112 protein-coding genes, 1 tRNA gene and 8 pseudogenes (2 of these 121 running past the window's edge) are annotated in these 113,202 nt (G+C 62.2%); 69 read left to right on the top strand and 52 right to left on the bottom strand.

What is annotated here, in order from left to right; translation table 11 throughout:
* Positions 1-733: the 3' portion of a TIGR03118 family protein gene (locus OKW28_RS07660; protein ID WP_429444489.1), read on the top strand. The gene continues 473 nt to the left of window position 1, outside the view; only the last 733 of its 1,206 coding nucleotides appear in the window; its start codon lies off the left edge, out of view; it ends in the stop codon at positions 731-733.
* Positions 734-857: 124 nt separating this feature from the next.
* On the opposite strand, the gene OKW28_RS07655 is transcribed toward OKW28_RS07660, so the two are convergent.
* Positions 858-1,595: a transporter substrate-binding domain-containing protein gene (locus OKW28_RS07655; RefSeq protein ID WP_429444487.1), complete on the bottom strand. Its 738-nt coding sequence runs from the start codon at positions 1,593-1,595 to the stop codon at positions 858-860.
* Positions 1,596-1,900: 305 nt separating this feature from the next.
* Between OKW28_RS07655 and OKW28_RS07650 the strand changes: the two genes are divergently transcribed.
* The 6 genes and pseudogenes from OKW28_RS07650 to OKW28_RS07625 all read left to right on the top strand — a co-directional run bounded on the left by OKW28_RS07650 (position 1,901) and on the right by OKW28_RS07625 (position 5,218).
* Positions 1,901-2,482, top strand: a complete 582-nt coding sequence (locus OKW28_RS07650; RefSeq protein WP_429444485.1) for an RNA polymerase sigma factor — start codon at positions 1,901-1,903, stop codon at positions 2,480-2,482.
* Between the two features lie 12 nt (positions 2,483-2,494).
* Complete coding sequence (locus tag OKW28_RS07645) at positions 2,495-2,803, top strand: hypothetical protein (RefSeq protein WP_429444483.1); 309 nt, start codon at positions 2,495-2,497, stop codon at positions 2,801-2,803.
* Between the two features lie 2 nt (positions 2,804-2,805).
* Complete coding sequence (locus tag OKW28_RS07640) at positions 2,806-3,102, top strand: 4Fe-4S dicluster domain-containing protein (RefSeq protein WP_429444481.1); 297 nt, start codon at positions 2,806-2,808, stop codon at positions 3,100-3,102.
* 74 nt (positions 3,103-3,176) lie between these two features.
* A complete protein-coding gene (locus OKW28_RS07635) occupies positions 3,177-3,893 on the top strand; it encodes an O-methyltransferase (protein WP_429444479.1) in 717 nt (238 codons plus the stop codon).
* Positions 3,894-4,074: 181 nt separating this feature from the next.
* Positions 4,075-4,629 (top strand): annotated as a pseudogene (locus OKW28_RS07630) (DinB family protein); the annotation flags it as partial.
* Positions 4,626-5,218: pseudogene (locus OKW28_RS07625) on the top strand (hypothetical protein). The pseudogenes OKW28_RS07630 and OKW28_RS07625, both read left to right, overlap by 4 nt.
* A 225-nt stretch (positions 5,219-5,443) precedes the next feature.
* Here the strand turns inward: OKW28_RS07625 and OKW28_RS07620 are convergent.
* Complete coding sequence (locus OKW28_RS07620; RefSeq protein WP_429446886.1) at positions 5,444-6,055, bottom strand: TetR/AcrR family transcriptional regulator; 612 nt, start codon at positions 6,053-6,055, stop codon at positions 5,444-5,446.
* A gap of 335 nt (positions 6,056-6,390) precedes the next feature.
* Here OKW28_RS07620 and OKW28_RS07615 point away from each other — a divergent pair, with 335 nt between their 5' ends.
* Both OKW28_RS07615 and OKW28_RS07610 read left to right on the top strand, forming a co-directional pair.
* The gene (locus OKW28_RS07615) at positions 6,391-7,095 is read left to right on the top strand and encodes an SDR family oxidoreductase (RefSeq protein WP_429444478.1); all 705 of its coding nucleotides are present in this window, start codon (positions 6,391-6,393) and stop codon (positions 7,093-7,095) included.
* Positions 7,096-7,125: 30 nt separating this feature from the next.
* Positions 7,126-7,398: pseudogene (locus tag OKW28_RS07610) on the top strand (alkene reductase); the annotation flags it as partial.
* Between the two features lie 365 nt (positions 7,399-7,763).
* On the opposite strand, the gene OKW28_RS07605 reads toward OKW28_RS07610, so the two are convergent.
* Both OKW28_RS07605 and OKW28_RS07600 read right to left on the bottom strand, forming a co-directional pair.
* Positions 7,764-8,108: a DoxX family protein gene (locus OKW28_RS07605; protein WP_429444476.1), complete on the bottom strand. Its 345-nt coding sequence runs from the start codon at positions 8,106-8,108 to the stop codon at positions 7,764-7,766.
* A gap of 2 nt (positions 8,109-8,110) precedes the next feature.
* Positions 8,111-9,034: an NAD-dependent epimerase/dehydratase family protein gene (locus OKW28_RS07600; RefSeq protein WP_429444474.1), complete on the bottom strand. Its 924-nt coding sequence runs from the start codon at positions 9,032-9,034 to the stop codon at positions 8,111-8,113.
* 130 nt (positions 9,035-9,164) lie between these two features.
* On the opposite strand from OKW28_RS07600, the gene OKW28_RS07595 reads away from it, so the two are divergent.
* The 11 genes from OKW28_RS07595 (at position 9,165) to tnpC (OKW28_RS07545) (ending at position 15,760) form a co-directional block, all read left to right on the top strand.
* Positions 9,165-9,770, top strand: coding sequence for a TetR/AcrR family transcriptional regulator (locus OKW28_RS07595; protein WP_429444472.1), 606 nt, complete (start codon positions 9,165-9,167; stop codon positions 9,768-9,770).
* A gap of 127 nt (positions 9,771-9,897) precedes the next feature.
* Positions 9,898-10,035 (top strand): hypothetical protein, encoded by a 138-nt coding sequence (locus tag OKW28_RS07590; RefSeq protein ID WP_429444470.1) that lies wholly within the window; start codon positions 9,898-9,900, stop codon positions 10,033-10,035.
* 110 nt (positions 10,036-10,145) lie between these two features.
* A complete protein-coding gene (locus tag OKW28_RS07585; RefSeq protein ID WP_429444468.1) occupies positions 10,146-10,463 on the top strand; it encodes a hypothetical protein in 318 nt (105 codons plus the stop codon).
* A 69-nt stretch (positions 10,464-10,532) separates the two neighbouring features.
* Positions 10,533-10,784, top strand: a complete 252-nt coding sequence (locus OKW28_RS07580; RefSeq protein WP_429444466.1) for a DUF1488 domain-containing protein — start codon at positions 10,533-10,535, stop codon at positions 10,782-10,784.
* A gap of 111 nt (positions 10,785-10,895) precedes the next feature.
* A complete protein-coding gene (locus tag OKW28_RS07575) occupies positions 10,896-11,150 on the top strand; it encodes a transposase (RefSeq protein WP_429444464.1) in 255 nt (84 codons plus the stop codon).
* Between the two features lie 80 nt (positions 11,151-11,230).
* Positions 11,231-11,638 (top strand): IS66-like element accessory protein TnpA, encoded by a 408-nt coding sequence (gene tnpA, locus OKW28_RS07570; protein WP_429444462.1) that lies wholly within the window; start codon positions 11,231-11,233, stop codon positions 11,636-11,638.
* Positions 11,635-11,979: an IS66 family insertion sequence element accessory protein TnpB gene (gene tnpB, locus OKW28_RS07565; RefSeq protein ID WP_429444458.1), complete on the top strand. Its 345-nt coding sequence runs from the start codon at positions 11,635-11,637 to the stop codon at positions 11,977-11,979. The genes tnpA and tnpB (OKW28_RS07565) overlap by 4 nt, the downstream gene beginning before the upstream one ends.
* A gap of 30 nt (positions 11,980-12,009) precedes the next feature.
* Entirely contained in the window at positions 12,010-13,563 is a 1,554-nt protein-coding gene (gene tnpC, locus OKW28_RS07560) for an IS66 family transposase (RefSeq protein WP_429444456.1), read from the top strand.
* Between the two features lie 146 nt (positions 13,564-13,709).
* On the top strand, positions 13,710-13,835 hold the full coding sequence (locus tag OKW28_RS07555; protein ID WP_429444460.1) for a hypothetical protein: 126 nt from the start codon (positions 13,710-13,712) through the stop codon (positions 13,833-13,835).
* Entirely contained in the window at positions 13,832-14,176 is a 345-nt protein-coding gene (gene tnpB / locus OKW28_RS07550) for an IS66 family insertion sequence element accessory protein TnpB (RefSeq protein WP_429444458.1), read from the top strand. Before OKW28_RS07555 ends, tnpB (OKW28_RS07550) begins: the two co-directional genes overlap by 4 nt.
* A gap of 30 nt (positions 14,177-14,206) precedes the next feature.
* Positions 14,207-15,760 carry an IS66 family transposase gene (gene tnpC, locus OKW28_RS07545; protein ID WP_429444456.1) on the top strand — a complete coding sequence of 518 codons (1,554 nt, stop codon included), beginning with the start codon at positions 14,207-14,209 and terminating at the stop codon, positions 15,758-15,760.
* A gap of 271 nt (positions 15,761-16,031) precedes the next feature.
* Here tnpC (OKW28_RS07545) and OKW28_RS07540 read toward each other — a convergent pair whose 3' ends face one another.
* Both OKW28_RS07540 and OKW28_RS07535 read right to left on the bottom strand, forming a co-directional pair.
* Complete coding sequence (locus OKW28_RS07540) at positions 16,032-16,796, bottom strand: autotransporter-associated beta strand repeat-containing protein (protein ID WP_429444454.1); 765 nt, start codon at positions 16,794-16,796, stop codon at positions 16,032-16,034.
* Positions 16,797-17,569: 773 nt separating this feature from the next.
* On the bottom strand, positions 17,570-18,481 hold the full coding sequence (locus OKW28_RS07535) for a CHAD domain-containing protein (RefSeq protein WP_429444452.1): 912 nt from the start codon (positions 18,479-18,481) through the stop codon (positions 17,570-17,572).
* A 242-nt stretch (positions 18,482-18,723) separates the two neighbouring features.
* On the opposite strand from OKW28_RS07535, the gene OKW28_RS07530 reads away from it, so the two are divergent.
* On the top strand, positions 18,724-19,092 hold the full coding sequence (locus OKW28_RS07530; RefSeq protein ID WP_429444450.1) for an NUDIX hydrolase: 369 nt from the start codon (positions 18,724-18,726) through the stop codon (positions 19,090-19,092).
* A gap of 103 nt (positions 19,093-19,195) precedes the next feature.
* On the opposite strand, the gene OKW28_RS07525 is transcribed toward OKW28_RS07530, so the two are convergent.
* Complete coding sequence (locus OKW28_RS07525) at positions 19,196-20,437, bottom strand: cystathionine gamma-synthase family protein (RefSeq protein WP_187614652.1); 1,242 nt, start codon at positions 20,435-20,437, stop codon at positions 19,196-19,198.
* Between the two features lie 202 nt (positions 20,438-20,639).
* Here OKW28_RS07525 and OKW28_RS07520 point away from each other — a divergent pair, with 202 nt between their 5' ends.
* Positions 20,640-22,280 carry an MFS transporter gene (locus OKW28_RS07520; RefSeq protein ID WP_429444448.1) on the top strand — a complete coding sequence of 547 codons (1,641 nt, stop codon included), beginning with the start codon at positions 20,640-20,642 and terminating at the stop codon, positions 22,278-22,280.
* A 10-nt stretch (positions 22,281-22,290) separates the two neighbouring features.
* On the opposite strand, the gene OKW28_RS07515 is transcribed toward OKW28_RS07520, so the two are convergent.
* The gene (locus tag OKW28_RS07515) at positions 22,291-22,689 is read right to left on the bottom strand and encodes a hypothetical protein (RefSeq protein WP_429444446.1); all 399 of its coding nucleotides are present in this window, start codon (positions 22,687-22,689) and stop codon (positions 22,291-22,293) included.
* Positions 22,690-22,782: 93 nt separating this feature from the next.
* The gene (locus OKW28_RS07510) at positions 22,783-23,778 is read right to left on the bottom strand and encodes an aldo/keto reductase (RefSeq protein WP_429444444.1); all 996 of its coding nucleotides are present in this window, start codon (positions 23,776-23,778) and stop codon (positions 22,783-22,785) included.
* A 235-nt stretch (positions 23,779-24,013) separates the two neighbouring features.
* On the opposite strand from OKW28_RS07510, the gene OKW28_RS07505 reads away from it, so the two are divergent.
* On the top strand, positions 24,014-24,646 hold the full coding sequence (locus OKW28_RS07505; protein WP_429444442.1) for an isochorismatase family cysteine hydrolase: 633 nt from the start codon (positions 24,014-24,016) through the stop codon (positions 24,644-24,646).
* Between the two features lie 67 nt (positions 24,647-24,713).
* On the opposite strand, the gene OKW28_RS07500 is transcribed toward OKW28_RS07505, so the two are convergent.
* Both OKW28_RS07500 and OKW28_RS07495 read right to left on the bottom strand, forming a co-directional pair.
* The gene (locus OKW28_RS07500) at positions 24,714-26,087 is read right to left on the bottom strand and encodes a cytochrome-c peroxidase (RefSeq protein ID WP_429444440.1); all 1,374 of its coding nucleotides are present in this window, start codon (positions 26,085-26,087) and stop codon (positions 24,714-24,716) included.
* A gap of 66 nt (positions 26,088-26,153) precedes the next feature.
* Complete coding sequence (locus tag OKW28_RS07495) at positions 26,154-28,661, bottom strand: alkaline phosphatase family protein (RefSeq protein WP_429444438.1); 2,508 nt, start codon at positions 28,659-28,661, stop codon at positions 26,154-26,156.
* Between the two features lie 349 nt (positions 28,662-29,010).
* Here OKW28_RS07495 and OKW28_RS07490 point away from each other — a divergent pair, with 349 nt between their 5' ends.
* The 3 genes from OKW28_RS07490 (at position 29,011) to OKW28_RS07480 (ending at position 31,002) form a co-directional block, all read left to right on the top strand.
* Positions 29,011-29,523, top strand: coding sequence for a hypothetical protein (locus OKW28_RS07490; RefSeq protein ID WP_429444436.1), 513 nt, complete (start codon positions 29,011-29,013; stop codon positions 29,521-29,523).
* 181 nt (positions 29,524-29,704) lie between these two features.
* On the top strand, positions 29,705-30,550 hold the full coding sequence (locus OKW28_RS07485; RefSeq protein WP_429444434.1) for a helix-turn-helix domain-containing protein: 846 nt from the start codon (positions 29,705-29,707) through the stop codon (positions 30,548-30,550).
* A gap of 44 nt (positions 30,551-30,594) precedes the next feature.
* Entirely contained in the window at positions 30,595-31,002 is a 408-nt protein-coding gene (locus tag OKW28_RS07480) for a DUF2000 family protein (RefSeq protein ID WP_429444432.1), read from the top strand.
* Positions 31,003-31,174: 172 nt separating this feature from the next.
* On the opposite strand, the gene OKW28_RS07475 is transcribed toward OKW28_RS07480, so the two are convergent.
* Positions 31,175-31,336 (bottom strand): hypothetical protein, encoded by a 162-nt coding sequence (locus OKW28_RS07475; protein ID WP_429444430.1) that lies wholly within the window; start codon positions 31,334-31,336, stop codon positions 31,175-31,177.
* Positions 31,337-31,554: 218 nt separating this feature from the next.
* Between OKW28_RS07475 and OKW28_RS07470 the strand changes: the two genes are divergently transcribed.
* Genes OKW28_RS07470 through OKW28_RS07455 form a run of 4 tightly spaced genes read left to right on the top strand, consistent with a single transcriptional unit; the run spans position 31,555 to position 36,464 of the window.
* A complete protein-coding gene (locus OKW28_RS07470) occupies positions 31,555-32,946 on the top strand; it encodes a class I SAM-dependent methyltransferase (RefSeq protein WP_429444428.1) in 1,392 nt (463 codons plus the stop codon).
* Positions 32,947-32,968: 22 nt separating this feature from the next.
* A complete protein-coding gene (locus OKW28_RS07465; RefSeq protein WP_429444426.1) occupies positions 32,969-34,324 on the top strand; it encodes a sensor histidine kinase in 1,356 nt (451 codons plus the stop codon).
* Positions 34,325-34,332: 8 nt separating this feature from the next.
* Positions 34,333-35,457, top strand: a complete 1,125-nt coding sequence (locus OKW28_RS07460) for an ATP-binding protein (RefSeq protein WP_429444424.1) — start codon at positions 34,333-34,335, stop codon at positions 35,455-35,457.
* Entirely contained in the window at positions 35,457-36,464 is a 1,008-nt protein-coding gene (locus OKW28_RS07455; protein WP_429444422.1) for a response regulator, read from the top strand. Before OKW28_RS07460 ends, OKW28_RS07455 begins: the two co-directional genes overlap by 1 nt.
* 188 nt (positions 36,465-36,652) lie before the next feature.
* Here OKW28_RS07455 and OKW28_RS07450 read toward each other — a convergent pair whose 3' ends face one another.
* Positions 36,653-37,543 (bottom strand): 2OG-Fe(II) oxygenase, encoded by an 891-nt coding sequence (locus OKW28_RS07450; RefSeq protein WP_429444420.1) that lies wholly within the window; start codon positions 37,541-37,543, stop codon positions 36,653-36,655.
* 441 nt (positions 37,544-37,984) lie between these two features.
* On the opposite strand from OKW28_RS07450, the gene OKW28_RS07445 reads away from it, so the two are divergent.
* Genes OKW28_RS07445 through OKW28_RS07420 form a run of 6 tightly spaced genes read left to right on the top strand, consistent with a single transcriptional unit; the run spans position 37,985 to position 48,568 of the window.
* Entirely contained in the window at positions 37,985-39,235 is a 1,251-nt protein-coding gene (locus OKW28_RS07445) for an efflux RND transporter periplasmic adaptor subunit (RefSeq protein WP_429444418.1), read from the top strand.
* 15 nt (positions 39,236-39,250) lie between these two features.
* Positions 39,251-42,406, top strand: a complete 3,156-nt coding sequence (locus OKW28_RS07440; RefSeq protein WP_429444416.1) for an efflux RND transporter permease subunit — start codon at positions 39,251-39,253, stop codon at positions 42,404-42,406.
* Entirely contained in the window at positions 42,403-45,720 is a 3,318-nt protein-coding gene (locus OKW28_RS07435) for an efflux RND transporter permease subunit (protein ID WP_429444414.1), read from the top strand. The genes OKW28_RS07440 and OKW28_RS07435 overlap by 4 nt, the downstream gene beginning before the upstream one ends.
* A complete protein-coding gene (locus tag OKW28_RS07430; RefSeq protein ID WP_429444412.1) occupies positions 45,717-47,351 on the top strand; it encodes an efflux transporter outer membrane subunit in 1,635 nt (544 codons plus the stop codon). Before OKW28_RS07435 ends, OKW28_RS07430 begins: the two co-directional genes overlap by 4 nt.
* Before the next feature lie 9 nt (positions 47,352-47,360).
* On the top strand, positions 47,361-47,987 hold the full coding sequence (locus OKW28_RS07425; protein WP_429444410.1) for a chromate transporter: 627 nt from the start codon (positions 47,361-47,363) through the stop codon (positions 47,985-47,987).
* A 44-nt stretch (positions 47,988-48,031) separates the two neighbouring features.
* The gene (locus tag OKW28_RS07420; RefSeq protein WP_429444408.1) at positions 48,032-48,568 is read left to right on the top strand and encodes a chromate transporter; all 537 of its coding nucleotides are present in this window, start codon (positions 48,032-48,034) and stop codon (positions 48,566-48,568) included.
* A gap of 219 nt (positions 48,569-48,787) precedes the next feature.
* On the opposite strand, the gene OKW28_RS07415 is transcribed toward OKW28_RS07420, so the two are convergent.
* From OKW28_RS07415 to OKW28_RS07370, 10 genes are all read right to left on the bottom strand, one after another.
* The gene (locus tag OKW28_RS07415) at positions 48,788-49,033 is read right to left on the bottom strand and encodes a hypothetical protein (RefSeq protein ID WP_429444406.1); all 246 of its coding nucleotides are present in this window, start codon (positions 49,031-49,033) and stop codon (positions 48,788-48,790) included.
* A 103-nt stretch (positions 49,034-49,136) separates the two neighbouring features.
* Complete coding sequence (locus OKW28_RS07410) at positions 49,137-50,033, bottom strand: DUF707 domain-containing protein (protein ID WP_429444404.1); 897 nt, start codon at positions 50,031-50,033, stop codon at positions 49,137-49,139.
* Between the two features lie 147 nt (positions 50,034-50,180).
* A complete protein-coding gene (glf, locus tag OKW28_RS07405; RefSeq protein ID WP_429444402.1) occupies positions 50,181-51,293 on the bottom strand; it encodes a UDP-galactopyranose mutase in 1,113 nt (370 codons plus the stop codon).
* Positions 51,294-51,335: 42 nt separating this feature from the next.
* Entirely contained in the window at positions 51,336-52,547 is a 1,212-nt protein-coding gene (locus OKW28_RS07400; RefSeq protein WP_429444400.1) for a flippase, read from the bottom strand.
* A gap of 279 nt (positions 52,548-52,826) precedes the next feature.
* On the bottom strand, positions 52,827-53,072 hold the full coding sequence (locus tag OKW28_RS07395) for a hypothetical protein (protein WP_429444398.1): 246 nt from the start codon (positions 53,070-53,072) through the stop codon (positions 52,827-52,829).
* A gap of 60 nt (positions 53,073-53,132) precedes the next feature.
* Positions 53,133-54,113: a glycosyltransferase family 2 protein gene (locus OKW28_RS07390; RefSeq protein WP_429446884.1), complete on the bottom strand. Its 981-nt coding sequence runs from the start codon at positions 54,111-54,113 to the stop codon at positions 53,133-53,135.
* A 733-nt stretch (positions 54,114-54,846) separates the two neighbouring features.
* Positions 54,847-55,290, bottom strand: a complete 444-nt coding sequence (locus OKW28_RS07385) for a hypothetical protein (RefSeq protein ID WP_429444396.1) — start codon at positions 55,288-55,290, stop codon at positions 54,847-54,849.
* A complete protein-coding gene (locus OKW28_RS07380; RefSeq protein WP_429444395.1) occupies positions 55,290-56,135 on the bottom strand; it encodes a galactose oxidase-like domain-containing protein in 846 nt (281 codons plus the stop codon). Before OKW28_RS07380 ends, OKW28_RS07385 begins: the two co-directional genes overlap by 1 nt.
* Before the next feature lie 179 nt (positions 56,136-56,314).
* Positions 56,315-56,875 carry a hypothetical protein gene (locus tag OKW28_RS07375; RefSeq protein ID WP_429444393.1) on the bottom strand — a complete coding sequence of 187 codons (561 nt, stop codon included), beginning with the start codon at positions 56,873-56,875 and terminating at the stop codon, positions 56,315-56,317.
* A gap of 79 nt (positions 56,876-56,954) precedes the next feature.
* Positions 56,955-57,545 carry an SCO family protein gene (locus OKW28_RS07370; RefSeq protein ID WP_429444391.1) on the bottom strand — a complete coding sequence of 197 codons (591 nt, stop codon included), beginning with the start codon at positions 57,543-57,545 and terminating at the stop codon, positions 56,955-56,957.
* Positions 57,546-58,043: 498 nt separating this feature from the next.
* Between OKW28_RS07370 and OKW28_RS07365 the strand changes: the two genes are divergently transcribed.
* The 7 genes and pseudogenes from OKW28_RS07365 (at position 58,044) to OKW28_RS07335 (ending at position 66,386) form a co-directional block, all read left to right on the top strand.
* Positions 58,044-59,441, top strand: a complete 1,398-nt coding sequence (locus OKW28_RS07365) for a PLP-dependent aminotransferase family protein (RefSeq protein WP_184070244.1) — start codon at positions 58,044-58,046, stop codon at positions 59,439-59,441.
* A 183-nt stretch (positions 59,442-59,624) separates the two neighbouring features.
* The gene (gene eutB / locus OKW28_RS07360; RefSeq protein WP_429444389.1) at positions 59,625-60,656 is read left to right on the top strand and encodes a hydroxyectoine utilization dehydratase EutB; all 1,032 of its coding nucleotides are present in this window, start codon (positions 59,625-59,627) and stop codon (positions 60,654-60,656) included.
* On the top strand, positions 60,653-61,657 hold the full coding sequence (locus OKW28_RS07355) for a cyclodeaminase (RefSeq protein WP_429444387.1): 1,005 nt from the start codon (positions 60,653-60,655) through the stop codon (positions 61,655-61,657). The genes eutB and OKW28_RS07355 overlap by 4 nt, the downstream gene beginning before the upstream one ends.
* Before the next feature lie 53 nt (positions 61,658-61,710).
* The gene (doeB, locus tag OKW28_RS07350; RefSeq protein WP_429444385.1) at positions 61,711-62,754 is read left to right on the top strand and encodes a N(2)-acetyl-L-2,4-diaminobutanoate deacetylase DoeB; all 1,044 of its coding nucleotides are present in this window, start codon (positions 61,711-61,713) and stop codon (positions 62,752-62,754) included.
* A gap of 7 nt (positions 62,755-62,761) precedes the next feature.
* Complete coding sequence (locus tag OKW28_RS07345; RefSeq protein ID WP_429444383.1) at positions 62,762-63,253, top strand: Lrp/AsnC family transcriptional regulator; 492 nt, start codon at positions 62,762-62,764, stop codon at positions 63,251-63,253.
* A 166-nt stretch (positions 63,254-63,419) separates the two neighbouring features.
* Complete coding sequence (locus OKW28_RS07340; protein WP_429444381.1) at positions 63,420-64,943, top strand: NAD-dependent succinate-semialdehyde dehydrogenase; 1,524 nt, start codon at positions 63,420-63,422, stop codon at positions 64,941-64,943.
* Positions 64,944-64,987: 44 nt separating this feature from the next.
* Positions 64,988-66,386 (top strand): annotated as a pseudogene (locus tag OKW28_RS07335) (aspartate aminotransferase family protein).
* Positions 66,387-66,423: 37 nt separating this feature from the next.
* Here OKW28_RS07335 and OKW28_RS07330 read toward each other — a convergent pair.
* The 5 genes and pseudogenes from OKW28_RS07330 to doeA form a co-directional block, all read right to left on the bottom strand.
* Positions 66,424-66,676 (bottom strand): annotated as a pseudogene (locus tag OKW28_RS07330) (hypothetical protein).
* Between the two features lie 207 nt (positions 66,677-66,883).
* On the bottom strand, positions 66,884-67,129 hold the full coding sequence (locus tag OKW28_RS07325; protein WP_184040027.1) for a hypothetical protein: 246 nt from the start codon (positions 67,127-67,129) through the stop codon (positions 66,884-66,886).
* Positions 67,129-67,617, bottom strand: coding sequence for a hypothetical protein (locus tag OKW28_RS07320; protein ID WP_429444379.1), 489 nt, complete (start codon positions 67,615-67,617; stop codon positions 67,129-67,131). Before OKW28_RS07320 ends, OKW28_RS07325 begins: the two co-directional genes overlap by 1 nt.
* 335 nt (positions 67,618-67,952) lie before the next feature.
* The gene (locus tag OKW28_RS07315; RefSeq protein ID WP_429444377.1) at positions 67,953-69,044 is read right to left on the bottom strand and encodes an alcohol dehydrogenase family protein; all 1,092 of its coding nucleotides are present in this window, start codon (positions 69,042-69,044) and stop codon (positions 67,953-67,955) included.
* Between the two features lie 65 nt (positions 69,045-69,109).
* Positions 69,110-70,330, bottom strand: a complete 1,221-nt coding sequence (gene doeA, locus OKW28_RS07310) for an ectoine hydrolase DoeA (RefSeq protein ID WP_429444375.1) — start codon at positions 70,328-70,330, stop codon at positions 69,110-69,112.
* A 288-nt stretch (positions 70,331-70,618) separates the two neighbouring features.
* Between doeA and ehuA the strand changes: the two genes are divergently transcribed.
* The 6 genes from ehuA to OKW28_RS07280 all read left to right on the top strand — a co-directional run bounded on the left by ehuA (position 70,619) and on the right by OKW28_RS07280 (position 76,184).
* A complete protein-coding gene (ehuA, locus tag OKW28_RS07305; RefSeq protein ID WP_429444374.1) occupies positions 70,619-71,524 on the top strand; it encodes an ectoine/hydroxyectoine ABC transporter ATP-binding protein EhuA in 906 nt (301 codons plus the stop codon).
* Between the two features lie 83 nt (positions 71,525-71,607).
* Positions 71,608-72,450 carry an ectoine/hydroxyectoine ABC transporter substrate-binding protein EhuB gene (gene ehuB, locus OKW28_RS07300; protein ID WP_429444373.1) on the top strand — a complete coding sequence of 281 codons (843 nt, stop codon included), beginning with the start codon at positions 71,608-71,610 and terminating at the stop codon, positions 72,448-72,450.
* A 74-nt stretch (positions 72,451-72,524) separates the two neighbouring features.
* Positions 72,525-73,184, top strand: a complete 660-nt coding sequence (ehuC, locus tag OKW28_RS07295; RefSeq protein WP_429444372.1) for an ectoine/hydroxyectoine ABC transporter permease subunit EhuC — start codon at positions 72,525-72,527, stop codon at positions 73,182-73,184.
* Between the two features lie 4 nt (positions 73,185-73,188).
* Complete coding sequence (gene ehuD, locus OKW28_RS07290) at positions 73,189-73,848, top strand: ectoine/hydroxyectoine ABC transporter permease subunit EhuD (protein WP_429444371.1); 660 nt, start codon at positions 73,189-73,191, stop codon at positions 73,846-73,848.
* A 9-nt stretch (positions 73,849-73,857) separates the two neighbouring features.
* Positions 73,858-74,625 carry an ectoine utilization protein EutA gene (gene eutA / locus OKW28_RS07285; RefSeq protein WP_429444370.1) on the top strand — a complete coding sequence of 256 codons (768 nt, stop codon included), beginning with the start codon at positions 73,858-73,860 and terminating at the stop codon, positions 74,623-74,625.
* A 209-nt stretch (positions 74,626-74,834) separates the two neighbouring features.
* On the top strand, positions 74,835-76,184 hold the full coding sequence (locus tag OKW28_RS07280; protein ID WP_184061532.1) for an MFS transporter: 1,350 nt from the start codon (positions 74,835-74,837) through the stop codon (positions 76,182-76,184).
* A gap of 62 nt (positions 76,185-76,246) precedes the next feature.
* Here the strand turns inward: OKW28_RS07280 and OKW28_RS07275 are convergent, their stop codons facing one another.
* From OKW28_RS07275 to coxB, 8 genes are all read right to left on the bottom strand, one after another.
* Positions 76,247-76,636 carry a YunG family protein gene (locus OKW28_RS07275; protein WP_429444369.1) on the bottom strand — a complete coding sequence of 130 codons (390 nt, stop codon included), beginning with the start codon at positions 76,634-76,636 and terminating at the stop codon, positions 76,247-76,249.
* Positions 76,637-76,859: 223 nt separating this feature from the next.
* Positions 76,860-77,300, bottom strand: coding sequence for a hypothetical protein (locus OKW28_RS07270; protein WP_429444368.1), 441 nt, complete (start codon positions 77,298-77,300; stop codon positions 76,860-76,862).
* A 333-nt stretch (positions 77,301-77,633) separates the two neighbouring features.
* Complete coding sequence (locus tag OKW28_RS07265) at positions 77,634-78,332, bottom strand: hypothetical protein (RefSeq protein WP_429444367.1); 699 nt, start codon at positions 78,330-78,332, stop codon at positions 77,634-77,636.
* A gap of 20 nt (positions 78,333-78,352) precedes the next feature.
* Entirely contained in the window at positions 78,353-79,123 is a 771-nt protein-coding gene (locus OKW28_RS07260; protein WP_429444366.1) for a hypothetical protein, read from the bottom strand.
* Positions 79,124-79,299: 176 nt separating this feature from the next.
* Positions 79,300-80,625 (bottom strand): ferredoxin reductase family protein, encoded by a 1,326-nt coding sequence (locus OKW28_RS07255; protein WP_429444365.1) that lies wholly within the window; start codon positions 80,623-80,625, stop codon positions 79,300-79,302.
* A gap of 51 nt (positions 80,626-80,676) precedes the next feature.
* Positions 80,677-81,012 carry a hypothetical protein gene (locus OKW28_RS07250; protein WP_018423781.1) on the bottom strand — a complete coding sequence of 112 codons (336 nt, stop codon included), beginning with the start codon at positions 81,010-81,012 and terminating at the stop codon, positions 80,677-80,679.
* Positions 81,009-83,546: a cytochrome c oxidase subunit I gene (gene ctaD, locus OKW28_RS07245; RefSeq protein WP_429444364.1), complete on the bottom strand. Its 2,538-nt coding sequence runs from the start codon at positions 83,544-83,546 to the stop codon at positions 81,009-81,011. Before ctaD ends, OKW28_RS07250 begins: the two co-directional genes overlap by 4 nt.
* Entirely contained in the window at positions 83,543-84,229 is a 687-nt protein-coding gene (gene coxB, locus OKW28_RS07240; RefSeq protein WP_429444363.1) for a cytochrome c oxidase subunit II, read from the bottom strand. The genes ctaD and coxB overlap by 4 nt, the downstream gene beginning before the upstream one ends.
* A gap of 51 nt (positions 84,230-84,280) precedes the next feature.
* On the opposite strand from coxB, the gene OKW28_RS07235 reads away from it, so the two are divergent.
* A complete protein-coding gene (locus tag OKW28_RS07235; protein WP_429444362.1) occupies positions 84,281-84,793 on the top strand; it encodes a DUF2231 domain-containing protein in 513 nt (170 codons plus the stop codon).
* Here the strand turns inward: OKW28_RS07235 and OKW28_RS07230 are convergent.
* Together OKW28_RS07230 and OKW28_RS07225 are read right to left on the bottom strand one after the other, a co-directional pair.
* Entirely contained in the window at positions 84,757-85,269 is a 513-nt protein-coding gene (locus tag OKW28_RS07230; RefSeq protein WP_429352914.1) for a CopD family protein, read from the bottom strand. The two genes, OKW28_RS07235 and OKW28_RS07230, sit on opposite strands and share 37 nt — an antisense overlap.
* On the bottom strand, positions 85,266-85,991 hold the full coding sequence (locus OKW28_RS07225) for a cytochrome c oxidase assembly protein (protein WP_429444361.1): 726 nt from the start codon (positions 85,989-85,991) through the stop codon (positions 85,266-85,268). The genes OKW28_RS07230 and OKW28_RS07225 overlap by 4 nt, the downstream gene beginning before the upstream one ends.
* A gap of 320 nt (positions 85,992-86,311) precedes the next feature.
* On the opposite strand from OKW28_RS07225, the gene OKW28_RS07220 reads away from it, so the two are divergent.
* Positions 86,312-86,470, top strand: coding sequence for a hypothetical protein (locus tag OKW28_RS07220; RefSeq protein ID WP_429444360.1), 159 nt, complete (start codon positions 86,312-86,314; stop codon positions 86,468-86,470).
* Positions 86,471-86,578: 108 nt separating this feature from the next.
* On the opposite strand, the gene yfcF is transcribed toward OKW28_RS07220, so the two are convergent.
* Both yfcF and OKW28_RS07210 read right to left on the bottom strand, forming a co-directional pair.
* Positions 86,579-87,235 (bottom strand): glutathione transferase, encoded by a 657-nt coding sequence (yfcF, locus tag OKW28_RS07215; RefSeq protein ID WP_429444359.1) that lies wholly within the window; start codon positions 87,233-87,235, stop codon positions 86,579-86,581.
* A gap of 49 nt (positions 87,236-87,284) precedes the next feature.
* On the bottom strand, positions 87,285-87,482 hold the full coding sequence (locus tag OKW28_RS07210) for a hypothetical protein (RefSeq protein ID WP_429444358.1): 198 nt from the start codon (positions 87,480-87,482) through the stop codon (positions 87,285-87,287).
* Positions 87,483-87,747: 265 nt separating this feature from the next.
* Between OKW28_RS07210 and OKW28_RS07205 the strand changes: the two genes are divergently transcribed.
* Positions 87,748-87,832: transfer RNA gene (locus OKW28_RS07205), tRNA-Leu, on the top strand.
* 93 nt (positions 87,833-87,925) lie between these two features.
* On the opposite strand, the pseudogene OKW28_RS07200 reads toward OKW28_RS07205, so the two are convergent.
* The 4 genes and pseudogenes from OKW28_RS07200 to OKW28_RS07185 all read right to left on the bottom strand — a co-directional run bounded on the left by OKW28_RS07200 (position 87,926) and on the right by OKW28_RS07185 (position 91,710).
* Positions 87,926-88,945: pseudogene (locus tag OKW28_RS07200) on the bottom strand (D-cysteine desulfhydrase family protein).
* Positions 88,946-89,023: 78 nt separating this feature from the next.
* Positions 89,024-90,220 (bottom strand): aminotransferase class V-fold PLP-dependent enzyme, encoded by a 1,197-nt coding sequence (locus OKW28_RS07195; protein WP_429444357.1) that lies wholly within the window; start codon positions 90,218-90,220, stop codon positions 89,024-89,026.
* Between the two features lie 27 nt (positions 90,221-90,247).
* Positions 90,248-90,355: pseudogene (locus OKW28_RS07190) on the bottom strand (RidA family protein); the annotation flags it as partial.
* Between the two features lie 59 nt (positions 90,356-90,414).
* Positions 90,415-91,710: an L-fuconate dehydratase gene (locus tag OKW28_RS07185; RefSeq protein WP_429444356.1), complete on the bottom strand. Its 1,296-nt coding sequence runs from the start codon at positions 91,708-91,710 to the stop codon at positions 90,415-90,417.
* 189 nt (positions 91,711-91,899) lie between these two features.
* On the opposite strand from OKW28_RS07185, the gene OKW28_RS07180 reads away from it, so the two are divergent.
* From OKW28_RS07180 to OKW28_RS07135, 10 genes are all read left to right on the top strand, one after another.
* On the top strand, positions 91,900-92,661 hold the full coding sequence (locus tag OKW28_RS07180) for a GntR family transcriptional regulator (RefSeq protein ID WP_429444355.1): 762 nt from the start codon (positions 91,900-91,902) through the stop codon (positions 92,659-92,661).
* Between the two features lie 91 nt (positions 92,662-92,752).
* The gene (locus OKW28_RS07175) at positions 92,753-94,270 is read left to right on the top strand and encodes a sugar ABC transporter ATP-binding protein (RefSeq protein WP_429444354.1); all 1,518 of its coding nucleotides are present in this window, start codon (positions 92,753-92,755) and stop codon (positions 94,268-94,270) included.
* A 13-nt stretch (positions 94,271-94,283) separates the two neighbouring features.
* Positions 94,284-95,312: an ABC transporter permease gene (locus OKW28_RS07170; RefSeq protein ID WP_429444353.1), complete on the top strand. Its 1,029-nt coding sequence runs from the start codon at positions 94,284-94,286 to the stop codon at positions 95,310-95,312.
* 119 nt (positions 95,313-95,431) lie between these two features.
* Complete coding sequence (locus OKW28_RS07165) at positions 95,432-96,373, top strand: ABC transporter substrate-binding protein (protein WP_187616048.1); 942 nt, start codon at positions 95,432-95,434, stop codon at positions 96,371-96,373.
* 331 nt (positions 96,374-96,704) lie between these two features.
* Positions 96,705-98,654, top strand: a complete 1,950-nt coding sequence (locus OKW28_RS07160; RefSeq protein ID WP_429444352.1) for a putative bifunctional diguanylate cyclase/phosphodiesterase — start codon at positions 96,705-96,707, stop codon at positions 98,652-98,654.
* Positions 98,655-98,683: 29 nt separating this feature from the next.
* The gene (locus OKW28_RS07155) at positions 98,684-99,106 is read left to right on the top strand and encodes a hypothetical protein (protein ID WP_429444351.1); all 423 of its coding nucleotides are present in this window, start codon (positions 98,684-98,686) and stop codon (positions 99,104-99,106) included.
* A gap of 115 nt (positions 99,107-99,221) precedes the next feature.
* Positions 99,222-99,446, top strand: a complete 225-nt coding sequence (locus OKW28_RS07150) for a hypothetical protein (RefSeq protein ID WP_429444350.1) — start codon at positions 99,222-99,224, stop codon at positions 99,444-99,446.
* A 27-nt stretch (positions 99,447-99,473) separates the two neighbouring features.
* Positions 99,474-99,647, top strand: coding sequence for a hypothetical protein (locus OKW28_RS07145; RefSeq protein ID WP_429444349.1), 174 nt, complete (start codon positions 99,474-99,476; stop codon positions 99,645-99,647).
* 30 nt (positions 99,648-99,677) lie between these two features.
* Positions 99,678-101,384 carry a fibronectin type III domain-containing protein gene (locus tag OKW28_RS07140; protein WP_429444348.1) on the top strand — a complete coding sequence of 569 codons (1,707 nt, stop codon included), beginning with the start codon at positions 99,678-99,680 and terminating at the stop codon, positions 101,382-101,384.
* A 203-nt stretch (positions 101,385-101,587) separates the two neighbouring features.
* Positions 101,588-102,028, top strand: coding sequence for a hypothetical protein (locus OKW28_RS07135; protein ID WP_184005106.1), 441 nt, complete (start codon positions 101,588-101,590; stop codon positions 102,026-102,028).
* A gap of 66 nt (positions 102,029-102,094) precedes the next feature.
* On the opposite strand, the gene OKW28_RS07130 is transcribed toward OKW28_RS07135, so the two are convergent.
* Positions 102,095-103,246: a peptidyl-alpha-hydroxyglycine alpha-amidating lyase family protein gene (locus OKW28_RS07130; RefSeq protein ID WP_429444347.1), complete on the bottom strand. Its 1,152-nt coding sequence runs from the start codon at positions 103,244-103,246 to the stop codon at positions 102,095-102,097.
* Positions 103,247-103,330: 84 nt separating this feature from the next.
* Here OKW28_RS07130 and OKW28_RS07125 point away from each other — a divergent pair, with 84 nt between their 5' ends.
* Both OKW28_RS07125 and OKW28_RS07120 read left to right on the top strand, forming a co-directional pair.
* A complete protein-coding gene (locus OKW28_RS07125) occupies positions 103,331-103,477 on the top strand; it encodes a hypothetical protein (protein WP_429444346.1) in 147 nt (48 codons plus the stop codon).
* Positions 103,478-103,578: 101 nt separating this feature from the next.
* The gene (locus OKW28_RS07120; RefSeq protein ID WP_429444345.1) at positions 103,579-103,872 is read left to right on the top strand and encodes a DUF1330 domain-containing protein; all 294 of its coding nucleotides are present in this window, start codon (positions 103,579-103,581) and stop codon (positions 103,870-103,872) included.
* A gap of 57 nt (positions 103,873-103,929) precedes the next feature.
* On the opposite strand, the gene OKW28_RS07115 is transcribed toward OKW28_RS07120, so the two are convergent.
* The 3 genes from OKW28_RS07115 to OKW28_RS07105 form a co-directional block, all read right to left on the bottom strand.
* Positions 103,930-104,781 carry a carbohydrate ABC transporter permease gene (locus OKW28_RS07115; RefSeq protein WP_429444344.1) on the bottom strand — a complete coding sequence of 284 codons (852 nt, stop codon included), beginning with the start codon at positions 104,779-104,781 and terminating at the stop codon, positions 103,930-103,932.
* The gene (locus tag OKW28_RS07110; RefSeq protein ID WP_018423757.1) at positions 104,778-105,668 is read right to left on the bottom strand and encodes a carbohydrate ABC transporter permease; all 891 of its coding nucleotides are present in this window, start codon (positions 105,666-105,668) and stop codon (positions 104,778-104,780) included. Before OKW28_RS07110 ends, OKW28_RS07115 begins: the two co-directional genes overlap by 4 nt.
* A 162-nt stretch (positions 105,669-105,830) precedes the next feature.
* The gene (locus OKW28_RS07105; protein ID WP_429444343.1) at positions 105,831-107,063 is read right to left on the bottom strand and encodes an ABC transporter substrate-binding protein; all 1,233 of its coding nucleotides are present in this window, start codon (positions 107,061-107,063) and stop codon (positions 105,831-105,833) included.
* 314 nt (positions 107,064-107,377) lie between these two features.
* Here OKW28_RS07105 and OKW28_RS07100 point away from each other — a divergent pair, with 314 nt between their 5' ends.
* The 4 genes from OKW28_RS07100 (at position 107,378) to OKW28_RS07085 (ending at position 111,582) form a co-directional block, all read left to right on the top strand.
* On the top strand, positions 107,378-108,163 hold the full coding sequence (locus OKW28_RS07100; protein ID WP_429444342.1) for an SDR family oxidoreductase: 786 nt from the start codon (positions 107,378-107,380) through the stop codon (positions 108,161-108,163).
* 64 nt (positions 108,164-108,227) lie between these two features.
* Positions 108,228-109,310: an ABC transporter ATP-binding protein gene (locus tag OKW28_RS07095; RefSeq protein WP_429444341.1), complete on the top strand. Its 1,083-nt coding sequence runs from the start codon at positions 108,228-108,230 to the stop codon at positions 109,308-109,310.
* 94 nt (positions 109,311-109,404) lie between these two features.
* Positions 109,405-110,268, top strand: coding sequence for a MurR/RpiR family transcriptional regulator (locus OKW28_RS07090; protein ID WP_429444340.1), 864 nt, complete (start codon positions 109,405-109,407; stop codon positions 110,266-110,268).
* Positions 110,269-110,346: 78 nt separating this feature from the next.
* Entirely contained in the window at positions 110,347-111,582 is a 1,236-nt protein-coding gene (locus OKW28_RS07085; protein WP_429444339.1) for a YbfB/YjiJ family MFS transporter, read from the top strand.
* A 23-nt stretch (positions 111,583-111,605) separates the two neighbouring features.
* Here OKW28_RS07085 and OKW28_RS07080 read toward each other — a convergent pair whose 3' ends face one another.
* Both OKW28_RS07080 and OKW28_RS07075 read right to left on the bottom strand, forming a co-directional pair.
* Entirely contained in the window at positions 111,606-111,980 is a 375-nt protein-coding gene (locus tag OKW28_RS07080) for a GtrA family protein (protein WP_429444338.1), read from the bottom strand.
* Positions 111,977-112,168, bottom strand: a complete 192-nt coding sequence (locus tag OKW28_RS07075) for a hypothetical protein (protein ID WP_429444337.1) — start codon at positions 112,166-112,168, stop codon at positions 111,977-111,979. Before OKW28_RS07075 ends, OKW28_RS07080 begins: the two co-directional genes overlap by 4 nt.
* Positions 112,169-112,215: 47 nt before the next feature.
* Here OKW28_RS07075 and OKW28_RS07070 point away from each other — a divergent pair.
* Positions 112,216-112,353: pseudogene (locus OKW28_RS07070) on the top strand (type II secretion system F family protein); the annotation flags it as partial.
* 127 nt (positions 112,354-112,480) lie between these two features.
* Here OKW28_RS07070 and OKW28_RS07065 read toward each other — a convergent pair.
* Entirely contained in the window at positions 112,481-113,125 is a 645-nt protein-coding gene (locus OKW28_RS07065; RefSeq protein WP_429444336.1) for a trimeric intracellular cation channel family protein, read from the bottom strand.
* Positions 113,122-113,202: the 3' portion of a M20 family metallopeptidase gene (locus tag OKW28_RS07060; RefSeq protein WP_429444335.1), read on the bottom strand. The gene runs 1,188 nt beyond the window's last position; the window shows 81 of its 1,269 coding nt (coding positions 1,189-1,269); its start codon lies beyond the right edge, outside the window — the gene reads right to left on this strand; its stop codon occupies positions 113,122-113,124. The genes OKW28_RS07065 and OKW28_RS07060 overlap by 4 nt, the downstream gene beginning before the upstream one ends.

Below are 113,202 nucleotides of genomic sequence, written 5' to 3'. Positions count from 1 at the left end.
GCCGACCAATGCGTTCGTCATGTACGACGACGGTACGGGCGGCGCCGTCTACAAGGGTCTCGCGCTTGCCGCGATGAACAACGGCAACTTCCTTTACGCGACGGACTTCCATAACAACAAGATCGACGTCTTCGATACCTCGTTCACGAAGGTCGCGATGCCCGGCGCCTTCACGGACCCGGCGATTCCAGCCGGCTTCGCGCCGTTCGGCATTCAGGCGATCGGCTCGAATCTGTTCGTCACCTACGCGATGCAAGACGCAGCCAAACACGACGATGTCCCGGGCGCGGGACTCGGCATGGTCGATGTGTACGACACCGCGGGCAACCTGAAGCAACGCTTCGCGACGGGCGGTCCGTTGAACGCGCCGTGGGGCATTGCGCAAGCGCCCGGTAACTTCGGCTCGATGAGCGGCGCAATTCTGATCGGCAATTTCGGCGATGGGATGATCAATGCGTTCAACGCGTCGAGCGGTCAGTCGATGGGACAGATCAGTGGACCGAACGGCAGTCCGATCGTCGAGCACGGCGTGTGGGGCATCGCGTTCGGCAACGATCTCAGCAATCAGCCTTCCAGCACGCTCTTCTTCGCGGCGGGGCCGAATGGCGAAGCCGATGGCGTCTACGGAAGAATCGATCTGAATACGACGTCGAACTCCGGTACGAACACGGGTACGAACACCGGTACGAACACCGGCACAAGCGCGGGCGGCGGGATGAGCATTGGAATGTAGCGCTAAGCGCGCAATTGAGAAGCGCCGCTCTCGATGCGAGAGCGGCGGTATTGCTCATGCGAGGCGATGTGCTGGGCAATCGTAGCATTTTGCGGTTCGGTGCAGCACTTGGCCGACGCCCGTCTTATACTCGACCCGCGAGAGCGGGATCGATCTCGTTGTTTGTCAGGCCGAATTCCGCCATGCGAGCACGATGATCTGGCGAGCCCAGATATGAACGAAGGGCTTTGTTTACCGCCTGGATCAGATCGCTGTTACTTCTATTGAACGAGAATGCCCCGAGCGGAGGCTTCTGCTGCTTGCCCTTCGTTCCCGGTTGGTGCTCGATAGCCTCGAGCATTGAGCCTCCGATCCGGTTCGCAATGATCCGATTCCCCAAGGCCGTGCTCGCATACGCATCGACGGCGCCAGAGAGAACCGCTTCGACAGCGTCGGCCTGATGCTCGAAGACGACTATTTGGTTCTCGCTTACGCCAGACGCTCTCGCTGAGTCGTGCTGCACCTGTCCGGCTATGATGCCAAGGCGCGCACCAGCGCGTTTGGCAAGCGACACGTAGCTGTCGAGCGTTTTCGGGTTTCCAGTCCGAACCAGAAAACCGTCTGCGATCCCCCATACCGGGACGCTGAACGCGACCATATTGGCGCGTTCGCGTGTGACGAACAGCGGAACGTTCATATCCCACCTGCCTGCTTCAACGCCGGGCAGGAGTTCACTAAACGACGTCAGATGATGCTCGATCCGGGTTACGCCGATCGCCCGAAGAACCGCGTCGGCCAGATCGATGTCAGCGCCCGTGGGGGTACCATCTGCTTCCGTCCAACCGAACGGGGGTTCTTCGATGTACGCAATCGTTACCTTCATCGCTGTGTCTCGCCAATTGGGAACGGCCATCAAATGCCGGGCCGAATGTTGACGATTCTACTTACATGCGCGGTTGTCGTTGCGGCGGCTCTCTCTGAAACGAACGCGGTTATGCCTGGATCGGGTGTCGGTCTTATGGACGTTGGTTGGATTGCGCGGCATCGCTACGGAAACGCACCCACGTCTTCCGGTCAATCAATGGTCACAACCCCGTCACGCACTGCCTCAAGCGAACCGGCAGTTGCTCAAGGAAAGATTTTTCGCGCTCACCACAATATTCGCGCTCCTGAAACGTCTTCAGGCGCATGGAACCGCCACCCACCTCGCACCCGATGACCGACCCAGACAGCGACATCACCGCGACCGTGGTGCGTGAGCGCACGAGGCTCGTCAATTTTATCCGGCGTCGAATACGCGACCCGGACGACGCCGAAGACATCCTGCAGGATGTGTTCCACGAATTCGTGCAGGCTTACCGGCTTCCCGCTCCGATCGAACAGGCGAGCGCGTGGCTATTTCGTGCCGCGCGCAATCGCATCATCGATCGTTTTCGCAAGAAGAAGGAGCAACCGCTGACCGATCTGTCTGAGGCCGAGGACGACGCCAGCGGTGAGTATCGCCTCGACCTCGCCCTGCCGGCGCACGATGCAGGCCCCGAAGCGCTCTACGCTCGCGCTGTATTGCTCAAGGCCTTGCAGGATGCGCTCGATGAGTTGCCGCCGAATCAACGTGAGGTATTTATCGCGCACGAACTGGAGGGGCGGCCCTTCAAAGACATGGCGGCGGAAAGCGGCGTCGCGCTCAATACGCTGCTTGCGCGCAAACGCTACGCGGTCTTGCATCTGCGCGCCCGACTGCAGGCCATTTATGACGAACTGGATATATAGAGGAGTCGAGGGATGAAGTTTCGAATCAGATGCGCCGGTAAAGCGCTGCTCGTGGTGGTTGCCATAGCCGTGCTCGGTTGGGTGGTCATGACGCTATGGAATTGGGTGATTCCGGCGCTATTCGTTGGCGCCCGTGCGATCGACTTCGCGCATGCGTTGGGCCTGCTGGTTTTGAGCCGCATCCTGTTTGGCGGATTCCGCGGACACGGCGGCTGGCGCGAACGGCGTCACTGGCGCAAATGGGAAGCGATGACGCCCGAAGAACGGGAGCATTTCCAGACGGCATGGCGATCGGGCCGCGACCGGCGCGGGGGAGATTGACCATGCGCGGGACATCAACGGGCGACTGCAAACAGAAGCCGGGCGTGATTGCGCCAGTCGTCGACCTGAAACGTTGCGAAGGCAAGGGCGATTGCCTGGAGGTCTGCCCTGAGAATGTGTTTGAGATCCGGCGCATCGATGAGGTCGATTATCTCAGCCTCGATTTGATGCACCGCCTCAAGCTACGCGTGCATGGAATGAAAGTCGCCTACACACCGAACGCGCACGCCTGCCGGTCGTGCGGTCTTTGTGTGACGGCGTGCCCTGAACGCGCGATCAAGCTCGCCAGAACGGCATAGCGTCACGCGTTTTAAGAAAAGCGCAGGCCGCCTGGCGCAGTGGTCAGTATTATCGATCTCCTCAAGGAGCGCACATGGCTTCATCAACCACGGATCTTCTGCGACAGCTTCACGAACAGAGCCAGACAGAAGTGATAGCCCGCGCACAGGCGCAATTTCAGGGATCGAGCGAGGAGTTTCTGACTCTCGCGGAGGAATACGAAACGCTCGTACCTCGACTCCGTGGACGGTTTCTCGAAACGCTCGGGCTATCGAGCGAAGATTTCGAATCCTCGCAAGGCACTCCTCTATCGTTAGCCGTGTCAGCGGAAACGGGACGGTTCTTACGCAACATGGTGCTTTCGCACAGACCAGCTCGAATCCTCGAACTCGGCAGTTCCTGCGGTGTGTCCACGCTGTATTTCGCCGAGGCCCTTCGCACGTTAGGCAGTGGGACAGTTGTCGCGACTGAACTCGATGCTGTTAAGTGCGCACAATTTCGGGCCCACGTCAGAACGGCGGGCGTAGACGCTTATGTTGACCTGCGGGAGGGCGATGTCTTCCAGACCGTTTCCGAACTGGACGGCACTTTCGACATGGTGTTTATCGACGTCTGGGCCAACACCTATCTGAATCTGTTCAAGCAGATTGAGCGCCTGCTACGCCCGGGATCTATCGTTCTCGCCGACAACATGTACACCGCCGAGGACGCCGTTCGGCCATACAAGCACTACCTCGACGGCGATCCGCGCTTTTCGACCACGACGCTGGACTTTGAATCAGGGGTCGAATTTACCGTCGTCGTGTCATAGGCCGACGAAGAGTGGACGCCGTCCAGAATCCGGTTCATGTGCCATTCAATCTGGAAGGTTCGGCGATGCGATTTCTTGTCGACCATCCGGGGCGGATGCGCTAAATGTCATAACAACTCCTCGTTAAGTCCGGACAGCACGATGGCGGAATAGCCTGCGCTGTGCCTGTGGACAGACAGGCGTTGGCGGGGTGTTGTTTAGTTACGGAACCGTATTCAGTCCATATCCCAACAGGTTGCCCTTTGGTGAGGTCATTGACGCACTTTTGCTAACGCCTGGCGAGCTATCCGAGGTCGTTTCCCGCATCCCCGTGGCGGCTTGGCGTCAACGGCCGGAGGGGACGGGCTTCGCGCTCGTGGAGCATGCGTGCCATCTGCGCGATCTTGACGTTGTTTTCGCAGAGAGAATCAGGGCGGTTCGAACGGAACATCTTCCAATAATCGGTTCGGTAGATGGCACGGCGCTTGCCGACGAACGGAACTATCTCGGTCAAGACCTGAAAGATGCCGTTGAAGCGTTCCGGCGTTCGAGGGGGCACTTTTGCAAGTCGCTAAGAAGGTTGCGAGCGGAGCAGCTTATGCGTTGCGGGCTCCGCGATGGTGTGCGGCGCATGACTCTCGAAGAACTCGTGCGTGAGTTACTTGACCACGATCGGACTCATTTGCTTGAACTCGAAGAACTTGATGACGAACTGAAGAAAACCGAAACACGTCCAAAGAGAGGACGACCGATATGAAGAACGACCCGCCCGTCATTTTCATTCACGGCCTCATCGGAACCTTGGACGTATGGCAATACGAACCCAAGCACGCCTCCCCCGATTTGCTCGGCTATGGAGAGCATCGGTCCGTCCCGTTCGAGCAGATTTCCTTACCCGCGCAGGTCGAGCATATCCGCGGGTTCGTTGACGCGCGCTTCGGAGCAAGACGTACTCGATAGGCGGATCGATCGCGATGCTGTTTGCACACGCATATCCAGGATACGTCCGCCGGATTGTCAATGTTGAAGGCAACTTCACGTTGGACGATGCGTTCTGGTCTGCTTCGGTGGGCCGTATGACGCCGGACGAAGCTGACGCCATGCTCGACGGCTTCCGCACAGAACCGCTGGCCTGGTTGAGCAGCGCGGTCGCCTTTCAGATATTGATGCTCGCGACCGTTCTGAACTTCATCGGTCTGATCGTGAACGGCGTCGTTATTCTTGCCGCAAGCCATTTTGGCGAGCGATGGACAGGTCGACGCCACCGATCGCGAATTCCTCGATACGTGCTTGGGTCAGTGTTCGCCGGATTGGCATTCCGGCTCGCCGTCGCGAGTCGGGACTGAACAACGGCACGAAGGGACGCGCTTCAAGGCGGGCCTGGCCTACGGCGTTCCAAGCGACTTCGAAATGAACTTCGGCAGGTACCTGCCTACGCCAGGACAGGCGGGCGACGACGGCACGGAGCCGCCGCTCAACGGCGCGCTAAAGCGCTGAGCCTCTGCGAGCAAGTCGTGCTGCCCGCCGACCTACGCATTCCCACGCAGGGCCCCGGGGCCGCAGGCGGCGTATCAGCCATCCGCCCTGCTGCGGCGCCCGCTGTCCGGCGTGACCGGGTCGTCGAGCGCGTCGACGAGCGTGCGCCGCCCCGCGTCGAGGATTTCGTCGGCGAAGGTCGGATCGGCGCCTGCGATCGCACGCGACAGCACGAGCGCCCCGACCATCTGACTGAACGCTGCAATCGCATCGCGACGGGTTTGTTCCGTCGTCGCGCCTTCCGTGGCGATCATGGCTGCAAGCCGGTCGACATACGCGGCGAGGCCGCGCGCGTAGGACGCACGCGCCGCGTCGGTCATCCGCGGAGCGTCGCCAGCGAAGCCGGACAGCGGGCACCCTGCTTCGACGTTGTCGCGGTGCGAGGCGGACAGGTAGCGTGCCGCCTGCTTCCCCAGGCTGCCGACGTTTGGCGAATCCGCGTAGTCTTGCATCGCCTTTTCCATGACCGCGGTGACCAGCGCATCCTTCGACTTGAAGTGGTTGTAGAAGCCGCCTTGGGTAAAACCGGCTTCCTTCATCAACTCCGTCAGCCCCACGGCATCAACTCCGCGTACCCGGAAAAGCCTCTCGGCGGCCGCGACGATCGCGCTGCGGTTCTCGGCGGCCTGCTGTCGTGACACCCCCATCGATCTCTCCCTTATACAAGCGATCGCGTCGATTGAAAAACACAATGTCGATCATCATTGACATACCCGAATTACTTCGACACTATTCGCCATAAGACGATGGTGATCGACATTGAGATGAGTGTAGCCGACTTTCGCGCACAACGCGAAGCAACGCCGGCGTGGTACGGATGGCAGTCCAGGTTCATCGCGGTTCTTTGATGCCCGCGGGCGGCGGACGTTGGCGCCGTTCGGCGGCGCAACGGTTCGGTACGCAAGGGCAGGTTTGTTTTCTCCGGATTTCACGCGCGCTGCGAACCGGCGCACATGCGATTCATCATGCGAAAGGATGAGATATGGAGATCGAAGGTGCTGTTGTTTTCGTGACGGGTGCGAACCGCGGGCTTGGCCTTGAGTTCGCGAAGCAGGCGCTCGAAAGAGGAGCGCGCAAGGTCTATGCGGGCGCGCGCGATCCGGCCAGCGTAACGCTGACGGGCGTCGTGCCCGTGAAGCTTGACGTGACCGATCCGGCGGCCGTGGCCGCTGCCGCCGACACGGCGGGCGACGTCACGCTTCTGATCAACAATGCGGGCATCGCGCGGCTCGGCAGTCTGACGGACGACGGCGCGCTCGACGCGTTACGCGATCACTTCGACACCAACGTGTTCGGGATGCTGTCGATGTCGCAGGCGTTCGCGGGCAACCTTGCCGGCAACGGCGGCGGCGCGATCCTGAACGTACTGTCTGTTGCGAGCTGGATAAACCGGCCGATCCTCGCGGCTTATGGCGTGTCGAAGTCGGCCGCGTGGGCGGTGACCAACGGCCTGCGTCACTCGCTGCGCGAGCAGCACACGCAGGTGGTCGGGCTGCATGCCGGTTTTATCGATACGGATCTGACGCGCGGGCTGGACGTGCCGAAGGCGACGCCGGCCGACGTCGTGCGTCAGGCATACGACGCGATCGAGGCAGGGGCGGAGGAAGTGTCCACCGACGAGTTCACGCGGCAGGTGAAGGCCGGGTTGTCGGCAGGCGTCTATCTCGAGGCTCCGGCGCCGCACTGAAGGCGCCGGAGCGCCCGCTCGTCGCGCGCGGGCATCTGGACGGAAAAGCAGGTCGCGGGCTGGAAGGAGGTGAGCTCTGCGGTTCACGCAGCCGGCGGTCTGATCGTCTCCCGGCTCTGGCACGTCGGGCGAGTCTCCGATCCCATCTTCCACGCCGGCGAGCCTCCCGTGGCGCCAAGCGCCGTGGCGGCGGAAGGATACATCTCTCGCCTGCGTCCGCAGCGGCCCTTTACGGTGCCACGCGCGCTGCAGACCGAAGAGATTCCCGGCATCGTCGAAGATTTGGACCACGCAGCCGCAAACGGTCCAGTTTGAGGATGCGTTTAAGGTGAGCGACGAGCATTTCCGCTTTCTTACGCTGCCGGCGAGACTGCTTGTATTGACGCGGTCATTCGAATGGCCGGGGATATGCGCCACGAATGGCCGGTAGTGGCCGCGCGCTGCCCCATGCATGAGGGACCGTTTCCCGTGGCACGTAAAGCGGCGATCTGCGGCAGGCGACCCGGAGCGCCCAGCCATCGCTACAAAAAGCGGACGCATGACGCACGTGATCAAACTGGAGTTGCTCCAATGCAGCTATCCGTGTGCGTATTTCAAGTACCTGCAGCACGGATTGCCCGCACGGCCTGTTAGCGTCCCCGGCTCACTCGCCTGATGGCAAGGAAGCCTCAAGCGCGGACCGCCACAGTAACCACAATGAGAGCCGAGAAGATCAGCGCCGGGGCGAGATGCCGGAACGGTTCCCGATTTCGTAGCAACGTGAAGAGCGCACCGATCATGATCGCACCGGCCAGCGTTAGGCCTAAGACTCTGGTTTGTTGTCCAGGAAGAAGTGCCGCACTCAACAACTCGAGAGCGCCACAGAGCCACTGAAACCATGCCGGATAACCCCAGCGTGCGAAGTCGCGCTTCACCGCGCCGGGTCTTGCGAGATTGACCACCCCAGCAACCGCGAACAGAACCGCTACGATCGTCGCGAGGATCGATTCTAAAGACGCACTGTTCCACACCATCGTCATGCTCCGTTGATTTGCTGAAAGTGTTTTTGTGCAGAGAGGTCCGCAATCAGGCCGGGGCCATGGGGCTCCCACGCAAGAACTCGCCGGGCATGCTGGCCGCTTACTGTCTGGTCGAGCGCCAGTGCGTCAGCGAACAGTCCAAGCGATTTGCGAGCATCGTCGAGCGACCAGAGTTCGACGCGATCGGCGCCGACCGAGGCCCGAATCGCTTCACCCATTTCGGCAACGGCAACAGCATCTTCCGCGACCACGTTGAAGATCTGTCCCGTGACTCGACCGTCCCCGCTTGCCGCCTGCTCCACCGCGCTCAGGTAAGCCGTGGCGAGATCGTCGACGTGAACGGCAGGCCAGTGATCGCGACCATCGCCGACGACCCTCACACTGCCGGTCTGACGGACCATCCCGGCAAGCATACCGAAGACGCCGCCGCCGTAGCCGTGCACCATCGCCGGCCTGAGAATCACTGCGGCAATCGAGCGACTCGCCGCTAGCGCCCGCACATGTTGCTCCACTGCGGGCCGCCAGGCGATGAGTGGTGTCGGGTTCAGCGCCGAAGCTTCAGTCGCGGGCTCCCCCTCCGTATTGCCGTAGACCCAGGTGCCCGACGTATAGACAAACGCCGCGCCCGGCTGCAAATGCGAAAGCACCGCTACAGCCGCAGCCTCATCAACGGCACCGGCGGAAGCATCATTGGTCGACGCCATGTGCACCACGCCCTCAGCGGCCCCGGCGGTCGCAGCGAAAGACTGTGGCTCACGCAGGTCGCCGGAATGCAGTTTCACGCCGAGATCTGCCAGCGCGCTGGCAGCAGCCGACCTGTCCTGGCGCACCAGCGCCGTCACCTGATGGCCGCGGCTGATTGCCTTGCGCGCGACCGCTTGCCCGATGTAGCCAGTACCACCTGTAATGAACAGTTCCATAGCGTTCTCCTCGATGATTGCCTGCGAAGTTGATGAGTCACACGAACGAGACTTACCGGTCTCGTTTTGACAAATCTAAACGAGACTGACCAGTCTTGTCAACTACTCGGCGATCTGTTATTTATCTGGGATGAACACGCCCTCTCTCCCCGACCTGAGCCCGCTGCAACGCCGTAAGCGGTCCGCCATCCTCGAAGGCGCGAAAACCGTTTTTTTAAGCCAAGGTTTCGGCCTGGCAACAATGGATGATGTCGCCACGGCCGCTGGCGTCGGCAAACAGACGGTCTACCGCCACTTCAAGTCGAAGGAGGCGCTCTTCGTTGGTCTGGTGAGCTCGATGTGCGCTCAGGTGGGTGGACTTCTTGCCGAGGCTCAGGACGAGCAATCCGATGGATCACCCGAAGTCGAGTTGCACGAGTTGGGGTGGTTGCTGGCAAGAAGCCTTATCGTGCCGGATTACCTGCGGCTTTACCGGGCCATCGTCGCTGAGGCCGAGCGTCTTCCTGAACTCGGCCAGGTGTTTTACGAAAATGGCGCAAAGGTCGTGCGTGCCTTCGCGGCAAAAATTCTGCGAAAGCGATTTGACGAATCGACTGCTGTATTGCGGGCAGCGACATTCGTTCAGTTGGTGCTAGGCGACGCGTATCTGGAACTGTCAATTGGCTACACAGTGCCCGATGTTGAAGCGCGCTTTGCGCTGCAGATTGACGAGGCCGTGGCGGCTGCACTTCGCTAAAATGGGCCAACCTTGGCAGTTTTCCGCGTAGCGACACTCCACATCAGTTCATTTTGACGCCGCGACCAAACTAAGCGCGTATGCTGGGAATATCCGCCTTGTCACGCAACGCACCAGGAGCAACACCATGGCCAAGAGTCAATTACGCAGCACTCGCGAAGCGAAAAAGCCCAAGCAACCCACGAAGCCGTCAGTGCCGGCACAGCCGTTCAGCACGGTTCGTTCGCGGGTTGCGAACGAAGGTGTCGCCAAGAAGAAGACGTAAATCGGTTGGCCGCGGACACGCGGCACAGCGATCACATGCAACTTGTAACGTTCACCGCAGTAAATTGATATCTCCACATTGAAGGCGCAAACCGCTTCGGGAGGCGCATCATGATCCATCACCACTCGGACCCCACTTTTCGTGGGCTTCCGCTCACGGCCGAGCAAGACTCGGAAATTCGTCACTACCTGAACAGGAAGGCCAAGCTGGGCAAGCCATGGAATACTCCCGAGCTGCGCGGGATGCTTGAGGACATGCTGCTGCCGCCAAGTACCGAAGACGACAGCGAGAGCGATATCCCGGGCGACGCGTCGACCGCCGCTGAGCGCGCAGCCGCGTTCGTCGATCAGGACATGGAGCCAATCGAGGCGTATGAGGAATTGCATGCCGCGATGGAAGCCGAAAGCATGAAAGGCGATCCGCACTAGCGGGAGCGCTCCGCGCAGGTAGTGAGCGTGCAATCCGGTCCATCTGAGGCGTAGAACGAAGGACGACACATGGCACTCAGTTTTTCTAACCCCAGCCGTAGCTATGATGGGATCAGGCATGGCGTGTGGTTCTGGGGATACGACAAAGCACGCGAGATTACCTTCTTTGTGGAAGACCGCGTACTGAAGCATTTCGACTCCGCCCTCGGTACTGACGAAGCCGAGGTGCTGGCCTCCTTCGACCGGAATCGCAATGAGATCCTGAAGGTCGCCATCACCCTCTATGCCGAGGGACCGCAGACTCTCTACACGCTGCACTAAAGCTTCATCCGGTCACCCATGCTGAATGTAAGCGCCTCATCTCGGCCGTTCTCTAAGCAGCCATAAATGGAGGTAATTTGGTTCCCACCAAATTTTTTGGCGGGAACCAAAGTGGCCGACATAGTAGATGGCAAGAACGAAGCGCCCGGTAGGCGCCCGAACTTTCCGCGCGAATTCAAGCGACAGCTGGTCGAACAGACCTTCGAACCGGGAGCTTCCGTATCGCTGGTCGCGCGTCGCAACGACATTAACACCAACCTGCTGTTCAGATGGCGTCGCCAATATCTTCAAGGCGTATTCGGAGCACCACATCCGGCGCATGTGCAACAGCAGTCAGAGGTTGACGTTGCACCGTTTCTTCCGTAAGCGCCTCATCTCGGCCGTTCTCTAAGCAGCCATAAATGGAGGTAATTTGGTTCCCACCAAATTTTTTGGCGGGAACCAAAGTGGCCGACATAGTAGATGGCAAGAACGAAGCGCCCGGTAGGCGCCCGAACTTTCCGCGCGAATTCAAGCGACAGCTGGTCGAACAGACCTTCGAACCGGGAGCTTCCGTATCGCTGGTCGCGCGTCGCAACGACATTAACACCAACCTGCTGTTCAGATGGCGTCGCCAATATCTTCAAGGCGTATTCGGAGCACCACATCCGGCGCATGTGCAACAGCAGTCAGAGGTTGACGTTGCACCGTTTCTTCCGGTGAGCGTTGTCGCCGAAACCGAGACATCGATGTCCATGCGCGAGGCTGTGTCGGAGAACGTCTGCGAGATCGAATTTGACCGTGCACGCCTGCGCATCCGCGGCAACGTGTCGCCTGATATGCTGCGGTTACTGGTACGAGAACTGTCCCGATGATCGGGCTGCCGGCGGGCACCCGCATCTGGATTGCGGCTGGCGTCACCGACATGCGTTCCGGATTTCAGGGCCTGGCGGCGAAGGTGCAAACTGCACTGGAGGAGAATCCGTTCGACGGGAACGTCTTCATCTTCCGGGGCAGGCGCGGTGACCTCATCAAAATCCTGTGGGCCACGGAGGACGGGCTATGGCTCCTGGCGAAGCGGCTTGAGCGAGGGCGGTTTGTCTGGCCGCAGGCCGACGGCGGTAAGGTCCATCTGACACAGGCACAACTCTCGATGCTACTCGAGGGCATTGACTGGCGGCAGCCGCGTCGAACCGCGGCGCTATCGGTGTTGTAAACGCTTCGGGGCACGCGTAAACTCCGGCGCATGACCGATGATGCCCGTCTTCCGGATGACGTCGATGCGCTTAAGGCCTTGCTGCTGGAGGCTCGTGCCCAGCTTGCCGAGCGCGATATCGAGATCGAACAGCTCAAGGCCCAGATCGACAAACTCAAACGGGTGCAGTTTGGCCGCAAGTCCGAGCAGCTGGACCGGCAGATCGAGCGGCTCGAAACGGAACTGGATGAGCTGAGCGGTGGGCGCGGTGTCGCGGATGTTCGCCGCGACCGCACATCGGGCACAAGTGTGCCCGCCGGCGCAGCAGCCTCGAAGGAGGCGTTGCCGCCCCATCTGCCGCGTGAAGAGCGCGTGCTCGAACCCGATCCGAGCTGCCCGAACTGCGGCAACACCATGCGGCCACTCGGCGAGGACGTGTCCGAGCAGCTTGCCCGTGTCGCCGCCATGTTCAAGGTGATTCGCACGATCCGCCGCAAGGCGGTCTGCACCTGCTGCAATCACATCTCGCAGCCGCCGATGCCGGGCTTGCCAATTGAGCGCAGCATCGCGCATCCGGGCCTGCTTGCTGACATCCTCGTTTCGAAGTTCGCTGATCATCAACCGCTGTACCGGCAGTCGGCAATTGCCGCGCGTGACGGCGTTAAGCTCGACCCCGCCAGCATGGGGCGCTGGGTCGGCCAGTGCGAGGCTTTGTGCGAGCCGTTGACCGAAGCGCTGCGCGTCTACACGATGGCAACGTTCAAGCTGCACGCGGACGACACGCCGATCCCGGTGCTTGCACCGGGCAACAAAAAGACGCGCACGGGTCGCCTGTGGGTGTACGTTCGCGACGACAGCCGTTCGGGCTCGACGGACCCGGCCGCAGTCTGGTTTGCCTACTCGCCCGACCGAAAGGGGATACATCCGCAGACTCATCTGGCCGGATTCAAGGGCGTCCTGCAGGCCGACGCCTACGGTGGTTTCGACGAGCTGTATGCAGGCGGCAAGATTCGTGAGGCGGCTTGCTGGGATCACGCGAGACGGTACATATACGACGTTCATGTCCGCACGCCGACTGAGTCGACAAGGCACGTACTCGAGCTGATCGGCGAACTCTACGACATTGAGGCTGATATCCGGGGCGAGCCCGCCGCCGAACGATTGCGCGTACGGCAGGAGAGAAGCCTCGCGGTGCTCGCGACCATCAAGGCGTGGATGACGGACAAGATCGCGACCCTGTCGGCAAAATCCGAGTTGGCCAAGGCGATACGCTACTCGCTCAATCAATGGAACGCACTCGTTCTGTACTGCGAAGACGGTCGTATTGAGATCAGCAACGCTCTCGCCGAAAACGCTCTGCGCTGTGTAAGTCTGGGGAGGAAAAACTTCCTGTTTGCAGGCTCCGACAGTGGAGGCGAACGGGCCGCTGCCATGTACGGTCTGATCGGCTCGTGCAAACTGAATGACATCAACCCCCGTGCATATCTGGAATACATCCTGACTCACATCGCGGACCACAAAATCAGTCGCATCGACGAACTGCTGCCCTGGAACATGGTCGGCAAGTTGCCCACGCAATCCACTCCGCCGTCAGCGACAACCTGATCGCCGCAACGTCTCCTGCCGGTATCCGCGAGGTATCGATCAACGCGTTACCGATAGCGTGCCACATGCGCGCGACACATCACGAACGGCCGACGCGAGGCGCTTACTTTCTTCCGGTGAGCGTTGTCGCCGAAACCGAGACATCGATGTCCATGCGCGAGGCTGTGTCGGAGAACGTCTGCGAGATCGAATTTGACCGTGCACGCCTGCGCATCCGCGGCAACGTGTCGCCTGATATGCTGCGGTTACTGGTACGAGAACTGTCCCGATGATCGGGCTGCCGGCGGGCACCCGCATCTGGATTGCGGCTGGCGTCACCGACATGCGTTCCGGATTTCAGGGCCTGGCGGCGAAGGTGCAAACTGCACTGGAGGAGAATCCGTTCGACGGGAACGTCTTCATCTTCCGGGGCAGGCGCGGTGACCTCATCAAAATCCTGTGGGCCACGGAGGACGGGCTATGGCTCCTGGCGAAGCGGCTTGAGCGAGGGCGGTTTGTCTGGCCGCAGGCCGACGGCGGTAAGGTCCATCTGACACAGGCACAACTCTCGATGCTACTCGAGGGCATTGACTGGCGGCAGCCGCGTCGAACCGCGGCGCTATCGGTGTTGTAAACGCTTCGGGGCACGCGTAAACTCCGGCGCATGACCGATGATGCCCGTCTTCCGGATGACGTCGATGCGCTTAAGGCCTTGCTGCTGGAGGCTCGTGCCCAGCTTGCCGAGCGCGATATCGAGATCGAACAGCTCAAGGCCCAGATCGACAAACTCAAACGGGTGCAGTTTGGCCGCAAGTCCGAGCAGCTGGACCGGCAGATCGAGCGGCTCGAAACGGAACTGGATGAGCTGAGCGGTGGGCGCGGTGTCGCGGATGTTCGCCGCGACCGCACATCGGGCACAAGTGTGCCCGCCGGCGCAGCAGCCTCGAAGGAGGCGTTGCCGCCCCATCTGCCGCGTGAAGAGCGCGTGCTCGAACCCGATCCGAGCTGCCCGAACTGCGGCAACACCATGCGGCCACTCGGCGAGGACGTGTCCGAGCAGCTTGCCCGTGTCGCCGCCATGTTCAAGGTGATTCGCACGATCCGCCGCAAGGCGGTCTGCACCTGCTGCAATCACATCTCGCAGCCGCCGATGCCGGGCTTGCCAATTGAGCGCAGCATCGCGCATCCGGGCCTGCTTGCTGACATCCTCGTTTCGAAGTTCGCTGATCATCAACCGCTGTACCGGCAGTCGGCAATTGCCGCGCGTGACGGCGTTAAGCTCGACCCCGCCAGCATGGGGCGCTGGGTCGGCCAGTGCGAGGCTTTGTGCGAGCCGTTGACCGAAGCGCTGCGCGTCTACACGATGGCAACGTTCAAGCTGCACGCGGACGACACGCCGATCCCGGTGCTTGCACCGGGCAACAAAAAGACGCGCACGGGTCGCCTGTGGGTGTACGTTCGCGACGACAGCCGTTCGGGCTCGACGGACCCGGCCGCAGTCTGGTTTGCCTACTCGCCCGACCGAAAGGGGATACATCCGCAGACTCATCTGGCCGGATTCAAGGGCGTCCTGCAGGCCGACGCCTACGGTGGTTTCGACGAGCTGTATGCAGGCGGCAAGATTCGTGAGGCGGCTTGCTGGGATCACGCGAGACGGTACATATACGACGTTCATGTCCGCACGCCGACTGAGTCGACAAGGCACGTACTCGAGCTGATCGGCGAACTCTACGACATTGAGGCTGATATCCGGGGCGAGCCCGCCGCCGAACGATTGCGCGTACGGCAGGAGAGAAGCCTCGCGGTGCTCGCGACCATCAAGGCGTGGATGACGGACAAGATCGCGACCCTGTCGGCAAAATCCGAGTTGGCCAAGGCGATACGCTACTCGCTCAATCAATGGAACGCACTCGTTCTGTACTGCGAAGACGGTCGTATTGAGATCAGCAACGCTCTCGCCGAAAACGCTCTGCGCTGTGTAAGTCTGGGGAGGAAAAACTTCCTGTTTGCAGGCTCCGACAGTGGAGGCGAACGGGCCGCTGCCATGTACGGTCTGATCGGCTCGTGCAAACTGAATGACATCAACCCCCGTGCATATCTGGAATACATCCTGACTCACATCGCGGACCACAAAATCAGTCGCATCGACGAACTGCTGCCCTGGAACATGGTCGGCAAGTTGCCCACGCAATCCACTCCGCCGTCAGCGACAACCTGATCGCCGCAACGTCTCCTGCCGGTATCCGCGAGGTATCGATCAACGCGTTACCGATAGCGTGCCACATGCGCGCGACACATCACGAACGGCCGACGCGAGGCGCTTACTGCTGAATGAGTTAATCCAGTTCAGGCGATCAACGCGTTTTCATGCAGGCTCGCCCCGTTGCTGCCGGTCGACGGCTTCCGCATCCTGAGGCTGTTTTTGATGCACTTCGGCCAGTCGCCGGGGCGATCGCTGACGACTTCTCGACCGAAGTCGACTCTTGATATCAGCCCAGGGTTCCGTTCGCCTCCACATCGACCGGCGACTGCAACGAGCCGGTCAGATTGAGCACGCCATTGCGAACGTTGGTCGGACCGGTAAAGGTGTTCTGGCCGGATAACGTGAGCACGCCGTTGCCGGCCTTGGCCAGTGCCCCGCTTCCGGAGAGCACGCCGGACCATGTCGCGCCCATGCCGTTGGTGTCGATGGTCGACGTCGTGCCTCCGACCAGCGTTGCGTTGACGCCTGCGCTCAGCGCCGAACCCACCACCTGTATCGTTCCTCCACCGAGATTGAATGCATAGGTGCCACCCAGATTGTTGAAGTCGCCGAACAGCGAACTTCCGCCAATCTGCGGTGTGCCGCCCGACAGGTTATACGTGCCGTTGCCGGCCGCCGCGAGGAACAGTCTCGACGCGCTGCCGATTGCAAGGGTACCGCCGGTCTGGTTGATCGTACCGGTGCCCTGGCTACCCGTGGACGTGACGTTCGAGCCGATGAACAGCGTCCCGTTAGCCACGTTGAAGGTGCCCGTACCGCCCTGGTTGCCGATGTTCAGCGACACCGGCGTGCCCGGCATACCGAAGACGACGTTGCCCGCAGTCTGCGTAACCGTGCCCGTGCCGCCGAAGTCGCCGACCTGGAGCGCGGAGTTGAACGTGAGCGTGCCGCCGCTCACGTTCAACGTGCCAGACGACGTCGATCCGGGAAGAGTTGGGGCATTGCCCAGGCCCAGCGAAAGATAGTCGATGGCGGCGTCGCTGCTCGTCACCGCCAGTCCACCGCCAATCACGAATGCGGAGCCCCCCGATCCTTGCGCCGTCGAGCGTCAGTGTTCCGCTCCCCGTTTTGACAAACTGGCCTTGTTGCGACGTTGGATCGCTCGCAACGCCAGCATTGTTGATCGTGCCGGAGAAGCTGGTGCTCGTGTTATCGGTGCCAACAAACAGGACGTTGTTGGCGGGGGTGTCGATCGTTTCGCTCCCGGAGAGATTGGGCCGTTCGGTCACCGTCTGCTGCGCCAATGCCGGCACGGGTGACAGGCCCATGAGCCAGATGGCATGGAGGATGCAGAAAGACTTGAGTCGCTGGTGCCGCGTCGTCAGCGGAATCGTCAATCGACCGCGCGCCCCCCGGGCAACGTGCTTAACGACGCGCGGTGAATCGATCTTGCCGCCACGACGACCCTCCGTTACCTGCCGGTGGAAGTTTGCCAAGTCAAGCGAGCTTGATTTCGGGAGACCGACCCATCGACGTTGACTTTGGAAAGCATTTCCCCGAACAGTCGTTGCCTTACTGGTTGTGCGCACGCGATTGAGTTGTTGCCAAGTTCTGCTAAGGGTAGGTAGGCAGATTGAATTGTCAAGAATTAACCGGAAGGCTTCGATTGCGGTCCTGTCATGCGAGGTACCAACGGCTCGCCCCCGAGAAAAGCGCCTGAGCATATCGTCGTGTCCCCGATTGGATATCCGCTTTCCAGATTGCCACTGACGTTTGACTGTCCCGGCGATACTTCGGCATCCACTCAGTCAGATCGCGCCCGCCTCAGTTAGAGATGCCTCGGACCCCCCGCGATGCCGCCCGCATTCGTTGGGACTTCTGTTTTTCCAACCATTGCAGCGATTCCTGCACGACCTCGGGCGGAACCTCATTGAATGACGCGCTGCGAATCAGCGCCTCGCTTGCTGCAATGTCGTTGAACTGCCCCAGCTTGTTCTGCACGGATGTCAATTCCTTGATGGTGCGACCGTGTCCGCCTTTGATAACGGGTTGAAAAAACTCCAGCAGGTACCTCAGTTTTTTGCCTGCCTTTCGAACGTCGTGAAGATCCTCCTCGTGGGTGTCCTCGCTGCGTGCAGCGCGTCTGCTTCGCTTTTGAAGTGCACGCTGTGCTAGACGGACACGCTTCTCGGCGAACGCCTGAATGGGTAGATTGTCGCAACGCGACAGCAGTGTGGTTTGCGCGCGAAGCAGGACATCGTTCAGGAACGCCTCGACATCGTCGCTTTTGATCATCGTCTGGCTATGCACCACCGCCTGCTCGCGCTTCTCGCGCGCCGCGGCCACCAGCAGTTCGATCGAGGCGCCAGACTCCTTGGCGGCTCTCAGCAGATCGCCTGCTATGTCCCAGTCACGGGTTCCGCCTGCCACGGCCGCAAGACGCTTGAATTCTTCGGTGGCTTGCGCGGTCGATTCCTCTCCGAGGTATGGAGAGTACGCCCAATACAAAGCCCGAAGCTTTCTGAAAGCCACGCGAAGCTGATGAAACCCTTCTGCATCGCTCTGCGTGGATAGCTCTCTTGCCCTTTGCACGGCTTCGGCCACCACTGGCGCCGCCAGCGACGAGAAGGTACTAGCGATGGAACTCGTTTTTGAAAGTGATGAACCGGCCGTCCGGCGGTTGACTTTGAAGAGAGTGTTTGGCCGTGGCAAGGACCAGTCACCATCCATATTCATTGCAGCCTCGAGTCGGATAGAAATTTCATTTGCCCAGACCTTACCATAGCGACCCTCGAGCGCCGAGATTGTGACGCGTTGATGACGCACTTTAAGCTGCCGCGCGTCCGCTGTCCTCGCTTCGAAACATTGCCGGCTTCTGCTGTTCTGTATTAGGATGCTCAACTATGTCTGGCAACGCCCGATACGCCGCCGTGTGGTGCGCGTCTTGAGAGCATCTGGGGCATCAGTGGGAGTTCGGTTTGAAGAAACGCGCCACCGTGATCTGTCGCAGAGGTAAGCGAATCCTTCTGGTCGCACGTAGTCAATCAAAGTGGGTTTTACCGGGCGGGATCCTCAAGCGTGGAGAACATCGCACGGACGCCGCACTTCGGGAACTCAAGGAAGAAACTCAACTATCCGGCAAGTCGGCCAAGCATCTCTTCGACTTCCGTGGCAAGCAGAAACACCATCACGTGTTTTCCTGCGAAATCCCGAATCGGGCCAAAGCTCGCCCGAGTAACGAAATATCCAGGTGTCGCTGGGTTCACATGGACGAGATCCGTCGCCTCATGACCAGCGGGCCGACGACCGATATCGTGAAGCTCATGTATCAGCGGCGCAGGAAGTAGCCCAGACCTGCAACTGATACCCCGACGTCCGATTGCACTGCCAGGAACTAAACAAGCGAGGCCGGCGCACCAGCCTCGCTCAGAATTTCGAAGGCCCGAAAAACTACGCCGCGAACTTGAGCGCCTGTGCGAAATCCGCAATCAGGTCGTCGATATCCTCGATGCCCGCGGACAGCCGCAGCATGCCGTCGGAAATGCCCATCGCCTTGCGCGTTTCCGGCCCGGCTTCGAAAAAGATCGTCGGCGCGACGGGAATGATCAGCGTGCGCGTGTCGCCGAGACCGGTCGCCTTGACCGGCAGCTTGAGCGCGTTGACGACTTCGACCATGCGATCCACGTTGAGTAATTCGAACGACAACAGCCACGACGCGCCCTTGAACAGCGTCTGTGCGATCTCGTATTGCGGATGGCTCTTCAGGCCAGGATAGAACACGTTGCCGATCGCTTCGTGCCCTTCGAGAAACTGCGCGAGCGCGAGCGCATTGTCGCTGCTTTGCTTCACGCGCAAGGCGAGCGTTTCCGCGCCCATCGCGATCGAGTGCGCCTGCTCGGACGACAATGCCGCGCCCATGTCTCGCAGGCCTTTCTTGCGGATCTGCAGAAGCCCCTGATCCTTCGCCGCCGAACGCCGATAGTCGTCGGCGATGTTCGGATACGCGCTCCAGTCGAACAGACCGGTATCCGTCACCGCGCCGCCGAGGGCCGCGCCATGACCCGCGATAGTCTTCGTCAGCGAGTTGATGACGAGGCTCGCGCCGACCGCCTTTGGCTTGAACAATGCGGGCGAGGTAATCGTGTTATCGACGAAGTACACGATGCCGCGCTCACGGCACACGTCACCGATACCTTGCAGGTCGGGAATCTGCGTGCCCGGATTCGCGATGGTTTCGACGAACACCATGCGCGTATTCGGCCGGATTGCGTTCTTCACGTCGTCGACGTTGCACGCGTCGACGGTCGTGACTTCGACGCCGAGCGCCCGCAACGTGCCGAACAGACTGTTGGTGTTGCCGAACACGTAACGGCTCGACACGAGATGATCGCCCGCGCGCAGCAGCGTCAGGAACGTCGCGGTGATGCCGGCCATGCCTGTGCTGAAGCAGACCGTGCCGACGCCTTCTTCGAGGCTGGTGATCTTGCGCTCGAGCGCGGCGGTGGTGGGCGTGCCCTGCCGCGCGTAATTGAAGCCGCCTTTCTTCGTGCCCTGGAACACGCCGATCAGGTCCTCGACGCGCTCGAAACCATATTGCACGGACGTATGAACTGGCTGACGCAAGGCACCGTGCTCGGTGCCCGCAATTCTGTCGCCGTGAACGATGCCAGTGGTGAAACCTTGCTTGTCCATTCCTTCTCCGCTTTTTTAGATCGATTGCTTCCAACCGATTATCGCCTGTAACCGCTCGCCGGCGAAGTCCTTGGCGTCCCGTCCGGCGGCGCGGGACACCCCGAATGGGCAAAACCCGCTCCGCGATGTTGCGCTGCGGGGTTGACTAGCCTCGCTGGCACGAACAGGCTCTAAGTCTTCATCGACCAGCACGGGAGCGAACGTGGCCGACCCTGATCATCCTGGTAGCAAGCCGAGGACGGCGCACATCATCGCTGCGCAGGCGAGCCCGTGCGACGAGCTCGTCATCCGCACGCAGCCCATCACGACCGGCCGCCCGTGCCAGCGCAAGCGCCTCGCGCTGGCCGCGACGATCAGTGGTTCGAGCATGGCGTTCATCGATGGCTCCGTCGTCAACGTCGCGCTGCCGGCCATTCAGAGCGAACTCGGCGCGAGCGTCGCGGCGATGCAGTGGGTCGTCAACGCGTATCTGCTGTTTCTCGGCTCCCTCGTGCTGGTCGGCGGATCGATGGGCGACAAGCTCGGCCGGCGCACGGTGTTCATCGCGGGCGTCGCGCTTTTCACGCTGGCGTCGGCCGCTTGCGGATTTGCACCGAATGCGTTTGCGCTGGTCGCCGCGCGCGCGGTTCAAGGCATCGGCGCGTCACTGCTGGTACCCAGCAGTCTCGCGATCATCGGCGCAGTTTTCGACGACGCAGCGCGCGGACGGGCAATCGGCACCTGGGCGGGCGTCGGCGCGATCACGTCGGCCGTGGGGCCGGTGGCGGGCGGCTGGCTCGTCGACGCGTGGTCGTGGCGCGCGATCTTCTTCCTGAACGTCCCGCTCGCGGCGCTGACGATCGCGCTCGCCATATCGGCGGTGCCCAACAGCCACGGGGCCGATGCGCCTGGACAGCTCGACTGGCCCGGCGCACTAAGCGCGGCCACGGGCCTCGCCGCGCTGACGTTCGGCCTGACCGAAGCATCGGCGCGTGGCTTCGCGCATCCGCTCGTATTCTGTGCGATTGGCGCCGGCGTGCTGATGCTCGCCGCATTCGTGACCATTGAGGCGCGCAGCCCCAACCCGATGATGCCGCTCGACCTGTTTCGCTCGCGCGACTTCGCCGGCGCCAACCTCGTCACACTGCTGCTTTACTTCGGCCTTAGCGGCACGTTCTTCTTCCTGCCGTTCACGTTGATCCGCGGGCATGGCTACACCGCGACCGAAGCGGGGGCGGCGCTGTTGCCGGTGCCTTTCATCATCGGTTTGCTATCGCGCTTCACTGGCGGTCTGACTAGCCGCTTCGGTTCGCGCACGCTGCTGACCGTTGGCCCGGGCGTCGCCGGAGTCGGGTTCACGTTGCTGGCGCTGCCGTTCGTGCGCGGCAGCTATTGGGCTGAATTCTTCCCTGCGCTCGTCGTGCTTGGGCTCGGCATGACGATCACCGTCGCGCCGCTTACCACGACCGTGATGGGCGCGGTGCCGAGCGACCGCACAGGCGTGGCGTCCGGCATCAATAACGCCGTTGCGCGCGTAGCGGGCCTGCTGGCGATTGCGGTGCTCGGCATCGTATTCGTGTGGTCGCACCACGCGGCGCTATCGGCGCGCCTCGACGAACTGCATGTGCCGCAAGATACGCGCCAGAGCGGGCAATTGCTGGCGCCGGTCGAGCAAGCGGGAGGGGCGGCGGGCGCCTCGCATACGCCGCGCGAGACATCCGTGGCGCGCGCGCAAGCCGATGCGACGACCGAGGCGCTGCGGGCCGTCGCGCTCGTCTGCGCCGCGTGTGCGTTCGCCGGAGCGGGGCTTGCGATGGCCACCATCCAGCCGCTGAAACGGCCGGCGGTGGCGCGCCCGGAGTGAGATACGAAACTCAGTGGTGAACAGGCCGCACCGCGGACCCCGTCGGCCGGATCACGGCGGCCGCTCGCGCCTCGATTCTTGCCGCCGACGAAGTCGGTTGATGTGGAATGGTCGCGCTGTCGTACCCGTTCATTTGTTCATCGATGACGAAATCCGCGACTCTCATCGCGTCCATCGAGTTGCCGTCCACGTCGTTCCACTCACGAATCGCGCGATTGACCTTGGTTAGCGCGGTGACAGCAAGCAGTATGGCGTCGGTCTCGGTGATCTTGCCTTCGAGATCATCTACGAGGTAGTCCGCAACACGTAGAGCCGCGCCGATCAGATTGCTGTCGTCGCTCAAGTCCGTCAGTACCGCATGAACCACTGCGAGGCAAGCATCTTTGCGTGCAAGTGCGATGTCTGTCATGAGGTTCTCCAGAGTCGAGGTACAAACACAATTTATTCCGAGTGCTCCCTGCATGTCGAATGCGCCCACCGCGAAGCCGCCACCGCGTTGCCTTTACCAGCGCTGGTGGACGTGCGGCGCGATATGGCGCTGATAGACATCCCGGACCCGTTGCATTACCTCGTCGGACAGCGGCGCGAGGCCCGCGGCCGAGACGTTCGACGCCGCCTGGGCCGCGTTTTTGCTGCCCGGGATGATGACGGAGACGGCATCCTCCATCAGGATCCAGCGCAGAGCCAGCTGCGCCATGGAGGCGTTCACGGGTACCAGGCCGCGCAGTTCGTCGACCGCTTGCAACGCGACGTCGTAGGGCACCCCGGAGAACGTTTCGCCGACGTCGAACGCCTCGCCATGCCGATTGAATGCACGATGGTCGTCTGATGCAAAAGTCGAATCCGCGGACATCTTGCCCGTGAGCATGCCGCTGGCCAGAGGCACTCGCGCGATGACCGCAACGTCTCTCTTTTGCGCTTGCCTGAAGAACAGATCGGATGGACGCTGACGGAACATGTTGTAGATGATCTGCACCGAAACCACGTTCGGATATTCGATCGCCTTCAGCGCCTCTTCCACCTTTTCGACCGACACGCCGTAGTAGCGGATCTTGCCGGCGGCGACGAAGTCGTCCATTGCGTCGAACACCTCGGGACGGTAGTAAACCTCCGTCGGCGGGCAATGCAGCTGGATCAGGTCGAGCGTGTCGACGCCGAGATTCGAGCGACTCCGGTCGATGAAAGCTTCGAGCTCGCGCTTGTTCAGATAGCCGCTGGTCACATGCGGGTCGAGTCGGCGCCCGAGCTTGGTGGCGACAATCGGACGTTCGCCGCCTCGTTGCCGCAGCACGTCGCGGATGATCCGTTCGGAGCGACCATCGCCGTAGACATCGGCCGTGTCGATGAACGTGACACCGTTATCGAGCGCGGCATTTAGCGCGGCCTTGGCGTCATCTTCCGCAACACTGCCCCACGAGCCGCCGATCGCCCATGCCCCAAAACCGATTTCCGACACGTTCCAGCCGGTACGACCAAATTTTCTCGTCGAAAGCGTCATTTCGATGCTCATCCTCTGTTTTTTTGCGAAGTTGCGTCGCAGGCGGTTCATTACCCTTGCGGGAGCGCCGGCGGCCTTTGTACACATAGTGTAGCAAGCGGGCAGGGCCGTTGAAGTGGGGTATGCGTCCGGACGGAATCGATGATCGCCCGCGCGATGCGATGAAGTATGATTTCCACGGCATCGAAGCGGCTGCTCCGACAACAGGACGTGGAACCCGGATAAAGGTGGCGTAATGACAACCAACGCAGGTTCCGACGGCATTGCAAACGACGGGCTCGGCGTCACGCGCACGAGTGCACGGATTCCGGCCATCGCACCATCGCGAACCGCGCTTGTCGTCATGCACTACCAGACCGACATTCTCGGACTCTTTCCGTCGGTCGCGCCCGCGTTGCTCGCCAATACGCGCAGCTTATGCGACGCGGCCCGGGCCAAAGGCGTCAGCGTCTATTTCGCCAACCTCAGGTTCAGTCCGGGCTATCCGGAAGTCAGCCCGTTGAACAGGAATGGGCAGGGAATCAAAAGTCTTGGCCTCTTCCTCGCAGACCGGACCGCGCCAGAGTTGGGCCAGCAGGCCAACGAACCGCTCGTCATCGCGCATCGTGCGAGCGTGTTCTTCGGCACCGATCTGGAGGCGAAGCTTTCCGGGCAAGGTATCGATTCGCTGATCATGGTCGGCATCGCGTCGACCGGAGTCGTGCTCTCCTCGGTCGCGTACGCCAGCGACGCGGACTTCCGCCTGTATTCGGTGAAGGATTGCTGTTACGACCCGGACCAGGTGGTCCACGAGCATCTGTTTTCTACCGCATTCGATTCACGCACAACGGTGCTGTCACTGGCGGATGCGCTACTGCTGCTCGCATAGACCGATATCGCCAACTCGATTACGTCTTTCCCCGGCGTTCCGTTGGTTTCGCTACGAACAAACCCCGCTATCGCACCAGCGCTTTCGGCCCGCCCGGCGTGACCGAATAGCCGTCGTTCAGCGTCTGCAGGAATGCGATGACGTCGCGAATCTCGGCCTCGTTCAGCGCGGGCTTGCCGCCGAGCCTCCGATCCATCGGCGCATCCGCGAAGTCGACGTTGTTGCGATAGCGGCGCGGCAGATCGTCGAATTTGTCGACTTTGCCGTTGGCCCCCTTCGGATACCACTTTCCCGGATTGGTATCGCGCTCGACATAGAAGCGCATCGCGTCCTCAAGCTTATGAAAGCGGCCGTTGTGGAAAAACACCGAGCGCGTCGCAACGTTGCGCAGCGTCGGTGACTTGAACATGCCGCAGAAGCCGGTTTCCTTTGCCAGATCCGAGCGATAGGGGCCGCACAGGCCAAGGTCGAAATACGTCGGATCGCGATTGGCCGGAATTTCCGGGTTGCGCGGCACCCCGAGCGCAATGAACGAAAAGTCGGCGAATTGCGCCGGCCGTCCACCGGGCCCGGGCGCGTCCAGATGGCATTTTGCGCAATTGCCCTTGTCGGGGTTGTTGAACAGCGCGTAGCCGCGCAGCTCCTGCGCCGTGAAGTCCGCATTGCCCAACATCGCCGCATCGAACTTGCTCGTGTACGGATGGAAGCTCATGTCTTCGGCCTGAAACGCTTCGAGTGCTTCGCCGATGTGCGCGAATGCCTTGTCCGTCTGCGAGAAGACCTGGGCGCCGAAGACTTTTCTGAAGGTGTCGGCATAAGCGCTGTGCCGCAGCTTCGCGACGACTTCGGCCGCGCTGCGGTTGGCCATCTCGTTCGGATTGAGCAGCGGCATCGACGCCTGATCGTGCAACGATGCGGCGGCGCCGTCGCGCATGAAGCCGCCCGTCGGTCCCTCGTCCTCGGTATCTTCCGAGGCGGGCGTATAGAAGTGCCGGCTGAACAACGGCGTGAAGCTCAGATAGCGCAGCGACGGCACCGAACGCGTGCCCGGCTGGCGCATGTCGGCGCCGCCCAGTTGCACGGCAAGGCCGTTCGGTGGACCGTAGGCGTGCTCGGGACTATGGCAGCTCGCGCATGACATCTTTCCCGAGGCCGATAGCGACGCGTCGAAGAATATCTGTTTGCCAAGTTCGGCCCGCTGGCTCAACGCGGCAGGGCTCGCGGGGTAGCGCACCCATCTTTGCACCGAGACTTTGGCGGCCGCCTTGGGCACCGCTTTCGATGCCGCGGCAAAGCCGCCCGCGGCGGCCGTCAGTCCATTGCTCGACGGTGCTTGTGCCGTGGCTGAAAAGCTCGCACCCAGCGTGAAGGCGGCGAAGGCGGCAATCGTTGCGGCGCCCAATCCACTCGCCACTTTGAAGCAATCTCGAATCATCTGCATGCGTGCGTCGTTTCAACGGAAGACGGTGGAGCGAAGGCACCACCGTTTTTTCGATGCTCTCGTCGATCAGAAATTGAACATCGCCATCAGGTCGCCGATCGAAGTCGTGTTGATCGGCAGATACGGGCTTTGCGTCGAGGTGACCGGATTCGGCAGACGGTCGCGGCTACGCGTCGACAGCGGCTGCAGGCGCCAGTTGCGTTCGATGAATTTGAGCACCGACGCATGATCGTAGTACGTGTGGTCGACCATCCCCTTGCGGGCATATGGCGACACCACGAGCATCGGAATGCGCGGACCGTCGCCGAAGAAATCGAGGTTCTGGATCGCGCCGGTGTCGAAGTGGCCGCCGCCTTCGTCGGTGGTGATCAGGATCGCCGTATGCGCCCACAGCGTCGGATTGGCCTGGACGTTGGCGATCACGGTCTTCAGGAACGCCTCATAGGTGGCCGGTGCCGAATAGCCGGGGTGACCGCTGTCGAGGTTCTTCGGCACGACGAACGACACCGCGGGCAGCGTGCTGTTCTTGATGTCGTTGGCGAACGTCGTCAGATCGGTCAGGTTCGCCTTCAGCGCGGGCGTGCCCATCACCTTGCTCGACGCGACCAGCGGGTCGCCGATGACGTTGTACTGCGCCGACTGTGCAAGCGCCGCCGCCTGCGCCGCCGGCAACCCGTCCGCGAGTTCCAGCAGCTGGGTTTCAGCTGCAAGGTCGCTGGTGGTGCGCCCGCCCGTATACCACTTCCACGACACGCCCTTGGCGGCCAGCGCCTCGGCGATGGTGGGCACGGTCTGCGGCGGGTAGTTGTAGTTGTTCGGACCGATCGGCTGGACGTTGCCGTTCAGGTCATAACCGGGGTTGTAGTTGTTGACGAGATAGTACTTGCCCGCGTCGCAATTGCTTGCGACCTTCTTCGCGGCGAGGAAGTTGAGAATGGCTGACACGCCGGCCTGGCTCGCATCGGAACAGTTCACGTAGGAGCCGCCTTCGTAGCCGTCCTGCGTGTAGAAGTTCGCCGTTTGCGCCATCGGGTCAGGATTTTCGATCTGGTTGGCCGGCGGCGTTGCGACCGTGCCGGCCGTGTTGAAGTACGGCTCGTCGGCCGTCGCGATCGAGAAGAAGTTCGCGCCGGTGCCGCCCATGATCGACTGGTGATAGTTGTCGCTAACCGCGTAGGTTTGCGCGAGTGACTGGAAATACGGCGCATCGCCGGTCGACATGTTCATGAAGCCCATCAGTTCGCCGCCCTGCGACGGATTCTGCGGCGTGATGCCGGTCGTGTCGCCACCCTGGCCGACCGTGGTGGCCACCCACGTGAACATGTCGTGCTTGCTGTTGTCGGCGCCGGTTTGCTGCCACATCTGGAAGAAGCGATGGACCGGGTCGCCGGTCATCGCGTAGAGCGTCAGCAAGGGCGCGACGGCCGTGACCTGCTGCGCGTACGGTACGTACCTGGTGATCTGGAACGGGCCGTTAGGCAGCGTGGCCGGGAAGCGCGTGTCGGCCGTGCCGCCGCCGGTCGTGAAGGTCTGGAGGTTTTCGATGCCGATCTGTTCCGGCTGCGGCAGAGTCGCGTACGCTGCGCCGCGCGTCGGGTTGATCGTGTAGGCCGTTTGCGTCGTGCCCTGGTTCTGGGCAGCCTGCGCGAAGTTCGGACCCGGCGTGCCGTCCGCGTTGATGATGCCTTCCGACAGCAGGTTCTTGACCGTCTGGCCGGCCGGCGCGACGTAGCCGCCGAACAGGCCGTCGAAAGTCTGGTTCTCGCCGACCACGACGATGACGTGCTGAATCGGCGTCGTGGTCGCGCTGTTGCTCAACGCGAGCGCCGAGGTCACGGCGGCGGCCGGCATCGCGCCGGAGACCGCGCCGGTGGGCGGGATCGAAACCTGCGCGCGGCTGGCGTCGACACCGGCGGCGACCGTGCCGGCGTGCACCGTGAAGCGCGCGATATCGAACAGGTTGTCGAGCGGGTTACTCGCATTCGCCTGATAGGGCGTGCCGATCGGGTCCGCGACGGTATTGACCGGCACGTTGAACGCGCTGAACAGTGGCTGCAACGCGCCCGCGACGGCCGCGTCGGCCTGGGCGATGCTGCTCGCGGAGATCTTCGCCGACGCGATCTGCGCGCTGGTCGGCGCGCCATTGGGCACGATCCCCAGCACGCGCTGCGTGAGCAGCGACGTCAGCGGATTCAGATTGGCGACCACGGAGACGGCCGCACCCGACGACGCGGGCGCGGGATCGATGACCGCGGACAGGGTGGCCGGCGTGCCGTCCGCATCGTTGAATGGCGCGGTCAGCACGAACGGCGCCTTGCCCGTCATCGACACGGTGAACTTGCCGGTCGCGTCGGTGAGGCTCGACTGGGTGCTCTTCCCGTCGCTGTCCGTCACCGTGACGGTGACGCCGACGATGGGCGCGCCGGCGGCGGCGATGCCCGTCGCGGTGACGCTGGTGCTGGTATTCGCGCTGGCACTCGAGCCGGTGGCGGGCGAGCTGACATTGTCGGGGCCGCAAGCGGCGAGCGAAAGCATGACTCCCAAACCGGCGAGTGTCGAGGCGCTTCTTTTCATGGTCGTTGCGTCGTGTGGGTTGTCGGTCGTCGTTTTTTTCTGTGCCGCAAGACTCAAGACCGCTCGACGTCGCGGGCCTGGCTGGCGCCGCGATCTTCCCAACGCCATATGACAAGGCCGTGATGACGTCCCGCGGCTCGATCGACGGTTCTCTCTAATTTGCTACGACGGCGCGGTCGATATGGCTCGACCGGCGACGCCCTGCTTGTGCAAGCGGGCCGATTTCCTGCATGCGAGCATGATTCACGCCTCGTGCACGCCGTATTCGGCGATCACGATGAGTTACTCGCCACATCGGCATGTGATTTGCTGGCTGATACTGGAAGAGAAACCAACCGGATGACAAAACGTGGCGTCGAAAACAACGGGCATCGCCCCGCTCCAGATGTTCGAACGCGTCGTCATCCGGTTGTACGACGGCGGCGTCCTGTCGCCGGCCGTGCTCGAACGTGTGATCGGCGCCTTCGCGCAAGCGGATGTCGACTGGCATGACACGGTGGAGGGCCGCTCCGTCGACGGTCGTTCACTGCACGAAATCGTCGCGCTGACGATGCTGCCTGGACAACCTGTCCGATCGGCATCGGCATCGTTCATGACCGTGATCGAACACATCGCGGGCGTCGCGCCGGATACGGACGAGAAAGCTGCGCAGCCAAAAACCGCGCGACGCAAAAAAACCGCGCCGCCGGTGGATGAAACGGACGCGGAGTCGGAGTCCGAATCGCAAGAACTGCTTGCGCAATTGTCGGGCGACGGACGATCCAGCAAGCGCCGCCGCGCGACCGAACAGGATCGGCCGGCGGGTTCGCGCGGCTATAACCCGTTCGTCAACGCACGGCCTCCGCGTTCGAAAAAGCCGTGACGCTGGTTGCCTTCGTCGACAGGAACGGTCGTTGGCATCGTCGTTCTGGTCGGCGACGAGCGGTTGAGTTGCACTGACATTGTGAGGACGTTTCGCCGACGGGGCGTTGGCCCAACCCGGTTCCCCCGCTGCCGTACACTATCCGCTGGCCGCATCGCCCGCTGCCCGCCAGCTCCAACCCATGCCCACTCCACTCAGTCCCGCCAACTGGCTAATCGCCCGCCGCGATGCCGAAACCGGCATCGAGAGCCTGCGCGCGCATTTCGGCGGCCACGCCTACGATCCGCACGATCACGACGACATGTTGATCGGCTATACGGAGCAGGGCGTGCAACGCTTCCAGTGTCATCGGTCGTTGCACACGAGCGTGCCGGGCCGCGCGATCCTGATCGAGCCCGGCGCGCTGCACGACGGTCACGCGCCAGAGGCGGCCGGCTTCACCTACGCGATGCTGTATCTGCCGCAAGCCTGGGTCGAGCGCGCGGCGCGGCGGCTCGATCTGCCGGGACTGGCCGGCGTCGAGGCGGCGTTCGGCCATACGCTGGTCGACGACCGTGCGCTCATCGATGCGATCGGCCAGGCCTTCGCCGCGATTTACGGCAACGAGGGGCGGCTCGCGCGCGACCAGACGCTCGATCGTCTGCTGCTGCAACTCGGCGCCCAGCTGCGCGATGCGCCGCTGACCGGCGACCCCGCTGCGTCGCCTGCGATCACGCGGGTGCGCGATCTGTTGCACGAACACATGGACGGCAATCTCGGGCTCGACGAACTCGCCGAAGTTGCCGGCATCGACCGGTTCAGGTTGACGCGTCTGTTTCAGCGCGCATTCGGCACCTCGCCGCACGCGTATCTGGTGCGCTTGCGCCTGCGCGCCGCGCGGCGCCTGCTCGCAACCGGCCGCACGCCCGCGCAGGTCGCCGCCGAAGTCGGCTTCGCGGATCAGAGCCATCTCGGCCGCTGGTTTCGTCGGGCGTACCGCATGACGCCGGCGGCGTACCGGCAGATGTGCACAAACGTTCCAGACTGATCGCGCGGCATCGTCGATCATGAACGGCTCAACGAGGAGTCATCATGTTCGATACCAAAGTGGCGCTGATCGTGCGCAGCGATCTCGCGGTCTGGCAGAAGCTCAATGTGGTCGCGTTCCTCGCGACCGGTGTCGCGGCCGCGGCGCCCGATGCGCTGGGCGAGCCCTACGAGGATGCCGCCGGGCACCGCTACGGCCGCATGCTCGGCCAGCCGATGATGGTGTTCGCCGCCGACCGGCCCGGTCTACAGGGCGCGCATCGGCAGGCGCTGTCGCGCGAGCTCAGAATCGTGCCGTATGTGCACGCGATGTTTTCGACGGGGCATGACGCGGCGAATCGCGCAGTCTTTCGCGCCGGGGACGCGGCGAATCTCGATCTCGTCGGTCTCGCACTGCACGGACCGAAGAAAGCCGTCGATAAGGCCGTGAAAGGTTTGGCCTTGCACGAATGAGTCAACGAGTGCGCGAGCCGCTCGATTGTCGACGGTACTCGCGCCGAACTCTAAAATAAAAACGTTTGCCGCGCCGGACGCGAATTGCGTTAAAACAAAAAAGGCTTATTCGGCGAATGCACGGGGCATATCCAAAGGGCATAGATCAGAAAGGCACAAGTAACGCACCCCCTCAATAGCGGATCGTGCCGCCATCGTGGCAATGCGATTGCAAGTCGTTGTCGAGAAACGAATTGTCGGCGATTGCACCCGCGCGCTCGCCCACTCGCTTCAAATGGTTCTTTGCAAAAACGGCTTTCCACGGCACGGACATGCTCGCGAGAAATCCTTGCATATACGTTTCATCCTGAATTTAACCTCAGTCAGAATTGAACGTGTTGATGTTACACTGCAACCCGCTGGAGCCATTCTGGCAAAGGGCTTTGGTGTTTCCAGCTCAACTGTGGTTTGAAACGCGTCCACGACTTGTCGCCGGTGTCGTGTGTGCGGCAGCCATTCACAGGACTTCTCCAACACCCTGCTGCGTTCCCGGATTCCTCAGGTACTAATACCGTGTACTCTCAAACGCAAATCGACCCGGTGGTCAGCTTCCGCAACTCGCAGCGCGAGCACGTGCGTGGGACGATCATTAACCTCCAGAGAAAGTCTTTGGTCATGGAGGTCTATAACCCCTATTCCATCGTGCAGGTCAGCGAGGTGTTAAGCGAGCTGAGCGTGCGCATGGGCACCAAGAATGCCTATCTCGGCAAGGCCGTGGTGGTGAGTCTGGTGAACACCGGTCTGACCGCGGTGGTTTCGCTGGCACTCATCGACGAATGGCGCGAGCTTAGCGTTCTGCCCAATGAAGCGAAGTCGGTGGGCCGGGAAGCAGAACTCTTTATTAGCGACTGGGACGCGCGCTTCAATATCCGGCGCGACTATCAGATCGTCGTGAACGAGATGCGCGCGTTCCTGTCGGAAGTGTCGCGCTGGGTGGAGCAGGTCGACCTGACCGAGAGCTTGCCGAAGACCGGAGAAGGCAGGCTGCGCGAGGACCTGTTCTACGAGCTCGCCACGCCGATCATGCTCAAGATCAAGTTCTTCCTCGACCGCCTGGAGGAAGAGGCCGAGCGCGTCGACGCCGAGATCGCACCCGTGCATCGCACGTATGCGCAAGCGGCACTGCATCCGTTGCTGCTGCGCGCGCCATTCGTCTACCGGACGTTCACCAAGCCGCTCGGCTATGCCGGCGACTACGAGATGGTCAACCAGATCCTCAGCGATCCGCAGCAGGGACCGACCACATACTTCCAGATCGTCAATACCGCGTTCCTGCACGCGGCGGTCGCAACTGCGCACCGTAACCGCATCACGCTGCTGATCGACTTTCTGACGCGTCAGGCCGAAGCGGCGCGCGCTGCCGGCAGGCCGTTCCGCGTCCTCAACGTCGGTTGCGGGCCCGCTTTCGAGATCCAGCGCTTCGCGCGCGAATATCCGCATCCGGAGCTGCTGTCGTTCGAGCTGGTCGACTTCAGCGAGGAAACGCTGGCGTTTACGAAGGACGCGATCGAAAGCTCGGCGAATGCCGCGGGCCATAAAGCCTCGGTGCAAATGGTGCATCAGTCGGTGCACGATCTGCTCAAGCGTAAAATTTCAACGGACCCCTCCGCGCGCGAATTCGACGCAGTGTACTGCGCGGGTCTGTTCGACTATCTGTCGGACAAGGTCTGCGCGCGTCTCCTGAGTTACTTCGCCGCTCGCACCCGAGCTGGCGGCCAGTTGCTGGTCACCAACGTCCATTCGGCGAATCCGGAGAAGTACGGGATGGAGCATCTGCTCGAGTGGTATCTGATTTATCGGAACGAAAGCGGCATGAGCTCGCTGCTTCCCGCCAACTCCACTGACCAGAAGCTCTACGTCGACGAGACCGGGGTGAATGTGTTCGCGGAAGCCACGATCCTCTGAAACCGTGTCGACATCCCTGTCCATGACTACCAGTCCCCTGCAGAGCGGCTATCAAACCGAGCTGGCCGACTTTCGCGTCACGTTCAGCCGGGGCGGCGCGTGCACAGCGATTGCGCTCGTGCTGCTCGGCGTGGGGCTGGATTACGCGCAGTATCCGCAGTATCAGACGTCTTTCGCGCTCGCGCGCCTGCTCGTGTCGTTGATGATCGGCGGTATCATCGCCTTGCTCGACACCAGCATGGGGCGGCGGCTTACTCCATGGCTGACGCTGTCCTGGCTGCTGCTGCCGCAGGCGATGATTTCATGGATGATCTGGCGCACCGATGGTGTTCTGTCGCCCTACTACATGGGCCTGAATCTGGCCATCTTTGCGTCCGGCATTGCGTTGCCATTCGGCCTGTGGCAAAACCTCGTGTTCGGCGTGCTGTCCTGCTTTCTGTATCTGCTGGCCTGCCTGTTGCCTCCGCATGACGGCGTGCCGCTCGGCACGATGACCGTCAATGTTCTGCTACTTCTGTTCGCCGCTGCCGCAAGTGCCGTCTACACGTTTTTCAACGAACGCGTGCGCTTCATGCTGTTTCGCCTGAAGGCCGAGGTGTCCGAGAAAAACGCGGAGGTCTCCGCGAAGAACGCCGAACTCGAAGTGATCAATCGGCAGTTGCTCGACATCAAGGGCCAACTGCTGCAGCAGGAAAAAATGGCGGCGATCGGTACGCTCGCGGCCGGCCTGCTGCATGAAGTGAACAATCCGGTGAACTTCTGTCTGATGGCAATCGAGGTTGCGCTGGAAGAGCCGATCTCGAAGAAGGAGCCGACGCTGCAGGAATGTCTGGTCGATGCGCGGCAGGGCATGCAGCGGATCCAGCACATCGTGTCGGACCTGAAGACGTTCGCGTATCGCAAGCCCGGCGCCGAGGCGGAGCTGGGCACGCCGTTCCTGTTCGAAAAGGCGCTCGATTCGGCGATCCGGCTCGTCGGGCATGAATTGCGCGGCGTCACCGTCACGCGAGAGCTGCCCGCGGATACGCTGGTGCAGGGCGACGAGGCGGCCATCATCGGCGTGCTGATCAACCTGCTGTCGAATGCGGTGCTGGCGATGCGCAAGGCGGGCACGCCCGCGCCGGCGATTCATGTCAACGTCAGTTGGACCGAAGACCGCCTGCATGTGACGGTAAGAGACAACGGGCCGGGCATCGCGCCGGAGCATCTCGCGCGCGTGTTCGAGCCATTTTTTACCACCCGCGAAGTGGGACAAGGCCTGGGCCTTGGGCTGTCGATCAGCTATGCGGTGATCGAGCGTCATGGCGGCCTGCTGTTTGCTGAGAGCGAGCAGGGAAGTTGGGCGTCATTCAGTTTCGATCTGTCGCCCGCACCCTGAGAAATACCATGAATGACATCCGACAGACACAGCCCACTCTTCTCTACGTCGATGACGAAGAGTTGGCCTGTAAATATTTCGCGCGCACCGTAGGTGCCGATTACGAGGTCCTGCTCGCGACGAGCAGCGACGAGGCGATCGCTATCCTGGAGCAGGACAACGCCCGCATCGCGGTGCTGGTCACGGACTTCCGCATGCCGGGGCGTGACGGTGGCGACCTGCTGCGCCAGGTGGCGCTGGAATATCCGCACATCGTGCGGATTCTGGTCACTGCTTATGCAGACGTCGAGATGTTATTGCAGACGGTCAACACCGGCGAGGTGTTCCGCATCCTCGAAAAGCCGCTGAAGCCGGCGGCAGTGCGCGATACGCTGCAACTGGCGTTTGATCGTTACCACGAACGCACGATGCAGAATCAGCGCCTGATCGCCATCGACGAAACCCTGGCGTTCATCGCGCACGAACTGAACACGCCGCTCGCGGCGATCGCGTTGAACGCGCACAGCATCGAAGATCGCATCGACGCGGAGCGCGATGCAGAAGGCGAGATTCTCGGCGCCGCGAAATCGATGCGCGAGAGCGCGCAGTACTGCATGGCGGTGGTGTCGTCCTTCTGGCGCTCGGTCCACAACGGGCGGCGCCGGCAACTGGAGGGCGACGAGGCGCGCATCGAGAGTACCGCGCATGGGCTGATCTCGGCGTTGCTCGATACGTATCCGTTTACGACCGCGCAGCGCTCGTGGGTGCAGGTCGACGTCGACAGCGACTTTGCCGTGCTCACGCAACCGAATTGCGTGGCGCTCGTGCTGTCGTCGCTGTTGTCCAACGCGTTGCGCGCGCTCGCGGATGTGCCGTCACCGTCGGTGCGCTTTACCGTGACAATGGAACCCCACCCGAGCATCGGCATCTGCGACAACGGGCCGGGAATTCCGCCCGAGATCAAAGACCGCCTGTTGACGGACCCAATTACAACGCACGCGAAATCCGGGGGGAACGGCTTGGGCCTGATTCTATGCAACCGTGTCATGCAGTCCTGTGGCGGCGGACTCAGGATCGAGTCCACGTCGTGGGGAGGCACCACCGTAGTGCTGGATTTCCCCCAAATCAAAGGTCAAACGCACAGGAGTTGTTGATGAACGAAGCAAAAGCCACAGAGGAGTTGGCGCCGGCGATCATTTTCGTCGATGACGAAGCTACCGCCGTAAAGTACTTCCAGCGTGCCATCGGAAGCCTGGCGCCGGTCCTGACTGGCGGCTCGGTGGAAGAGGGCAAGGCGCTGCTCGACGAGCACGGCGACAGGGTGGGGGTGCTGGTCTCCGACCAGCGTATGCCGGGCGAGTTCGGCAACGAGCTGCTGCGCTATGCGAGCGAGCGCTTTCCGCATGTCGTGCGGATTCTGACCACCGCGTATTCGGAAATCGATCAGACCGTCGCGGCCGTCAACCTCGGTCATATCCATCGCTACATCAAGAAGCCTTGGGACATCACGGCGCTGCGCATGGAGCTGAAGCAGGCGCTCGAGCTTGCCGAGCTGCGCAAGGAGCGCGATACGCTGGTGCGCGAGAAGCTGGGCGTGCTGCAAAAGCAGGTGGTCGCCACTCGCATCGGTCTGTTGCGTTCGCTGTCGGCCACGCTGATCGGGCCCGAGCGCTTTCAGCCGGTCGAGACGTATCTCGCCGCAGCGGTACTCGCCGACGTGCCGAACTCCGAGCCGGACTGGCTGCTGCAGGACTACTCCGATCTGATCGCGGCCGAGAGTGCCCGCAGCGGCGCGTTCGGTCATACGGTGGCCGCGCACCTCGCCACGCTGCGCAACCGTCACGGCAGCGCGAGCGTGACCGCGAGCGACGCGCTGACGGCGCTGGCCGGGGCATTTTCCGAGGCGGGCATCAATGTGCGCCGCGAAGGCGATGGTCTCGTGTGCGACCAGCCGGCCACACTCGCGGAGTTTCTCGCGGAGCCGGGCAACAACGCGGTGTCGAGCGGGCACGCGGTATGGCTGGCGAGCCTTCTGTGGCTCGACGGCAATGACGTTGCCCTGCAGCCGGCAAGTGAAGGCGATGCGATCGCGTTCCGGCCGGCGCAGCGCGGTAGCGAGTTCGCCGCCGATCGCCTCGCCACGTGGATCGAGCAGTTCTGATTACCTTGCTTCGAGGGCGCGGCGTCTGACGCGCCACTACTCGCACTGGCTTCGCGCTGCAACCCGCCTCGGCTAGCAGCGCGAAGCTGACAACGGCTCGCGCGAGTCGTTCGAATGTTTTTCCACGCTCGCGGACAGACAGCACGCTCTTTTCACCTCGACACGCGTTGCCTTTCAGGCCTGACTTCTCAAGCCTGATTGCGCGGCACAAACCGCCGCGTGCGAATCCATTTGGTAGCCACCCACTTGTCTCCCGAACGCAGCGGCGTGCTCGCATGCAGCGAACTCGGATCGCACAGCCCAAAGCGGTTCCCATATTCGAAGTAGAGCGCGTGCCCGCGCTGCGGTGCGACCGACCAGCCAAGCTGCGGAAACACCGTCTCACCGCCGCCTTCGACATCTTTCAGATACATCAGCAGCGTGCCCATGCGCTGGCCGCTGCGCGCGATCGACTCGCGATTCGCTTCGTTGCTCGTCATTAGATAGTCGACGTGCGGCGTCGACTCCGCGCCTTCCTCATAGTGCAGCATTTGCAGGCCTTCGCCGTTCTCGACCGGCGTTGCCGTGAGTTCCGCGATGCGCGCCTCGATGCGCGAGATCAACGGCGTCTCGCCCAAACGGAAAAACATCCCGTGACTGCTGCGATGACCGGCGATCATATCGCGGCCGGTCACTGGATCGACGACGGCCGACCGGTCGAGCCGCGGCTGTGCGAGCGCGATCAGCTGCTCGCATTCACCGGTACTCAGGAAATTGGCGATGTGCACGGCGGCCGGTCGTTGCAGCCGCGACAGCACGCGCACCTTGCGCTCGCCGAGTTGGATCAGCGGACCGTCGGGCACGCGCAGCGGCTCGGGCTGGTAGCTGAGCGGCGCGCTGCCGACTTCGAGCTTGTCGCCGGGCAGCGCCATACCGTACAGGAACGCCGATGCGACCGCATCGACCATCGCCGACGCGAGCTCGGCCGCGTTGCCGCGGCTCACCAGTTCGTTGACGATCGCTTGGGGCGCGACGCCGCGCGAAAGGTTGGCGGCGATCCAGTCGCGGACTTCGGCTGGGAAATTGACGGTGATGGACATCGGGGCGAGGTTGTGGGGTGTCGTGACAGTCGCTGCGCGCGCGACGCTGGCTCGCGATGATAGCGGACGATTGTGACGACTCTGGACGCACGGCCCGGTTGTCAGTTGGCTGTCGTCTGTTACCGCATATTGCGATGTCCCGCCGCGCCCATAACTCGGCCCATGCGGGTGTCCGCCCCCACGTGCCGCCCGATCGATGCCCCGGACTCTTCCACCGGCCAACATGTTGCACCCCTGTAACTCAAGGCCGGCGCAAGCCGGTTACATTCACGCATGCCCGTATTCAAGCCCTTGCCCGACTTCCTTACGTCTTCATAACAACGCGTCCGGAGGCCTTCGACTGATGACAACGCGCGTGAACCATGGCACTTTTGCGCAGTCCCGTCGGCGGACGAGCTTCCAACCGAGTATCAGCACCAATATCCGTTCCCGGAGATCAACATGAGCGAAACCGTGTCCCCGCCGCCAAAGCGTTCCCGACGCGGGCTGATCATCTTCGCGGTTGTCGTGCTCCTGCTGGTCGCGCTCGTCGTGGTTCATCTGCTGACGCGCAAGAAGCCGGTGCGCGAGAACGCGGCGATCGTCGTCACCGTCGCGCAGGCGACGCTCGGTTCGATGCCGGTCACGCTGAGCGAGCTCGGCACCGTCACGCCGATCGCAACCGTGACCGTGCTGCCGCAGCTGAGCGGCTATCTGACCGAAGTCGGCTATCACGAAGGCCAGGAGGTGCAAAAAGGCCAGTTCCTCGCGCAGATCGATCCGCGCCAGTATCAGATCAGCAAGCAGCAGGCGGAAGCGACGCTCGCGAAAGACCGCGCGTCGCTCGCGCAGGCGCGCGCCGATCTCGAGCGCTATACGCAGTTGAACGAACGCAAGTCGATCGCGCAGCAAACCTTCGCGGATCAGCAATTCCTCGTGCTGCAGGACGAAGCGGCGGTGAAGGTCGACCTCGCCAACATCGCCCAATTCGATCTCGACCTCGCCTATTGCCGCATCACCGCGCCGATCGCGGGCAAGGTCGGCTTGCGGCTCGTCGATCCGGGCAACTACGTGACCGCGTCGTCGTCGACCGGCATCGTCGTCATCACGACCGTGAAGCCGACCACGGTGCAGTTCACGGTGCCGCAGGATTCGCTCGCGTCGATCGTGCAGCGTCTCGCCACCGGCGCGAAGCTGCCGGTCATCGCGTATTCGAGCGATAACTCGCGCGAGATCGCGACCGGCACGCTGTACGCGGTCAGCAACCAGATGGCGACCGCGACCGGCACCGTCACCTTGCGCGCGACCTTCGCGAACGACGACGAAACGCTGTTCCCGAACGAGTTCGTCAACGTGAAGCTGCTCGTCGACACGATGCAGAACGCGGTGCTCGTGCCGACCGCCGCGGTACAGTCCGGCGCGCCGGGCGACTTCGTCTATCTGGTCAATCCGGACAGCACGGTGTCCGTGCACAAGGTCAAGCTCGGACCGAGCGACGGCAAGAACACGGTGATCGTGTCGGGACTCGCGGCCGGCAACCAGGTCGTGACGGACGGCACGGATCGTCTGAACGACGGCGCGAAGATCCAGCCGGCGCATCCGAAGTCCGCCGCCGCGGCGAGCGGCGCGTCCGCGACCGGCACGTCCGCCGCCGACACGTCCGCCACCGGCCCGAAGGCGCCCGCCGCCGCGTCCGAAGCCGCCTCGTCGTAACGGACCCCCGCGCCGATGAACATTTCCCGCCTTTTCATTCTTCGCCCGGTCGCGACGCTGCTGCTGATGATCGCGCTCGTGCTCGTCGGTCTGATCGCGATGCGCGTGCTGCCGGTGTCGTCGCTGCCGAACGTCGACTATCCGACGATTCAGGTGCAGACCTTTTATCCGGGCGCGAGCCCGACGGTGATGGCGACCACCGTGACCGCGCCGCTCGAAGTGCAACTCGGCGAGATTCCGGGCCTGCAGCAGATGACCTCGTACAGTTCGGACGGGGCGTCGGTGATCACGCTGCAGTTCGATCTGTCGCTGAACCTCGACATCGCCGAGCAGAACGTGCAGCAGGCGATCAACGCGGCGAACAGCTATCTGCCGTCTGGCTTGCCGGCGCCGCCGACCTACGCAAAGGTCAATCCCGCCGACCAGCCCATTCTGACGCTCGCGGTCACCTCGAAGTCGATGTCGCTGACGCAACTGGAGGACGTCGCGAACAACCGCCTCGGCACGAAGATCTCGGAAGTGGCGGGCGTCGGCGTCGTGACGACGAGCGGCGGCAACGTGCCCGCGATCCGCGTCGAAGCCGACCCACACAAGCTCGCCGCCTACGGTCTGAACATCGACGATCTGCGCACGCTGCTGAGCTATGTGAACGTGAGCCAGCCGAAAGGCAATTTCGACGGCCCCGATCTCGACTACACGATCAACGGCAATGATCAGATCACCGATCCGAAGGACTACCTCGACACCGTAATCGCCTACCAGAACGGCTCGCCCGTATTCATGCGCGACGTCGCGCGCGTGAGCCAGGCCGCCCAGGACGTCGAGCGCGGCGCCTGGTACAACGGCTCGCCCGCGATCGTGCTGAACGTGCAGCGCCAGCCGGGCGCGAACGTGATCCAGACGGTCAACCAGATCATGAAGGAGCTGCCGCAGCTCGAATCGACGCTGCCGGCCGGCATGAAAGTGACCGTGGTGTCGGACAGCACCGGCGTGATCCGCGCGTCGGTCGCGGACGCCGCGTTCGAACTGATTCTCGCGATCGTGCTGGTCGTCGCGGTGATCTTCGTGTTCCTGCGCAACGTGCCCGCCACGCTGATTCCGAGCATCTCGGTGCCGGTCTCGCTGATCGGCACGCTCGCGTTGATGTACCAGCTCAACTACTCGATCGACAACCTGTCGCTGATGGCGTTGATCATCGCGACCGGCTTCGTGGTCGACGACTCGATCGTGATGATCGAGAACATCGTGCGCTATCTGGAAGAGGGCATGTCGCCGCTCGAAGCCGCCCTCGAAGGCGCGGGGCAGATCGGCTTCACGATCCTGTCGCTGACTATTTCGCTGATCGCGGTGCTGATTCCGCTGTTGTTCATGGGCGGCGTGATCGGGCGGCTGTTCAGCGAGTTCGCGGTGACGCTCGCGGTCACGATCGTGATTTCGGCGGTCGTGTCGCTGACGGTGGTGCCGATGCTGTGCGCGCGGATGCTGCGCGCGCAGGCCGAGCGCCATCCGAGCCGCTTCGAGCGCATCAGCGAGGGCCTGTTCGACAAGACACTCGCCGCCTACGAGCGCGGCCTGCGCTGGGTGCTCGATCATCAGACGCTGACGCTGATGGTCGCGATCGCCACCGTGGTGCTGACCGGCATCCTGTATGTGGTGATTCCGAAGGGACTGTTTCCGGTGCAGGACGTCGGCGTGATCCAGGGCATCAGCGTCGCCGACAACTCGGTGTCGTACGCGGCGATGGTGCAGCGCCAGAGCGCGCTCGCCGACGCGGTCCTGAAGGACCCGGACGTGGTGTCGCTGACGTCGTACGTGGGCATCGACGGCACGAATGCGACGCTGAACAACGGTCGCTTCCTGATCAATCTGCGCGAGCGCGACCAGCGCTCGGACACCGCGCAGGAAATCGCGCGCCGGCTCGCGCAGGAAGTCGCGCACGTGCCCGGCGTGAAACTGTTCATGCAGCCCGAGCAGGACCTGACGCTCGACACGACCGTGTTGCCGAACCAGTACAGCTTCGTGTTGCGCGGACCGAGCCAGCAGGCGTTCCAGAAGTACGTGCCGGAACTCGTCGCGCGCCTGAAGCAGATTCCGTCGCTGTCGGACGTGCAGAGCGATCTCAATAGCGACGGCCTCAGCGTGAACGTCGAAGTGAACCGGCAACTGGCCGCGCGCTTCGGCATCACGCCCGCGACGATCGACAACGCGTTGTACGACGCGCTCGGCCAGCGCATCGTGTCGACGATCTTCGAGCAGTCGGCCCAGTACCGCGTAATTCTGGTCGCGAAGCCGGAAACGATGCCGACAGTGCAGTCGATCGGCAATCTGTATCTGCCGAGCCAGACCAGCAGCACGGGTCAGGTGCCGCTTTCCGGCATCGCGAAGATCCAGATCGCGAAGGCGCCGCTCGTGATCAGCCATCTCGCGCAGTTTCCGTCGGTGACGGTGTCGTTCAATCTCGCGAAGGGCGCATCGTTGAGCACCGCGGTCAAGGAGATACACCAGGCCGAGCAGGCGATCGACCTGCCGCCGTCGATCACGTCGTCGCTGCAAGGCGCGACCGCGGCGTTCGAGGATTCGCTCTCCAGCGAGGTCTATCTGCTGATCGCGGCGCTCGTTGCCGTGTATATCGTGCTCGGCGTGCTGTACGAGAGCTTCATCCATCCGGTCACGATCCTGTCGACACTGCCGTCGGCCGGTATCGGCGCGCTGCTCTCGCTGATGCTCGCGGGTATGGATCTCGACGTGATCGGCATCATCGGCATCGTGCTCCTGATCGGCATCGTCAAGAAGAACGCGATCATGATGGTCGACTTCGCGCTCGATGCCGAACGCAATCATGGCAAGGCGCCGCGCGATGCGATCTTCGAAGCGTCGCTGCTGCGTTTCAGGCCGATCCTGATGACAACGCTCGCCGCGATGCTCGGCGCGCTGCCGATGCTGCTCGGCACCGGCACCGGTTCGGAACTGCGCCGGCCGCTCGGTCTCGCGATCATCGGCGGCCTGACGCTGAGCCAGGTGCTGACGCTGTTCACGACGCCGGTGATCTATCTGTTCTTCGACCGTATGGCCACGCGCGTGAACCGCTGGCGCGCCGAGCGCGCTAAGCGCAACGGCGGCGACGAGCCGGGCGGGCGCCCGCCGGAAGGCGGCGCGGAGGGCACGCGGTGAACATCCCGGCGATCTTCATCCGGCGGCCGGTCGCGACGACGCTGCTCGCGATCGCGATCCTGATCTCCGGCACGCTCGCGTATTTCCGCATGCCGGTCGCGCCGCTGCCGAACATCGCGTTTCCGGTGATCGTCGTGCAGGCCAACATGGCCGGCGCGAGCCCGAACATCATGGCGACGACGGTGGCCGAGCCGCTCGAGCGGCGGCTCGCGACGATCGCCGACGTCGCGGAGCTGACCTCGATCAGCTATGTCGGCTCGTCGATGATCATCGTCGAGTTCGGTCTGAAGCGCGACATCAACGGCGCCGCGCGCGACGTCGAGGCGGCGATCCAGGCCGCGCGTGCCGATCTGCCCACCACGCTGCGCAGCAATCCGAGCTACCGCCAGTACAACCCGGCCGACGCGCCGATCGTGGTGCTGTCGCTGACGTCCGATACGCTGACGAAGGCGCAGCTCTACGACTCCGCCGATTCAGTGATCCAGCAGCAGCTGTCGCAGGTGCAGGGCGTCGGCCAGATCACGCTCGGCGGCGGCGCGTTGCCGAGCGTGCGCGTCGAGTTGCAGCCGGGCAAGCTCAATAGCTACGGGATCGGCATGGAAGACGTGCGCGCGGCGATCAGTGCGGCCAATGCCGACAGCGCGAAGGGGCATATCGACGTCGGCGATCAGCGCTACGTGGTCACCTCGAACGATCAGATCACGCACGCGGCGCCGTATCGCGATCTGGTGGTCGCGTATCGCGACGGCGCGCCGGTGCAATTGCGCGACGTCGCCCAGGTGCGCGACTCGAACGAAAACATCCGCAACGCGGGGCTCTTCAACGGCAAGTCGGCGATTCTCGTGATCGTCTATCCGATGCCGGGCAGCAACGTGGTCAGCACCGTGCGGCAGATACGCAACGTGCTGCCCGCGATCGAAGCGACGTTGCCGAGCAGCGTGCACGTCGATGTCGCGATCGATCGCTCGCAGTCGGTCACCTCGTCGGTCAGCGATACCGAGCGCACGCTGTTCATCGCGGTGCTGCTGGTGGTCGGCGTCGTGTTCATCTTCCTGCAGTCGCCGCGCGCGACGCTGGTGCCGGCGGTCGCGTTGCCGCTGTCGATCGTCGGTACCTTTGGGCCGATGTATCTGCTCGGCTATAGCATCGACAATCTGTCGCTGATGGCGCTGACCATCGGCACCGGCTTCGTCGTCGACGACGCGGTCGTCGTGCTCGAAAACGTCGTGCGGTACATGGAGCAGGGGTTGAGTCCGAAAGAGGCCGCGCTGAAGGGCGCGGGCGAAGTCGGCTTCACGGTGATCTCGATGAGCCTGTCGCTGATCGCGGTGTTTCTGCCGATCATCCTGTTTCCGGGCATCGTCGGACTGATGTTCCATGAGTTCGCGATCACGCTGTCGATCGCGATCCTGATTTCGCTGGTGATCTCGTTGACGGTCACGCCCGCGATGTGCGCGTACGTGCTGAGCCGCGACAACGCCGGTCATTCGAAAGCGCGTTGGGCGCGGTGGCTCGAGCGGCAGTTCGATCGCTTCAAGGACGTCTACGCACGCACGCTCACGGCCGTGCTCGATCATTCGCTGCTGGTGATCCTGCTGCTGTTCGCGCTGCTGGTCGGCAACGTGTTCATGCTGAAGCTGGTGCCGGCCACGTTCTTCCCCGAGCAGGACACCGGCATCCTGATCGGCCAGATCATCGCCGACCAGAGCATTTCGTTTTCGGCGATGCAGAAGAAGCTCGCGCAGTTGCAGTCGATCGTGCAAAGGGATCCGGCGGTGCAGTCCGTGGCGGGCTTTACCGGCGGGCGCGCGCTCAATACCGCCAATGTGTTCATCGAGCTCAAGCCGCTGTCGCAGCGGCACGCAACGGCCACCCAGGTCGTCAACCGGCTGCGGCCGAAGCTCGACGAAGTGTCGGGCGCGCGGCTCTTTCTGCAGGCGCAGCAGGATTTGCGTATCGGCGGGCGGCAGTCGGCGGCCGAGTACCAGTACACGCTGACGAGCGACGATTCCGCCGCGCTGTTCACGTGGACGCCGAAGCTCGTCGCCGCGTTGTCGAAGGAGCGCGGGCGGCTGCTCGACGTGAACTCCGACTTGCAGCAGAACGGCCTGCAGACCTACCTGACGATCAATCGCGCGACCGCCGCGCGCTACGGCTTTGCGCCGAATCAGATCGACAACGTGTTGTACGACGCGTTCGGCCAGCGCACCGTGTCGACGATCTACAACCCGCTGAACCAGTACTTCGTCGTGATGGAGGTCGCGCCTGAGTACTGGCAGTATCCAGAGACGCTGAACCGGATCTATCTGAGCACGTCCGCCGGCAACCCGACCGGCACGGCCGCGACAAAGATGCCGCACGGCACGGTATCGGCGGCGACGACTACCGCGACCACGACCGGCACGTCGTCGAACACGAACTCGCGCAACTCGGACGCGCAGTCGAACGCGACCAACAACAGCATCGCCAACAGCAAGGGCGGCAGTTCGACCGGTAGCGCGGACAGCACGGCTGCCGAAACGATGGTGCCGCTGTCGGTGCTGACCTCGTATAGGAATAGCCATACGTCGACGCAGGTGAATCACCAGAGCGGGCTCGTCGCCGCGACGATCTCGTTCAACCTGCCGGCCGGCGGGTCGCTGAGCCAGGCGGGCGAGGCGATCAACGAAACGATCCGCGAGATCGGCATGCCCGCGAGCATCCACGGCTCGTTCGCGGGCGCGGCGGCGGCCTATTCGCAGTCGATGGGCGTGGTGCCGCTGCTGATTCTCGCGGCGCTCGGCGTCGTCTACATCGTGCTCGGCGTGCTGTACGAGAGTTCGATCCACCCGCTGACGATTCTGTCGACGCTGCCGTCCGCGGGCATCGGCGCGACGCTCGCGCTGCTGATCTTCGACACGCCGTTTTCGGTGATCGCGATGATCGGCATCATCCTGCTGATCGGAATCGTCAAGAAGAACGGCATCATGATGGTCGACGTCGCGATCCAGTTGCAGCGCCAGCAACAGATGCCCGCGCGCGACGCAATCCACGCGGCCGCGCTGATCCGTCTGCGGCCGATCATGATGACGACGTTCGCGGCCGTGCTCGGCGCGGTGCCGCTCGCGATCGGCATGGGCCAGGGCGGCTCGCTGCGCCAGCCGCTCGGTATCACGGTGATGGGCGGGCTGATCCTGAGCCAGATGTTTACGCTCTATACGACGCCGGTGATTTATCTGTATCTCGACCGTCTGCGTGCACGGCTGGTCGGATGGTCCGCGGGGCTGCGCTGGAACCGCGACGCGAAGCCGGGACAAGCGGATACGAAGGCATGACGATGAAGATTTCGACTGAACGAATGACAGGATCTCGCGCCGGGTTGCCGAGCATCGCGACGCTCGCCGTCGCGCTGCTGGCGCTGTTCAACGCCGGCTGCATGGTCGGCCCGGACTATCACCGGCCGCAGGTCAGCGTGCCCGCCACGTACTCGGAACTGCCGGGCTGGACCCAGGCCGAGCCGAACGCGACCGGCCCGAAGGGCACATGGTGGAGCGCGTTCAACGATCCGTTGATCGACGAACTCGAACCGCTCGTCGCGGTGTCGAACCAGACCGTGCGCGTGGACTACGCGAACTACCAGCAAGCGCTCGCCGAAGTGCGCGCCGCGCACGCGGCCCTGTTTCCGACCATCGGCGCTACCGGTTCGGCGACGCGCGAACGCGCGAGCGGCGGTTCGGTCAGTGCATCGGGAAGCTTCGTCAATGGGACGGCGGCGCGCATCGTCAATTCGGGCTCGCTGGAAGGCAACGTGAGCTGGGCGCCGGACCTGTGGGGCCAGGTGCGCCGCACCGTCGAGGAAAACGCCGCGAGCGCGCAGTCGAGCGAAGCGACGCTCGCGAATGCGACGCTCTCCGAGCAGGTCGCGCTCGCGACCGCGATCATCGAGCTGCGCACCAGCGACGCGAACATCGACCTGCTGCAGCAAACGGTCGTCGCGTATCAGCACTATCTCGACGTCGTCACCGAGCAGGATCGCGCGGGCACGGTTCCGCCGAGCGACGTGATCACCGCGCGCAGCCAGTTGAATACCGCGAAGTCCGATCTGATCGCGCTCGGCGTCGCGCGCGCGCAGAACGCGCATGCGATCGCGGTGCTGGTCGGCAAGAACCCGGAAGAGCTGTCGATCACGCATAGCACCGCGATGCCGGCGCTGCCCTCGGTGCCGGTCGGCGTGCCGTCGACGCTGCTCGAACGCCGCCCCGACATCGCCTCCGCCGAGCGCAAGATGGCCGCGCAGAATGCGGCGATCGGCGTCGAGGTGGCCGCGTATTACCCGGACATCTCGCTGTCGGGCGCGGCCGGATTCACGCAATCGCCGCTGTCCGGTCTGCTGAAGGCTGCGAACTACGTGTGGTCGCTCGGCGGCAGCGCGACCGAGACGCTGTTCGACGGCGGCCTGCGCAGCGCGGATGTCGACGCGGCGAAGGCGGCCTACGACGCGGCCGTTGCCAACTATCGCGGCACGGTGCTGGGCGCGTTCCAGAACGTCGAGGACGATCTGTCCGGCCTGCGCATTCTCGCCGAGCAGGCGCTCGTGCTCGAAACGGCGGTGCGCGACGCGGACCGTGGCGCGGAGATCGCGTTCAACGAATACCAGGCGGGCACCGTCGATTACACGACGGTCGCGATTGCGCAAGCGACGCAATTGACGACGCGGCAGACCGCGCTGAACGTGCAGGAATCGCGCTTGCTGCACGCGGCGTCGTTGTTTGGCGATCTGGGCGGCGGGTGGTCGATCGATGAGCTGCATGATCCGCGGCATCCGGCGGCGGCTTCTTCGGCTGCCTCGGCGCCTTCTTCGGCTTCCTCGCCTTCGGCTGCGTCTGCTTCAGCGGCTACGTCATCGGCGACGTCCGCGGCTATCATGCCGGGCGCGCGGCAAGTGCCACACGATCAAAACGACTAAGGACGAGCATTGGCCAAAGGCATTTACGGGCAAGACGTCAGCGACCCGGTGTCGACATCCGAAGACGACGCGCCACACCTCTCACCACCGCCGCGCGAAGTGACCTCGCTCGGCCTCTTTCTGATCTTCGCCCGCATCGGTCTGACGAGTTTCGGCGGCGGACTGAGCGGCTGGTTCATGCGCGAGTTCGTGCACGACCGACACTGGATGAGCGAAGACGAATTTCTCAACGGCCTTGCGTTGTCGCAGGCGCTGCCCGGTGTCAACGTGAAGAATCGGGCGATCTGGATCGGCTGCCGGCTGCTCGGCTGGCGCGGCGCTGTTGCGGGATTCTGCGGCATCATCTTTCCGGCGGCCGTCGTGATCATTCTGCTCGGCGCGTTCTTCTCGGCGATCGCATCGTTTCCGCTCACGCATATCGCGCTCGCTGGCGCCGCGGCCGGCGCGATCGGGCTGTCGCTGTCGATGGCGATCACCGCCGCACGCCGGCTGCCGCGCCGCGTGTTTCCGTATCTGGTGCTGCTCGCGACGTTCGCGGCCGCCGCGGTGTTTCGCGTGTCGCTGGTGTGGACCGTGCTGATCGCCGGCGCGTTGAGCGTCGGCTATGAATACGTGCGCGAGGCGCGCCAGCGCTGATCGCCTTGGATCGCCGTTAGTCAAATTCCGGAAAAGCTTTCGTCGTGTCTCGAACTCTCATCACTCTGTTTTCCGTTTTCGCGCCGCTATCGATCGTGACCGTCGGCGGCGGCCAGGGGATCATCGCCGAAGTGCAGCGCCAGGTCGTCGACGTCCATCACTGGATGACCCATGCGCAATTCCTCAGCGACTTCGCGATCGCGCGGCTCGCGCCTGGTCCGGGCTCGCTGCTCGCGACGCTGATCGGCTATCAGGTCGGTGGCCTCGGCGGCGCGCTCGTTGCGACCGTCGCGCTATTCGGGCCGACCGCGTTTCTGATGTACGGCGTCGTGCACGTGTGGAACCGGCACGAAGGCGCGCGTTGGCTGAACGCTTTGCAGGCTGGCTTGCGGCCCGTGGCTGCCGGGCTGATTCTTGCGGCCGTTTATGTGCTGATCAAGGAACTCGAAGGTGGCTGGGTCGCGTGGCTCACCGCGGCGGTTGCGACCGTGCTCGTGATGGGGACGCGTATCAATGCGTTGGTGCTGATCGCGGGCGGGGCGATTGTGTTTGTGCTCGTGCATTTTGCGGGGTTGTTATAGGGCGCGGGGGTCTCATCGGTTTCTCGTCAAGATCATCGCGGTTCGACTTGCCGTCGTCGACGAGGCACTGCGTGCGGCGTTGTAAGCGGTTTGCGCGTCCTGGCCATATCCATCTCTCCAACGCTCGGGAAGGCCCTCAAAAGAGTCAAAACCATAGACTTCGGTATTGACGTGACTCGCGATATAGTTGATTGATCTTCCGCTGAACGCTCCGAATTCTCAAATCAAGCCGTCACTTTTCACCAAAGATAGCCCTTTGGTGAGCAATTCATTCGACGATGTCACCGAATCTACTCCAAGCATGTTTCTTTCAACGTAATCAATTGTTTCTTCAAGAGCTTTTCTTTGAAGCCCGGCTTGAATGTCCTGATCTCTGCGTGCCCAGGAAGAGTTTATTTCGGATCTTATGATATATCTAAGCGACCTGCTTACGTATCGCAGCGGCATTTTTAAAATATCATACATTTTGCTGACTCCATCGATAATCGCGACAGGTGTGCTGCTTCGAAAACGGTCTATTCCGGCGGTAGCGATACCGTATTCGCATCAATCACACGCATTATCATTCTCAACGGCTTGAGCGCCTTTCCGGAGCCGGATGTATTGGCCACGTTGTGCGCTTGATATGATGAAGCCACGGGAGATACTCTTTCAGTAGCCTCATAAAACTGACGATATCTTTCCGTCGCACCGGATTGCTGCCCTTTACCGCATGAATGAACAACATTGGATTGCCCAGTCGACCGCTCGCATATGATTTGCCTACATCGCTTGTTTTGCCACGAATGACCTTTATCGGAGCGCCCAGCATCCCGTATTGCGCGAGCGTCTGATTCAATTCAAACAATGGACTCGTAGTTGAATCGTCTCCCATGCCGCTCCCAGCCGAACCGACCGGGCGTGTATGGAACACGGAAAAACGATCAATAATGCCAACCTTTCCAAAAGAAGCGACCCACTTGGGCCACAAGAAATCGACGCCCCAGCCTGATTGGTTCATCCCAAAGCTGTGTTTTATCGCATGCAAAGCATTCGACGAGAAACATGGCATCATCACCTCCACGAAATTTGTTTCGCGAAATTCAAACGCGCTGTTTTGCAACGTCGTTTGGTGACCGAAATAGCTTCTCTCGTCGAGAGACGGTTGCGCGAGTGCGAAATTCTCTCGTTCTACATACTCGAAGAAGTCGTTCAGGGTTTGAACATCCGTCAGGATGTCGTCGTCCGGGAGCCAGATGTAACGATATTGCAGAATCAATTGGGCATTTTGCAACATGAAGTCGTTAAGACCTTCCCATTTTGATCCTTTGAATCGATGTATGGCTTTGGCAAAGATGTCTGAATAATCTTCGTTCTTCCCGTAGTAACTCAGCATCAAATCAAAGTTGGGGGCCTGTCCGCCGCTGAACCATTGCGGATGCAAGGAACTGTCTCCACACCTCAGAACGACCAGGTACTTTTTCATCTCTCAATCTCCCTATGCGTTGAGAGCAGATTACGGGACACGGAAAGACAGTCACCGCGAAGAATTGCATTTGACCGACGCCGATCGCGCGAAACCATGAAACAGCTACTACGGCGCGCCCGATGCGCAGGCGAAGGCAGGTGCCAGCTAGAACTCCCTTATTCCCGCTCCCTGGATGAGTCCTTCTGCAGTCTTGAGCGCCGCACCAACGACCTGGTCCATGTTGTAGTAGCGATACTGCGCGAGCCTGCCCACAAAAGTAATATCGGCAACTGTCTCCGCAAGCGCGTTGTAGCGCAGGAACAATGCCTCGTTTTCCTTGCGTGGAATCGGGTAGTACGGCTCACCTTCGGCTCGCGGATACTCCCTGACGATCGAGGTGCCCGGATGCTGCTGCCCGGTGAGGTGCTTGAACTCCGTAATCCTCGTGTATTCGTGATCGTTCGGATAGTTGACGGTACCTGTCGTCTGAAAGCGCTCCACGTCGCTCAGATGCTGGTGCTGAAAATCCAGGCTGCGGTACGGAAGCTTGCCGAAGCGATAGCCGAAATACGCGTCGATCCGTCCTGTGTACACAAGGTGGCCGCATTCGATACTCGCTTTCACCTCGTTATAGTCGGTCGACAGTCGTACGTCGATATCTGGACTGCCAAGCATCTTTTCGAACATCGCGGTGTAGCCTTGCGCCGGCATAAATTGAAAAGTATCGGTGAAGTACCGGTCGTCGTCGTTCGAACGGGTTGGGATTCGCGCAGCGACACCCGCAGACAGTTCAGACAGATCGAGTCCCCATTGCTTGCGCGTGTAGCCACGGAAAAACTTGTCGCATAGATCGCGGCCAACGCTGCTGAGCACGGCGTCCTCGCTGGTGGAGATGGTTTCTCGCGCTTCACGTACCGACTCCAGGAACGCCACGGTGGCCTGCTCGTTCAGATCGAGGCCGTATAACGTGTTGATCGTCGTGCGATTGATCGGGATTGGATAGAGATCCCCGTCTATACAAGCCTTTACGCGATGCTCGTAGAAACGCCAATCGGTAAAACCCGACAGGTATTCGAATATTCGCTTGCTGTTCGTATGGAAGATATGCGGACCATACGGATGGATCAGCACGCCGTTCTCATCCTCACGGTCATATGCGTTGCCGCCTATATGATTCCGCTTGTCTATGACGAGCACGCGCTTCCCGCTTGCCGCCAGGCGTTCGGCACAGACTGCGCCAGCAAAGCCGGCACCTACGATAAGGAAGTCATATTTCATCTCTGTGCATCCTCGTCTTGAAAGCAGGAACTTTGCATTTGATCAGGTAGAGAGCCATTGAGGTCGTGACAAGAAATTCGGTGGCGAGGGCAGACATTGCCGCGCCCTGAGCGCCGTAAAGCGATACAAGCGGAAAGAGAAGGGCAAGATTGAAAAGTCGGAGACGATCAGTATTTCGCTGACTTTCTTCTTCATGCCGAGTGGCAGCATCACCTGAATACCGAATACATTGCTCAGACCGATGAGCAGCGGCATCAGGGACATCCACTTCAGGACGACGACGGCCGGTTCGTACCCGGGTCCCATCGCGATACGAACGATCAACTCGGCGCCGGCCCAAAGCGCGACCGAAGCAAGTAACATGGTCGAGCCCAGCAAGTAAAACAACTTGCGCACCAGTGCAAACGCCTTTGCGGAGTCTTCGGAAAAGAGTGCAGTCACACGCGGGTATATTGCGTTGGAGAGTGGTCCGAGCGGCGCTTGCGCGACGTTCCGAATCTTGTCAGCTACGCCAAAGTAGCCGACAGCGGCGTTTCCGGCAAGAAATCCAAGAACCACGCTATTGGTCGTTGTGTATAAACTGATCGCTGCCGTGGAAATGAACGTATGCCAGCCTTCACGAAGCGCCTCGATGATGTCCGCCTTGCTCGGCATCATCGCGATAATCATGCGGTTTTTTTCGATCAGGATCAATGCGACGAGTCCGGCAGCAACCATGCTCGTCGAACTGATAAGCGAGGCGATCCACGTGTCGGCGGGCGAGTGCACCAGGAAGAGCGTTAGCGGAAGCAGTAGCAACCGCGCGCTCAAGATCGAGATCGTAGTAAACATCATCCGCTCCAGGCCCTGGAAAAGCCACTGTGGAAACAGGACCGTTCCAATAACAAGCGGATAGGTGGCCAGCAAAACCGGCAGCAATTCGCGCAGTCTTGCTACGAAGAATGCCGCTAACAGCAGGATGGCAAGGCAGACCACAGCGATTAGCGCCTTTGCGCCTTGCGTTGCCCAAAAGATCTTCGATACCGCGTACCGATCATTTTGGACCCGTGCGACGTAAGCCGTCGATGACCAGTTAAAACCGTACTCGGTCAGCAGCACGAGATAGCCAACTATGGCTTGAGCGAAGACGTATGCTCCAAAGTGTCCCGGGCGCAGAACGCGCAACAGGTAGGGAAATGTTGCAAGCGGCAGCAGCATGTTGGCTACTTGCAGAATTGTCAGCGCAACGATGTTCTGTCGGAGTGGATTCGCCATGAGTTAGCCCGTTTTCAATACATCGATGCAGGACCGCTTGGAGACATGTCTTTCATGCCACCTAGCGAGTGCGCGTAAGTAGTCCATCATATATGTCATACGTGCATAGTCGCCGCCATGAACAAGCGCAGGGCGCACTCAATTCGATCCACAGCAGTCAATTGGCGCGACGCGACCACACTGTCATTAATAAGCACTTAAAATAGATTTCAAATTCATGGTGGCTCCGGTATCACTCAGTTCGGCAGCAGTTGTTGCGCCCGCTGCGGCTTCGTGCCCTCAATACGCAGCACGACGGTGGGCGCAATCGATGTTCCCGGCGCTTGCCGCACTGCCTTCCGCACTGCCTTCGTTACGCGCCCGCCCCAAATACGGGCGAACTCTGTCCGAAAAAGCGTTGACGTATGCAAATGCCGTGCCTTCGAGACGAGCAAACGAATAGCATTGTTTGCGCCGATCAACTGCAAGTTTCCAGTTCTCTCTGTATGCATATTTGAAAAACACAGGTTCGTTCGATTCGGTCACGCGATCTCGTGCACTTCCCAGGCGCTCAGCGTTATGTGCCAGATGGCCGATTCTGCCGGGTCAGTGGTGATTGAAGCGTCTCACGAAGCAATAGAAGATCCATGGATGGATCTTGAGCATGGTCCTGACGACGGACAACTTCGGCCGCCCGTCGGCATATATGCCGAGCAGGTGCTTCACGCGCAGTTTCTTCGAAACGCTGTATAGAATCGGGCTCGCGAGTTGGTAGCTCGGCGCGGTGGTGGCCGCTTGAAACGCGATCGTGCAGTATCCGAAGACGTATTTGAGCCGGAAGAAGAGACGCTTGTAGTCGGGAATCGGGAGGGCCGCGGTACGTTTTTCAACACGGTCCATGATGACAAAAAGATCGACGACGTGCGGGTTGAAGCGTCTCGAGATTGCCGATTCGCGGAACATGTATGAGTAAAGCCTGTCCGGAATGAGCCGCACGATTTTCGCGGTGGCGAGCGTCTGCACCGACACGCAAAGGTCCTCGTAGATGAGACCACACGGATGGTCGGCTGCGACGAAGATCGAACGGCGCACGAGTTTGTTCCAGCAAAAAGCTTGCAGCTTCAGTTCCATAATTTTCTGGACGGCTTCCACGCCGGTGATGATGCAGTCGCCGGAGTCGATGCGATCGTTGACGGCGCCATCGGGGCTGACGTGTTCGGCGGCGAAAATGACGACATCGGCGTCGTGCTGGTCGGCTTCGCGCAGCACGGTGCGAATGAGATCGCGATGGACGTGGTCGTCGCTGTCAACGCAGAGCACGTACTCGCCCCGCGCTTCTGATGCGGCGATTTTTCGCGTTTCAGCGAGCCCTTTATTGTCGGTGTTTCTGATCAACTTCCACGGAATGCGATCCTGTTGTGCGAGAAGGCGGGCGGCGATTTCACCTGAGCGATCGGGGCTGCTGTCGTCGACGGCGATGATTTCGAAATCGGTGCAGGATTGTGACAGCAGGGAGCCGAGACAGTGCTCGATATAGTCCTCGACCTTGTAGATCGGCAGCAGAACGCTGATTCTTGGTGCGGACATGGACAAGCTCCTGGAAGTTTGAGTTTCACAGGGCAAAACGATGCCCGTCATTCTAATCGTCAGTTTGCTCTGACGAATCGGCTCGGTGATCTCCAACTGGACCGGTCGTTGGGTCTTCTGCTGCATGAAGACCGTAACGACGTTTGTCCCGGCAATCCCAGCGGTGATGACCGGGGAGCCCGGTGATCTTGCGGATCCTGAAACCATCGGCGACATTCAGGGCTCCGTCACGCCCAAACACGAGCCCCGTTGGATTCGACAGCATGGCCTGAACGGCGAGACCGCCGTCACCGGAATAGCCCATCGCACCGGTCCCAGCGATAGTCCCAATGATGCCGGTCAGACAGCCTGAAACAGCCACGCACGAATGGGACATTTCATCACACACCTCTGGACCTATCCTGATGCAAGTAGTCGACGGGACGATCCGTCAACGCACATTGCGGGCGATCAGCCGGAAGGCAAAGTTGGAATATAGTCCTTGTCGCGAAGTCATTCAGAGCGTTGACCTGAAGCGCTGAAGATCTGTCGCATTTATTTGAGGTATGCGTCATCCAGTTCAATAAGCCCTTCGGACCGCAAAATGCCCACGATGTCTGTCAGATTCGTGGCTGGTGGGCCAATTTGACTTCGCGAGCGGTATCTCGGACACCTCAGGGGACTGTGACCGAGCGACGTGAGTACAGGCTCTCTCTCATCAATTCATGGGGATCACATGTCAAGCGGAGAAGCCCTATGGGGCCGTGACGAAGCTCCAAACCGCAGCGCATTCTGTATCGCTAAACGTGTATTGCGGCATCGCCTTTTTCAGGACGATTCCGGTCGGATCAACGCCGACATTCAAGGCCCGGCAGAACGAGCTCAGATCGTAACGGCTCGGCGGCCCGCCGCGTCCGCGTGTATCGCTGAGCAGATACTGGCTTGTCAACGGGGGACCAAAAGACGCTGCGTTGTCCGCGTGACCATGGCAATTGATACACCGGATAGCATTGTCAGGCAGCATGCGGTCGTCATCGCGTAAGTGCGCCGCCAGCGCGTGCTGCCCGCTAAAAATATCACGTCCCAACTCCATGGATTGCGATGAATCCGCGCCATTTGCCGCGGGTGTGACAGCAACCAAAAATACGGCCGCCGTCACGCATAGTGTGAAGGCGGCCCGATTCAAGGCGCGTGTCATCAGTGGATTCGAATAGTGGTTGAGACGCTCGGTACCCCATTCGCGTCGATAGCGAATAACATGTAATAGCCGGGCACCGCGACTCCAGAATCACCCGGAATTTGCAACACATACTGGTCTGCACTCTTCGAGTGGTCTGCGCTGTTCGCGCTAAAGCTTAACGGAACGCGTCGCTGTTCGTTGTTGAGCGAATGGGTTGCCGACGATAGACGCATCAGCGCGAAGGCGCTAATCGCCCTGTCGGTGCTCACAGAGATGGATGAGCCGAGACTTGCGTTCGCGGGCGCCGACAGAATCGTGGGGCGTGAAGCTGGTGAACCGTCCGCATTGAGAAGATACGGTGGCGTCAGTATCTCGACGTTCGGGTGGTTGGTCGAACATCCGCCGCACAGCCCCCCACCACCGCTTAAAACGCGCCCGTCCGGCAGAAGCAGCGCGATACTGTGATAAGTGCGCGGGACAGCCTGGGCCGCAAGCGGCGTGAAACTTTCAGTCGCGGGGCTCCAGATCTCTGGCGTCAGAACCGCGTTGTCGTCAGAAAAAGGTTGGGCATAGGTTTGACCGCCAACCACGACGACTTCGCCGTCCGGTAATGCAACGCTGTTGGCAAACGCGCGCTGATAGTTCATTGGGGCTATCGTGCGCGTGTTCGCCGCTCTGCTGCTGATATCTATCAATGTCGCGTTCGACGTCGCGTAGTCGTTTCCGTAGTCAGGCGCACCACCGACCGCGAGGATTTTGCGGACGTCATACATGACCGCGTTGCCGGTCATCGCGTCATTGTCAGCCCCTCGATTTCCCGACGCCGATATGCTGCCGGTGCCTGCGGTGCTAATCCACTGCATGGCTCGACTCGGTCCAGCGTGGAAAACCATGCCGTTGGAATCCGCGAACAACCACATATGGTTGTCCGCACGATGTATTCCTGCCGCATCGTCTGTTACGTCAGGGTCGCCCCAGTTGGCAGTTACCACGGTATTCTCTCGCCAGCCCGACTTACTCCACGTTTCGCCGCTCTTGCCTCCTAGCCCACCGTTCCATGAGCCCCCAATACAAACACATCACCATTGCTCAATGTCACGCTGCCTTGATAGGCTCGGGGAATGTTCATCGGTTTCTGGGATGTCCAGTGTCCTGAGTTGGGGTTAAAAGCACTGACCTTGGCGCTACTCGATCCACCCGTCACCAGGATATCACCGTCGGGAAGATTGGCGATTCCAGGACAAAACATGTCGTGGCCGATATTGCTGACTAACACCTGCGTGCTCGTTTCCGCCACCGGATCGAAGATCGCGGTATAGGTGCCCCCGTTGTTCTCGTGCTTGTTCAAATTCACTTCGCCGCCCGTAAAATCCAGCGGACTATCAGCCGACCAGACCAGCACCTTTCCATTCGGCAGATTAGCCGCTGCCACCGGCACTAGTGGCAAAGAAATCGGTGCAGACCACTGCGACGGCGGCGCGGTCTGCGCTGCTACATCCTCGCACGTCGCAATCAACATCGACCCGAGGACTATCAGGGCCAACCTTTTTTTGTCCGTTACTGACGACTTTGGATAACTTGCTGGAAACAGATTTCCTTTCATCGCGACGCCCCCTTTTCCGGGTTACATGTATGGCCGGTGTGATCGGCAACTTTGGTCAGGCAAATCACTTCGAACGTATTCAAACTCCCAGTACACCAAGAACATCACAAACTTCTTCGACTCGTGGAAGATCAGCGCTGCGCCAGCGCAACAACGCGTCGTGATCGAAGCAATAGACCTGGGTCGAATGATCGGCGACATTGCGTGGCAGCGATGCGCGCCCCGCCAACTCAGTTCGTGTTCGGTCGACGTCATCTGGCGCCAGCGTGACCGCATTCCATCGCGGACCGGCATTGAAACGCAGGAGCCATGCGCGCAACGCGGACGGTACATCGCCAAATGGGTCGATTCCAATCGAGAGCAAGCGGATGGGATAGCGTGTGCGGGCTTGCAGCATCCGGTCCTGAACGGCGCTGAATAGCGCTCCCTGTAGGGGGCAAACCGAACCGCAACCCGTGTAAATCGTCTGCACCGCAGTGATGCCTTCACGCAACAACGCTTCGAGCGTTCGGGTCGTGCCAGTCTGGTCGACTACCGAAACATCGGTGAGGCGAACGGGCGGTCTGACCGGCCCCATGTTTCCATGCTGAGCATGAACTTTCGCCGATACCGCCGCCACCACGGCTAGAGCGGTTGCGTGCAACATCTCCCGGCGCGTCCACGCGGTCATGTCACCACCCTTGCAGTGCCGTCCTGATGTATCGAAACACCAGACATTGCAACGGCCCCATGCGCGACGCCGATCGGAACAAAATGCCGTTGCGGGCACTCGACAAGAAAAAGAGTGCAGCATTTCATTCCGAGTGCGACACGACTCGCTGGCCTTCTCATCGCAACCTCGCGTCTGGCGCATACCTAAACGATAGTGAGGCTTTGTTTCATATTGGCTTCGAAGATGGGGCTTGGCGAATATTCGCGAATTGCAAATGCTCAAGAAATGTAAGTAGGCGGGTTGCGAACGCTGTCTCGACGGTGAGTATGTCAGGCGGGATCGAGTCCGCCCAACGCGGGACGCGGGGAATGACTTCGAAGCACTCCTATCAGCGGAATTTTCCGCGAATTGCTCTAGGACAATATTTTTCCGCCCCGTTTTGGCCTCACTATGGAGATCGAGCAAGACGACGCGACTCCATATGGAGCCAGCGCCCGCCACAAAGGAGGGGCAGCAGTGATCGAGCAATGGCGCGAGGCCGTGCGCGCGGTGCACGGCGTGGAATCGAAATACAAGCGACTGGTCAAGGCGATTGCCGGCGACATCGAGAACACGTCACTGCCGCCGGGCGCGCGCCTGCCGCCGCAGCGCGACGTCGCCGCCGAACTCGCGATCAGCGTGCAAACCGTGACCAACGCGTACAAGGAACTGGAGCGGCAAGGCCTGATCCGCTGCGAGGTCGGGCGCGGCAGCTTCGTCGCGGCGCGCGTCACCGAAACGATGTCGAGCTACATGCTCGATACGGCCGAGCGTTCGGTGGTCGACTTTTCGATCGCGCGCATCATTCACACGTCCGAGCATGACGCGATGTGGCGCAAGGTCTGCGCGACGCTGTCGACGCTCGACGATCAGCCGTGGATTCGCGCGTTCCGGCCGATCGCGGGTTTCGAGCATCATCGCCAGGCGGGTATTGCATGGCTCGCGTCGCTCGGCATGCCGGCTTCGGCCGATACGCTGCTCGTCACGAACGGGGCCGCCCACGGCATTTTTCTCGCGCTCGCTTCGCTGGTGGGGCCGGGCGACACCGTGCTGTGCGAAAGCCTGACGGATCACGGCGTGATAGGTTCGGCCAACGTGCTCGGCTTCACGCTCAAGGGCCTCGAGATCGACGAGTACGGCATTCACCCCGAGCATTTCGAGGAGATGTGCGACAGCGAGCGCATCTCGGCGCTCGTCTGCACACCGACGCTGAACAATCCGACCGTCGCGTTGATGCCCGATTCGCGGCGTCGCGCGATTGCGAAAATCGCCGAACGCTATGGCGTATACGTGATCGAGGACGACGTGTACGGGCCGTTGCCGGCCAAACATTCCACGCCCATTTCTAGCCTGATTCCGGATCTTTCGTTCTACTGCACGAGTTTTACGAAGTCGGTGATGGCCGGCTTGCGCATCGGTTATATGACGACGCCGCGCCGGCTCGCGCTGCGCGCCGAGAGCGTGCTGCGCGTGAGCAGTTGGATGGCGACGCCGCCGATGGCCGAGATCGCCACGCGCTGGATCGTCGACGGCACGGCCGCGCGGCTCGTCGAAATTCAGCGCGAGCGGCTCGGGCGGCGTCAGTCGCAATTGCAGCAGACGCTCGGTAAATATGTCCTGGGCGCGCATCCGCAGGCGCTATCGGCGTGGCTGCGGGTGCCCGATCACTGGCGCACCGATCGGCTGGTGCGCGAACTGCGCAACCGCGACATCGCAGTCACGTCGCCCGATCCGTTTCTCGTGCGCGACGCCGACCGGCCCAACGCGGTGCGGGTTTGCGTCGGCGCCGAGGTCAGCGAAGACGCCTATAAAGCCGCGCTCGAAACGATGCGCGACGTGTTCGAGCAGTACCCGCAGGTGCACGATTTCACCTGATCGCGCCGGTGCGCGAATTGTGGAACGCGCTGACCGAAATGAACTAGGACAATAAAAATCCTTTTTTAGAACACTAGACTGGGCTGCATGGAAAGCGATGCGGTCGCGAGTCACTGTGTTTATAGGCGATAGCCGTGCCCGCATCGAATAGCGAATCGACCTCTTTGATGCAGGGCCTGGTGCATGTCCGTTCCATCGTCAACCGATCTTTCGTTAGCCGACATTTACCGCGCGCGCAGCCGTATCGACGGTCGCGTATGCCGTACGCCGCTCGTCGAATCGCCGAGCCTGTCGGCGCACGCGGGCACGCCGGTTTATCTGAAGCTCGAAACCGTGCAGCCGACCGGCAGCTTCAAGCTGCGCGGCGCGACCAATGCGCTGGCGCAGTTGGCCGAGCAGGGCTGCACTCGCGTGGTGACCGCATCGACCGGTAATCATGGCCGCGCGCTCGCGCATGCGGCGCGCGCGCTCGGTATGGACGCGACCGTGTGTCTGTCGCGCCTCGTGCCCGCCAACAAGGTCGACGCGGTACGGGCGCTCGGCGCGCACGTGCGCATTACCGGCCAAAGTCAGGACGAGGCCGAGCACGAAGCATTGCGGCTCGCGCGCGAAGAAGGCTATGCGTACGTGCCGCCATTCGACGATCCGCGCGTGATCGCCGGACAGGGGACGATCGGGCTCGAAATCGTCGAGTCCTTGCCCGATGTCGCGAACATCGTGGTGCCGTTGTCGGGCGGCGGGCTGTTTGCCGGCATCGCGCTCGCGGCGAAAAGCACCAATCCCACGATCGGCTTGACCGGCGTCACGATGGCGCGCGGCGCCGCGATGCATGCGAGTCTCGCCGCCGGACAGCCGGTGCTGGTCGAGGAAGTCGACACGCTCGCCGATTCGCTCGGCGGCGGCATCGGACTCGAAAACCGCTATACGTATGCGCTGACGCGCGATCTGATCGACGAGACCGTGCTGCTCGACGAGGCGTCGATCGCGCGCGGCATCGCGCATGCGTATCGGCAGGAACGGCTCGTCGTCGAAGGCGCGGCGGCGGTGGGGATTGCCGCGGTGCTCGATCGCGCGCTGCCCGCCGAACGCATCGCGCGCGGGCCGCTCGTGCTCGTCGTGACGGGCGCGAACATCGATATGAATCTGCATCGGCGGATCATCGGCAACGAATCCTCGCAAGCCGCGCCGTCACCGAACTCACACACCCCATCATGACCTCGATCACGCTCCTTGGCGAAGCCGAGCTTCGCAAACTCGTGCCGCTCGATCTCGCGGCCATCGATCAGATCGAAGCCGCCTTTGTCGCGCTCGCGACCGAGGCGGTCGCGATGCCGCCGATCCTGCGGCTCGATCTGCCCGCGCATAACGGCGAAGTCGACGTGAAGACCGCGTGGCTGCCGCGCCTCGACAGCTTCGCGATCAAGGTCAGTCCAGGCTTCTTCGACAACCCGTCGCTCGGTCTGCCGAGCCTGAATGGTCTGATGCTGGTGTTGTCGGCGAAGACCGGGCTGACCGAAGCGGTGCTGCTCGACAACGGCTATCTGACCGCGATACGCACGGCGGCCGCCGGCGCGGTCGCGGCGCGCTGGCTCGCGAAAGCGCACACGCCGCAGGTCGCGGTGATCGGCGCGGGCGAGCAGGCGCGTCTGCAACTGCGGGCCTTGATGCTGGTGCGCCGCGTCGAACACGTGCGCGTCTGGGCGCGCGACGCGGCGAGCGCGCTGCGTTTCTCCGCGGAAGTGAACGACACGCCCGGCGTGCGATGCGATGTCGCGGCCAGCGTTCATGACGCGCTCGCCGAAGCGGACGTCGCGATTACCACCACGCCGAGCCGCACGCCGCTGATCGAAGCCGCCGATCTGCATCCGGGCCTGCACATCACCGCGATGGGTTCGGACGCCGAGCACAAGAACGAAATCGCGCCGGCCGCGCTGGCGGCGGCGCGCTACGTGTGCGACCGCGCGCAGCAAACGCGCGTGCTCGGCGAATTGCATCACGCGCTCGCCGCGGGCACGATGCGTGACGATGCGGCGATCGTCGAATTGGGCCAGGTGATCGCGAAACAGGCCGCGGGCCGCACGAGCGACGCCGACGTGACGATCTGCGATCTGACCGGAACCGGCGCGCAGGACACCGCTATCGCCGCGCTCGCATTGCAGCGCGCGCGTGCCGCGAAGGCGGGAACGACATTTGGCAACGACGCGCCGCTGAAATGACGCGCGATGAACGGCAATACGCCGCGCAAGCGGCTCACGAAGGAGTAGTACAGATGCGGGCATCCCCGATTCAACCGACGGTCGATTTCAACGCCGACGGCGAACAGCATGGTTTCCTGAAGCTGCCTCATTCGCACGACGTCTCCGCATGGGGCGCGGAGATGATCCCCATCACCGTGATCCGCAACGGCGAGGGACCGACCGCGCTGCTAACGGGCGGCAATCACGGTGACGAATACGAAGGGCCGATTGCGCTGTCGAAGCTCGCCGCCACGTTGAAGGCGAGTGACGTACGCGGGCGCGTGATCATCGTGCCGTTCATGAATTTTCCGGCGTTTCGCGCGGGCACGCGCACGTCGCCGATCGATCGCGGCAATCTGAATCGCAGCTTTCCGGGCAAGCCGGACGGCACCGTGACCGAGAAGATCGCCGATTATTTTCAGCGCTATCTGCTGCCGCTCGCCGACTATGTGCTCGATCTGCACGCGGGTGGCCGCACGCTCGACTTCGTGCCGTTCGCCGCGATTCACGTGCTGCCCGACGCGACGCAGCAAGCGCGCTGCGAGGCAGCGATGCGCGCATTCGGCGCGCCGTACTCGATGCGGATGCTCGAACTCGACAGCGTCGGCCTTTACGACACGGCCGTCGAGGAAGCGGGCAAGGTGTTCGTGTCGACCGAACTCGGGGGTGGTGGCACGGCGACCGTGCAGAGCGTGGCGATTACGGAGCGTGGTGTGCGCGGCTTTCTGCAGCATGCGGGAATCATCAGGCAAGACGAAGCAATGGGTCACTCGAGCGCGAGCGCGAGCGCGCCGCGCACGACGACGCTGCTCGATATGCCCGACGGCACCTGCTACACGACGAGTGAGCACGACGGCCTGCTCGAACTGTGCAAGGACCTCGGCGACATGGTCGACGGCGGCGAGGTGATCGCGCGGATTTACGACGCGAAGCGCACCGGCGCCGCGCCGATCGAATATCGCGCGCGACGCGGCGGCATGCTGGCCGCGCGGCATTTTCCGGGGCTCGTGCGGATTGGCGACACGGTTGCGGTGGTCGCCGACGTGCTCGAACGAGGCATACCGGTAACGGTCTGAACACGCGATGAAATTCGACCGCTACGATCTCGCGATTTTGCGCATTCTCGCGAGCGATGGACGCATCACGAAGTCGCGCCTCGCCGAAGAAATCAATCTGTCGATTTCGCCGGCATGGGAGCGCGTGAGGCGCCTCGAAGAAGAGGGCGTGATTCGCGGGTATCGCGCGGATATCGATTGGGTGCGCGCGTTCAAAGGCAGCCGCGTGGTGGTCGAGGTCACGCTCGCGCGTCATACCGCGCCGGACATGCGGCGCTTCGAGGAGCGCATCGCGGCCGCGCCCGAAGTCGTGCAATGCCTCGCGACGGGTGGCGGTGTCGACTATGTGATGCACGTGCTGTCGCGCGATATCGATCACTATCAGCGCTTCATCGATACGTTGCTGACCGACGAATTGGGCATCGAAAAGTACTTCACCTATATCGTCACGAAGGTGGTGAAAAGCGGGGCCGAAGGCTTGCCCGAATGGGCGGAACAATCGATTGGCGAGAACGGCTGAGTGGCGCGCCACATGCGGTCGACGTACGACGAAAAGCCGCAGCCGAAAAAACGATAACCATGCGGCGAATTGCAGAAAAAACGTAGCCTTCGACAAGCGACAACAAAAAAAACCGCAGTGCCGCCGGACCTACAGTGATAGCAGACATCGCACACAGGAGGTCGTCATGTTGCTGGGTCATCCGGTCTTATTCAAATCGCTGTGCTACGTGGATGGACGCTGGGTTCATAGCGCGAGCGCCGCGAGCGTCGCGGTGCAGAATCCCGCGAATCAGGAAGTGCTCGGCCATGTGCCGATGCTCGACGCGGCGCAGCTCACCGCCGCGGTGGATGCCGCGCAGCGCGCGTTCGACACGTGGCGCTGGGTGCCGGTCGCCAAACGTTCGGCGCTGCTGTTGCGCTGGCATGAGCTGATTCTGCGTCATCAGCAGGATCTCGCCGCGATTTTGTCGCTCGAACAGGGCAAGCCGCTTGCTGAAGCGCGCGGCGAAATTGTGTATGGCGCGAGCTTCGTCGAATGGTTCGCGCATGAGGTGCGGCGCCTGAATGGGCGCACGATTCCGACCCATATCGATGGCGCTCATCTGGGCACGATCATCGAGCCGGTCGGCGTGGCCGCGCTGATCACGCCGTGGAATTTCCCATGCGCGATGCTCACCCGCAAGGCCGCCGCCGCGCTCGCCGCCGGTTGCACGGTGGTCGCGAAGCCCGCACACGAGACGCCGTTCTCCGCGCTCGCGCTCGCGCAACTCGCCGAAGAAGCGGGCTTTCCGGCCGGCGTGTTCAACGTCGTGCTCGGCGAGCCGCAAATGGCGATGGAAACGCTGGTTTCAGATAGCCGCGTGCGCTCGGTCAGCTTCACCGGCTCGACGCGTGTCGGCGCGCTAGTGATGCAAACGGCCGCACGGGCATGCATCAAGAAGACCGCGCTCGAACTGGGCGGCAACGCGCCTTTCATCGTGACCGAAGATGCGGACCTCGAACAGGCCGTGCGCGTCGCGGTCGCGGCGAAGTTCCAGACCTCGGGCCAGGACTGCTGCGCGGCGAACCGGATCTTCGTCGCGCGTTCGTTGTATGAAGCGTTCGTCGCGCGATATAGCGATGCCGTGAAGGCGTTGAAAGTGGGCGGCGCATTCGACCCGAACGTGGACGTCGGCCCGCTGATGCACCAGGCCGCATTCGACACGACCGTGCAGCGCGTCGCCGACGCGCGTGAGAAGGGTGCGCGCGTCACGGTAGGCGGCGCGGCGCACGAGCGCGGCGGCTGGTTCTTCGAGCCGACCGTGGTCGCCGATGCGGCGCCCGGCATGCGCATTTACGACGAAGAAAATTTCGCGCCGATCTCGGCGGTCACGCCGTTCGATTCGCTCGACGAAGTGGTCGAACGCGCGAACCACACCGAGTATGGACTCGCCGCCTACGTGTGCGCGAAAGATCTGAACACCGTGTTTCAACTGATCCGCCGACTCGACTTCGCGATGGTGTCCATCAACGGCGCGAAGTTCACCGGCGCACCGATTCCGTTCGGCGGCATCAAGTCGTCGGGGCTTGGACGCGAAGGCGGCGTCGAAGGCTTCGAGCCGTTCGTCGAGACTCGTTATTTCTGCCTTGGCCAGCTTGGCTTGCCGGTCAGCGACAGCGCCCCCGCTTGTGCCGTTGCACATGCGATGGCGACGGACGCAACGGCCTGAACCGACCGATTCATTCATCCAGACATCACACGAAGGAGCGACCCATGACTCAATTCGATCAACTGCTGAGCGCCGATCGCGCGCACTTCATGCATCCGTCGACGCACGCGCACGATCACGCGAGCGGCGCGCTGCCCGGGCCGGATCGTGACCGGCGCGAAGGGCATCCGTATCGAGGACCATCAAGGCAAGACTTTTATCGATGCATTTGCCGGCCTTTATTGCGTGAACATCGGCTACGGCCGCACCGAAGTGGCCGAAGCGATTTACGAGCAGGCGAAGAAGCTCGCGTATTACCACACGTATGTCGGCCACTCGACCGATACGATCATCGAGCTGTCGTCGCGCATCATCGACTGGTCGCCGCAGGGCATGAAGAAGGTGTACTACGGCATGTCCGGTTCGGACGCGAACGAAACGCAGATCAAGCTCGTCTGGTACTACAACAATGTGAAGGGCCGCCCGAACAAGAAGAAGATCATTTCGCGCGAGCGCGGCTATCACGGCTCGGGCATCGTCACCGGCAGTCTCACGGGATTGCCGAGCTTCCACCAGTTCTTCGATCTGCCGATCGAGCGCGTCAAGCATACCGTGTGTCCGCACTGGTATCGTCGCGCGCCGGCCGGTATGAACGAAACGCAGTTCGTCGCGTACTGCGTCGACGAACTCGAAAAACTGATCGCGCGCGAAGGCGCCGATACGATCGCGGCCTTCATCGGCGAACCGGTGATGGGCACGGGCGGCATCGTACCGCCGCCGGCCGGTTACTGGCCCGCGATCCAGCAGGTGCTGAAAAAGCACGACATCCTGTTGATCTGCGACGAAGTGGTGTGCGGTTTCGGCCGGCTCGGCTCGAAGATGGGTGCGCAGCACTACGGCATTCAACCCGATCTGATCACTGTCGCGAAGGGTTTGACGAGTGCTTACGCGCCGCTGTCCGGCGTGATCGTCAGCGAAGGCGTATGGGACGTGATCGATAAGGCATCGCAGGAATCGGGTGCGTTGGGGCATGGCTGGACCTATTCGGGCCATCCGATCTGCGCGGCGGCGGCGCTCGCCAACCTCGAAATTCTCGAACGCGAGAACCTGATGCAGAATGCGGCGCAAACCGGCGCTTATCTGCTGGAGCAATTGCATGCGGCGTTCGACTCGCATCCGCTCGTCGGCGAAGTGCGCGGCGTGGGCATGCTGGCCGCGCTGGAGTTCATGGCCGACAAGGATCTCCGCACGCCGTTCGATGCGGCGCTGAAGGTCGGGCCGCGTGTGTCGGCTGCCGCGATGCAGCGCGGACTGATCGCGCGGGCGATGCCGCACGGCGACATTCTCGGCTTCGCGCCGCCGCTGGTGACGTCGCGCGGCGACGTGGACGAGATCGTGAAGCTGACGCGCGAGGCGGTGGATGAGGTGGCGTCGCAGGTGTTTGCGCCGGCTGCTTCGCTTTGATGAACTGAGGTGAAAGAGAGCCCCGGCTGCTGTCATGTCATGCGGTCGGGGTTTTTATTTGCTTCGTGCGGTAGTGGCGCCATCGCTTCATGATGGCCACATAGGCAAGCGCTGCCACGATCAATTCAATAGTCACCCACACTACGAAATATAGAATCCGAAGCACGCCACCATGCGGGCGCCTCGCTTTCCGTCCACGGATAGGTGTATGGGTGGACATAATGGATCGACAGAACGAAAAGGCCGAAAAATAGCGCGACCGTGAGAAGTCTACGGACAAGTGTTGCCATGCGTAATGACCTCGATTGTTCCGGACTGCCCCAATTTTCATGCACCCTTATCCGCGCTTATTCCGCGGATCTGCGCATTTGATGTTTTCATCAAAGTAATGCCACGTGATGCCGACATACATCGTGGACACCGATTCAACGTGATTGAGCGAGGACGATCAAGGGACGAGAACAGCGAAGAGAACCAACCTGAGATCGCAAGAACAGCTACTTTGGCGCTGAAAGATTCAGTCGCGCGGCCAGATCCGGATGCGCTTCGCCTAGACATCGAAGTGCCAGCGCTCCAAGCTTGCGGGCCGATTCGTCATCCAATGGAGTTTCCGGTGCTTCAGGAATATCGAGGAACATCGCCCGATCCAGGGTTGATTGAATAGCACGACGCGACACGTTGCTCATTTTGAGCGTATTCGTGTCGTCGTCGTAGATAAAGACGACAGCAAGGTCTCGTACCATCAATAGCCTCTGCACTGGTTGTATGTTTCAAAAGCACGTTGCTCGCACGCAAAGCGAGTTCTCAAATCGCCGCCGTATGTTTTTGACAGCATCTCGCACTCGATCTCTTGCCGTTCGCTCACACCGCGTGCACCAAGGATCGTCACATCTCCGCCTGTCGAAGTGTCAGAATACTCGAACGGCCGGGCATTGCCCAGATTCTGCGGCACGCGCGGGCTGCTGCCATATTGCGAGCGTGCCATGCTAACGTCGTCCGCTTGTTGCGCGCGCCCGCGACAATCGCACGCCCATGCGTAACCCAGGGCTTTGGCCATTGCGTAACCGGTCGAATACGACCGAAGCCTATCCTGCGGAAACCATTCGCCGGTTTCGACGTTCAGCGCCATTGCGGATGGCATTGGCGGAAAGTTTGAGTATACCGAATAGATGATACGGCAAAGCAAGCACTCTTCCTTGCCACCGGTGCCGTCCTGTTTCTGTTGTCCCATTTGACCTCTTCTTATTTCGCAGAAAACACCCGACGAATTAACCATCCAAATGAGTCGTCGTCAAGAGAATCAATTTGGGATAGAGCCGTTTTGACAAACATTGACAATAAGCATTGTCCAACGGCAAATGAACTTGAGGCCCACAGGGTTCGCATCGACGATTCGCCGATAGGCGGCGAGTCTGTCACAGGAGGTGATTATCGACGGATGATCGTCGATTTGAACGAAACCACGATCCACATCCGACTTGGAAAAATTCTGATTGCCACGGCCGAAAAAAGCCCGCCTTGCAGGGCGGGCTCGCATATTCCTATTGAACCGAGAGTTACCGAAAGCTAATGCGCGGCTTCGCCGCCATAATGCCGATCCGGAATCACAACGATATTCCCCACAAAGCGCTTCTCCGTAAACCGCGTCTGCGCGTCGTGAAACTTCGACAACGGATAAGTCGCCGCGAGAACCGGCCGGATCGTACCGTTCTGAATATAGTCGAGCACGCGTTTGAACGCACCGCGCGTGCCTTGCGACGACCCATTCAACTGCAACTGCTTCAGATACATCGTGCGCAGATCGAGCTGCACGACCGGCCCCGCGATCGCGCCCGCGGTCGTATATCGTCCCTCAGGCCGCAACACGTTCAACAGCTTGCCGAACAGCGCCCCGCCGACAAGATCGGCGACTACATCGACGGCCCGCCGCTCGGTCATCCGTTCGACGTCCCCGACGAAATCGCCGCTGTCGCGCAGCATCACCCCTTGCGCGCCGAGCGCTAGCACGGCCTCTTCCTTGCCCTTGCTGACGACCGCATACGGAATCGCGCCGCGCGCGCGGCACAGCTGGATGATGGCCGAGCCGACGCCGCCGGACGCGCCGGTAATCAGCACCCTTTCGCCGTGCTTGACGGCCGCGCGTTCGATCATTTGCTCGCCGGTGTGATAAGCGCACCAGAACGTAGCGAGTTCGGCGTCGGAATAGGTGCAGTCGACCCGATGCGCGTTTTCCGCGGGCACGGCCGTGTATTCAGCGTAGCCGCCGTCGCGGCCGTGGCCGATGTAGTCGATATCGGCGAGGCTGTCGTCGTCGCGGTTGTAGATCGACGCGTCGACGATCACGCGCTCGCCGATACGCGCGTCGCTGACGCCGCGACCCACCGCGACCACGCGTCCGACGATATCCGCGCCCTGAATGCGCGGAAACGTCAGCGTCGAGCGGCCGCGTCGCCACGTCGACACCGCTTGCGGATCGTCGTCGGTGCCGTAGGCGCCCTGGCGGACCCACACGTCGGTATTGTTGAGACCGCATGCGGTGACGTCGATCAGTACCTCGCCAGCCGCGCACAAGGGCACCGGCACGTCGTCGCGATAGACCAGTTTGTCGAGGCCGCCGTGCGCGGTCAGGACGACGGCCTTCATCGTTTTCGGAAGCATGTTTCCCCTTTCGTTGAAACGGGCGTCGTGCTTCGCGAATTCACGCGGGCACGACGCCCGCGCGATCACGGTTTGACGAACAGCTTGCGTGGCGTCCTGCAAAAGGGCTCGACGCCGGTCCGCGTAATCAGAATGCTCTCGGTGATTTCGAGGCCCCAGTCGTCGAGCCACAGGCCCGGCATGAAGTGAAACGTCATGCCGGGTTCGAGGACGGTCTTGTCCCCAGGGCGCAGGCTCATCGTGCGCTCGCCCCAGTCCGGCGGATAGCTCGCGCCGATCGGATAGCCGCAGCGGCTGTTCTTCTCGATGCCGTATTTATGCAGCACCGCGAAAAACGCATTGGCGATGTCCTCGCAGGTATTGCCGGGTTTCGCCGCGGCGAGCCCGGCCTCGATCCCTTCGACCACCGCGCGTTCGCCTTCGATGAAATGCTTCGGCGGCTTGCCCAGGTAGACGGTGCGCGACTGCGGGCAGTGATAACGCTTGAAGCAGCCGGCAATTTCGAAGAACGTGCCAGCGTCCTTCGCGAACGGCGTGTCGTCCCAGGTCAAATGCGGCGCGGCCGCGTCGGCGCCGGTCGGCAGCAGCGGTACGATCGCCGGATAGTCGCCGCCATAACCGTCGATGCCGGTAATGCCTGCCGAGTAGATCTCCGCGACGAGGTCATTCTTGCGCATACCCGGTTCGATTCGCTCGACGATATGCGCATGCATCTTCTCGACGATGCGCGCGGCCACGCGCATGTACTCGATCTCGCGCGGCGATTTGACCGCGCGTTGCCAGTTGACGAGGCCGGTTGCGTCCTGCCATTTCGCGTCCGGCAAATGCGCGACGAGCGAGCGATAAGCGGCGGCGCTGAAATAGTAGTTGTCCATTTCGACGCCGATCTTCGCGTTGGCCCAGCCCCGCGCCGCGATCACGTCGCGCGCGAGGTAGTCCATCGGATGCCGCGCGGTGGATTGCACGTAATGATCCGGATAGCCGACGATCTGATCGTGCTGCATGAAGACGGTGCGCTTGGCGCCGTTCGCGTCCTGACCGCGACCGAACCAGACCGGCTCGCCATCCAGCGCGAGCAGCACGCACTGATGCACGTAAAACGACCAGCCGTCGTAGCCGGTGAGCCAGGCCATATTGGTCGGGTCCGACACGATCAATAGTTCGATGCCGGCCGCCTGCATGGCCTTGCGCGTCTTGGCAAGACGCGCGGCGTACTCGTCGCGTTCGAACGGCAGGCGCACGACGGGCGCCGCGATTCGCGATTCGTGTTGCGTCGTATCTGACATCTTCCCCTCTCTCTGAGCGTGACGTCGTTGCGGAAAGTGGCGCCCGGTGCAAGTGAACGGGGCGTCCACGGGTATCTCTCGCCGCAGTCTAATGCCGCGAAAAAACGCCGCTGAATGTGCTAGTTCAATGTTCATGACGTTATCGACGGACGCTGCGTGATTGTTGCAGTGCACGCTGCGCCGCCCTTGTCCGCGCGTAAAAAGAATTGTTCTAGAGCAATCTGGATCGCAAATATGGCTGCGTATTCTGGTTCGCACTACTTGGACGACGAACGGGATCGAATCGATATGAACACCGCGCGAGTCACCGATTTGCTGAGCGCTTCAGGCATCGCCCCGGCGAGTCATTCATCCGAGGAGCGCGCGGTCGCCTCCGCAAGCACACCGGCGCGCCGAGACGAAAGCCCGGCGAGCAAGCCATTGATCCGGCTCGACCGGATCACGAAACGATATGGCGCGCTGACCGTGCTCGACGAACTGTCGCTCGACGTGATGCCCGGCGAGAAGCTCGCGCTGATCGGTCCGTCGGGATCGGGCAAGACGACGATCCTGCGCATCCTGATGACGCTGGAAACGATCGACGGCGGCCATATCGAAGTGGACGGCGAACAATTGTTCCATATGCCGCGCGGCGGCCAGATGGTGCCCGCGAACGAACGGCATCTGCAGAAGATGCGCGAGAAGATCGGCATGGTGTTTCAGCACTTCAATCTGTTTCCGCACAAGAGCGTGCTCGACAACGTGACGCTCGCGCCGATGCTGACGAAGGGCGAGAGCCGCGAGTCGGCGGAGCGGCGCGCGCTCGAACTGCTCGATATGGTCGGCATGGCCGATAAGGCGAAGAGCCGTCCCGCGCAACTGTCGGGCGGGCAGAAGCAGCGCGTGGCGATCGCGCGGGCGCTCGCGCTCGCACCGCGGATCATGCTGTTCGACGAGGTGACGTCCGCGCTCGACCCTGAACTCGTCGAGGAAGTCCTGAACGTGATGCAGCGGCTCGCGCGTGAGACCGATATGACGATGCTGCTCGTCACGCACGAAATGGGCTTCGCGCACGACTTCGCCGACCGCGTGCTGTTCTTCGATCGCGGCAGGATCGTCGAGGAAGGCAAGCCAGAGGACATCTTCACGCATCCGACGCACGAGCGGACCCAGAGCTTCCTGCGCAAGATTCTCGCCGCGGGGCATCGAATCTGAGCTGAGTCTGAACATATTGTTTTTCCCACGCTGCACATCTCTCACTACTACGCCATACCACTACGCCTTAGGAGCCAAAAATCATGAAGTTAAAGGGGATTCTGATTGCGGGAGGGCTGTCGCTGTTGACGCTCGCGAGCCTCGCTTATGCCGCCGACGACAAGCTCACGCAACTGCGTCAGCAAGGTTTCGCGCGCATCGCGATTGCGAACGAGCCGCCGTTCACCGCGGTCGGCGCCGACGGCAAGGTGACGGGCGCGGCGCCGGACGTCGCGCGTGCGGTGTTCAAGAAGCTCGGCGTCAACGACGTCGTCGCGTCGGTCTCCGAGTACGGCGCGATGATTCCGGGCCTGGCGGCCGGGCGGCATGACGCGATTGCGGCGGGGCTGTTCATGACCCCGCAGCGTTGCGCGGCCGTCGCTTATTCGCAGCCGGTGCTGTGCGCGGTCGAAGCGTTCGCGGTCAAGAAAGGCAACACGAAGAGTATCAAGACCTACGAGGAAATCGCGAAAGATCCGAAAGCGGTGATCGGTGTGGAAGGCGGCACGACCGAACAGAAGCTCGCGACCGCCGCGAATATTCCGACCGATCGCGTGATCATCGTGCCGGACGGGCAAAGCGGTCTGAAGATGCTGCAGGACGGCCGCGTCGACGTGTTTGCGTTGCCGCTGCTGTCGATCACCGATCTGCTTTCAAAGGCGAAAGACCCGAACCTCGAATCGATCGCGCCGGTGCAGAACACGCCGGTGCAATGCGACGGCGTCGCATTTCGCAAGCAGGACACCGCACTGCGCGATGCATTCGACGTCGAGCTGAAGAAGATGAAGGAGTCCGGCGAGTTCGCGAAGATCGTCGAGCCCTATGGCTTCCCGACGAAAGCGGCAATGTCGACGAGCCGCGAGAAACTGTGCGCGGCGAAGAACTGAGTCCGCGATAAGACGCCATGCGCGCAACGCGGTAGCGCGCGTGGCCCACGATACATTGCGCGCGAGGTGCGTCGATGAACCACTGGTCCGGCTATTTGCAGCTGATTCTGCAGGGGGCGCAGACGACGATCGAACTGACGCTGATGGGCGCGGTACTCGCGCTCGTGATGGCGTTCGTCGCGGGGCTCGGGCGCCTGTCGCGTTTCTTCGTGGTGCGCGCATTGGCCACGTCGTATATCGAGTTCTTTCGCGGCACCTCGATATTCGTGCAGTTGTTCTGGGCGTATTTCGTGTTGCCGATGGCCGGCCTCACGCTGACGCCGCTGCAGGCCGGCGTCCTCGCGCTCGGTTTGAACGTCGGCGCGTACGGCGCTGAAGTGGTGCGCGGCGCGGTCGCCGCGATCGGCCACGAGCAGCGCAGCGCTTGCATTGCGCTGAATCTTTCCCGCTATCAGCGCATGCGGCACGTGATCTTGCCACAGGCCTTGCCGCTGATGCTGCCCACGTTTGGCAACAACGCGATCGAGCTGCTGAAGGGTACGGCCGTCGTGTCGCTGATCTCGCTCGGCGACATGACTTTCCAGGCGCAGGTGGTGCGCTCGCAAACCGGCAATACGTTGATCCCGTTCGCGACGATTCTCGCGCTGTACTTCGCCATGGCCTGTCTGATCTCGTTCGGCATGCGCAAGCTGGAAAGCCGGATGAGTTTCGGTCTCGACCGCATCAGGAGATAGACGAATGGAATGGGACTGGAGCTTCGTGCGCGAGATTCTGCCGATCCTGCTGCAAGGGTTGGAGATCACCGTGCTCGCTACTTTGCTCGGCGCGGTGGTGGCGGCCGTGGTCGGCATGGCGATTGCCATTTTGCGGCTGGCGCCGAATCGCGCGGTGTCGCGTGGCACGTCGGCGATCGCGAGTTTTATTCGCGGCACGCCGCTGCTCGTGCAGTTGTACTTCGTGTTTTACGTGCTGCCCGACATCGGCATACGGATGCCGGCGCTGGCGGCCGGTGTGCTCGCAATCGGCGTGCATTACGCGACGTATGCGGCCGAGGTTTATCGCGCGGGCATCGAAAACATTCCGCGCGGGCAATGGGAAGCAGCAAAGGCCTGCAACCTGAGTCCCGCGCAAACGTGGCAGCACGTGATCCTGCCCGAAGCGGTGCCGCCGATGGTGCCCGCGCTCGCCAATTATCTGATTTCTATGTTCAAGGAGACGCCGTTACTGTCGGCGATCACGGTCCTCGAATTGATGAATCAGGCCAAGATCATCGCGAATACGGATTACCGCTATCTGGAGCCGATGACGCTCGTCGGCGTGCTGTTCCTGATCATCAGCCTGATCGCGGTGGCCGGTGTGCGACTCCTTGAAAAGCGTTTTCCGGCTCCGGGGCATTGAACGATGCAAATGACTATTCGACAGTTCGAGCGCGCGCCGCATCTGATCGAACGCGCTTTCGACAAACGTATCGGCCTCGTGATCCTCGCAACCGATCACACGACCGAGCCGGACTTCGCGGCACTCGTCGCAAACGAGCGTATCGGCATCTATGTGAATCGCGTGCCGTATGCGAACCCGGTGACGCCCGACAATCTGCGCGCGATGCAGCCATTGCTGAGCGCGGGCGCGGCGCTGATCCTGCCCGACGAAACGCTCGACGTCGTGATGTATTCGTGCACGTCGGCATCCGTGATGATCGGCGATGCGCAGATCGAGCGCGCTATTCATGCGGCGAAGCCATCGGCCAAAGTCGTCACTCCGACCGCTGCCGCAGTCACTGCGCTGAGCACGCTGGACGCGCGGCGTATCAGCGTGCTGGCGCCGTACACCGCCGAAACCAGTCGGCCGATGGTCGAGTACTTTGCCGCGCAAGGCTTTGCGATCGACCGCTTCTCATGCCTGGGTCTGACCGACGACCGGGAGATGGCACGGATTTCGCACGACGATATCGTCGCCTTCGCGCGCGATGCGACAGCGCCCGACTCCGATGCGCTGTTTATTTCATGCACCGCGGTGAGAGCCGCGCCGATCATCGCGCGAATCGAAGCCGCCATTGGCAAGGCGGTAGTGAGCAGCAACCTCGCGACCGCGTGGATGTGTTTGCGCCTTTGCGGCGAGAACGAGGCGAGGCCACAGCAGGGTCGTTTGATGACGCTGCCGTTGCTGGTGCGCTGAGAGCACTGTGCGACGCCAATCATGTTGTTTTTCCCGAACGCGCGCGACGCGTCGCCGACGCACGCGTACGGATTACCGCATCCGTTGCGGGCTTTATGGAAAACCCCGATGCCTGCATCGTCCTAGAACATCGTTGCAGGCGCGGGTCGCCGGTATCGTGGATTCGGGCGACGTTGCCTGTGTCGCATAGAGACATCCCAGGAGGAGTCATGCACTACGTACATTCATGGACCGCGCAGAGCGCGCAACCGCAGGCGCGCAGCTTGCTGCGACGCGCAATCGCGGCGTCGGCACTCGGAAACGCGACCGAGTGGTTCGACTACGGTATTTACGCCTACGGCCTGAGCTATATTTCGGCCGCGTTGTTTCCCGGCAGCACCGCGCAGGCCACGTTGTTCGCGCTCGCGACGTTCGCCATTTCGTTTCTCGTGCGTCCGCTAGGAGGATTGTTCTGGGGGCCGCTCGGCGATCGCCTCGGCCGCAAGCACGTGCTTGCGTTGACGATCATCCTGATGTCGGTCGCAACGCTGCTGGTCGGACTCGTGCCGACTTACGCGAGCATCGGCTGGTGGGCACCGGTTATCCTCGTCGTTCTGCGGATGATCCAGGGTTTTTCGACGGGCGGCGAATATGGCGGCGCGGCGACTTTCATGGCCGAATACGCGCCGGACAATAAGCGCGGCTTTTGTGGCAGCTTCCTCGAATTCGCGACGCTGTCGGGTTTCTCGCTCGGCGCGTTTCTGATGCTCGGTTGCTCCGTCGTGCTCGGCAACACGGCAATGCATGCGTGGGGATGGCGTCTGCCGTTTCTGATTGCGGCGCCGCTCGGCCTGATCGGTTTCTATCTGCGCTCCAGGCTCGAAGACACGCCGGTCTTTCGCGAGCTCGAACAAACGATGCACAAGGAGCAGCATAGCTGCGTCACGCTGAAGGCATTGCTGCGCGACTATTGGAAACCGCTGATCCAACTCGGTGGACTCGTGGTTGCTTTGAATGTCGTCAACTACGTGCTGCTCGCGTATATGCCGACGTTCATGCAGAAGCAGCTCGGCATGAGCGACAACATGTCCCTGCTCGTGCCGCTAATCGGCATGCTTGCGATGATGGTGTTTCTGCCGTTCGCGGGCACGTTCTCGGATCGCGTGGGACGCAAGAACGTCTGGTGGTTTTCGCTGATTGGCCTGTTCGTCGCGGCGATTCCGATGTTCCTGCTGATGAAGCTCGGCGTGGCGGGCGCGTTCATCGGCTTTGCGGTGCTCGGGCTGTTGTACGTACCGCAACTGGCCAGCATCTCGGCGATGTTCCCCGCGATGTTTCCGACCCAGGTGCGTTACGCGGGGATGGCGATTGCGTATAACGTGTCGACGTCGATTTTCGGCGGCACGGCGCCGATGGCGAACGAATGGCTGGTCGCGCATACGGGCAATGCGCTGGTGCCCGCTTATTACATGATGGCCGCGTGCGTCGTGGGGGCGATAGCGTTGATCTACGTGCCTGAAACGCGCGGGTGTTCGTTGCGCGGGCAAGGCATTCCGGGGAAGCAGGAAGTGATTGTTTGAAGTGACATGGCGTGGCCAACCGCGTATCGATGCAGTTCGGCCACGCGTGTTTGATTGAGCGTTTATTTCAGCTGGCTTTGCGCGAGCCTCGACTTCAGCAGTTCGTATTTCTCCCGCGACGTATCCGCGAACGCCGCCTCACGACTCGAACGCGTATCGTCGAATGGAATCGGCTCGGCAAACTGGCTGACCGTCAGATCCCATCTGCTGCCGTCGATCAGGTTGTAGAAGTGCGTGCCCCCCGACGTACGCGTCGTCAGAATCTCGCCACCGAAATAGTCCTGCATGATCAGAGACGTAACGCTGCAATGATTCTGCGCGGGATTCGTCGACGACCACGCGTGCGTGGGGCTCGACGTATCGCCGGCCCATACGCGTGCAAGGACGCGGTATAGATCGACGGGCGTCGCAAAGGTCTTCGATACGGCAGGCGTCTGTGCTTCCTGTGTCATGGCGGCAATCCTTCGTTCGATGAGCGGATAAGGTCGTAGAAAACAAAAAGCCCCGTCGTTGCCGGCGGGGCTTTCTGGCGCATGTCGCTGCGAATGATGTCTAGCGGCGTATGCGTATGCGAGTCCCCACAGGCAGTCCCACGCGGGCATGATGATGCTTTGCAGTCGGGCGGTACGTGAGGGCTTGCATAGTGAGCGAGTGTGCCTTCGATTGCGCGACGCGTCAACGAATCATCGACAACTGCGTCGCGCTGACCGTGCTTACGACTTCGCGCCGCTCAGGATCGCGAGGCTCGGGCAGTAAGTGCGTCGCGCTCAGATCCGCGGCCTGCTGCGAGCGCACGCCTGCGCTGCTCGACGTCGGCGGATCGATGAATACCTGCGCGTTGTTCGATCCCGCCGGTGCCGTCAGCGTCATCGTCACTTTCCACCAGTTGCCGGATTTCACCGCGCTCAGCGCCGTCGCTTGCCCCGCGCCCCACGTGCCGCGCACGATCGCGCCGGTGTTCGTGTTCAGCACCCAGCCGAACTCGGTGCCGCTCGGGTCGTCGGTCTGGATCGAGCCGCCGGGGAACACCGTTGCGTTGGTGGTGGCGAGCACGTAGTCGGTGAACGTGTACGACTGGCCGCCCTGCACACGGATCGCTTCGTGAATGTTCGACACGGCCGAACCGTTCGTGCTCGCGACCGTCGCGGCGCCGCGTTCGAGGTGGCCGCGTTCGCCACCGGCGATGTCGACGCGCCGCTATTGTCGCCATTGCACGCGGCGAGTCCGACGGCCATCGCCAGCCATTCTTCTGGACATCATGACCCCTCCTGTTGAACCGCTGATCGGTTGAAAACACTTGCTGGTTTATTACTAATATTTTGTCCGGCGCGGCATGCTGCATGCCGGTCTGCGCGAGGGTGTGAAGCGAAAGGGATAGAAATGAACGTGGCGCGCGTCGAATCAGGCGTTCGACCGCGGATGGCTTGCGCCGATGTGCTTCAACGCAATTCAACCGCCGGACAGAACCGTGTCCTCGACTTCGTAGCGCTCATTGCCAACTGAAATCAGATTGATGCCGGCATGCTTGCGCGTCAGCGTGTCGCCGGGCATCGGCCGATCGCTCGCGGACGCGGCCGTGCCCATCACGCGACCGTCGACGTCGAAGAAAATCGCCCGCGTCGTGCCGTCGGGCCAGTAGACCACGACCGTAGTCGATCGATCGCCGTGATGCACGACGCCGAACTTGCACATCGTTTTGGTCTGTCCGTTGCCGCGCTCGCACGGCAACGTGCCGCTCGCGCTGATCGGCGATTCCTTCACGGGCCCGTGGCCGTTCTGCGAGCCGGCCTGAGCGCTTTCAGTCGAAATCGAAATCAGCGTCACGCCATCCGCCTCGCCGACCACGCGCGCGTGCCGCTGATGCCCGACGATCGCGCGCACGGCGGCGCTGTCGCGCGAGCCCGGACAGCCGACCAGCATCGCCATATGGTCGAGATAGTTCACGGTCGCGGCCGACTCGCCGAGCCGCCGGCATGCATCGCCCGAGTGCGGATAGCCATCGCCGAGCACGACGAACGACGCGGGCCATTCGAACGGCTTCTCCATGCCAGCGGCCTGCGCGGAAGTCGAAGCGCCGGCGGCACCGAAAGCCATCGCCGCAATCGCCGCGTACGGCGCCGAAGCAAACGACCGGGTCGTGCGTCGCATCGAAGTTCTCCTCGGCTTGCTCACGTTCGAGCCGCGCCGGCCGCCAACGCGGCCTGCGCCCGCTGCAGCCACTCGCGATTATGCTCGCGCGCGTGACGTGGCCAATGTTTGGCATCCTGCACGATTTCGGCATAGAGCGCGCCGGCGCGGCGGCGGTCCGCATCTTCGGGTTGCGCGGCGAGCCAGTCGGCGAACAGGCAGCGCGGCGCGACGTCGTTCGCGCAGGTCAGCGCCTGTTCGAATGCCGCGCGTGCGCCCGGCGCATTCAGCGCGGCCAGCGTGCGCGCGTACAGCAGCGCCGCCTCGCCCTGGTTGCGTGCCCGCGGATTGACCGAGAACAGATTCCCCAACGTCGCATCGGCGGCCGTGTAGTCGTCAAGCGCGAACTGCGAGCGCGCGAGACCGAGCAGCAGCGCGGGATCGTTTGCAAATGGGCCGTTCGCCGCGGCCTGGAAATGTTCGAGCGCTTCGCACGGATTGCCGGCCGCGAGCAAGGCCTCGCCGAGCCGCATCCGATGCTGCACGGTCGGCGCGCGGTCGAAAGCGGCGCGCGCTTCACGCAGCGCGCGATTCGGATCGACGAATTGGGTGATCGCCTGCGTGGCCACGCGCGCGCCGCGCGTATGGCGCAGACTCGGCAGGTAGACCGCGAACAGGTACACGACGCTGCCGAGCAGCGGAAAAGCAAACAGAATGAATAGCCAGTAGATGCCCTGGTTATTGCGCATCGCGTGGACGGCGAAAAAGATCGCGATGAAAACGTGAAGACCAATTCCAAAAAAGTAGGGCATATCGATTCAACCTTCGAGCATGAGGAAAAGCGCGCCGCGAGCCCGTCATTGCCGTAACCGGGCCCTAATGCAGCGAACCGACCCGCAGATACGCGAATAGAAGCGACAACGCCACGACGATCACGCCGGTGGCAATGACGAGACGGTTGGCCAACAGTCGGCGCATCACAAGTCTCCTAGACGAAACTGTAGCGTTCGGAATGGTAGCGGATGCGCGGCACTTTCATTTCGCCGAGCGCCGTTTCGATCGCATCCATCATGGAGTCCGGGCCGCAGATGAAATACTCGTGATCGGCGAACTCGGGCGGTAGATGTCGCCGGAACATCGCGGCATCGATGCGCCCGACTTCCCCGCTCCAGCCTTCGGGCGGGTCCGACAGCACATAGACGATGCGCAGATCGAGCCGCGCTTTCAGCGCATCGAGCTCCTCGCGGAAAGTCAGCGAGTCCCAGGTCTTGCCGCTGTACAGTAGCACGAGCGGACGTTGGTCGCCGCGATCGGCGAGCGAGCGGATCATGCTCATCATTGGCGTGATGCCGATACCGCCCGCGATCAGCACGTGCATGTCGGTCGGATGCCCGATCGTGAACGCGCCATACGGTCCGTCCAGATACACGCGTCGACCTTTTTCGATCGTCTTCACCTGGCTCGTGAAATCGCCGAGATTGCGGATCGTCATTTCGACGCGGCCGTTCGCGGCCTCGGCGCTCGACGAGAACGAAAAAGGATGTCCGGTGATCCTGAACGGGCTGCCCCACACGTTGAGCCAGCCGAACTGGCCGGGCTTGAAGCGAAAGCCAGCGTGGCCGTCGGGCTGCATCACGAGCGTCGTCGTGTCGCCGCGTTCGGCGCGCACTTCCGCGATCCGGTACGGACGCCTGATCATGAAGAGCGGCTTGAACAGACGCACGTACAGCAGCAGCGCTACCCAGAATACTGTCATGCAGATCCACAGCGTGCGCTTGAACGGATCGGTCAGATAGAAGCCCCAGCCGATCATATGCAGCACGCCGCCGAAGATCGCGACGAGCGCGAGCCCGATATGCGACAGATGCCACAGCTCGTAACGAATCTTCAACTGCTTGCGCCATAGCGCGGTGATCACCAGCACTATCACCGAGCCGATCGACAGGAACGCGAACCACGCACCCCACGGTACATCGAGCAGCGAGTCGGGCATCGCGACCTTGTCCGAGCGGATCGCGAACAGGACCAGCGGATGCACGACGACCAGGCCGACCGCGAGCAGCGACACGTGTCGATGGAAATGATAGATAACGTCCTCGCCCCACGGCTCGGTCACGTGACGAAAGCGCGCGGTGAAGCCGAATTGCAGGCCCATCATCGCGAGTCCGGAATAGCCGAGCGCCACCGAGAACTCGGTGCCGAAGTTGCGCGCGGGCGGGAGCGTGCCGGTCAGCAGCGCAAACAGCGGCGCGACAATGAACAGTAGATAGATGACCGACCAGACGGCCTTGCGCACGAGATCTCGAGACTGCATCGGTGCTTCTCCATGCCGGGTGCGGCGGTCCCGTTCGCGCTCAGTCCGCGTTCAGACGCAGGTGGTGAGCAGCAGCGCGGGCCCGAACGTGATTACGGTCGCGACCAGCGCCGCGATCAGGGTCCAGACGACGACGGTATGCATGAACGAGCTGATGCGTTCGGGACCAGGGTCGCGGGTCGCGGCGCGATAGCGCCATAGCCAGCCGATCGCGATCAGATGCAGCAGCAGAATGATCGCAAGACTCGCGCGCAGCGGGCCGGTGGGCCACGCGAACGCGCAGCCGATCGCGTGCAGCGCATACAGGATCACGAACGCGAGACACCAGATCGTGAAGCCGACGGCGAGCCACCACAACCGCCGCGGCGAAAGCGGACGCGCATTCATGGTCTGGCTCCCAGCACGGCGACGAGGCTCGGCAGCGCGAGCACGAGTCCAAGCGCGATGATGCCCGTCGCCAGCGTGTAATCGATCCACAGGCGGGTGAGACGCAGATCGGTCAGGCGTCGCGCGGAAACGAAGCCCGCGCCGACGCGCAGCACGTTGCTGATGAGGAACAACAACCCGACGCCCGCGTGAACTGCGATGTACGTGAGCAGCGCCGCGGCCGTCGCGCCGAGCGCATGCTCGCGCGGATTCGGTGTCACGCCGTTGATCAGCATCACGCAGGCGATGAGCGCGACGATCAGCGCGATCGCGCTCAGCCCGATCGTGCCGTGCGGTTTGCGCTCGGCGGCGGCCGCGCGCAACGAGCCACGCGTGGCGGCTGCGGCCACCGCGAGCGCGACGGCCGCGACGAGCGCGAGCACGCGGTTCGGATGCGGCGTCACGGCTGCCGGCCAGTTCGGCGCGGCAATCCACAGATAGAACGTGCCGAAGATCAGCGAGGTGAACAGCGTGCCGTCCGCGACCAGCGCGCAGATCATCGAAAGCCATGACGGCGAACCGGCGACCTCGGTATGCGGCGGCACGCTGACGCCGCGGCCGACCGGCAGCGCGCCGTAATCGCGCGCGTGCCCCGCGCTCTGGCCCGCGTAGATGAAGAGGCCAAACGTCACGAATGCGAATGCGACCGACAGCAGATAGAACTTGAACAGCATCGCGAGCACCGCCGCGGCGGTCACGAGCGCGGTGACGAGCGGCAGATAGGTCGAGTTCGGCAGCACGATCAGCTGTTCGGGCTCGCCCGATGTCATATGCACGCCTAGCGTCTCCTGCCAGCCGTTGCGCGTGAAACCGAGGTAACCCTCGCCGCGCGCCAGAGAGGTCGCTAGCTGGCCCGGGGGCACCTTTTCGGTTTCGGCGTCCATGTGCGGGATCGACGCGAATGCATACGGCGCGGGCGGAATCGGCATCGCCCATTCGAGCGTGGTCGATTGCCACGGGTTACGTCGCACGCGTTGGCCGAAACGCAATTGCACGACGATGTCGATCACGACGAGCGCGAAGCCGATCGTCATCACGAAGCTGCCCACCGACGACAGCAGATTGAGCCAGTTCCAGCCTTCGTCGCCGCTATAGGTGAAGACGCGCCGCGGCATGCCTAGCAGGCCGGTCAGGTGCATCAGAAAGAACGTCATGTTGAAGCCGATGAACACGAGCCAGAACGCCGGCACCGAAAGGTTATGGACGGCGGTGCGCCCGGTCAGCAGCGGCAACCAGTAATAGAACGCCGCGAGCATCGGAAACGCGAGCGCGCCGGCCACCACGTAGTGCATGTGCGCGACGACGAAGTAGGTGTCGTGCGCCTGCCAGTCGAACGGCACGATCGCGAGCATCACGCCGGTCAGCCCGCCGCACGTGAACACGAAGAAGAAGCCGAAGATGTACAGCATCGGCACGTCCCAGCGCGGGCGGCCGTGCGACAGCGTGGCGAGCCACGCGAAGAACTGGATCGCGGTGGGCACCGCGACGATCGCCGAGCCCGCCGAGAAGAACGCGAGCGCCAGATGTGGGATGCCCACCGTAAACATGTGGTGCACCCAGATGCCGAAGCTCAGGAACGCGAGCGCGATGATCGCGACGACGATCGTGCGATAGCCGACGAGCTTGCGGCGCGCGAACACGGGGATCATCGTCGACAGCACGCCGGCCATCGGCAGGAAGATGATGTACACGTCCGGGTGGCCGAACAGCCAGAAAAGATGCTGCCACAGCAGCGGATCGCCGCCGCGCGTCGGATCGAAGAACGGCAGGTTGAACGCGCGTTCAACCTCGAGCAGGATCGAGCCGAGAATCAGCGGCGGAAACGCGACGATCATCATCATCGCGGTGACGAGGATGTACCACGCGAAGATCGGCATGCGATCCAGCGACATGCCCGGCGCGCGCATCTTCAGGATCGACACGACGATTTCCATCGCGAGCGACAGCGCCGAAATCTCGACGAACGTGATGCCGAGCAGCCACACGTCGGCGTTCAGTCCGGGCGTGAACACGTTGGAGCTGAGTGGCGTGTACATGAACCAGCCGCCGTCGGGTGCGCTGCGCAGAATCAGCGACACGGTCAGAATCGTGCCGCCGAACAGATAGCACCAGTAGCCGTAAGCGGTCAGGCGCGGAAACGCGAAATCGCGCGCGCCGAGAAACTTCGGCGTCAGATAGACCGCGAAGCTCTCCACCATCGGGATCGCGAACAGGAACAGCATCATCGATCCATGCATCGTGAAGACCTGGTTATAGGTCTCCACATCCATGAAGGCGGCATGCGGCGTCGCGAGCTGCACGCGCGTGAGCATGCCGAGAATGCCGGCGATCGCGAAGAACACGAACGACGTGATCATCATGCGCATGCCGAGCACCGTATGGTTGACCGCGGCGAGCCTCTGCACGCCTGGCCCGGTGGCCCAGATCGCGGCAAGCTGGCGATGCAGCCGCAGCGCGTTGATGCCCTGTGATGGCGGCTCGACGGGCACACTCATTTCTTCACCTCCCCGTTGGCGGCGGCGTTTTTGACAGCAGCCGGAAAATCTTCCGGACGATCGACGATCACGGTGAAGTGCATCCCCGCGTGACCGATGCCGCAAAACTGGTTGCATTGTCCGGCGTACTGGCCGGGCTGATCGGCCTGGATACGCAGCAGGTTGTGGTGGCCAGGGACCGCGTCGATCTTGCCCGCGAAGCGCGGAATCCAGAATGCGTGCAGGACGTCCATGCTGGTCACGGCGATGTCGACCGGCGTGCCCGCGGGCAGATGCAGCACGTTCCCGGTTTCGACGTTGCCGAGTTCCGGATAGCGGAAGGTCCAGCGCCATTGCTGCGCGATCGCCTCGATGCGCGCGGGCGCGTGCGCGCGCAGCGGCAGCAGCAATTCACCCGCGTACAGCGCGTAGCAGATCAACGGGATCAGGATCACTGCCGGCAGCACGAGACCGCCGAGCACGATCCAGCGCGCGGGCGAAACGTGCGAGCCCCAGCCGGGCCGGAAGACCGTCATCAGAAACAGTACGAGCACCATCGCGAACAGGATCGCGGCGCCCGCCAGCATCACCCACCACAGCCCGGCGATCGATGCGGCGGCCGGACCCGATGGCTCGAGCGTCGAGAGCGGCCCGGTGCAGCCGGACAACGCGGCGAGCGATCCGGCTTGGACGGCCAGGCGCAAGCAGCTATGATGGTTTGCACCACCAGGCATCCGATGCGAGGACACACCATCATGGCAAACAAAGGCAATGCTGGAAACGAGACGCGAAGCGAAGTGATGCTCGAGCTGTTGCGGCTCGACAAGGGGTCGGTGGTGGCGCTCGTCGGCCATCCGATTCACGTGATGATGGTGCATTTCCCGATCGCGTTCGTCGTCGCGACGTTGGGCGTCGACGTAATCTACTGGTGGACGGGCGACCCGTTCTGGATTCGCGCCGGCTTGTGGGCCGCCGGCTTCGCGTTCTGGAGCGGCGTGGCTGCGAGCGTGGTCGGTACCGCCGAGCTGCTGCTGGTGCGCGGTATCCGCCTGAAGGAAGCGAGCTGGTCGCATGCGGTCGCGGCGATGACGCTCGTCGCGCTCGCGGGTGCGAACTGGGGCGTGCGCCTTAATTACCCCGATGAGATCCTGCCGCATGGGCTCGTGCTGTCGGTGCTCAGCTCGGTGATGACGGGCTTCGCCGGCTGGCATGGGGGCAAGCTCGTGTTCGATCATGGCGTCGGAATTCTCGTTTCGCCGAAGGAGTGATGCAGCCAGCGGCCAAGTCCACCCGGCTCGAACAGATGCGGGGCCAGCAGGTTCGAGTCGATGTGAGGCTTGGCCAGCACGATCCAGATGATCGCAACGATCACGATCAGATAAGCGATGGTCAGCGCGATCGCCGAGGCACGGCTGAACCTGCCGTCGGGCAGATACAGATCGTGCAGTACGAGGCCGGCCAGCACATGCAGCATCGCCATGATGCCGACGAACACCATCTTCGCGGTGAACCATTCGACGAAGGTGGCCTGCAGAAAAATCAGCACGGTGCCGCTCGCAATCGCGACGAAAGCGGCGGGCGAGGTCAACTCCACGAACACGAGACGCGTGATGCGGTGCAGCCGGTCGAGTTCGGTGCCCGCCGCGAGCCCGCGGCGCTGCCAGAACAGATACGGCAGCACGATCAAACCGCCCGACCAGACGGCGATCGCGGCCAGATGAATGAACTTCAGCAGGGTCGTCACAGCGCGGGCTCTCTGACGCGCAGGCTTGACCAGACGAGCGAAAGTCCTGCCGCGAGATAAGGGATCATCGCCAGTACCCACATCAACAGTCCGGCGAGTTGCTGGTCGGCGAGCGGGGTGAGCCCCCACGCGGCGGTGGTCGCGAAGTGCGCGACGTAGAGCGGGACCGGCGCGAACACGATCAACGCGCCGAGCAAACCCATATGGCCGATCGTCGCAACGAGCGCCATCAGCGCGGGGCCGGTCGGCAGCGACGGCGAGAAGATGCTGCGCCACATGAGCCATGCGCTGCCAAGCAAAGTAATCTGCATCAGCCAGTAGCCGGGTATCGTCGCGAGTCCCCACGCATAAGGCCCCGGCGCATGCCACAGCCAGATGATCACCGCATGAGCGGCGACCACCGGCACGAGCGGCGGATGCGCGAGGCGCGGCAGCGGAAACGCGAGGGCGAGCAATGGAGCTACTGCAGCGATCAAAATGACGTGATGAGTGACGCGTGCGGAGAACAATGCCGAGGACAACGCGCAGAGCGGCGACACGAACACGAGGGCCATCAATGCGACGGCGCCCCATCCCGCCCGTGCATTCGCCGAGCGGTTGCTGGCCACGAACCATGCGAGCGCCGCGAGCGCGACGAGCAATGGCGGATCCGTGTTCCAGCGCAGCCACAAGCTTTCAGGGACGGCCGCGGGACCACAGTAGGCGACAGGAAAATATGGCATGGGCGATGTCTTCAACGAGTCCAGGTGCTTCTTTAGTACACGCAAGCAAACGCGTGACAGATAACGCCTTCGAATTGTCGGGACGGCTCACGATCCAACTGATCGCTCGTGTACTCTAGCGCAAATAAACTGTTTAGGGACGGCTATCTGAATCCTGCAAGTTTTTGCGTGACAGAATGTTTTCAATTTGTCACTCGAGGCTTTTGCCGGCGGGATAAAAGCCGGTGTAATGGCGGCGGTAAGATTGCAATGGTGCGGCGCAATACTTCAGGCTGACCTGCCCGGCGTACTATGATGAAATCATGTGACGGAGGCCCGCCATGTTTCATGATCCCATCCGAATTCCCGCAATGATCGAATTGTCATTGCTTGCGATCGTGCTGATCGTTGTCAGCATCGTACGCGCGAGGCAGCAAAGGGAGCGGGCGCGGAATCGCGCCATGGCGGAGCAGCGAAGCTCTGATAAAACGCGAATGTAATATTCGCTTTTACTGCATCTTTTAAGACTTTCGTATTCAGCTATTTTGCTGGTCTTTGTCACTTCTATCGATGGCTTTTCGGCGTGGCGGCAGCCACGCCGGTCGACTTTATAGCGGTGGACGCTCCCGTTGGACCCACTGCTGCACGCTGGCGCGCTGCCATTGTTGCGTGGCGTACTCCTTGAGCTTGTGCGGAACGGGATCGCCATTCAGCACGAGGCGATTGAGCATCAATGCGAGGTCCGTATCGGCGATGCACCACTCGCCGAACAGATTTGGCGAATTGGCCGGAAGCAATGCATCGGCGGCGGCGAAGAGTTTTTGTGCCGCTTCTTGTGCGCTGGCGGAAAGCGGGCCGCCGCGCGATCCGTAGAAAATGACTTCGGTGGAACGCTCCTGGCGAACCGGCAGCAGATCGCTGCGCAGCCAGGCCTGAAGCTGGCGCGCTCGCGCGCGCAGACGCCGATCTTGAGGATAGACCGGGGTGTCCGGGAAAGTCTCTTCGAGGTACTCGGTGATCGCCGACGACTCGGATAACGCAAAGTCTTCGTGTATCAGCGTCGGCACGCGCCGCGTCAATGAGCGGGCCACATAGTTGGTGGCGTGATTCGCCTTGTGCGCGAGATCGACGGTCGAAAGGTCGAACGGCAAGCGCTTCTCGCGAAGCGTCACGAAGACGGACATCGCGTAGGGGCTAGCGAATTGGGCGTCGGTGTAGAGGTGGAATGGCGGGTGTGCCACAGGGGCTCCGTTTTCGTTAGTCATCGATGTCGAGCTTCGAATACTAGTTGCTCGTCGCGCGCCGTGCAGCCTTTCACCAGTGCGGATTGGCCATCTCGCAGGCGAGCAGGCAGCCTAACGCCGACACGGTGCCGACCGCGCCGAGACCAAATCCTACGGCAAGGTTCTCCGCCGTCGTTGCGCAACCCTGCAGCAGCGTTATCGACGTCAGCACCGACGCGAGAAAAAGCCGATACCGAAATCGCGAAGAAGATGTGCGTCGTGGTGACATGATATGTTCGGTGTGAAAGGCGCTCTTTCAGCGCATCAGCGCACGAGCATAGCGGTCCGCCATTTGTCGCATTCACCCGAGTAGCGGGCGACAAGCGTCAGACCTTACGAGCTCTTGCGAGGCGCCGGGCCGCGCTCGAATCGGTCGCCGGGCAGCGATACGGGCTGAACGCCTCGTCGGTTTTTCGACCGGTATTGCAACTGCAGAATAAAATCACGCGAGGTACTTCAAAAAAATAATCGAGCTGATACAATGGCGCCCCTCTGCCCAGGTGGCGAAATTGGTAGACGCACTATCTTGAGGGGGTAGCGCCGAAAGGCGTGTGGGTTCAAATCCCGCCCTGGGCACCATTTCGAATCGTCGATTCGAATCTTCAAGCGCTTCGCGCTTTCTTCAGATAGCGGCGGCCGTATCAGACCATCGCGTTGTCTCCGCTTCTGCGCTCAGAACTCGTTCCGATAGGCAAATAGCCCCGGAAGCCCGCCGCTCATCACGAATAGAATTTTCTGTCCGGCACTGTACTTCCCGTTGCTCACGTTTTCCACAAGACCCGCAAATGCTTTGCCGCTATACACGGGATCGAGCAACAGACCTTCCGTCGATGCCATCAGCCGAACAGCCGCGCGCATGTTATCGGTTGGAATGCCATAGCCGGGTCCGAGCTGCGCTTCGTCGATCGAGATGGCGTCATCACTCACGCTTAGGCCCGGGTCGATCAGTCGGACCGTCTGATTCGCCTTATCCAAAGTAACCGTGCGCGCGTGGCCAGCATTCCCATACACCGTGAATGCGGCAACACGCGACGGATCCAGGCCCAGCGCAACAAAACCCGCGACCAGCCCCGCATGCATGCCGCCGCTTCCGTTCGGCACCACGACGCGATCGAAGGCCACGTTTTGCGCTTGCGATTGCGCGACGATTTCAGCTGCGCAGTCCGCGTAGCCGAGACAACCGACCGGGCTCGAACCCCCCAACGGACACACATAGACGTTACGGCCCTACGCTCGCAACTCGTTCGCGCGTTCCTCGGCGAATTGCAATGCGTTGGCCGTGCCGGGAAGATCATGCACGCGCGCATCGAATAGCGCATCGAGCAGCACGTTGCCGTTCTCCATGTAGTCGTGGTCGAAACGTGGCACGGTTCTCGTCAGCACCAGCTCGCATCGAAGTCCGACGCGAGCCGCCGCGGCCGCCGTGAGGCGCGCATGATTCGATTGCCGCGCGCCGACGGTAACGATGGTGTCCGCGCCGCGCGCGAGCGCTTCGCCAATCAGGAATTCGAGCTTGCGCAACTTGTTGCCGCCGCCACCTAGTCCCGTCAGATCTTCTCTTTTGACATAGATGTCCGCCCCGCCGAGGCGAGCGCTCAGACGCGCAAGGTGCTGAATTGGCGTCGGGCCTTCGAGAAGCGCATGGCGCGGAAACTTTGATAAATCGAGGCGGTGCGATGAGGCGGAGCTCATGGTCGTGTGCGGGCGATTGAGTTGAAAGAGACGTTTCCATTCATTTGACTGACGCAAAGTTCTCTTTGACTCGAGTGCTCAATGCGTCAACGTCCGCATCCCAGCCAGTAATTTATCAACTTCGGCGTCGGTGGTCAGATAGCTGACCGATGCGCGCGCGATCTGTGTCAGCCCTCTGCTAGTCATATCGAACGGCGTGTACGCGACGCCATTCGAGCCGATCGTGATGCCCTGTGCCGCCAACGCGCCTCGCACCGACATGGCATCGAGTCCGGCGACGTTGAACGACACCAGACCGGATCGTTCGACACCCTGGTCGAGCACCCGCACGCCCTCCATCGCGGCCAACCGCTCGCGCAATGTCTGCGCGGTCCGATCGATCTGCGCGCGGATGTTGTCGATGCCGATTTCCAGCGCTTCGTCCAATGCATTCGCCAATCCGCAATGCAGTGCAAGCGACGCTTCCGACGATTCGAAACGCACGGCATCGTCGCGCAGTACAGGGTCGCCATTGGCGTCGAGCGGCGCGGAATACGTGTCGACGAAGGCCGGCGTCAAGCGGGGCAGAAAATCCCGCCGGACGTATAGCAGCCCGGTGCCGCGCGGTCCGCGCAGTGCCTTGCGGCCCGCGCCGGCCAGCACATCGCAGCCGACTTCGTCGACGTCGATCGGAAGCTGTCCGACGGCCTGCGCCGCATCGATGAAATACGGAATGCCGTGACGGCGTGCTATCCGCCCAATCGCGGCGGCCGGATTGATCAGTCCGCCATTGGCCGGCAGCCACGTCAGCGCAATCAGTCGGACCCGGTCGTCGAGCATCGCTTCGAGCGCGCGAGGATCGACCCTGCCGCTCTGATCGGAAGGAATCGTCTCTATCGATGCGCCCGCGCGCTGCGCCAGAAGACGCATCGTCGCGAGATTGCCGCCCCATTCGTGCCGCGCAACGAGGATGCGTTGCCCCTCGCGCCACGGACCCAATGCCGCGAAAGCAGCGCCCCAGCCCGGCGAGTTGCCAGTCGTCAACGCGATCTCGGTGGGCTGGGCGTTCAGCAGTCGCGCGGCGAGCGTGCGCGCCCGTTCGGTCTGTTCGCGGGCAGCCGCGCCCGCTTCCATGGGTCCCATCGAGGCTTCGCGCAACAGATGCGCGTGAATCGCTTCGAGCGTGGCGGCCGACGGCAGCGACGCGCCCGCATGATTGAAGTGCGTGGTACTGCGAACACCGGGTGTGCGGGCACGTATTGCGTCGATGACAGCGGGCGACAGCGGAGAAGACATTGGCGGCTCCGAGTGTATGAGTTGAATTCAGACGTTCTTCAAGGCGACAACCGCTTCGACTTCGACGGCGACCCCTGCCGGCAGCGACGCAACACCCACCGCGCTGCGCGCGTGACGGCCGGCGTCACCGAAGATTAGCGAAGTCTGCCGTTATACGCCTGAAGCGATGCAAATAGAACCCTTACCGTCCAGCTTCATTCCTGCCACGCTTCTCCTTCCGGATACCAGTACCTGTCCAGCGTCCCTTCCAGCATCTCGATGCTATACCCGGCCCTTTGCGGCGGCATATAGTGCCCGTTGCGGATCACCACGGGATCCACGAAATGCTCGTGCAAATGATCGACGTATTCGAGTACGCGATTCTCGAGCGACGCCGACACGCAGATATAGTCGAACAGCGAAATATGCTGCACGTACTCGCACAAGCCGACACCACCCGCATGCGGGCACACCGGCACACCGAACTTCGCGGCCATCAACAGTACGACGATCACTTCGTTGAGTCCGCCGAGCCGGCAACTGTCGATCTGGCAGAAGTCGATGGCTTGCGCCTGGAGCAGTTGCTTGAACATCACGCGATTGTGGCAATGCTCGCCGGTTGCGACGCCAATCGAACCGAGCCGCTGGCGGATCGCCGCATGACCGAGGATGTCGTCGGGACTCGTGGGCTCCTCGATCCACCACGGGTCGAACTCGGCGAGACGGCGCATGTTCGCGATTGCCTCATCGACGTCCCACACCTGGTTCGCGTCCATCATCAGCCTCAGGTTCTCGCCGATCTCTTCGCGCAGAATGCGCGCGCGCCGTACGTCTTCCTCCAGATCGCCGCCGACCTTCTGCTTGAAATGCGTCCATCCCTGCGCGACGCCTTCGCGCGCGAGACGGCGAATCTTGTCGTCGTCGTAACCGAGCCAGCCCGCCGATGTCGTATAGGCCGGATAGCCGTGCGCGAGCATTTCCTTTTCACGCTCGCCCTTGGTCTTCGCATGACGATGCAGCATCGCGAGTGCTTCGTGCGGCGTGATTGCATCAGTCACGTAGCGAAAGTCGAGGCAGCTCACGAGTTCTTCCGGGCTCATGTCGACCAGCAGCTTCCAGACCGGCTTGCCGACGGATTTCGCCCACAGGTCCCACACCGCGTTGACGACCGCCGCGGTGGCAAGATGAATCGCACCTTTGTCCGGGCCGATCCAGCGCAGTTGGCTATCCGAAGTAAATGCGCGCCAGAAAGCGCCCATATTCGCGGCGATATCTTCGAGCTTCTTGCCGACGATCAACGGCGTGAGTGCATTCACGGCAGTCACGCAGATTTCATTGCCGCGGCCAATCGTGAACGTGAGGCCGTGGCCGGTGAGATTCGGCGTGTCGGTTTCGAGCGTGACGTAAGTGGCGGAGTAGTCCGGCGCGGCATTCATCGCGTCGGAGCCGTCCAGCGAACGTGAGGTGGGGAACCGGATGTCCCGAACGGACAGCCTTGTGATCGTTGTCATCTGCGCACCCTCCGGCTATGGCTATCGGCTTGTCGTCTGCGGACGCAGACGGATCGGTTTCGTGCGCACGTTCTCTGTGTGCGCGTTCCTGCTGCGCGTACGGGTAAGCCCGTAGTTGCCAGATACCAGGCATCCCCAGGTATTTCCAGGCATTTGTACGCGTTGACAACGCGGCATTCACTTTCTAGCATGCTAGCATGTCTTCTCTCAATCAAGGCCTTCGTGAATTCCTCGACCGAACTTGAGAATGCCGCCGGTGATCCGTATGTCGCACTGCAAAAAGTCGGCGGCGGCGAGCGCGGCAGCTTGACCGACGCGGTCGAGGCGGCGTTGCGAGAAGCGATTGTTACGTTGGCGTTGGAACCCGGCATGATGATCGACAAGATGGCCGTGTGCGAACGGATGGGCGTGTCGCGCTTTCCGGTGTCATCCGCGTTGGCGAGGCTCGCGCATGCGGGTCTCGTCGAGGTTTTGCCGCAACGCGGCACGCGCGTCAAACCGATTGCGCTCGACGACATCCGCCAGCACCTGTTCATCCGCAGCGCACTGGAAGTCGAGACGGTGCGTGGGGTCGCGTTGATGCACGACACGGCGACGCTCGACGCATTGGCAAGCAATCTCGATCAGCAGCGCAGTCTGGCTGGAAGTGGCGAACGTCAGGCGTTTCACGCGCTCGATCTGGCTTTCCATGAAATCCTGCTCGACGCGGTGAAGCTGCCGCGCGTGAAGGAGATCGTCGCGGTGTCGCGCAATGCGCTGGACCGCGCGAGACAATTGCTCGCGAGTCCAGAACGGCTCACGCATACGCTGGAAGAGCACGAGAGTATCTTCAAGGCCCTTTGCGCCGGCGACGGCGATGCGGCCGCGAAAGCGATGCACGATCATCTCGACCAGGTCGTCGCCGAATTGCACCGGTCCGCAAAAGAGCGGCCCGACCTGTTCGCGCCTTGAATGAAAGCTGGAATGAAAGCCGTTGTTCAAGCCGGAAACAGCTCCACCGTAAAAACGTTGGTGATATAGGCAGCCGTCGACAGATCAGCACATGAACCCACTCATTTCCGTCAACAATCTTTGCAAGAGCTTTCCGGGCGTAAGAGCGCTTCATGACGTCCGGTTCGAACTCATGGCCGGCGAGGTCCATGCGCTGATGGGCGAGAACGGCGCGGGCAAGTCGACGCTGATGAAAATTCTCGCCGGCGTCTATACGCGCGATTCCGGCGAAATTCTCTTCGACGGCAAGCCCGTCGATTTTCAAGGTCCGCGCGACGCGCAAGCTGTCGGCATCGGCATCATTCATCAGGAACTGCAACTGATGAATCATCTGAGCATCGCGCAGAACATTTTTATCGGCCGTGAGCCGCGCAAGGGTCTGGGTCTGTTCCTCGATGAAGACAAACTGAATGCACAGGCAAGCGAGATCCTCGCCCGCATGCACGTGAAACTCGATCCGCGCACGATGGTCGGCACGCTGACCGTCGCGAGTCAGCAGATGGTCGAGATCGCGAAAGCACTGTCTTTCGATTCGCGCGTGCTGATCATGGACGAACCCACGTCCGCGCTCAACGATGCCGAGATCGCCGAGCTGTTCCGGATCATCCGTCAATTGAGAGAGCGCGGCGTCGGCGTCGTCTATATCTCGCACAAGATGGACGAGTTGAAGCAGATCACCGATCGCGTGACCGTGATGCGCGACGGTGAGTATGTGGCCACCGTGCCGACCGAGGGCACCGGCGTCGAGACGATCATCGGCATGATGGTCGGACGCGCGCTGGGCGACGTGACGCCGGTCGAGAGCGCGCCGGTGAAAGGCGAACTCGCGCTCGAAGTGAGAAATCTCGTCGCGGGTCCGCTCGTGCGCGACGTCAGTTTCGAATTGCGCAAGGGCGAAATACTCGGTTTCGCAGGCTTGATGGGCGCGGGCCGCACGGAGGTCGCGCGCGCGGTGTTCGGCGCCGATCCGGTCGAATCGGGGGAGATACTCGTGAAAGGCGTGAAGGCGTCGATCAAGAGGCCCAGTGATGCGGTCAAGCGCGGAATTGGCTACCTGTCCGAAGATCGCAAGCGCTTCGGTCTCGCTACGGGAATGGATGTCGAATCGAACATCGTGATGGCCGATCTCGGCAAGTTCCTGTCAATCAATATGTTTCTGCGCCGCGGGCAGATTCGCAAAAGAGCGCAGCACTTCATCAAGCTGCTTGCGATTCGCACGCCTTCGGCGACGCAGCAGGTGCGGCTCCTGTCGGGCGGCAATCAACAGAAGATCGTGATCGCGAAATGGCTCGAGCGCGATTGCGACGTACTGTTCTTCGATGAACCGACGCGCGGCATCGACGTCGGCGCGAAAAGCGAAATCTACAAGCTGCTGCGCTCGCTGGCGGCGCAAGGCAAGGCGATCGTGATGATCTCCTCCGAGCTGCCGGAAGTTCTGCGCATGAGCGACCGCATCGTCGTGATGTGCGAAGGCCGCATTACCGGCGAGCTGTCCGCCAGCGAAGCGACGCAGGAGCGCATCATGCATCTCGCGACGCTGCGCGAAACCCTGAAAACGGTACAAGCCTGAAGAGGTCTACGACATGACATTGCGAACGGATACGGCGGCGCTGGACAACGAAAGGCGCACTTCCGGGCTGAAAGCGCGAATTTTCGCGCCGACCGCCGTGCAAAAGATGCTCGCGTTCGCGAGCCTCATCCTGCTGCTGGTGTTCTTCAGCTTCGCTTCGCCGGCCTTCATGCAGATGGACAACATCCTCGGCATTTTTCAGGCGACAGCTGTGAACGGCGTGCTGGCGATCGCCGCCACGTTCGTGATCATTACGGGCGGCATCGATCTGTCAGTCGGTACGTTGATGACATTTACCGCCGTGATTTGCGGAGTGTTTCTCACGTACTGGCATCTGCCGATGTGGATGGGCGTGCTCGCGGCACTCGCGACGGGCGCGGTGTGCGGCACGGTATCGGGTACGCTGACCGCCAAGATGAAGATCCCGCCGTTCATCGCGACGCTCGGCATGATGATGCTGCTCAAAGGCCTTTCACTCGTCGTGTCGGCGGACAAGCCGATCTATTTCACCGATACCGAGAACTTCTACCGTATTTCTCAGGACTCGCTGATCGGCTATTTCCTGCCGGGCGTGCCGATTCCGAATGCGGTACTGATCCTGTTCTTTCTCGCGATCGTCAGTTCTATTACGCTCAATCGCACCGCGCTCGGCCGCTATACGTTCGCACTCGGCAGCAATGAGGAAGCGGTGCGGCTCTCGGGCGTCAATGTCGATCGCTGGAAGATCGCGATTTACGGCGTGGGCGGCGCGATCTGCGGCATCGCGGGTCTGCTGATCGCGTCGCGGCTCAATTCGGCGCAGCCGGCGCTCGGTCAAGGCTACGAGCTCGATGCGATCGCGGCGGTCGTGATCGGCGGCACGTCGTTGAGCGGCGGTTCGGGAACGATACTCGGCACCATCATCGGCGCTTTCATCATGAGCGTGCTGACCAACGGACTGCGCATCATGTCGGTCGCGCAGGAGTGGCAGATCGTCGTGACCGGTTTGATCATCATTCTGGCGGTGTATGCGGACATCCTGCGGCGCAGCCGGAGAAGTTGACGCAGGAGCAAGGAAGCAGCAAATAAGCAGGGAACACAGGAGCAGGAGAGAGAGGGCACGTGAAGGCTCCCTCGAAAGCTCGATAGCGGCTTGATAGCCCAACCATTGGAGGAGGCCCCATGTTGAAGAGAAGACTAATCGGTATCGTGGTCGGTGTCGGTGCGCTCGTCGGCGGAAGTAGTCTCGCGTATGCGGACGAGCCGTATATTCCGCTTATTTCGAAAGGCTTCCAGCATCAGTTCTGGCAAGCCGTCAAATCGGGCGCCGAGCAGTCCGCTAAAGCGAACAACGTCAGGATCACGTTCGAGGGACCGGAAACGGAAGCGATGGTCGATAAGCAGATCGACATGCTGTCGGCCGCGCTCGCGAAGAAGCCGCAGGCGCTCGGCATCGCGGCGCTCGACAGTAAGGCGGCTATCCCCTTGCTCAAGCGCGCCCAGAACGACAAGATTCCGGTGATTGCATTCGACTCGGGCGTCGACAGCGATATTCCGTTGACGACCTGCTCGACGGACAACGTCGCCGCCGCCGCGCTCGCCGCCGACAAGATGGCCGCGCTGATCGGCAATTCCGGCGAAGTCGGCGTGATCGTGCACGACCAGACGAGCCGCACCGGTGTCGATCGCCGCGACGGTTTCGTCAATCAGATCAAGTCGAAGCATCCCAACATCAAGATCGTGTCCGTGCAATACGGCGCCGGCGATCACCTGAAGTCCGCGGAAATCGCCAAGACCATGATCCAGGCGAATCCGAACCTGAAGGGTATCTTCGGTGCAAACGAAGGTTCCGCGGAAGGCGCGGCGATCGGCGTCAAGGAATCGGGCAAGAAACTCGTGCTGATCGGCTTCGACTCCGGCAAGGAGCAGAAGGAGAACATCATGTCGGGCTTGATGGCCGGCGCGATTACGCAGAATCCGGTCGGTATCGGCAAATGCACGGTCGACTCGGCGGTCAAGGCGCTGCACGGCGAGAAGCTGCCGAAGAAGATCGACACCGGTTTTTACTGGTACGACAAGACCAACATAAACGATCCGAAGATCGCAGCCGTGCTGTACGACTAAGCGAGGCCGGCGATCGCGACTCGGGAAGCCGAGGCTGCGACAATCATCAAAGAGGGAGAGCCACGCTCTTCCTCTTTTTTATCGCCGTTCCGCAACTTCGGAACCGCGCTATATCGAGCGGTCCGTTGCGCCGCAACAACATGTAATCCGAACGCTCGTACTCCGTCGAGCAAGTCGGGATTCGCGCTCATGCAGTGCTTTTGATCCACGGCTGCCGGTTCATTTCACGCCATTGCATGCATTAATCTGATACTTTATGTTTATGTAATCGCTGCACGAGCCGTCCATTCGCATGCCGATTCGGACCCACCCACCGTCGAATGCGCAGGTCATGGCTTTTACCGAACCAAGGTCTCCATTTTTCAAGTGGGTCGCGTCCTCGGCTCAGAACCTGAGTCCGGACAACCGGCAGATCCTGCTTGCCAACCTGTTCACGCGAACCGCATCGATCGTTTTCGCGTCGATTTGCGAAATCAGCGTTTGCGCAACCGCGTATTATCTTTATCCGATTCCTCTATATGCCGCGTGGGGTATTGCGGTCGTCGCATTGCTGATCGCGCGGCTCACGCTGATCTGGTTATGCCGCACGCGGGCAGCCCTTGGGCTGCCCACGCCGACTTCCGCGTTTATTTTCGCGAGTCTGTTGTGGAGCGCGTTATTCGGGTTTGGCACATTCCTGTGCAATATCAGCGGAAGTCCCACGCTTTTTCTGCTTGGAAACGTTTGTGCGGTCGGTGTGATCGGCGGATTGGCCGGACGCAATGCGGGCACGCCGCGGCTTGCGTTATTGCAGATCGTTTTTATTCTCAGCTTTCTGAGTGTCGGCGCGGCGATGTCGCCGGGCAATGGCAAGCTCGTGCTGCTATTTCAGGCTCCGTTTTGCGCGGCCGGCTTCTTCACGGTCGCGCTGCGCAGTAATCGCGACACCGTTGCGTTGCTGCTCGCACGGGAAAACAGTCATCGCCTCGCGCGCCAGGATAGCCTGACCGGTTTGCCGAATCGCGCGCGTATCAACGAGCTGCTGATCGAACGCACCGGCGAGAGTTCGACGCGGCAGGGCGAGGCGTTCGCGGTGCTGCTGATCGACCTCGACGGCTTCAAGGCGATCAACGACAGTCTCGGTCATGCCGCCGGCGACCAGATTCTGCAGGAAGCGGCCTCCCGTTTGTGCGATCTGCTGCCGAGCGGCGACCACGTTGGCCGCCTGGCAGGCGACGAGTTCGTCGCGATTTCGGACGACGCCGGGCAGCTTCGCGACGTGCGCGTGCTGGCCGATCGCATCGTCAGAACGCTGGCGCGGCCGTTCGTGTTGAGCGAAGCGCTCGTGCATATCGGCGCGAGCGTCGGCATCGCGCTCTATCCCGAACATGCGAAAACGGGTCCGCAATTGCTGATCTGCGCGGACCGCGCGTTGTACGGCGTCAAGCGCAGCGGCAAAAGCGCGTTCGCGATTTTCGATGCCGAGAAGCACGTATCCGACGAAAGCCTGAGCCTGCTGCGCAGCGACCTCGAAGGCGCGCTGAAGTCGTTCAATGGTTTGCGCATGGAGTATCAGCCGATCGTCGATCTGCATACTGGCGCGGTAGCGGGCCGCGAGGCGCTGATTCGCTGGGCCCATCCGACGCGCGGCGAGTTGTCGCCGTCCGCGTTCATTCCGACCGCCGAGCGCACCGGCCTGATCCTCGCATTGGGTGAATGGGTGCTGCTGCAATCGTGCATGGCGGCGTCGGCGTGGCGCGACAAGGTGATCGTCGCGGTCAATGTATCGCCGGTGCAATTGCGCGAGGAATCGTTCGCATCGACGGTGACGGCAATACTTCGGAAAACGAGGCTGCCGCCGACGCGGCTCAATCTCGAGGTCACGGAAACGGCACTGCTGAACGACGACGAAGTGACTCGCCGCAATATCACCAGATTGCGCGCATTGGGTATCGGGCTGGCGCTCGACGACTTCGGCACCGGCTTTTCGACGATGTCCACGCTTGTGCGCTTCTCGTTCGACAAGCTGAAGATCGACAGTTCGTTCGTCCGCGAGTCCGTGCATGGGCGCGAATCGGCGGCCGTGGTGCGCGGCATCGTCGCGCTGGCGCGCGAGATCGGCATGCCGACCACGGCCGAGGGCATCGAAACCCAGGAGCAGCTCAATTTCGTGCGCGTATGCGGTTGCACGCATGCGCAGGGTTATCTGCTCGGCAAGCCGATGTGCAACGAAGAAATCGAGCAGTGCGAAGCGGTGCTCGACGCGCGTGTCGCCGACAAGGCCGCGCCTGCGGACTTTTGATATCCGTTACCGATGCGATCGAGGTCGTGATGTCGTCTCCCTTGCAATTTCAACTGCGAATCACCGCGTCGATGGAACTCGCCAACTCGCTGCGCGCGGACCCTTCGTGCGCCGCGCATCCAGCGCTACGTGCCATTTTGCAAACGCATCACGCAACGCTCAAATGCCAGTTCGATGCATTCGCCGACTACGTGAGCGAAGCGGAGAGAATGGGCATCGAGAACTACCCGCTTTATCAATGGACACGGCAAACCATCGAGAACCCGGAGAAGAAAGCGAAGTACCTGCAGTCGTTCACGCTCCATGTGAATGGCGACGAAGTGTATGACAAGGACGTCGCCGATGCTCTCGAGGCCGGCTTGTCTAAGCTGATCGACGCGAACGGTATTCTTCGCGTTTCGAGGTACGACACGAATCCCGGGACCAATCCGCAGCCGCCCGCGCGCGTGTGAGGCAGCCGTTTAAATTTCACTCAGAAAGCTTCGTCGTTAAGCGATGTAACATTTGACGACATGCCATAAAGTTCGTGAGACGATGCAGCTTCATTTATTTTTGTGGGAGTGCGACATGGGACTTCTGGACGAAGTGGGCAAGATTGCCGGTGCGGTTGCCGCCGTTGAAGCCGCTGAGAAAGTCGATCCACAAGCGGGTCTGCTGACCAAAGGCGTGGCCGCTATCGCCGGTTTCGAAGGCGCTGGAAAGCTGGAAGCGCTGGTGGAAAAGAAAGAAGAAGAGAAGCAGGACGACGCCGACCACGCTCAAGCCGCGGACGATACAAGCTCCCAGACCTGAACGGACGTCAAACGGATTGCCGGTTGCATGCGCGCGATCGAATCACGCGCTGCACCGGCAATTCGTTTTTATAAACCTTTCGATATCGAACCCTCCTTCCGCTATTCGCCCGATGTTTCATCGGGCTGTCATCGCCGTCCGGCTACGATCGTCCGTCACTTTCCGTCCGCGCTCGCCCCGCGGGGCGTTGTTTTGCGCTGACATTCTTCCACCTGAACAACCATATCGGACATGTCGAACAGAAAAATCGTCAAGACAATGCCTGCCGATGAGCACGGCGCATCGATCGTCTCGCGTCGCGGCTTTCTGAAGTTCGCCGGCGCATCGAGTCTCGCGACGGCGGCGGGCGCGCTCGCATCGACCGCGCGCGGCGCCAATAGCGGCACACCCGATGGCACGCCCGAACAGATCCATCTGACCTGGGGCAGCGACCCGACGAGCGAAATTACCGTGTCGTGGTCGTCGCTCGCGCCTGCGGTCAATCCGCAGGTGCGCATAAGCGGCGCCAATAACGGGGACCACGCGAAACATACGGTGCACGCGGTGCAAAGCACGTACACCGACGGCATCAACGGCGAGGTCGTATTCAACTATCACGCGCGCGTGCGCGAGTTGAAGGCCGACACGAGCTATCAGTACGAAGTGACGGCCGATAACGACGGCAATGCAGCGCAACCCTTCACCGCGAGTTTTCGTACCGCGCCGCGCGGCCGCGCGCCGTTTCGCTGGACGAGCTACGGCGATCTCGCGACGCCGAATACGAACTGGGTGCTGTCGTCGCCGCAAAGCCGCTTCGCGGTGGCGGCCGTCGAGCGCTTTCAGCCGCTCTTCCATCTGCTGAACGGCGACCTCTGCTATGCGAATCTGAATCCGACGCAGCAGCCCGAGGTGTGGCGCGACTTCGGCAACAACGCGCAGACGTCGGCATCGAACCGGCCGTGGATGCCGTGTCCAGGCAATCACGAGCTCGAATTCAACAACGGCGAGCAGGGCCTTGCGTCGTATCTGTCGCGCTACGTGCTGCCCGATAATCACACGCGGTTTCCGGGCCGCTGGTACAGCTTCCGCGTCGGCTCGGTGCTGTTCATTTCGCTCGATGCGGACGACGTCGTCTATCAGGATGCCGCCGCTTTCGTCGCCGGGCCCGCGCCGCTGACGCCGGTCGCGAGTACTGGCAATCCGCCGATTCCGGCGGGCACGTCGCTGTACGTGCGCGGCTATAGCAATGGCGAGCAGACACGCTGGCTCGAAAAAGTGCTGCAGCATGCGTCGCACGATAACGACGTGGACTGGATCATCGTGCAGATGCATCAGGACGCGCTCAGTTCGTCGAATACCGGCAACGGTTCCGACAAGGGCATTCGCGAAGCGTGGCTGCCGCTGTTCGATCGCTATGGCGTGGACCTCGTGCTGTGCGGTCACGATCACGACTACGAGCGCAGCTATCCGGTGCGCGGTTGCAATCACAACAAGGGCACCGACATCGCGACGGGGCGCCCGGTCGATACGTTGCAGCCCAAGCCGATCATGTCGGCGGTATCGGCGGGTGCATCGACGTTCGATACGAGCCACGGCACGATCCACCTGATTCTCGGCGGCGGCGGCACGAGCGCGCCGCTCGACGTGTATGGCGTCGATACCGGCACGGGCCTGCCGCAGGCGCGCATCTTCACGAAGCCGAATCGCCCGGTGCCGTCGACGACCGCGGGCACGTTCGTGCGCGCGAGCGCCGACGCGGTCGAAGATGCGATCTGGTCCGCCCAACGCGACACCGGCACCGGCTACGGTATCGCGGTGTTCGACTACGATCCGGGGCAGCCCGGCGGCGACACCACGATCACGATGAACTACTACCATGCGCCGGGCGCGGATCAGACGCCGACACCGGAATATGATCTGTTCGAGACGATCGAATTGAAGAAGAAGCGGCGCGGGTAGAAGGATAGATTTGATTCGCTGATCGGCATTCAATTTCCAGGGGCCGCTCATCACGAGCGGCCCTTGTTTTTTCACGGTCACCGCAAAAAACAATGCCCCATTCATTTTGTTACACGTCTTACCGCCACGGACTGTCGTGGTTACAAAGGCCTTTTGAAAGCCCCGCTATACTCGGCGCCGTCTCACTAAAACAAAGACCCGATATGTCCAAGAAGATCATCCAGATGGTTGCCGTGGCTGCATTGAGCGCCGCGGCGTCGTTGCCGGCACTCGCCGGTGATATGAACAACATGCTCGGTGGCGCGCTCGGTGGCGTGGCCGGCGCGGCAGTCGGCGGCGCGGTGGGCGGCAGCACCGGCGCGGTGATCGGCGGCGCAGTGGGCGGCGGGGCGGGCGGCGCGGTCACGTCGAATCGTCGCGAACGCACCGGCGCGATCATCGGCGGCGCGCTCGGTGGCGGGGCGGGCACCGCGGCCGGCAACGCGATGGGCGGCCGCACCGGCGGCCTCGTCGGCGCGGCGCTCGGCGGCGGCGCGGGTTCGGCGCTCGGCGGCAACGTCTCGCGCTCGAACTCGTATGCCAACGACTACTCCCGCGGCTACCAATCGGGCAAGCACCATCACAAGCATCGTCGTTACGACTGAGACGGCTTGACATCGACAGGGCCGGTCCGCGTCCGCATCACAGACGAACGCGGCGGCCCTCGTCCATCACGCATGCAGAACCAGTTTCTGAATACGCCAGTTCAGCAACTCGGCAACGAATAATACGTTTTCCGAAGGACACGCCATCTCGTGAATCCAGCCGAACTGTTTCGGCTGTTTGCCCGCTTTGCCGAGTACACCGAGCACTTTGCCGTCGAGCGTCATCTTGTAGATGCGGCCCGGAAACGCGTCGGCGCTATAGAGCACCTGATTCGGTCCCGGCGAGATGCAGATCGCCCAAGGCGAGCCCGGCGCGAACGTGCCCGCGGCGAGGTCCGCTTCGCTCGGCATGTTGCCGATCGCGGGGCGCGCGTCCGGCGGCACCGGTACGTCGATCGTGAACTGGCGCAGGAACGTGCCCTCGGTATCGAACACCTGGATGCGCCGGTTGCTGCGATCGGCCACATAAACGTGGTCGTGCGCATCGACCGCGATGCTATGCGGCGTATGGAACTGCCCCGGTCCCGTGCCGCGATCGCCCCATGACTTCAGCCAGTTGCCGTCGCGATCGACCTTCGCGACGCGCGAGTTGATGTATCCGTCGCTGATATAGGTGTTGCCCATCTTGTCCCACGCGACGTCGGTCACCTGGCGAAAGCGTCCGGGTTCGGACGGCAGCGGCGGATTCGGATGCTTGAGCGGCGCGGTCTCCTCGTCCGATGCTTCCTGCTTGCGGCCGAACACCATCGCGACGCGTCCTTCCGGCGTGAACTTGATCACCATGTCCGAGCCCTTGTCGGTGACCCAGATGTTGTCGTGCCGGTCCACCTTCACCGTGTGCGCGAACGACCACGCATACAGGTTGTGGCCGATCTCGCGCACGAAGCGTCCATCGGGCGCGAACTCGAGCAATTGCGCGGCGGCCGCGCCATATGCGGGGCCGGTGGTGTTGCCGCGCGACAGCACGAAGATATGGCCATGCGAATTGAGCGCGACGCCCGAGCATTCGCCGAAGTACCTGTCGTTCGGCAAACGTACGGGGTTGGCAATCGAGTCGTAAGCAATCGTGGGCGCGGCGGGTGTGTCCGCGGCGAACGCGGACGGCATGGCGAGTCCGGCGGCGCTCCCCGCAAGCAGGCTCATGAAAGTCCGGCGGCTCATCGCCCGTTGCTCGGGACCGCCGCAGCATGCACAAAACGACTCGTATCGCTCGCTCATTCGTTGTCTCCTTTGGTCCATCGCTTGAAGTGTGCAAAGGCAAGCCTAGTGCACAAAACGTTTAATGGCTAAATCGTTTTGGCGATGCTGAAAGAGACGCTTCCCGTTATGCGCGATCACGTGCTGGTGGTGGCAGATGCTGTCCAAGTCGCGGCGCGCGGCGCCGCGGTACCGCTCGGCATCGCCGTGGTGGGTCGCAACCGGCTGACAGTCAGATGGAATGTGCGGTGACGGCACGGCATCGCGAGCCAGCCCGCTTTGCTACTATGTAAGACCGCGACTGCTTAGGTCCGCTTTAGTCCCGCGTTGGTCCATCACACAAGGAGATTCGAATGAGCAAAGGTTATTGGGTGTCGTCGTACCGCAAGACGAACGATCCGCAGAAACTGGCCGCATACGCGCAACTGGCCCCGGCCGCGGTGGCGGCGGCGGGCGGCAAGTTCCTCGTGCGAGGCGTGGCGGACGAGGCGCGCGAGCAGGGCCTCAAGGAGCGCACGGTCGTGATCGAGTTCCCGACGTACGAGGCGGCCGTCGCCGCTTACGAAAGCGACGAGTACAAGAAGGCGCTGGCCGCATTGGGCGATGGCGTCGAACGCGATCTGCGCATCGTGCGCGGCACCGACTGACGCACGACCCGCAAGCGAACACTGCGCGGCACGCGCCGCGCAGTCACTCACAGTCACTCACTTCACCGCGCCGAGCGCGAGCCCCTTCACCATATAACGCTGCAACCACGCAAACACGATCGAAACCGGCAACGTCGCGCACAAGGTCGCGGCCATCACCAGATGCCATTCGACCACGTACTTGCCCGCGACCATATCGGTCACCTGCACGGTCAGCGTCTTGTTTTCCGGCGAGCGGATCAGCGTATAGACGACCGCGAACTCGTTCCACGCATTGATGAACGTGAAGATGGCGGTCACGACGATCGCCGGCACCGCGAGCGGCAGAAACACCTTGACCACCGCGCGCGTGCGGCTGCAGCCTTCGAGCCACGCGGATTCCTCGAGATCCTGCGGCACGGTCTGAAAGTACGACGACAGCATCCACACCGCGAACGCGATATTGAACGCCGCGTACGACACGATCACGCCGATCCTCGAATCGACCAGGTTGCCGTCGCCCCACGGAATCATCGCCGCGAGCCGGAACAGGCCGACCACCAGCAGGATCGGCGACAGCATCTGCGTGACGAGCAGGAACTGCCGATACAGGCCGCGTCCGCGAAATGGGAAGCGCGCGAGCGCGTAAGCGGCGGGCAGGCTCACTGCGAGTGCGAGCGCGGTGGACAGGAAACTGATGATCGTGCTGTTGCGCAGCGCGACGCCGAAGTTGGCCGCGTCCCACATGTCGATGAAATTGCGCCACTGCCACTGCACCGGTAGCCAGCGCGCAGGATAGACGAAGATCTCCGAGGCCGGTTTGACCGCGGTGAAGAACATCACCGCGAACGGAAACAGTATGACGATCACGAGCGGCGTCAGCGCGATCCAGCACCACAGCGAGCGTTTCGTCTTCGCGCTCAGACTCATGATGGCACTCCTTCTTTCGCGCGTTGCAGACGTAGATAAGCGATCGAGAACACGAACAGCATCACGAGCATGATCAGCGAAACGGCGGCCGCTTCGCCGGGCCGTCCGAGCCGGAAGCCGAGTTCGTACAGGTAAGTGACGAGGATGTGCGTGCTGTTGTCGGGGCCGCCTTGCGTCATCACCCAGATGATCGGAAACGAGTTGAACACGTAGATCACGTTCAGCAGGATCGCCATGTTGATGAACGGGCGCAGCAGCGGCATCGTCAATTGACGGAACTGCTGCCAGGCGCTCGCGCCGTCGATACGCGCGGCTTCGTAGATATCGCTTGGGACCGAAGACAGGCCGCCAAGAAAAATCGTCACCGTGAACGGAATCGACACCAGAATGCCGACCGCGATTTCGACGGGGAACGCGAACTCGGGCGTCGCGAGCCAGTGAATCGGCCCACCGATCAGGCCGAGCCGCTGCAGCGTGACATTGACCATGCCGTAGTCGTCGTTGAAGGCCCAGCGCCAGACGACGGCGGTCATCGTCAAAGAGACGGACCACGGTAGCATCACGATCGTACGCGCCACGCCGCGACCGTGAAAGTCCTGGTTCAGAATCAGTGCGACAGGTACCGAGATCAGCACCGTGCCGCCCACCACGCACACGGTCCAGATGATCGTGCGGCGTACCGAAGCGAGAAACACCGGGTCCTGAAACACGTTGATGAAGTTCTGCGCGCCGGTGAAGTCGCGGATCGCGCCGAAGCGCGATACCTCATGCAGCGATTGCCACACGATGTTGAAAATCGGATAGCTGATGATGAACAGCGCGAGCACGAGGCTCGGCGCAATCAGCAACCAGGGCGCCTGCGCGCGCGAAGAAACGGAACGGCTCATGCGTGCTCGATCGTAAGACGCGCCCGCTCTCTGGCGGCGGGCACGACGGAATGGGCCGGAGGGTGCATCGTGCTGCATAGGCTCGAATGTGGGAGTGGCGCGGCGCAACGCGCGGCGCTTTAGCTACGGCGCCGCGCGTCCCCAGTTCGCAAAAGCCGCGTATCAGTGACCGAGCGACTTGTTCGCCTGCGTAGCGGCCGCATTCAATGCTTCCGCCGGTTGCGCCTTGTTCAGGTAGATCGCCTGCATCCCGTCGGTCACGGCCTTCGCGGTGTCTTCCCAGCCGGTCACGGTCGGCGCGAAGTGAGCGGTGGGCAGCAACGCGATGAATGCCTTGACGTCCGGATCGTTGAAAGCCGGGTCGGTCGCTTCGGCCTTCGTGGTCGGCAGGAAGCCTTCGGTCGTCGTGAACTCGACGCGCGGTTCCTTCGTGAACAGATAGTCGAGGAACTTCCACGCGGTCTTCTTCGCCTTCGAGTTCTTGAACATCACGATCGAGTCGGTGACCGCGTAGGTGGCGTGCGTCGTGCCCATCGGCACCGGATCGATGCCGTACTTCAGGTTCGGCGCTTCCTTCTTGATCTGCTTGGCGAGGAACGGCGCGGAGATCACCATCGCGACGCGGCCCTGCTTGAACAGGTTCTGCACGTCCTCGCGGCTATAGCCAGTGACGCCCGGTTGCGTGAGGCCCTGGTCGATCATCTGCTTGTACATCGTCGCGGCCTTCACGCCCGCGGGCGAACTGAACGCGGCCTTGCCGTCCTTGCCGACCACGTCGCCGCCCATCGTCCACAGCGCGTAGTAATAGTAGACGTCGGTTTCGATTTCCTTGCCTTGCAGACCGAAGCCGGCGATGCCTTGCGCCTTCAGCTTCTTCGATGCATCGATCACTTCATTCCAGGTCTTCGGGCCGTCGGGGTAGCCGACCTTCGCGAGCAGATCCTTGTTGTAGTACAGCGCGCGCGCGGAAGCGGCGATCGGCAGGCCGTAGGTCTTGCCGTTGATCTGGCCAGGCGCGAGGAACGGACCGATGAAGCGTGCCTTGAAGTTCGCGTCCATATAGCCGTCGAGCGGCTCGGCGACGTCGTCCTTCACGAAGTCGAGGAGCCAGCGCGTGCCGACGATCGCGAGGTCCGCGTTGGCGCCGCCGGAGATGTCCGTTTGCAGCTTCTGTTGCAGCGTGTCCCAGTTCACGTCTTCGATCTTGATGGTCGTGCCGGGGTTGGCCTTCTCGAAGTTGCGGGCCATTTTCTCGAAGTACGGCGCGGTCGCGTCGCTGTAGTGAGCGACCGTCACGCGGACCGTCTCGGCATGGGCCGAGACGGCGATACCTGCAAACGCGAGCGCCACGGCGACTTTGCCTAGCGCGAGGGAAGCACGGGCATGCAACGACATTTTTCTCTCTCCTGTGGGTGGTTTGCTGCCGTCGCCGGCCGCCTTGGGGTAAATTGTTTGAAAAAATCCTACATGACGCAAAATAGCTTGTCACGTAGGGTCTGCGATATTTTTTCTCAGGCTGTTTTGTGCATAAGATGCTGTAAAGCATGGTGTATTCTGCACTGCGCGACGGGATGGGAAACCCACTCTTCGGGATGGCCGGCAGTCGTCGCCGGTGGGATATGTAGGAAATTTACAGCGTTGCGCGAGGCCGGGTTTCGGACGGCGACGGCAAGACGGCCGAAACGGCCAGGCCAACGAGCGAGGAACATATGGATCGTGTCGTATTGGTAACGGGCGCATGCGGCGGTATCGGCAGCGTGTTATGCGAGCGCTTCGTCGAGGCGGGTGATACCGTGCTCGCGCTCGACATCGACGCGACCGCGCTGCAATCGTTGAGCGCGCGACTCGGCGCGCAACAGGGCGCGGACAAGGTCGTGCCGGTCGCGGTCGATCTCGGCGACGCCGCTGCGGTGCAGCACGCGGTGGCCGCGGCGGTCGCGCAGCGTGGGCCGGTCGACGTGCTGGTCGCGAACGCGGGCGCGGCGCTCGGCGCGTCGCTCGCGACCACCGACGCGGCAAGCTGGCAGCGCGACATCCATCTGAATCTGAACGGCACATATCACACGGTGGAGGCGGTGCGCGCGTCGATGATCGAACGGCAGCGCGGCGCGCTCGTGCTGATCGGCTCGGTGAACGGTCTCGCCGCGCTCGGTCATCCGGCATATAGCGCCGCGAAGGCCGGCCTGATCAGCTATACGAAGGCGCTCGCGATCGAGCTGGGCCGCTTTGGCATTCGCGCGAACATCGTGTGTCCGGGCACTGTGAAGACGCAGGCGTGGCAGGCGCGTGTCGACAAGAATCCTCAGGTGTTCGAGGAACTGAAGAAGTGGTACCCGTTGCGCGACTTCGCGACGCCCGACGACATCGCCGATGCGGTGCTGTTCCTCGCATCGCCGCAAGCGCGCGTGATCACCGGCGTCGCGTTGCCGGTCGACGGCGGCTTGATGGCGGGCAACCGCCTGATGGCGCAGGAGCTGACGCTCGAGTCGTTCTGAGCCGCGCGCGGCGCGTGCACTACGGCACCGGCAATACAACACACAGCAAGACAATGAGGACAGCATGGCAGCAGTGCAACTGAGCGGCATCTTCAAACGCTATGGCGACACCCAGGTCGTGCACGGCATCGATCTCGACATCGACGACGGCGAGTTCGTCGTGCTGGTCGGTCCGTCGGGCTGCGGCAAGAGCACGCTGATGCGGATGGTGGCCGGGCTCGAGGAAATCAGCGGCGGCGATCTGATGATCGGCGGCACGCGCGCGAATACGCTCGCGCCGCAGCAGCGCAACATCTCGATGGTGTTCCAGAGCTACGCGCTGTATCCGCATCTGTCGGTGTATGAAAACATCGCGTTCGGTCCGAGAATCCGCAAAGAATCCTCGGAGAAATTCAAGCCGCGCATCGATGCGGCCGCGAAGATGCTGAACCTCAGTGGCTATCTGGACCGCTTGCCGCGCGCACTGTCGGGCGGTCAGCGGCAACGCGTGGCGATGGGCCGCGCGGTGGTGCGCGAGCCGGCGTTGTTCCTGTTCGACGAACCGCTGTCGAATCTCGACGCAAAGCTGCGCGTGCAGATGCGCACCGAAATCAAGGCCCTGCATCAGCGCTTGAAGAACACGGTGATCTACGTCACCCACGATCAGATCGAAGCGATGACGATGGCCGATCGCATCGTCGTGATGAACGCGGGACGTATCGAGCAGATCGGCCGTCCGCTCGAACTCTATGACCGGCCGGCGAATCTGTTCGTCGCGAGCTTCCTCGGCTCGCCGTCGATGAATTTCGCCGAGGGCGTGATCGTCAATCGCACGCAGGGTGCGGGCCTCGCGTTGAAGCTCGCGGACGGCAGCGAGGTCGCGCTCGAACGCACGCCTGCGTCGGCCGTGGTCGGTGCAAAGGCCACGCTCGGCGTGCGGCCCGAGCACATCGAGATCACGACGCAGATACCGGATGCCGCGCTCGACGTCGAAGTGATCGAGCCAACTGGCGCCGAAACGCACCTGTACGGGAAAATAGGCAGCGCCTCGTGGTGCGTGACCACGCGCGAGCGCTCGAAGATCGAGCCCGGTCAGCGTGTCGCGCTGCGTCTGCCGGCCGAACACATCCATCTGTTCGATACGGAGAGTGGACGCAGGCTGGTCTGAACCGCGTGCGGCTTGAACTTTGATCAGGCCGATTGAAGCCGAACAAGCTGCGAGCGACGCGGATCCATATGAAACAGCCCCTAAGGAACACCGGGTGTCCGCACCGAACTTGATTCCCCACATCCGCAACGCACTCGCGAGTCTGCGGCCCGCCGAGCGCAAGGTCGCCGACATGGTGCTCGCCGACGTCGACTTCGCGATGCGCGCGAGCATCACCGAACTCGCGCAGCGCGCCGAAGTGTCCGAGCCTTCCGTCACGCGTTTTTGCCGCGCGATCGGTGCGCACGGTCTGCGCGACTTCAAGATGCAGCTCGCGCAGAGCGTCGCGGGCGGGCTGCCGTATGCATCGACCGCGGTCGCGCGCGACGACGACGTGCAGACCTTGATGGACAAGGTCGGCGAAGCGGCGATCGACGGCATCACGCATGCGCGCGGCGCGCTCGATCCTGCCGTGGTCGAAAGCGCGATCGCGGCGCTTTCGAGCGCCCGGCGCGTGTTTTTCTTCGGCGTGGGCTCAGGCTCGGGGCTCGTCGCGCAGGACGCGGCGCTGCGTTTTTTGCGCATCGACATCGCGGCGGCCGCGTTTACCGATGGTCATTTGCAGCGTCTATACGCGGGTCTGATGGAGCCGGGCGACGTCGCGTTTGCGATCTCGCATTCGGGGCGCAGCGTCGAAGTGAATGAAAGCATCCAGATCGCGAAGGAGCGCGGCGCGACGACGATCGCACTGACCAACGTCGGCTCGCGACTCGCATGGCTCGTCGATATTCCGCTGCTGCTGCGCGTGGCGAGCCCGATCGATCCGAACACGCCGGGCGTGTCGCGGCTCGTGCATCTGTGCATCATGGATGCGCTCGCGATCGGCGTCGCGCTGAAGGCCGGGCCCGAGACGCTGGAAAAGATGCGCCACGCAAAGGCGCGGCTCGTGCCGCATCAGCCGGAAGGGGCGGGCGGGTAAGGCGCGCACATTCCGCGACATTCGTCGTCGCTCCAGGTAGAATCGGCTCGCAGCGTTCCCGTTCACGTCCGTTCGCCCATGTCCTCCCGTTCCGCCGACACCGCATCGCACGCGCCATCAACGACCACCGCCGGACGTGTGCCGACCCTGCTGCTGGCCGCCGCGCTATCGCTCGGCAGCGCGTCAGCGCTCGGCTTCGCGCGCTTCGCGTACGCGCTGCTGTTGCCGTCGATGAAACTCGACCTCGGCTGGAGCTTCGCGCAGGCCGGCGCGATGAACACCGCCAACGCGCTCGGCTATCTGCTCGGCGCGCTCGTGTTTCCGCGCCTCGCGCGCCGCTGGTCGGCCGGCGCGCTGTTCGCGGCCGGTTGCGTGCTGACCGCGCTGCTGATGGCCGGCAGCGGCCTCACCGCCAGCACGCATGCGCTGCTGACGCTGCGCGTGATCACCGGTGCGAGCAGCGCGGCGATCTTCATCGGCGGCGGCGTGCTTGCGGCGCGGCTCGCGTCGGCGCGACCGCGCGACGCGGGGCTCGTGCTCGGTCTGTATTACGGCGGTACCGGCTGGGGGATCGTCGCGTCGTCGGTGCTGGTGCCGGTGGCGATCCTTGATGCCGCCCACGGCTGGCAATTCGCATGGTTCGCGCTCGCGGCGGCCTGCGCGGTGTTCGCCGCGGTCGCGATCGGCGCGTCGCGCAGAATCGAGCGCGCGTACTCGAGCGCGGCGGCTGCGGCGCATGCAGCCGCCGCCATCCCCGCCCCGGGCTGGCCGCACTTCGCGGCCGCGCTCGCGGGCTACGGACTGTTCGGCGTCGGCTATATCGGCTACATGACATTCATCGTCGCGCTGCTGCGCAACGCCGGCATGAGCGCGGCGGTCGTCACCGGCTTCTATCTACTGCTCGGCGCGGCGACCGTGGTGTCGGCGCGGATCTGGTCGACGCTGCTCGATCGCATGCGCGGGGGCCAGGCGCTCGCCCTGCTCAACGCGCTGCTGGCGATCGCGACGCTGCTGCCCGCGCTCTTCACGCAGCCGTGGGTCGCGTTCGTTTCGGGCGCGCTGTTTGGCGCGACGTTCCTGTCGGCGGTCGCGTCGACGACCGCGTTCGTGCGCCACAATCTTCCCGCGAGCCACTGGGCGAAGGGCATCAGCGCCTTCACGATCGTGTTCGCGTTCGGGCAGATCGTCGGGCCGGTCGTGATCGGCTGGGTGTCGGATGGCGCCGGGCTCGCGCGCGGGCTCGTGTATTCGGCGCTGCTGCTGGCGGCCGGCGCGGTATTCGCGGCGTGTCAGAAGGCGTTGCGCGCGACGTGAGTCGCTTTACGCGTGCTTCGTATTCAGCGATACGTCCAGCACCGATGCGCGACGAACGTGAGCGGCGGCACCACGCACACGACTAGCGCGATGCCGAGCGCGGGCGGCCCGCCCGCAAGCTGCGTCAGGTGCGATACGAGCGCGGTCGACGTCAGGCCGCCCAGCGACACGACCACGAACCGCCCAGCGTTCATCAACGCAGGCAGCGCAGAAAAACTCCAGAACGTGTTCAACAGATAAGAGGCCGCCGTCGCCCAGGTGAGCGCGATCGCGTTGGCCCACGGCGGCGACATGCCGGCGTCCGCGATCAGCGTCAGCGCAATGCATACATGCAGGCCGGTCGCGATGACGCCGCTCGCGCCAAAGCGCATCAGCCTGACCCGTTCGACCAAGGTCATCGCGACGCTCCCTCGCGCTTGCGCAGGATCGCGAACAGCGATACGCCATAAGGCAGCGGCGCATGCGCGAGCCAGTGGCGCTCGGCGCTGAAGACGCGGTACAGCGCCGCGTTGAGCAGCCACGGCGGAATCGCGTCGCCGCTCGAATGTTTGCGACGCAGCAGCCGGTCGGCCCAGCGCGCGGCCACCGCGACCGGATACAGCAGCGTGTTGAAATAGCTGATGCGTTCGACTTCGGGCCGCGAAGATCGCGCTGAAGTTGCTGTTTCCGTTGATGTTCTGCATTTTTCCGGCGCTGCTCGTCGTGCTGATGGGGCCCGCGATGATTCATATCTATCGCGATCTGCTGCCGAGCATGGCGGCTGGCACATGACCACGCACTTCGTCGCGAGCGGATCGACATGTGGAATGAACGGAGAAAGCCGGTGGAACGCACGAGACAACGTGGCGCGGCAGCGGTGCTGATTCCGCAAAACGCGAGCTGAAGCGCGCAGGACCCGTTATGGATTGTCGCGCGTCTCGGCCGTGCGTCTGCCCTGGAAGACCGGCAGCCGCCAGCCGTAGCGCAGCGACGCGAGCCGCACCAACACGCAAGCCAACGTCGCGAACCACGGCGTCCACCAGTCCGTCCAGCCCGCGTACGAAAAACCGACCTGCACCGCCGCGCCGAACAGCGCGGCCGATGCATAGATCTCGCGCTCGAGAATCGCGGGTACGCGCGAGAGCACGACGTCGCGCATCACTCCGCCGCCCACCGCGCTGACGACGCCGAGCAGAATCGCGAGTTCGGCATTGTGGCCGTACGCGAGCGTTTTCTGCGCGCCCGATACCGCGAACAGACCCAGCCCGATCGCATCGAAGAACAGCACCGGCTGACGCAGCCGGCGCACCTGCGGATACGCGAGAATCGTCAGCGCCGACGCGGCGAGCGCGGTGGCCAGATAGCGCCAGTTCGATAGCCCCGCGGGCGGGATCGCGCCGATGCACACGTCGCGCACGATGCCGCCGCCGCACGCGACCATGAAGGCGATCACGACGATGCCGAACAGGTCGAGCCGTCGTTGACGCGCGGCGACCGCGCCGCTGATCGCGAACACGAAGGTGCCGATCAGATCGAGAATGGTATAGACGGCGTGTGAATTCACTGAGTAGTTTCGTGTTGGTCGAGCCACGCACCGGCCGCGCACAACATGGCTTCGAGACCCGTGCGCAGGGTCGGGTC

The organism is Paraburkholderia sp. 40 (assembly GCF_050434105.1).
Lineage (GTDB): Bacteria > Pseudomonadota > Gammaproteobacteria > Burkholderiales > Burkholderiaceae > Paraburkholderia > Paraburkholderia tuberum.
This window is presented reverse-complemented; position numbering and strand designations above follow the sequence as displayed.

Bases quoted from the DNA above. Each gene is read 5' to 3' on its own strand.
- OKW28_RS07655 (WP_429444487.1), bottom strand. From the start codon at position 1,595: ATGAAGGTAACGATTGCGTACATCGAAGAACCCCCGTTCGGTTGGACG.
- OKW28_RS07650 (WP_429444485.1), top strand. From the start codon at position 1,901: ATGGAACCGCCACCCACCTCGCACCCGATGACCGACCCAGACAGCGAC.
- OKW28_RS07645 (WP_429444483.1), top strand. From the start codon at position 2,495: ATGAAGTTTCGAATCAGATGCGCCGGTAAAGCGCTGCTCGTGGTGGTT.
- OKW28_RS07640 (WP_429444481.1), top strand. From the start codon at position 2,806: ATGCGCGGGACATCAACGGGCGACTGCAAACAGAAGCCGGGCGTGATT.
- OKW28_RS07635 (WP_429444479.1), top strand. From the start codon at position 3,177: ATGGCTTCATCAACCACGGATCTTCTGCGACAGCTTCACGAACAGAGC.
- OKW28_RS07620 (WP_429446886.1), bottom strand. From the start codon at position 6,055: ATGGGGGTGTCACGACAGCAGGCCGCCGAGAACCGCAGCGCGATCGTC.
- OKW28_RS07615 (WP_429444478.1), top strand. From the start codon at position 6,391: ATGGAGATCGAAGGTGCTGTTGTTTTCGTGACGGGTGCGAACCGCGGG.
- OKW28_RS07605 (WP_429444476.1), bottom strand. From the start codon at position 8,108: ATGGTGTGGAACAGTGCGTCTTTAGAATCGATCCTCGCGACGATCGTA.
- OKW28_RS07600 (WP_429444474.1), bottom strand. From the start codon at position 9,034: ATGGAACTGTTCATTACAGGTGGTACTGGCTACATCGGGCAAGCGGTC.
- OKW28_RS07595 (WP_429444472.1), top strand. From the start codon at position 9,165: ATGAACACGCCCTCTCTCCCCGACCTGAGCCCGCTGCAACGCCGTAAG.
- OKW28_RS07590 (WP_429444470.1), top strand. From the start codon at position 9,898: ATGGCCAAGAGTCAATTACGCAGCACTCGCGAAGCGAAAAAGCCCAAG.
- OKW28_RS07585 (WP_429444468.1), top strand. From the start codon at position 10,146: ATGATCCATCACCACTCGGACCCCACTTTTCGTGGGCTTCCGCTCACG.
- OKW28_RS07580 (WP_429444466.1), top strand. From the start codon at position 10,533: ATGGCACTCAGTTTTTCTAACCCCAGCCGTAGCTATGATGGGATCAGG.
- tnpB (WP_429444458.1), top strand. From the start codon at position 11,635: ATGATCGGGCTGCCGGCGGGCACCCGCATCTGGATTGCGGCTGGCGTC.
- tnpC (WP_429444456.1), top strand. From the start codon at position 12,010: ATGACCGATGATGCCCGTCTTCCGGATGACGTCGATGCGCTTAAGGCC.
- OKW28_RS07555 (WP_429444460.1), top strand. From the start codon at position 13,710: ATGTCCATGCGCGAGGCTGTGTCGGAGAACGTCTGCGAGATCGAATTT.
- tnpB (WP_429444458.1), top strand. From the start codon at position 13,832: ATGATCGGGCTGCCGGCGGGCACCCGCATCTGGATTGCGGCTGGCGTC.
- tnpC (WP_429444456.1), top strand. From the start codon at position 14,207: ATGACCGATGATGCCCGTCTTCCGGATGACGTCGATGCGCTTAAGGCC.
- OKW28_RS07535 (WP_429444452.1), bottom strand. From the start codon at position 18,481: ATGAATATGGATGGTGACTGGTCCTTGCCACGGCCAAACACTCTCTTC.
- OKW28_RS07525 (WP_187614652.1), bottom strand. From the start codon at position 20,437: ATGGACAAGCAAGGTTTCACCACTGGCATCGTTCACGGCGACAGAATT.
- OKW28_RS07515 (WP_429444446.1), bottom strand. From the start codon at position 22,689: ATGACAGACATCGCACTTGCACGCAAAGATGCTTGCCTCGCAGTGGTT.
- OKW28_RS07510 (WP_429444444.1), bottom strand. From the start codon at position 23,778: ATGACGCTTTCGACGAGAAAATTTGGTCGTACCGGCTGGAACGTGTCG.
- OKW28_RS07505 (WP_429444442.1), top strand. From the start codon at position 24,014: ATGACAACCAACGCAGGTTCCGACGGCATTGCAAACGACGGGCTCGGC.
- OKW28_RS07500 (WP_429444440.1), bottom strand. From the start codon at position 26,087: ATGCAGATGATTCGAGATTGCTTCAAAGTGGCGAGTGGATTGGGCGCC.
- OKW28_RS07495 (WP_429444438.1), bottom strand. From the start codon at position 28,661: ATGAAAAGAAGCGCCTCGACACTCGCCGGTTTGGGAGTCATGCTTTCG.
- OKW28_RS07485 (WP_429444434.1), top strand. From the start codon at position 29,705: ATGCCCACTCCACTCAGTCCCGCCAACTGGCTAATCGCCCGCCGCGAT.
- OKW28_RS07480 (WP_429444432.1), top strand. From the start codon at position 30,595: ATGTTCGATACCAAAGTGGCGCTGATCGTGCGCAGCGATCTCGCGGTC.
- OKW28_RS07475 (WP_429444430.1), bottom strand. From the start codon at position 31,336: ATGCAAGGATTTCTCGCGAGCATGTCCGTGCCGTGGAAAGCCGTTTTT.
- OKW28_RS07465 (WP_429444426.1), top strand. From the start codon at position 32,969: ATGACTACCAGTCCCCTGCAGAGCGGCTATCAAACCGAGCTGGCCGAC.
- OKW28_RS07460 (WP_429444424.1), top strand. From the start codon at position 34,333: ATGAATGACATCCGACAGACACAGCCCACTCTTCTCTACGTCGATGAC.
- OKW28_RS07455 (WP_429444422.1), top strand. From the start codon at position 35,457: ATGAACGAAGCAAAAGCCACAGAGGAGTTGGCGCCGGCGATCATTTTC.
- OKW28_RS07450 (WP_429444420.1), bottom strand. From the start codon at position 37,543: ATGTCCATCACCGTCAATTTCCCAGCCGAAGTCCGCGACTGGATCGCC.
- OKW28_RS07445 (WP_429444418.1), top strand. From the start codon at position 37,985: ATGAGCGAAACCGTGTCCCCGCCGCCAAAGCGTTCCCGACGCGGGCTG.
- OKW28_RS07440 (WP_429444416.1), top strand. From the start codon at position 39,251: ATGAACATTTCCCGCCTTTTCATTCTTCGCCCGGTCGCGACGCTGCTG.
- OKW28_RS07430 (WP_429444412.1), top strand. From the start codon at position 45,717: ATGACGATGAAGATTTCGACTGAACGAATGACAGGATCTCGCGCCGGG.
- OKW28_RS07415 (WP_429444406.1), bottom strand. From the start codon at position 49,033: ATGTATGATATTTTAAAAATGCCGCTGCGATACGTAAGCAGGTCGCTT.
- OKW28_RS07410 (WP_429444404.1), bottom strand. From the start codon at position 50,033: ATGAAAAAGTACCTGGTCGTTCTGAGGTGTGGAGACAGTTCCTTGCAT.
- glf (WP_429444402.1), bottom strand. From the start codon at position 51,293: ATGAAATATGACTTCCTTATCGTAGGTGCCGGCTTTGCTGGCGCAGTC.
- OKW28_RS07400 (WP_429444400.1), bottom strand. From the start codon at position 52,547: ATGGCGAATCCACTCCGACAGAACATCGTTGCGCTGACAATTCTGCAA.
- OKW28_RS07390 (WP_429446884.1), bottom strand. From the start codon at position 54,113: ATGTCCGCACCAAGAATCAGCGTTCTGCTGCCGATCTACAAGGTCGAG.
- OKW28_RS07385 (WP_429444396.1), bottom strand. From the start codon at position 55,290: ATGACACGCGCCTTGAATCGGGCCGCCTTCACACTATGCGTGACGGCG.
- OKW28_RS07380 (WP_429444395.1), bottom strand. From the start codon at position 56,135: ATGCAGTGGATTAGCACCGCAGGCACCGGCAGCATATCGGCGTCGGGA.
- OKW28_RS07375 (WP_429444393.1), bottom strand. From the start codon at position 56,875: ATGAAAGGAAATCTGTTTCCAGCAAGTTATCCAAAGTCGTCAGTAACG.
- OKW28_RS07370 (WP_429444391.1), bottom strand. From the start codon at position 57,545: ATGACCGCGTGGACGCGCCGGGAGATGTTGCACGCAACCGCTCTAGCC.
- eutB (WP_429444389.1), top strand. From the start codon at position 59,625: ATGTCCGTTCCATCGTCAACCGATCTTTCGTTAGCCGACATTTACCGC.
- OKW28_RS07355 (WP_429444387.1), top strand. From the start codon at position 60,653: ATGACCTCGATCACGCTCCTTGGCGAAGCCGAGCTTCGCAAACTCGTG.
- doeB (WP_429444385.1), top strand. From the start codon at position 61,711: ATGCGGGCATCCCCGATTCAACCGACGGTCGATTTCAACGCCGACGGC.
- OKW28_RS07345 (WP_429444383.1), top strand. From the start codon at position 62,762: ATGAAATTCGACCGCTACGATCTCGCGATTTTGCGCATTCTCGCGAGC.
- OKW28_RS07340 (WP_429444381.1), top strand. From the start codon at position 63,420: ATGTTGCTGGGTCATCCGGTCTTATTCAAATCGCTGTGCTACGTGGAT.
- OKW28_RS07325 (WP_184040027.1), bottom strand. From the start codon at position 67,129: ATGGTACGAGACCTTGCTGTCGTCTTTATCTACGACGACGACACGAAT.
- OKW28_RS07320 (WP_429444379.1), bottom strand. From the start codon at position 67,617: ATGGGACAACAGAAACAGGACGGCACCGGTGGCAAGGAAGAGTGCTTG.
- OKW28_RS07315 (WP_429444377.1), bottom strand. From the start codon at position 69,044: ATGCTTCCGAAAACGATGAAGGCCGTCGTCCTGACCGCGCACGGCGGC.
- doeA (WP_429444375.1), bottom strand. From the start codon at position 70,330: ATGTCAGATACGACGCAACACGAATCGCGAATCGCGGCGCCCGTCGTG.
- ehuA (WP_429444374.1), top strand. From the start codon at position 70,619: ATGAACACCGCGCGAGTCACCGATTTGCTGAGCGCTTCAGGCATCGCC.
- ehuB (WP_429444373.1), top strand. From the start codon at position 71,608: ATGAAGTTAAAGGGGATTCTGATTGCGGGAGGGCTGTCGCTGTTGACG.
- ehuC (WP_429444372.1), top strand. From the start codon at position 72,525: ATGAACCACTGGTCCGGCTATTTGCAGCTGATTCTGCAGGGGGCGCAG.
- ehuD (WP_429444371.1), top strand. From the start codon at position 73,189: ATGGAATGGGACTGGAGCTTCGTGCGCGAGATTCTGCCGATCCTGCTG.
- eutA (WP_429444370.1), top strand. From the start codon at position 73,858: ATGACTATTCGACAGTTCGAGCGCGCGCCGCATCTGATCGAACGCGCT.
- OKW28_RS07280 (WP_184061532.1), top strand. From the start codon at position 74,835: ATGCACTACGTACATTCATGGACCGCGCAGAGCGCGCAACCGCAGGCG.
- OKW28_RS07275 (WP_429444369.1), bottom strand. From the start codon at position 76,636: ATGACACAGGAAGCACAGACGCCTGCCGTATCGAAGACCTTTGCGACG.
- OKW28_RS07265 (WP_429444367.1), bottom strand. From the start codon at position 78,332: ATGCGACGCACGACCCGGTCGTTTGCTTCGGCGCCGTACGCGGCGATT.
- OKW28_RS07260 (WP_429444366.1), bottom strand. From the start codon at position 79,123: ATGCCCTACTTTTTTGGAATTGGTCTTCACGTTTTCATCGCGATCTTT.
- OKW28_RS07255 (WP_429444365.1), bottom strand. From the start codon at position 80,625: ATGCAGTCTCGAGATCTCGTGCGCAAGGCCGTCTGGTCGGTCATCTAT.
- OKW28_RS07250 (WP_018423781.1), bottom strand. From the start codon at position 81,012: ATGAATGCGCGTCCGCTTTCGCCGCGGCGGTTGTGGTGGCTCGCCGTC.
- ctaD (WP_429444364.1), bottom strand. From the start codon at position 83,546: ATGAGTGTGCCCGTCGAGCCGCCATCACAGGGCATCAACGCGCTGCGG.
- OKW28_RS07235 (WP_429444362.1), top strand. From the start codon at position 84,281: ATGGCAAACAAAGGCAATGCTGGAAACGAGACGCGAAGCGAAGTGATG.
- OKW28_RS07225 (WP_429444361.1), bottom strand. From the start codon at position 85,991: ATGCCATATTTTCCTGTCGCCTACTGTGGTCCCGCGGCCGTCCCTGAA.
- OKW28_RS07220 (WP_429444360.1), top strand. From the start codon at position 86,312: ATGTTTCATGATCCCATCCGAATTCCCGCAATGATCGAATTGTCATTG.
- yfcF (WP_429444359.1), bottom strand. From the start codon at position 87,235: ATGACTAACGAAAACGGAGCCCCTGTGGCACACCCGCCATTCCACCTC.
- OKW28_RS07210 (WP_429444358.1), bottom strand. From the start codon at position 87,482: ATGTCACCACGACGCACATCTTCTTCGCGATTTCGGTATCGGCTTTTT.
- OKW28_RS07195 (WP_429444357.1), bottom strand. From the start codon at position 90,220: ATGTCTTCTCCGCTGTCGCCCGCTGTCATCGACGCAATACGTGCCCGC.
- OKW28_RS07185 (WP_429444356.1), bottom strand. From the start codon at position 91,710: ATGACAACGATCACAAGGCTGTCCGTTCGGGACATCCGGTTCCCCACC.
- OKW28_RS07180 (WP_429444355.1), top strand. From the start codon at position 91,900: ATGCTAGCATGTCTTCTCTCAATCAAGGCCTTCGTGAATTCCTCGACC.
- OKW28_RS07175 (WP_429444354.1), top strand. From the start codon at position 92,753: ATGAACCCACTCATTTCCGTCAACAATCTTTGCAAGAGCTTTCCGGGC.
- OKW28_RS07170 (WP_429444353.1), top strand. From the start codon at position 94,284: ATGACATTGCGAACGGATACGGCGGCGCTGGACAACGAAAGGCGCACT.
- OKW28_RS07165 (WP_187616048.1), top strand. From the start codon at position 95,432: ATGTTGAAGAGAAGACTAATCGGTATCGTGGTCGGTGTCGGTGCGCTC.
- OKW28_RS07160 (WP_429444352.1), top strand. From the start codon at position 96,705: ATGGCTTTTACCGAACCAAGGTCTCCATTTTTCAAGTGGGTCGCGTCC.
- OKW28_RS07155 (WP_429444351.1), top strand. From the start codon at position 98,684: ATGTCGTCTCCCTTGCAATTTCAACTGCGAATCACCGCGTCGATGGAA.
- OKW28_RS07150 (WP_429444350.1), top strand. From the start codon at position 99,222: ATGGGACTTCTGGACGAAGTGGGCAAGATTGCCGGTGCGGTTGCCGCC.
- OKW28_RS07145 (WP_429444349.1), top strand. From the start codon at position 99,474: ATGCGCGCGATCGAATCACGCGCTGCACCGGCAATTCGTTTTTATAAA.
- OKW28_RS07140 (WP_429444348.1), top strand. From the start codon at position 99,678: ATGTCGAACAGAAAAATCGTCAAGACAATGCCTGCCGATGAGCACGGC.
- OKW28_RS07135 (WP_184005106.1), top strand. From the start codon at position 101,588: ATGTCCAAGAAGATCATCCAGATGGTTGCCGTGGCTGCATTGAGCGCC.
- OKW28_RS07130 (WP_429444347.1), bottom strand. From the start codon at position 103,246: ATGAGCGAGCGATACGAGTCGTTTTGTGCATGCTGCGGCGGTCCCGAG.
- OKW28_RS07125 (WP_429444346.1), top strand. From the start codon at position 103,331: ATGCTGAAAGAGACGCTTCCCGTTATGCGCGATCACGTGCTGGTGGTG.
- OKW28_RS07120 (WP_429444345.1), top strand. From the start codon at position 103,579: ATGAGCAAAGGTTATTGGGTGTCGTCGTACCGCAAGACGAACGATCCG.
- OKW28_RS07115 (WP_429444344.1), bottom strand. From the start codon at position 104,781: ATGAGTCTGAGCGCGAAGACGAAACGCTCGCTGTGGTGCTGGATCGCG.
- OKW28_RS07110 (WP_018423757.1), bottom strand. From the start codon at position 105,668: ATGAGCCGTTCCGTTTCTTCGCGCGCGCAGGCGCCCTGGTTGCTGATT.
- OKW28_RS07105 (WP_429444343.1), bottom strand. From the start codon at position 107,063: ATGTCGTTGCATGCCCGTGCTTCCCTCGCGCTAGGCAAAGTCGCCGTG.
- OKW28_RS07100 (WP_429444342.1), top strand. From the start codon at position 107,378: ATGGATCGTGTCGTATTGGTAACGGGCGCATGCGGCGGTATCGGCAGC.
- OKW28_RS07095 (WP_429444341.1), top strand. From the start codon at position 108,228: ATGGCAGCAGTGCAACTGAGCGGCATCTTCAAACGCTATGGCGACACC.
- OKW28_RS07085 (WP_429444339.1), top strand. From the start codon at position 110,347: ATGTCCTCCCGTTCCGCCGACACCGCATCGCACGCGCCATCAACGACC.
- OKW28_RS07080 (WP_429444338.1), bottom strand. From the start codon at position 111,980: ATGACCTTGGTCGAACGGGTCAGGCTGATGCGCTTTGGCGCGAGCGGC.